Here is a 115,343-nt window from a genome sequence, read left to right on the forward strand (position 1 = left end):
CACCATCGGGGACAGTTTCGACAACGCTCTGGCCGAGACCGTCAACGGCTACTACAAGTCCGAGCTGATCTACGGACCGGCCCACAGCGGGCCCTGGAAAACCGTCGAGGACGTCGAGCTGGCCACCCTGGGGTGGGTGTACTGGCACAACACCAGCCGCCTCCACAGCTACCTCGCTGACGTTCCTCCGACCGAGTTCGAAGCCGCGTTCTACGATGCACAACGGACCGACCAACCCCTGGTCGGAATCCAATAACCCGAGCCTCCGACAGAGTCAGGGCGTTTCACTTAGCTCGTCAACATGATCTCGCCCTGAGTGATCTGCTGAACCTTTGCAATCCAAAGGGGCTCAGCCTCGTACCGTGCTGCGGCACCAACCCAATCCGTCGAACCATCACGGGGGTCGCCCCCTGGTGCGCCTGTGGACTCGCACAACGGCGTCGACCTGGACTCGCATGTGCAGGATCCTACCGTGCAGGAATGCCCCGGCGCCGTCGGCAGCGCCACCCACATCACGGGTATGGCGTTGGGAGAGTTGCATTTTCGAGGTGCGGAAATAACTGGTCGGCATGTCGATGTGTACCCAACTCAACGATTTCCTAAGGAGTGGGCCGACGTCCAAGGCCCTGATCCCGCCGCTACACGCCCGATGGCAAATCGACCGCCGCAATACCGTGGACTCTCTTCTAATCGCTTACTAGGTGGGCCATGTCTGGGATCACAAGCCAAAGAAGGGTTCAGCGACAACTTCTGCAACGCAGCGATGTTTGATGTCAACGTCGACGGTCGGCACCCCGTTCCTTACCCAGTCGTCCGTTGGCTAGGCTGCCGCCGGTGCGCGCATCCGCTGGTCGACGTGGAGTTACGGCCCTCTGTGCAGGAGTCGAACGTCCCCAGCCCGAGCCGCTTGTGACGTCTTTGAGCAGCGGCACCGTCCGGTAGGGCAACGGCGTGGTCAACGCCAACGTCGTGGTGGAGTGAACTACCCCTGGTATCAACAGGATCTGCTCAATGAGCTCCTGCAACTCGGCCTGCGTCTGCGTCGCGACGCGGACCAGGAAGTCTTCGCGACCAGTCGTGGCGTGGACCTCCAGCACGTGAGGCATAGCGGCAAGGGCGGCCACGATCGACGCGAGTCGACCCTGCTGTATTTCGAGGCCAATGAATGCCTGGGTCGATATCCCCGCCCGGGCCAGATCGAGTTCGGGTCGGTAACCGGTGAGTAACCCGCCCTCTTCCATCCGCTTCAGTCGCGACTGCACGGTGTTTCGGGAGATCCCTAGCTTCGATGCCAGCTCCACCACACCCACGCGCGCATCGCTAGTAAGCGTCTCGAGCAACTCGGCATCAAGTCGATCGATGCTGACCAATTCACTCACCCCAAAACGTGACGCAGCCCACTGGCTGACCATTCTGAATAGTTGATACGAGATTAGTTGACCCGATTATCCATCAGAGCCACAGTTATGTATACGTCCGAGTCACCTGCTGTGTGGCGACAACTGAACCGATGGGCGGTGAAACGCTATGACGACAACGCAGACCGCCGAGTCGGTGGTCATCGACTCGACCCTCGCTGCCCGGTATCGCCCGCGCTCCGGTCCGGTGCTACTTACCGGTGTCCAGGCCATAGCACGGCAGGTAGTCGAGCAACACGAACGCGATGCCCGCGCGGGTCGGCGGGTTGCCACTTTTGTCTCGGGTTATCAGGGCAGCCCACTAGCCGGGCTTGACCAACTGCTGGCGAGCCTGCCCGAACTGGCGTCGGAACACGACGTGCGCCTGGTCCCTGGTGTGAATGAAGAGCTCGCCGCCACATCGGTGTGGGGAAGCCAGCTCGAACTGCCCACCGGTACCCGCTCCTACGACGGCGTCGTCGGCGTCTGGTACGGCAAGGGTCCCGGTCTGGACCGTGCCAGCGATGCACTGCGCCACGCTGTCATGTACGGCGCGAACCCGGGCGGCGGAGCGCTAGCCCTGGTCGGCGACGACCCGGCGGCGAAATCGTCCAGCGTCCCCGTGGCGAGTGAACGCTCGCTGGCGGCGCTGTCCATGCCCATCTTCTTTCCCCGCAATGCCGAAGAGATCGTTGCATTCGGCCTCTACGGCGTCGCGTTGTCCCGCGCATCGGGATGCTGGCCCGCGCTAAAGGTCGTGGCCGACGTCGCCGACGGCGTCTGGACTCTGGACAGCGATTTCACCGACTTCGGCATCACGGTTCCGTCGATCGAGTGGGAAGGCCGGCCGTGGTCGTATCGGCAGCACATACCTGCCGCACCACCCGACAGTGTGCTGGCCGAGGCCGATCTATATGGGCCCCGATGGGCGATGGTCGAGGCCTTCAACGCCGCCAACGAGATCGACACCATCGAGGTGGATCCGGCTCATGCGTGGCTCGGAATCGTGGCCGTCGGCACCGCGTACGACTCGGTCCGCGAAGCCCTTTCCGCCCTGGACCTGACCGAAGACGACGTCGCGCGCAACGGAATTCGGATCCTGCGGGTCGGCATGCCCTACCCGCTGGGCGCCGACAAAGTGCGCCGTCTGGCCCGTGGCGTCGAGCAGGTGCTCGTCGTCGAAGACAAGACCGCGTTCGTCGAGCTCCAGGTAAAGGACATCCTGTATGGACGCAGCGACGCGCCGCAGGTTCTGGGTAAGCGCGGACCCGACGGACGCGCCCTGATTCCGCCGAACGGCCAATTGACCGCCGCCCGTTTGACCGGCCCGCTACGCACGGTTCTCAAGAGACGAGTGGCCCTGGCCGCTCCGCCGCCGCCCAGCCTCGAGTTGACCGTGCTGCCCACCGAGCGCATCGCGTACTTCTGCTCGGGCTGTCCGCACAACCGCTCCACCGCCGTCCCGGAAGGCTCGTTGGCCGGTGGCGGTATCGGGTGTCACACCCTGGTGACGATGTCCTCGCGCACCGACTCCCAGGTCACCGGGCTCACCCAGATGGGCGGCGAGGGCGCGCAGTGGATCGGCCAGTCCCCCTTCACCGATGTCGAGCATATCTTCCAAAACGTCGGCGACGGAACGTATTTCCATTCCGGCCAGCTGGCAGTGCAGGCCTGCGTAGCCGCAGGAGTCAATATCACCTACAAGATCTTGTACAACTCCGCGGTCGCGATGACCGGCGCACAAGAGGTCGAGGGCGGACTGACGGTGCCCGAGCTGACACACAAGCTCGTCGCTGACGGTGTCAGAAAGGTGATCGTCTGCGCCGATGAGCCCAAGCGGCACAAGGGTGCATCGTTCGCCAAAGGCGTTCTGGTCTGGGACCGTGACCGCCTCGACGAGGCGCAGCGACTCCTGCGGGACACCAAGGGGGTCACCGCGCTGATCTACGACCAGCAGTGCGCGGCCGAGGCCCGTCGCAAACGCAAGCGCGGCAAGTTGCCCGAGCGCAGGACCCGCGTCGTGATCAACGAGGCGGTCTGCGAGGGCTGTGGCGACTGCGGCGTGAAAAGCAATTGCCTGTCGGTGCAACCGATCGAGACGGAGCTGGGGCGAAAAACGCAGATCGACCAGAGCACCTGCAACACGGACTACTCGTGCCTAGACGGTAACTGCCCGTCGTTCGTGACGGTGGAACTGCCGCGGTCACGCGCCGCAACGGCGCCGCCGCAGGCTCCGTCGCCACCGACGGTCAGCGATCCGAAGCGAATCGACATCAACGGTGCCTACAACATCTTTCTGGCCGGCATCGGCGGGACCGGGATCGTGACCGTCAACCAAGTGCTGGCGATGGCCGCTCTGCGCAACGGATTACACGTTGAAGGGCTCGACCAGACCGGCCTGAGCCAGAAGGCGGGTCCGGTGACATCGCACCTGCGGCTGAGCAACGAGGCCGTTGAGTCGTCCAACCGCATCAGCCCGGCATCGGCCGACTGCGTTCTCGCGTTTGACCTTCTCACCGCCGTCGACGCAGAGAACGTCGGCTACGGCAGTCCTGACCGCACGATCGCCGTCGCTTCGACCAGTCAGACCCCAACCGGCGACATGGTTTACAACAGCGCCATAGGCTATCCGGCCACCGACGCCCTGTTGTCCCGGCTCGATGTGCACACCCGCTCGCTGATTTCGTTCGACGCGCTCGGCGCCGCCGAGCACCTGTTCGGCAGCACGACACCGGCCAACTTCCTGCTTATCGGCGCCGCCTATCAGCTCGGCGCGATCCCCATCAGCGCCAGGGCGATCGAAGACGCGATCGCCATCAACGGTGTCGCCGTGCAGGCCAATCAGACCGCGTTCCGGTGGGGACGCGTCGCGGTGGACAACCCCGAGGCCTTTCAGAGCGCCACCGCCCCGTCGGGACGGCCGCCCCGACGCGACGTCAAGATACCCAGCCACCTGCTCGACTCGTGCACGGTGATGGACACGACCCGCGACATATTGGCACGCCGCACCGCGGAGCTTGTCGCCTACCAAAGCAATGGCACCGCGGCGCGGTTGGTCAACGTGGTAGAGCAGGTGTGGAATCGGGAACGCGGAGTCACTGATCGCACCGAACTCTCCGAGGCGGTGGTCACGTACTTCTTCAAGCTTCTCGCCTACAAGGACGAGTACGAGGTAGCGCGGATGCTGACCGATCCCGACTTCCGGCACTTCGTCCAAAGTCAGGTCCCAGGCGGGGGAAAGCTAACCTACAAGCTGCATCCGCCGCTGCTAAAGGCGCTCGGGCGCCGCAAGAAGATCAGCCTGGGGCCCCGCACACACTTTATGTTGCGGCTGTTGGCGAAGGGCAAGTTCCTCCGGGGCACGGTTCTCGACCCGTTCGGTCACACGCGGATGCGACGCCTGGAGCGTCGAATCGCCGCACATTACGAGACAACTGTCCTCGAACTCTTGTCGTCGCTCACCGCCGAGAACTACGGCAGGGCCGTGGCCATTGCTCGCGCCCCCGAACTGATCCGCGGGTACGAAGAAGTGAAGATGCACAATCTGGAGCGCTATTTCACACGGCTGGGTGAACTCGGAATCGATACCCCGCCGTTGTTGCCGTGACGGGTGTCTCCGGAACCTGCGCAACACATACTCAGGCCACGTAGGAACTTGCCAACCCTCATACACATCCCCTGCTCCGCCCGAAAAAGAGCCGCGTTAGCCGCGCGCGGCCGACGTCCAGGGAGCCGACCAGAGTCGTCATCCTGCGCCGAGCTTGCCGATGGCTGGTGTCGAGTTGGGGCCAAAGCGCCCGGATATCAGGACGACGGCTGTTGCGGCCTGTTGGCCGTCTACGCAGGTCGGCGGCTACTGGCCTGGAACAGTCACCGTTGTTGGTCTTGCGGGTTTGCCGCTTATCCGGATGAATCCAGGTCGCAGGTGGCGGATACAACGGCCGCATGGCCAGTATGGGCTTGAACGGCCTCCACTGACCCAGGGGTTGGGCGAGGCGGTCAAGGATGACGGCCAACACGGCGGGGTTCGACGCCAGGCCGATATGGCTGCTGCGGACCTCGACGTTCTCGGCGCACGGATTACCGGCGTTGGGGCCGGTCTCATCGATGCTCAAGTGCCAGGGGGCGAAGCCGTCGTTGCGGCTGTACACCGCCGTCGCGGGCACCGTCAGTGGGGGACGTTCGTGCTCCTGCACCGTCAACAGGTCAAGCTCTGCGCAGTGCCGTGCAACGAATCGCTCCCAGTTTTGGCGCCCAAAGGGTATGTGCGCGAACTGGTCGTGGGCGAGCATCCGGAATGGGCTGCCGAGCGTGATCACCTGACGTATTCGTTCGGGCCGCTCCCGGGCGAGCATGCGGGCGTAGATACCACCCAGACTCCAGCCGAGGACGGTGATGGGTGTGTCGTGCAGGGCGTACAAGTCGTCGACCCGGCCCCGCAGGCCCGCCAACTGCGTCTGGTCGAGTCCGAGGTTGCGGCCCTGGTTCCAGCCGTGAACCGAATACCCTTGCCCGCTAACACCCCACCGCAGGTGGGCTGTGGATCCGTCGCCGCCCATGCCGCCGGGCAACACGAGAACCGCGTGTGGCTCGCCCGCAGAGTGCAGCCTCGTCAGAATCGACCGCGTGAGGACATAAGCCGCCGCCTCCATTGGAGCCCTGAGCTCCAGCAGTTGCCGTCGCAGACGCATGTACCCGACGGCCGGCCGCCCGGGAACTGCCGGCTGGCGTGTTGTCATGAGGTCCCCTTCGGGTGTTTGCGGACTGACCGGACTGGTTGATGTGAGCGCGCCACATCGCGCAAGCTGTTGAATGCGTCGCGTATGCACTGCTTGTAGTGCACGGATCGGGGAGCGCGTCGCGGTCGGCGGTGAAAAACAGTCCGAGTTCACCCTCGTAGCCGACGACGATGTTCATCAGGCGCATCCCATCGGATACCGGGCCGAATCCGCCCCTCCGATAACATTCTTGACAGATTGTGTCACGACCGGACGATCTGTGCAGCCCGCGCGGCATGAAAGGTGGTGCGGCTATGAGGGGTGGTCCGTCGATCAAACACCTCGACGACGTTCCGGCCGAGGAGATGCTGCGGTACGAATTCGACGACGGTCGCACGGCGTCGATCTGGGAGAAGTGGATCGAGATGTCGCCGCGATATTTCGCGTTCTGGAACAAGTGGGATCCGGGAGCCATCTCACCCCGACATGGCCACACCGGCGATCACAGCAACTTCATCCTGTCGGGTGAGCTTCGCTGCGGTGACGTGGTCTGCGGGCCAGGCACTCACATCATGCTTGAGTGGGGCGATGTATTCGGCCCATGGGAGGCCGGCCCGGAAGGCTGTGAGTTATACGGATTCATCGCTGGTGAGGGGCCGCCGTTCAACGGGGACACCACGGCCTACGAAGCTCTGCTGAAGGAACGCGGCGCCCGCATAGTGCCGACGCCAATGCCAAAGCGCCTCCCACCGTGGATCGTTGCCAAGCTCGGCGGCAGCTTCACATCCTCGGTGACAAGCTGGGATTCCGAGGTTTGACAACGGATCTGGGTCTGCCTCCGGGTGTGGGCTGACGTATGACCGGGCTGGATCAGTCGTGCTTGATCCCTCCCGGAACGCGCATGAGGTGGCTGGAACGGATCAGCGACGTCCATGCCGGCAGCGACTGGCCGGCCGTGGCCGACGCGTTCGGGTCCGTCACGGGCCGGGAGCTGATCGGCAAGGCGGTCGCTACCGCAGAGTATTTTGACCGCCCTCGACGTCGCGGGCGGCTGTGCGGCGCCGGCACTACTCACCACCAACGCGGACGCGTTGGCGTTGTTGATCGGCGGTGTGGACCAACACACTATTGGCGGGTCCTTGCCCGAACTGATCAGCTGTGTCAATGAGCGCGTCGAGTTGCGTTGCGGTGACCTGCTCTTCACCGGGACGACCGCCGGTGTCGGCCGTGAGGACGGCCGATTCCTGCAACCTGGCGATGTCGCCGAGACGGAAATCGAGGGTATCGGGCTACTCCGCAAGTACCGTGGGAGAGCGAGTGACCTGAGGCTGCCATTCCTGCCTGCACAGGTGAGACGGGTGACGCGGTGAACGTGGGTTTGCTCACATCGGCGCGCGCCGGTCCCGGATATTGATGCGGCATGAGCCATACTTAGACAAGTAGCACATCAAGTGATCAGGTTGTTCCAGTCGGTCACAAAGACGCAGCAATCGTGGCGCCATTCCGTGGCTGAGTGGCTTGCTAACGAGGTGAAATGACACATGGCTGGAAGTGATCAGCGGTCGGAGAAGACCGTCGAGAAAATCGTGGCCGGCACGATGAAGGCGATCACCCGGCAAGGGATACACAAGCTTTCGGTGAGTGACATCTGCGAATCCTCTGGTGTAGCCCGCGGCACCTTCTACCGCTACTTCACCAGCAAAGACGATGTATTGGCCACGCTGGGCCGGTATTTCGAAGACGGTGTCGCCGACGCGTTTGCGGCTGCGATCGAGGCCAACCCCGACCCCGCCGCCCGTGTCCAGGTGGTGTTGGACACCATCATCGCCAACCGCGCCGCCGGTGGGAATTTCGTCCGGATGCTCGATGTAGCACCCGATTTCACGTTGTGGTTTATTCGCGAGACATTCCCGAAACTCGTCGACGCGGTCACCGCGGCGTTGGGTCCGGCCGCCGACGAATCGCCGCTGGTACTCAGTGGGGCGTTGACGAAGCGCCAACTCGGTGAGCTGTTCTTGCGCAGCGTCATGTCGATGCTGTTCCTGCCCGGTGACCGCTCCGACGAGGTGCCCACCATGATCACGGCGTTGTTTCGCGTCGTGCCGCCGACTGCGACCACAAAGCGAGCCAAGCGGCGACCACGCGCGAAGGCCAGCTGACCTTCACCGCGGTTAGCGGGGCGCCATCCGCAGCGCACCGTTGGGTCCGATCGTTTCCCCGTTCAGCATCGATTTGCGACGATCTGCTCGTCAAGCAAGGCGAATTCACCTGCGCCCAAGCCCACCGGGTCGTTGTCGTTGACCGCTGCTGGCCCGGTAACCGCAACGACGTTGTGCTTGCCCTTCACACACTGTGGCACAGCTTCTTGACGGCTGTGTCGTCCTCGGCGACGGCGGCTACCGCGGCATCAAGTCGATCACTTCGCCGCGGCGCGACAAGACCGGCCGCATCATCCGCAATGACCTCTACCACACTTATCGCCGCATCAGAGCCCGCGTCGAACACGTCATCGCCGGCTCGAAGACTGACAAATGCTCCGCGAACGCCGCCGCTGCGGCGACGCCATCAACTACAGCGTCCAAACCATCAGTGGACTCTTGACCCTCAAGACCCATACCCAATTACGTGTCAACGCCTAGTCAACCGTTCTAAGCAGGTGCCAAATCGGCTCCTTACCTATGCTTCGGTGATAACGTGACAGTCGACTGTCATTCTTAAGGTCGACGATGAGGATTGAGATGACCGGCCAAGCCCTGCGAGTCATGCTTCAGTCAGCCGATGACGTGACGCCCGATGTTTTGACGTCGCTTTTGCGCCGACACGACCCTGACGTGGCGGTAACCGGCGTCACGGTGGGGCACACCTGGCAGGGCACCACTTCGCACTTGCACTTCGATGTGAACTATGCGGATCCAAATACCCGGCTTCCGCAGCGGCTCTTCGTCAAAACGCAATTGAGCACGGTACACGAACTGCCGGAGGCCTTCGACGAATCGCTGTCCGAAGGGGGTGGCGGGACCGTGCTGTACGACGACGAGACCAGGTTCTACCGTGACCTTCGTCCGGACCTGGACGTCGAGACCATGACGACATACTTCGCCGAGCATCTGGACGGTCCATCGCAGTTTCTCATCATCGGCGAGGACATCACCTTGCGCGGCGCGCAGGTCCCCGACGCGGTAGCCGGGCTTTCCGTCGAGCAGGTCGACGCGCTGCTGGCAACGTTGAGCCGAGTGCATGCCCCGTTCTGGGGCAGCCCGCGGCTGGCCGACGGCGGCGACCTGTCCTGGCTGCAGCATCCCGTCACCGGCGGGTTCGCAGACTTCCTGCGCGACAACGGGTTTGCGATTATCCGCGCCCTCATCGAGGCCCCGTACAAGAAGGCGCTGCTCGATGCCGCAGGCACCGACATGGACGGAATGGAGGCGGCGTTCTGGAGACTCCAGGAGCGGGTGGCCCGCGATCCGATCACGCTGCTGCACGGCGACCCACATCCACGCAACACGTATGCGTTGCCCAACGGCCAAATGGGCGTCCTTGACTGGCAGCTGGTTCGGCGCGGCTCGTGGTCACACGACGTCGGCTATGCGTTGATCGGCGCGCTGTCGCCGGAGCTTCGGCGGGCCCACGAGCGCGAGCTGCTGGACAATTACCGCGGCCGGCTGCTCGACGCCGGTGTCACCTCGGTACCCGACCGCGAAGCGATGTGGGCCGCGTTTCGCCAGAGCCCCGCCTGGGGCTTCTGCATGTGGGCGATCGCGCCCGACCAGATGTATTCGGTCGAGGTCGTCAACGCGGTGCTTAGCCGCTTCGCCGAGGCCTATTTGGACCTGGGCACCGGCAAGCTGTTGAGCTGATCCTGCGGCGCCAGACCAGCACTAGCCCGCCTCAGGTCATATTCATGCCGGCGTCGAGCATTAGCGTTGTGCCGGTGTAGTACCGGCCACTGTCCGACACCAGGAACAACACGGTTTCGGAGACGTCGGCCGGTTCGATCACCGTGACCGGCAGGGCATTGGCCATCGCCTTGGCTAGATGTTCGTGCTGGGCGATCACCTCGAACAGTGCCGGGTTCTCCATGATCATGGAGGTGTTGACCCCGGTCGGCGCGATCGCCATGACGCGGATGTTCTTTGTTGCCAGGCGCTGGGCGTAGGCCCGCACCAGTCCGGTGACGCCGATCTTGGCCGCGGCGTAGGCATCCGCGCCGCCGCTGCCGTCGGTGAGGGCCTTCAGACCCGCCATCGAACTGGTGGCCACGATGGCGCCGCCACGGTCGGACTTCAGCATGTGGGCGCTGGCGATCTGAAGGGTATTCCAGACACCGGTGAGCAGCACGCCAATGCCGAGTTCCCACGCCGCCTCGGGATCGGGTTCGTCCACCCGGTTCAACAGGATCCCCGCATTGGCAACCACAGTATCGATGTAGCCGAATTCCGCTACGCCGTCGTCGAAGGCGGCCTGCAGCGCTTTGCGGTCGCGGACGTCAGCCTGGCGGGCGATCATCCGCCGACCGGTTTTCTCCACCAGGTTGACAGTCTCGTCGAGGTCTTCCGGTGTGGCCATCGCATACAGCACGCCGTCGAGTTGGCGACAGATATCGACACCGACGATGTCAGCCCCCTCCTCGGCCAATCGCACCGCGTGGGATCGGCCCTGGCCCTTGCCTGCGCCGGTGATAAAGGCGACGCGACCGTCCATTCTGCCCATGCGCTGCTCCCTATGCTGGCTACTTGATAACGAATTCGGGTATGCGGTAACCGGTTTCCCCGAGATCGGCGACGCGCAGCTCTACCGGCTCGCCGATCCGGACATCGGCCGGATCGGCATCGATGACGGCGTTGATCCGGAGGCCCGGCTGCTCGGCCAATTCGACGAGCCCAACGACGTAAGGCGGCACACGGCCCGGGACAAGGGCCTGGCGGACGACGATATAGCTGAAGATCGTGCCGTCACCGCTGACCTCCTCGAAATGCACGGGACCACCCGTGTACCGGCTGCGTTCCAATGGCGGATGTATCCACTTCCCTGTGTCGTTGCAGCGGCACAGGATCAACTTCCCGTTTCTCAGACCTTCCCAGAAAGGCGCCGAGTCAGGGTCGGGCACCGGAACAGGCGCCGCCAGCGCGGGATTCTTCACGGGTGCTCCTTGCTGTAGACGTTCGCCCCGCCGAAGGGCCCGCCGCCGGCGGTGACCAGCGCGAGTTGCGCATTGTCGACCTGGCGCACGCCCGCGGCGTGGCGCAGTTGCAGCGCCGCCTCGTAATGGTGGTTCAGCCCATGGATATAGCCCTCGGACAGTAGGCCGCCGTGCGGGTTGACCACCACGTCGCCGCCGTAGGTCGCGCGCCCGGTGGAGAAGAACTTCCCGACTTCACCTTTCTCGCAGAAGCCGTAGCCCTCCATCGTCGCCATTACCGTGTAGCTGAAGCAGTCGTACACGCACGCGACGTCCATGTCCGATGGACTCAGTCCGGTCTTGTCCCAAATCTTCGGACCGGCTGTGCGTGCATACATTTCGGTGGGATCGTCCCATTCCGTCCAGCCTGCCCCGCTTTGAGAGTTCGACGATCCGACCAGCCACACCGGTGGCTGCTTGGCGCTGCGCGCCACGTCCTCGCGAGTGATCAAGATCGCCACCGCACCGTCGACTTCGGACGTACAGTCCAGCACCCGGAACGGTTCGTTGATCCAGCGAGCGCCCAGATAGTCGTCCATGGTGAGTGGTTCGCGGCGCAGCGCGTGTTCGTTTGGGCCGGCGTGTTTGCGTTGCGTGATCACGATCTGGCCGAGGTCCTCGCACGTCGAGCCATACTCGTGCTGGTGTCGGCGGGCCCACATGGCGAACCACTGCGGCGGCACCATGAACCCCGAGACGGTGTCGAATTGGTCGTCGTACCGCGCCTGCAGCGGCCCCTCGATGTGGCCGAAACGGTATCCCGAGCGGCCGTTGAGCGATCGATAGACGAGCACAGCTTGGCACATGCCCGCCTCGATCACAGCTGCGGCGGTAGCGATCTGGTCGGCCACCAGGTTACCGCCGCCGTACATGGCGTTGGCCCAGGCTAATTCTTCGATCCCGAGAGCCCATCCGACGAAGATCGGCTGCTCGGAATCGTTGACCATGTAGGTACAGATCCCGTCGATGTCGGCCGGTGCCAGGCCGGCGTCGGCAATCGCCTCCCGGCATGCGGCCACGGCCATGCCCCGGGTGGTACGGCCGGACTTGCGGGTGTAGGTGGTGCGTCCGATCCCGGCGATGGCACAGGTCATCAGATCCTCCGATCTACTTCGGTTCGCGCGGCAGACCGAGAATGCGTTCGGCGATCAGGTTGCGCAGGATCTCCGATGTTCCGCCCGCGATCGTCAGGCACCGGCTAAACAAATAGTCGTGCGGGATGTTGCCCTCAGCGCCGGTGAGAACGGCCCGGACGGCGATGCGAAGCGCCAGTTCCGCAACGCGTTGGGCATGTTCGGCACCGAAAAGCTTGGCGATGTTGCCCTCTATCCCGGGGCCGGTATCGAAGACGGCCCGTGCAGCCTGCCGAAGGTTAAGGGCCGCGACCGAATACGCCTCGATGAGCAGTGCTCCGACCTCTCGCGCCAGGCCCTGGTCGCCGGCGCGGTGACGCGCCAACAGATCGACCAACGCATCGGCCCGATGGTCACCGAACCACCGCCGATGGACACCCGTTCGTTGCCGAACGTTGCCATCGCCACACTCCAACCGGCGTTGACGGCGCCGACCACGTCACGGTCGGGCACGAAGACGTCGTCGAAGAACACTTCGTTGAACAACGTCTCGCCGGTGGCCTCCTTGAGTGGGCGGATCCGGATGCCCGGTGCGGCGAGGTCGATGATCATGGCCGTGATGCCTTGATGCTTGGGCACGTTCGGATCGGTGCGTACGGTGGCCAGCCCGCGCTGGCAGTTCATCGCGTCACTGGTCCACACCTTCTGGCCAGTCACCCGCCAGCCGTTGTCGACCCGCGCGGCCTTCGTCGCGACTGCGGCGGCATCCGAACCGGCACCGGGCTCGCTGAACAACTGGCACCACCGCAGCTCGCCTTCCAGGCTCGGCCAGATCAGGCGCTCGACCTGCTCAGCGCTGCCGTGCTGCAGCAGCGTGGGCACCACCCATCCGCCGAGTCCCAGGTCCGTCTTGTCGAGGCCGCCGAGCACCTCCTCGATCACCAGTTGCTCCGCGGAATCGGCGGCCCGTCCATACGGCTGGGGCCAGTGCGGGACCAGGTAACCGCTGCGGGCCCACAGCTTGGGCTTTTCGGCGGCGTCGGTTCGCCTAAGCTCGTCACGGAATTCCTCTGCGGCCCGCCGGTACTGCTCGGCCTCAGGTGGCAGGTCCACGGTGTGACGCCGCCGCAGCCCTCGGCTCTGCAGTTCGATAACTTTGTCGCGCAACGCCTCCGGCCCACCGACAAAGGTCACCAACACCGTCGCCCGCCGGACGTAGAGGTGCGCGTCGTGCTCCCACGTGTAGCCGATGCCGCCGTGCACCTGTATGTTCTGCAGCGCCACCCGCTGGTAGGCGGGCAGCACGTGACCGGCCGCCATTGTGGCGGCCAGCTCGGCTTCCGGCCCGCACGCCCGGGCGGCATCCCATGTGACTGCCACCGCCAACTCCGTGTCGACCAGCATGTTCGCACAGTGATGCTTGACGGCCTGGAACGAGCCGATCGGCCGGCCGAACTGCTCGCGCGCGGCCGCATAGGTCGTCGCCATCTCGGTGCACGCCGCCAGGCCGCCGACGGCCTCTGCGGCGGCGAGCAGGCGCACCATCCGGGTCGCCGCCCCGGCGGCGCCCGGGAACACATCGGCGATGGGCGCCGACGACAACCTCAGGATGGTAACCGGCCGCATCAACAGATCCACGGAGTCGGTGCGGCGAGCAGTGACGAATTCTCCGGCCTCGACCAGTATCAGGTCGTCTCCCACCGGGACGAGGAAGACATCGGCGTCGGGTTCGGCCAGGGCGGCGACGGCGTCGGCCGAGATCGCAGAATCCGTTCGGACCGCGTCGCTGCTCGTGCCGATGCCTGCCACCAGCTCACCGGACACCAGGCGCGGTAGCCACCGCTCGCGCTGCTCTTCGGTGCCGGCCTCGGCGATCACCGACGACACGATCACCGTCGGCAGGCACGGTCCGCCGATCGCCGCGCGGCCAAGTTGCTCCAGGACAATGGTCAGCTCGGGCAGCCCATAGCCCTGGCCGCCGAATCGCTCCTCGATGTGCAGGCCCAGCCAGCCGGTGGAAACGATCTCTTTCCACAACCCGTCATCGAGCCACCAACGGCCGCCAGCCGGGGCGTCGAGCAGGATGCGGCGGGCGCACTCCGTCCCCGCGCGCCCGGCCACCATCGCCTTCGCCACGTCGGCCAGCGCGCGGTGATCTTCGGTTATCGCCAAAGGCATTGGCAGCGCTCGATTCTCGTCACTCGGTCGTCACCAGGTGTTGCCGTACCGCTCTCGGAACGTCACCGAGGCCGCGGGCCGGCGACGCGGTGGTGACAGCTTTTTCGCAAGCGCGCCGAGGTAGACAGCCGCCATCGGCAGCAGGGTGCCCGGCAGTCCCAGCAGTTCGCGGACGCGGTCGACGCCGAACGTCGTCAGTCCGGTGGTCAAGCAGGAACCGTAGCCCAGGTCCGCCGCGGCCAGCAGCAGGTTCTGCACGGCCGGGTAGATCGACGACGGCGCGTAGATCGCGGCAACGCGTTCGGTGTCCACGCAGACGGCGACGACGACCGGGGCCGCTGCGAATCCTCCCCGGTTGAAGCCGTATTCGAGGTCGGCGATCAGCGCCTTATCGTCGCGGCTGCTCCGGATAAAGTCGCCCCCGCCGGCGTTCCACGTCTCGGTCCACCACTCGGCGGGCAGCGACCGCGTCTTCTGGTCGCGGACCACCACGAATGCCCAGGGCTGCGTGTTCTCGGCGCTGGGGGCGTGCACCGCGGCCTGCAGGATCTGCTCGATATCGGAGTCGGGCACATCGGCGTTGGGGTTGAATCGCCGGCAGGCGCGCTGGGCGTGCATGATGGCCAACAGGTCACCCACTATTGATCAGCAACCCGACGTTCGCCCCGAGGTTTCCAGCCCGTGAGCGAGATGGTGGTGAGGTCCAGCGTCTCGTGCAGCGACAGCTTGCCTGCCATGACGCGTTTCAGGAACTCTGACATTACGGTGTCAGGGTCGCGGTCCAGTTCGTAGATCACCAGGTAGCGGTGGGTCGGCGGCGGCAACTGCGCCGGGAGGTCCTCGTCCTCGGGGACGGTGACCTCGGAGAGGTCGTAGCGCTGCGCGGCCACCACGCCGGGCACGTCGAGAACCTCGGGCACATGCTGGGTGTCGTACCAGGTGTTGAAGGCCTCGTCTTGGCCCTGCACAGGGTTGGTGAGCACAAGAAAAAGGTTCTCGGCCACGGGTCACGCCTTTCTGAGTGGGCTGGTCCAGCGCGTCGAGGTCACATTATGACAGTCGACTGTCACAGTCAACGCACCGTCAATCCGGACCGCGCAAGGTAGATTTGAAGGCCGCAGGGGTGAGTCGCGTGTCCGCCAGGATCGGATCGGGGCCGGATTCAACCGGCGCGGCGTCGGAAACGATCCAGGCTGTGTAGACGTACGTGGCTAAGACAAAACAGATAACCCCGATGCTCGAGCAAAACAGCACTGGCCGAATGGTTTTGACCCTCGTAGGCTGTACTAACGGTCGGCTCGACGTTGCCGATAACGCGGGGACACTCCAGATCTGTCACTGCTCACGCCTCGTTTGGCGCATTGACGACCGCCCAATGATGACAGTCGAATGTCACAGACAGCTCGACTGGACCTTCCGCTCAGGCCGTCACTTGCCAGCTAATCGTGAATTATACAACTAGTTTGATGATTCTAAATGCTTGGCGTAGCATCCCATTCGTGGGACGGCTGACCCCATTTGATCTTACGCGCCTGGGCGCCGTGCCCCCCATCATCAATAATCGGCGAGAGGAACGGGTATGGCGGTACTTGATGGTCGGGTCGTATTCATTACCGGTGCCGCACGCGGCCAGGGCCGTTCGCACGCGGTGATGTGCGCAGAGGCGGGCGCGAACATCGTCGGTGTCGACATCTGTAAAGACCTCGACGTGGTGCCCTACAGGCTGGGAACGGCCAACGAATTGGAGGAGACCGCACGCTTGGTCGAGAAGACCGGGCGGGAGATGTTGTTCCGTACCGCCGACGTCCGCGACAAGGCCGCTCTGCAAGAGGCGTTCGACGCGGGTGTGCAGCACTTCGGCCACATCGACACCGTAATCGCGAACGCCGGAGTGATCCTGACCAACCCCGACGAAAGCGACGCCTCCGAAGCGCTTCGTGTCGGCATCGACATCATGCTGATCGGCGTCTGGAACGCGTTCCAGGTCGCGATCCCCCACCTCAAAGAACGCGGCCAAGGCGGCAACCTCGTAGCCACCAGCTCGATGGCTGCCCTGCTGGATCTCACCGACGGCCGCGGCGGCTCTGACGCCTATCTGATGTCCAAGCTAGCGATCACCGGCCTCGTCCGCGCATACGCGAATATGCTTGCACCGGCGCGTATCCGGGTCAACGCGGTCGCTCCGACGAACTGCGCGACGCCCATGATCACCGAGAACCCAGCCCTGTTCAAGGTCATCGAGGACAACCCTCACCTGGTCAGCGCAATGCAGACGGCGCTGCCGGACCTTCCCATGATCGAGCCCAAGGACGTCAGCAACGCGATCCTGTTCTTGATCTCCGACGCTGGGCGGTCGTTCACCGGAAGCCTGCTCAAGGTGGACGCAGGTATGGACGTGCGGCGCTAGCTTATCCCGGTTTATCGAGGAGCAGACGTGGACTACCGCATCACCGGCAAAACCGCGCTGGTCGTCGGCGGAAGCAAGGGCATCGGCTTTGAGGTCGCGAAAATTCTTGCTGCCGAGAGCTGTCGAGTAGCGGTACTCGCCCGCACCGAATCCGACATCGACGCTGCGGTCGATGTGATCCGCGCGCAGGGCGGCGCCGCAATGGGCCTCGTGGCCGACGTCAGTCACCAGGACGAGATGGACGATGCGGTCCGCCAGGTTCGATCACAGTGGGGGCCACCGCTGATCGTCGTGGGTCAGGCCAAGTACCAGCGGCCCGGCGATTTCGGCGACATCACCGACGTGAACTGTTACCGCGAGTCATTTGAACTGCACACGATGAGCCAGATCTTCCTTCTCCGGGCCGTGCTACCTGGTATGCGCGACGCTGGATGGGGGCGGTTCGTCCACGTCGGTTCGGCTACCGCGAAGGAGCCGGCCGGCAACATCCATCACGCGGTCGCCAACACCAGTCGCCCATCGACGATCGGGCTGCTCAAGACAGTGTCCGACGAATATGCCCGCTACGGCATTACGGTGAATACCGTTGCGCCGGGCTGGATCGAAACCGACAACGCGATCGCCTACATCGATAAGAATCTGGGGGCCGGCACCGATGAGCAACGACGCGAGTACATGCTGACCCAGGCCCGAGTGCCAGCGGCGCGGATGGGCAAGCCGCATGAGATCGCCTCGCTTATCGCCTATCTCTGTTCCGAGCCTGCAGGCTATATCACCGGCAGCTGGATCGAAGTCGATGGCGGCCTGCACCGGTCAGCGTTCTAAACGCCACCGTACTTCTTGACCAGCTCGCCCTGGCACAGATTGCCGGCATCGGGGACCTGCCAGCGGCGCCTCGAACGAGATCGACCGCGCCCGCCGCTGGAGATAAGGCGTAACACCCGTCAATGATCGGACCCCACCAGTCGATCATCTGCTTCTGGATATCCATCTGCTGGCCTGGTCACGACGGCATCGACGACACCAATACCGAGGACGCCTATCCTGCCTGCCATCGATGCCGCGAACAACAATGATCCCGATCTACAGCTGCGGTATTCGAATTAGCCTTAAATTAGATCGGATCGAACGATGAGATCAGCCATCGGCTGCCGACCCTGTCCAATGTCACCCGGACGGTGGATGCGGTGTCGGTAGGCGCATCATTGCCAACGGTCACAACCTGGTCGACATACACCAGAGCGACCGCGTGGTTTGGTGTCGCCGACACCGAGGCGGCAGCGGGCACGGTGGCGATCGCCGAGATGTGGTCCTTCTTGGCGCCGGGTATCACCACGTCGCGGACCAAGTCTGTGTAAGAGTCCCGAAACTTGCCGGTCAATCGGCTACGGGCGGCCCCCAAATCCTTTTCCACGCTGTCGGGCTGGTAAGACAACAGCGAGATGGTGGATTCCTTGGCCGCTGCAACCGACTCGATCGCGGCGGTTCCAGAGTTGCGGATCCACCCGTCTTGCCACTTCAGGAATCCAGCGGCCGCCGCGACTAGCAAGGCCAGCACGGGCAGCACTCCGAAGGCCAACACCCCAGACCATTTAACTCTGCGCCTACGCACCGGGAGCTCAACGTCTTTCGGCTCCTCGGTTTCAGTGTCCGCATCCTCGGAAGACGCTTCCTCTGACGCAAGAATGTCTTGTATTGCGCTGATGCCTTGGGCATCACCGGTCGTCCGAGGGTCATTTGGCGCGCTTGCGGCCTGGTCAGTCGTCTCCTCGGTGACCGTGGCCTCGTCTTGCTCGGCGGTGGAATCAATTTCAACCGGCACAGCGATGGTTCTCTTTCTGGCTCTTAGACTTAGTGCTCGGTGCTTGCCGAGCTGGAAGTTCCTCATGGCACGAAGGCGACGTTGGAGACTTTCGCATCGTTTCCGACCTTTTGCACGGTGATTCGCATTCGCCAATGTCGCTGATCCTGTTCGGCCGCACCGAGATTCGATGTCTTCACGGACACAGCAACCAGAACTTGGGCTTCGTTGCCCGATTGCGACTCCACGCCCGCCTCGGTGATCGTTCCTACCGACTTCGACTGCGCTTTCTTGACGACGTCGATGAAGGGTTTCGATCGATTCGAGAAGTCGTCGTAGAAAGTGCCCGTCGCCGAGTCCAGAATGCGCTGGATGTCGGCATCGGCGTGTTGCCAGTCGATCGTCGTCAGGTTCAGTGCCCCTTGCCTTGCGACCTGCACTAAGAACTCGCGCTGCTCTTGGGCCTGGTGTGACTGATACATTCGAAACCCGAACCACCCGGCCAGCGCCCCCAGGGCGGCGACTGTGACCAGGCCCAACACTGTTGCCAGCCGTAGCGGCGACATCCGCTTGTTGACTGGCGCAGCCTCTTGCGAGGCATCGTCGACTTCGTCATCAACCGCGGGGCTGTAATCGTCGGCTTCGTCGGTCAAGTCTTCCGCCGCCTGCGCCGATGCGAGTGCCGCCGCGGCGCTCTTCTCCTTCGAGGTGACCTGGTTGGGCAAATCCGACGAACCCTCGTCGGTGTGTCCGGCCGAGGTTATCGCCGCCGATCCCGTTTCACTCAGCTCCTCTTGGGAGGAATCAGCATGCTCTGCCATGTTTGCTCCTTTGTGGCCCCGTGGGCCAGGTCTGCTTGGGTATACATACGCCCGTCTGGCCCCACGTACATGCCGGTGGCTGGGTCGTATTGGACAGCCGCGATGGGAGGTGGTGGCGGACCCGGCGGCGACGGTGGTGGGGCCTGCCCGGACGGCTCCTCTCCTGGCCTGAGCTGCGGGACATCCTGCCCGGTATACGTCGCGTTCGGGTCACCCTTCCAGTTCCACCCATCATTGAGGGGAACATACGTCTCGTCGCTTTCGCACATCTTCACCGTCGGGGCGCGCTTGCCCGGGCGGGTCTCACACGGCAGGTTGCGCGCGCCGCGCACGTCGAGCATCGAGTCTTGCGGCACCCGGCAGTATAGGTCGCCTTTAGGTGGATCCGGGTAGTCCTCGTAGCTGGGAGACCGCCGCTGCTGGGCGGGCAGGAACCCCGTGGTGCATGGCGGCGGCCAGTTGAGGTTCAGGTTGAAGGCGAGGTAGCTACCCAGGTAATCCTGTTTGGTGTTCCTGTTGGGCACCCCCGTCGCCTGGACGTCGGCCGCCCCCTGCGGTAACTCCACCAGGACAGCTTCCAGGTTATCCCGGTAGGTGACCCCCACCTGCCCAACACTGACCAGATTGGCCAGCACGATCGGCAATGTGGGGTTGAGCCGGTCGAACAACTGCCGGGCCTCGGCAGCTGCTGGGCCGCCGGTGCTAAGCAGGCCCGCGACCGCGGAGTCGTTGTCCCGCAGCTGCGACGTGATGGTCGCCAGGTGGGCGGCCCACTCCTGCACCGCATTCGATGACTGAATCTGGCTGTCCAGCAGTGGCTTTGACCCGTCGATCAAGGTCACGAGCGCGTCGAGGTTCTTTCGGCTGTCAATCGCGAGCTTCGAGGTCCCATTCACCAGCCGGGACAGTTCTGGGCCGAGCCCGCCGACGGCGGCATAGGAGTCGTCGACCACCGTTTTGAGGTTGTCGCGCGGGATCGCGTTCAGGCCACGATTGGTCGCCTGCAGCAGCGAGTTGAGGCTTGGCGGAATAGAGGTGCGGTCCACGGGGATCACGTCGCCGTTTGTCAGCGACGGCCCCTTTCCGGTGCGCGGCAGCAGCTCAACATATTGCTCGCCGACCGCGGACACGCTGTGCACCTGGGCGCTCAGATCCGCGGGGATACGAACATCGGAATCCAACTGCAGCACCGCCTCGGCGCCACTATTGGTTAATCGCACGTCGCGCACTCGGCCCACCTCCACTCCGCGGTAGGTGACGTTGCCTCCGGGATAGAGGCCAGAGGCCTGGGCGAGCTGCACCGTGACTGTATAGCGGTCGACCCCGAAGAACACGGTCGGGACCTGCATGTAGTCGAAGAACATGATGGTACCCGCGGTGAGGCTGACAACCGTGAAAACCAGCAGCTGGATTTTGATTCGCCTGGTGAGCATGAGATCAGCGCCCCTGATCGAAGTGGTAGGGGACAACCAGCGGGTTACCGGGATTGTACTGGCTTCCCGCCATGCATGGGCTGGGCATCTGGCCGATGGTGCGGCCCCACTGCAGCTCTAGCTCAGTCAGATTGCACTCGAACCGGGTACCGGTGAAAAATGACGAGTCGAGTCGGCTCAGCGTCAGGTCGATGATGGCAGTCAGGTTCGCGTAGTCGCCGCGTATCCATTTGCTGAGTGTGCTCGTGGGGAACGGGAAGGTCCCGTAGAAATCCAGCGATCGAGTCAGCGCCGGCCCGGCATCAGCCAGCGACTGCAGCACCGGGCCAAGGTCCTTGAGTTCCTTGACCAGGTTTTCCTTGGTCTTGTTGACCGAGTCAGCGGCAAGTGCGCCGAATCTGCTGAGGTCACCGAGCGCGTCGGCCAGGGCGTTCCGCTCGTCTTTCAACACGCTCAACGCATCCGGGATGGTCTTGGCCGCCCTGTCGATCACCGGCTTCTGGTCGGCGAATTGACCGACCAGGTTGTTGAGACTGTCCGTTGCGGCGATGATGTCGTTTTTTTGGTCGTTGAGGTAGCCGACGAACGTGTCGAGCTGTCCCAGCAGGCTTCTTAAGTCCTCCTCGCGGCCGGTGAAGGCGGTGCTCAAGGCTTTGGTGATGTCCTGGACTTGGCCGAGACCGCCGCCGTTGAGCACCAGCGAAAGCGCGGCCAATGTCCGTTCGGTAGACGGGTAGGTGCCGGCTGACGACAGTGGGATCAGCGACCCGTTTTTGAGCTTGCCTTCGGGCGAGATCCCAGAAGGCGGTGGAGCCAGTTCGACGTGTACCGACCCCAGCAGGCTGGTCTGCCCGACCGTGGCGGTTGCGTTGGCGGGCAGGTCGACGTTGCCGTCGATCGTCATGGTCACCAACGCATGCCAGCCCTGAAGCTCGATATTGGTCACCTTGCCGACAGTGACATCATTGACCCGAACCCGGGAATTCCGTTCCAGATTTTGCGCATCGGGCATCTGCGCCTGAATGGTGTAGGAACCCGGGCCACCCCCTTTGGTTCCCGGCAGCGGAAGCGAATTCGCGCCGCGGAACCCGCAGCCGGACAGCGTCGCCAAAGCAAGTACCGCCACCACCCCTATGGCTGCGCGCGACAAGCACCGTGATCGGCTCACTGCCCACCTCCGTGCGGCGCCATCATCCCGCGCAGGCCGTCGGCTGGATTGGTCGGCACCGGTTGGGCGGCCGCCGCCGGCGCCTGCGCCGCCAGCGGCGAGGGTGAGGCCTGCACTGGGGTGTTTGCCGGCGGCGGGTTGGCGGGGGCGGGCGCTGCTGGCCCCGGAGGAACATAATCGGGCCGCAGCCAGTCCTCGCTGTAGGTAATTTCGTTGGGGCGCGCCGTGGCTCCGACGAAAAGATTCTCGCCCAGCGGCGGGAAATTATATTGACGGTTCTTAAAGATCGGCGCCAGATACTGCACACAGAGTTTCGCTGACTCTTTGGCGCCCCGGCGCGAGGCCGCTTCTATTGCGCTGCACAGGAACTGGATCGGGTTGGCGAATTGGTTCACCGCCAACGTGCCGGTCAATACGCCCTGCGCGGGTTGGTAGATGTTGAGGAAGTTCTGGAAGGCTGTCGGGGCGACGTGCAAAACCTGTTTGATGTCGTCGAGGCTCGCGTTGAGCGCCTGTGACACCGACGCCAGCCTGTCGGAGGTGGTCCCCAGCGTCTCGCGGTTATCGGCCACAAAGTTTCGCACGTCGTCGGCCACCTCGTTGAGGTTGCGAACCGCATTTCCGACCTCGTCGGGATCGTTGGCCAACAGGTTCGTCACCGCGGCCAGGTTCTGGTTCAGTTGTCGCAACAAGTCGCTGCTGTCATGTAGTGCAGAGACCAGGATCGACAGGTTCTTGACCGTGGTGAACAGGTCGTTGCTGTGGTCGCCGATCGCGGATACCGCCTGTGACAGCTTGATGATGGTGTCGCGGATGTCTGGACCTTGGCCGCGCACATTCTCGGCGGCCGTGTTGATGAACGCCCCCAAAGTGCTGGTGCCGCCCGGTGTGGTGGGCTGTAGTGTCTGCGTCAGTTTCTCGAGCTGCTGGCGCAGGTCGTCGTATTCGACCGGAACCGCGGTGCGGTCCTGCGGGATCACCGCCCCAGCCCGCATCACTGCCCCGCCCGTGTAGGCGGGGGTCAACTGGATGGATCGTGGCGTCACCAGGGACGGCGACAGGATCACGGCTTTGGCGTCGGCGGGCACCTTGTACTTCTCGCCGTACCAGAAGGTGATCTTGACGCGGCTGGGCTGCGGTTCGATTTTCTCGACCTTGCCGACGCGCACGCCGAGAATGACAACGTCGTCCCCGTTGTAGAGGCCAGTGCTATCCGCGAAATATCCGATGACAGTGGTTCGGCCGATGCCGCTGGCCGACCGCACCGCCGTGACGATGCCGCCGATCAGTAGTACTACTAGCGCCACGGCTAAGCCGATCTTGGCGTTTCGTGAATTCACTGTCCACCGCCTTGATCCGGCTGCGGACTCGGAAGCGCGGGAGGCCCTGGCGGCGGTCCGCCGGGTGGCGGTGCGGGTGGCGGCTCCCGATACGGATAGCAGCCAGGGCCGGGCAACGCCACCCCGGGTAAACCGCACGGATGGTCGCTGGGGTTGCCGGTGATGGCATCCGGGATGGTCATGCGTGGTTCCCCGCCCTGACCGGTCCGCGGGTAGGGCATCGGTAGCGGCGGTGTGCCCGGCTGGCCGACCTCCGGGTCGGTGAGCTGCGAGGGCAGCAGCACGTTCGGGTCCAGGCCCAAATCGGAGAAGGCCGCGTCGATGAACGGCTGCACGAACTGGCCGGGCAGCAGGTTGGCGACATACGCTTTGTAGAACGGCGTGGACGACACCGTTTCACCGAGTCTCAAGGAGAAGCTGTTCAGCCCTGTGAGTGCCTTTTGCACGCGTTCTTTGCGGTTGTCGACGATGGCTAGGACCTCGTTGAGCTTGTCCAGCGCCGGCTTGAGGGTGTTGCGGTTCTCGGCGATGAAGCCCCTGACCTGCTGGGCCGCCGCGGAGAGATTGTTGGAAATCTGGTCTAGCGCGCTGCTCTGGCTTTTCAGTTGCACTAAAAGCGCGTTGGTGTTGGCGATCAGCTTGACGACTTCGTCGCTGCGTTCGGCCAGCACCTTCGTCGCTTTGTTAGCGTTGCTCAACAGGTTTCGCAGCTGGGTGTCGCGTTCGTCTAGTGTCTGGGAGAATCGCGCCAGCCCCTGCACCGCGGCCTTGAGGTCGGGTGGGGTGTCCGAGAACGTGTCGGCCAGCACGGCCAGCGAGTTGGACAGTTGATCGGTATTCAACCCGCTGATGGTTGTCGTGAGGTCACCCAACGCGTCGGGCAATTGATAGGCCGGTCTGGTCCGGTCGAGCGGTATCGGGCCGGTCAGCTTTCCATCTCCACGTGGGGTGACCTCGAGGACCTTGTTGCCGAGAAGGGTCTTCAATTTGATTGCTGCCTCGGTGCGGTCACCGAGGCGCACGTTGCCGGCGACGTGGAACTTAACCAGCACCCGGGGTCCGTCCAGCTCGACGCCCGAGACTTGACCGACCCGCAAACCCGACACCTGAACGGCGTTGCCGGGGATTAGGCCACCGGCCTCGGCGAAGTAGGCCGAGTAACTTTTGCCCGTGTTGAAGAACGGCAGCTTGTCGTAGTTCAGGGATATCAACATGACAGCAGCGGTGATGCCGAGGCCGATGGCGCCGATGCGGAGCGGGTTGCGTTCGGAAAAGGTTTTCATCGCGGCGTGCACCTTCCGGTGGACTGGCCGGCGACCTTGATGTACACCGGTTGGCCCCCTTTACCGTTGACCTTCAGCACGACATCGCACAGATAGAAGCTGAACCAGTCGCCGGTTAGGCCCTGTCTGTTCAGAATTTTGTACGCGTCGGGCCATGTGTTGAGGTAATTGTCGAAGAAATCGCGATCGCTCAGCACGGTTCCGGCGGTCCGGTCCGTCTCAGCCACAACCTTTTTCAGCGGCGGGCGGGCGTGTGCTAGCAAATCGGCGATCGACCCGGCAGCGGCGTTGGCATATGCCACCCCGTTGCTGATGTCCTGCTTGCGGGCGTTGAGGCCTGCGACGAGTTCAGATAGCGAGTCGACGGCCTTGGCGAACTGCTTGCTCTGCCCGCTGAGCGAACCGAGCAGGGTGTTCAGGTTGGTGACGACTTGACCGATCAGTTGATCCCGGTCGGCCAGGGTGTTGGTCAGTGCCGCGGCCTGGGCGAGAAATGAACCGATCGTGCCGCCCTGGCCCTGGAAGGCTGCGATCAGTTGGCCGGTCAGCTTGTTCACTTGATCGGGGTCCAGCGCGCGGAACAGGGGCCGGAAGCCGCCGATCAGCGCGTCGAGGTCCAGCGCCGGCTCGGTGCGGCTCAGCGGGATGGTCGCTCCCGGATGAATTCTCTTCACTCCCCCGGCGCCCTCCTCAAGTGCTACATATCTGCCCCCGATCAGATCAGCAAAGCGGATGGCGGCCCTCGTCCCCTCGGTGAGCATCACCGAGTCGGCGGCGGAGAATTCCACGAGCACGGTCGCGTCGGGCTGGATGGTGATGTTTTTGACCTTGCCGACCTCGACCCCGGCGATGCGGACGAAGTTTCCGCCCTCCAGCCCGGACACGTTCGCAAAAATGGCCTTATAGGTCTTCTCCGGTTGGAAGCGGAGCTGGCCGAAGACGGCGACCAGCGCAAACGCGCCGACCAGGCACACGACCAAGTAGATGGCGAGGCGCCAGGTGGCGCCCGCCAAATTCTCTCGCATATCTGCCTTCCTCTATGGCTTCTGTTGACTCTCACCGTCGGCCGTCAAAGGCTCAAGGGGCAGGCGGCGGTGGCGGTACGCATGGCTGGTTGAGGATTCCGCATGTGGCTTGCACTCCGGACGGCACTGAGGGCACGAACGGTTCGGAACCCGCCGGCGGGGGGCCGGGTTCGCGCGGCCTACCCGACGGAGGCGCCGGCGGCAGGCCGGGATACAGCGGCGTTCCGTCCGGAGCGTAGAGCTGCGCACCGTAGGGTGCCGGGCTCGAGTATCCAGCCGTTCCAGGGACCGGACCCGGGGCCGGGCCGCCGGGGTGACGGATGCTGGGCGGTTGAGGGGTTCCCCTGGTGACTGGCAAATAGTCGACGTAGCCGGGGAAGCCGATACCGGGGTTGGGTCGCACATCCATTCCGGTGCCCCACCCCGAGTCGGTGACGAGGTAGCGCTGCGGCCAGTTCTTGGCAACGTCGGGCAACGAGCCACATCCTGGCTGGCCGCCGGGGCCGCCCTTGATGTCGTTGATCGGCAGATTGTCCGGGTAGCGGTAGGCATCCTTGCCCAGCAGCAACGCGACGTCCAAGATCTCCGAATATCCATTGGCGCCGCCCGAAGAATCCCGAGAGCCGAAATCGAGGGCGTTTTTCCCGCCGACCAGCGTGCAGGTCAGTTCCGGGTTGTACTTCATCAGCAGCCGCGAGGTGGACTCCAGCAAGTTGGCGCCGTGCACCAGGTTGTCCTTGTTCGGGCCGATCAAGTTGGTGCCGGCGCGGGAAAGGCCGCTGACATTAAGCAGCAACGAGTCGAGTTGCTTTGCGCTATCGGTGATCGTGACGCTTGTCGTGCTGGCAGCGTCCAGCACCGTCACGATGTTGCCTGCGGCCGCTCCGTAGGTGTCGCTGAACCCTTTGAGGGCGCGGTAGTCGGCACGGACCGTCTCGCTGCGCGGATTGATCGCCATCAGGACCTGGTTGAGGTCGGTGGTGGCCTCGCCGATCGCTTCACCCTTGCCGCGAAACCCGTCGGCAAGCGCAGTGAGCACGGCGTTCAGTTTGGGGACGTCGACCTGGTTCAACACCCCAACAAGATTCTGGAACACTGTGTTCACCTCGACGCCCACGTTGCGCGATTTCACCACCGCTCCAGCCGCCAGCCGTTGCGGGCTCGGGTGCGCGGGGGTAAGCAGGTCCACATATTTGGCGCCGAATGCCGTGGGGGCGGTGATTTCGGCGGTGACGTTGGCGGGAATGTATTCGAGCTGTTCGGGGTACAGTTCCAGCTGCAATTTCACCGGATCGCCCGGCTGAATTGACGCGACCCGGCCGACCTGCACGCCGCGTAACTTCACTTTGGCGCCGGGTTCCATAACCAGTCCCGCGCGGTCAGATGCCAACGTCACCCGGGCGTAGGGCCTGAAGTCCCTGTTGAATGCCCCGACCGTCAGCACGGTCAGCGCACCGATGGAGGCCAAAAGGATAAAGGTCCAGATCGCCGGATGCAGGCCGGCCTCACGACGTTTGCTCTTCATTGCCGCTACCCGGACAGGTGGAAGTTGCCGGAAATGCCATAGGCGGCCAGCGCCACCGCCAACGTCACCGCCACCGCGACGATCAGTGAGGTGCGCACGGCACGACCGACTGCCTCACCGACGCCGGCCGGCCCGCCCGTGGCATTGAATCCGTAGTACGTGTGCACCAACATCACCGTTATCGCGGAGGCGATGACTTGCAGCAGCGACCAAATGAGATCGGTTGGTTGCAGGTACGTATGGAAGTAGTGGTCATAGACACCGGGAGGTTGCCCGTAGACGAAAACAACAAGGCCGCGCGTGGCCAGATACCCGGACAGTGCCGCCAAACACCACAGCGGAACCACGACAATTACACCCGCTAATACTCGGGTTGAGACCAGGTAGGTGATCGTGTGGATGCCCATCACCTCGAGCGCGTCGATCTCCTCGTTGATCCGCATAGCGCCCAGTTGTGCGGTGGCACCCGCGCCGATCGTCGCAGCCAGTCCGATATCGGCGATCAGCGGCGAGCTGATTCGCGTGTTGATGTAGGCGGACGCGAAACCGCTTAACGCCTGCACCCCGACATCGGACAATGATCGGTACAGCTGGATGCCGACGAGTCCACCGGTTGACATCGTCAAGGTAGTGACGATGACTACGGTGCCGCCGATGATTGCCAGCGCGCCGACGCCCAGACTCATATTGGCTATCAGGCGCAGCGTCTCCACCTTGTAGCGGACGATAGCCTCCCAGACAAAGCCGAGCGCTCTAACATAGAAAGCGGTCTGACTTCCGAGCCGGTTCCATCCGTCGACAAAACGGCGCACAAAATTCGTCAGCTGTGGTAGCCGCTGCGCAGCCGGGAGCGCGCTCACATCGTCGCCTTTGCGGTGACCGCGGTCAGCACGACATTGATCACGAACAACGCCATAAACGTGTACACCACGGTTTCGTTGACCGCGTTGCCGACACCTTGCGGACCGCCACCTACGGTAACGCCCTTGTAGCAAGCGATGAAACCGGCAATGAGGCCGAACAGCATCGACTTGGCGAAGGCGATGACCACGTCGGTCAGCCCGACGAGCAGCGTCAGGCTCGCTGCGTAGGAGCCGGGATTGACGTGTTGGAAGTAGACCGAGAAGACATAGCTGGTGACCAAGCCGACGATAGTCATGACGGAGTTCAGGGCTAAGCCGTTGAGCCCGAGCGCAAGTACCCTGGGCACCAGCAGCCGTTGGACCGGGTTGATTCCCATCACCCGCATGGCGTCAAGTTCTTCGCGGATCGTGCGAGCGCCGAGGTCGGCGCACATCGCGGTCGCGCCAGTACCGGCAACTACGAGCACCGTCGCGATGGGGCCGATGTACACCACGGCGGCCAGCGCAGAGCCACTTCCCGATGCGTCGGCAGCACCGATTTCAACAAGCAGGACGTTAGTGATGAATATCGCGAGGGTGTTGAACGGGATCGCCAAGAAGACGGCCGGGGCCGCCGACACCCGGGCCACGAACCACGCCTGATGGATGAACTCACGCCAAGCAAAGGGCGGACGGGCCATCTGCGCCAGGATGTCCAGCGACAATGCGAAGAAGCTGCCGACCTCGCGCAGCGGCTTGCCGGCGGAAGCCGCCAAGGGACTGGCAACCAGGAGCGCCTCGACCCGCGCCGGCGCACCGGTGGCCGCAGGAATAGGAACTGTGTCCATTTCCACCACTAGCACACCCGTTGGTATCTAATCTCAGCCCGCATTCGACCGATGAATCCTCCCCGCAGCGGAAAGACGGCCCGGTGCCGCCTTCTAATGTGTGGCCCACAGCACAGCGGGACGCTACACCATGAGATTGAGGCAAAGCAACATAGGAATCGCTATTCTTAACAAACCGACCCAGCGGACATCCGTGGAGCTATCTCGATTTGCTGCGAGATCCGACAATGTTACCGTGAATGTCGCAATCTCTACGACCTGGGCCCCCCTTAGGCATTGCCTCTCCACACCGCCAGATAGCGCTGTCCACGTCAGGACCTCGCAGATATAGCCGCGTGGCGCCTGACTGAGCAGGTAGAACCCTTCTGGGCGTCGCGGCATTACGCCGCCACTTCAGGGTGACCGCCTGTGGCTACGATGGTTGCTGGAGGTGCGCATTATTTCCGCACGCTCAGCCACGAAATGATTCACATAAATTAAAACTACGACATTCGCAGAGCGATTTGTGAGCGCCACTCTTTTGGATTTATTCATTGACTGATAAGCAATACGTTTCGTGGAAATTCCCGTAGCGCCTATGGCTCGTCTTTGTCGTGTATCCTATACAAATAAAGCAATAAAGAGATCCGACGTAAATCAGACCGAATGGGTGGTGGGGCATGCCTCGCAGTCCGATCCCGACATCCCGGTCCCGAACGGCGTTGGACGCAGCATTGGACGGCCCGCCAGCCCACAAGTCCGACGCGGGCCCAGCAGCCGTCGGCCGGTGTCGATGCACTGGCGAAGCTGTGAACAGCGTTTATGCGCGGCGGCAAGCCTGAGAACTTGACATCGGTCGGTGCGGCCGCGGCTCCTCCGAGCGCCGAACCTCATTATCTAGTGCATCCTCACAACTACCAACGTGGCCCCGACCAGGCTGGGCAATTAATCGCTGCTCGCGGCTAGCCAGTCGGCCCGTCTAGGCTTTATTGCTCCGAGGGTCGGCGGTGCTCCCGTGAACAGGAAAGGCGCCGGCCGTAGCTTCCTCAGCAAATTATCTATCTATATATCGGGTTGTATCATTAGGTGATTATTTAGGAGTATTTGCTGAAGAATCTCAAGGGGTCTGCCCGGTACTGAAACCCAGTGAGTCGCACTCGCTGCTCGATCGTTGCCACCCGGTTAACTGGTCGGATATAACGTCGGTGGTGTACGTGCCGCATTGCCCTGATTGCCGGTTGTCCGGGTAGCCGCTTGAGTGATAGCGGAGCCTAACTTGCGGCGAACTGGGAGCAGTGGGAACTGCCTGCTGTGATGAGCTGACACTGCCAGCTAATCGTCAAGCCCCTCCACCACTTCTAGACCCAGGCTGCTGCTAACACCGCCACGTGGTAGGTGTTGTCCGGTACCAGTCGCTGCCGATCGTGTTGCATCAGTCAGCAGCGGCGGACCCGGGACGGCCGGTGGCGCGGTGGCGAGCCGCCGTAGAACTCCTCCACACGGGCAAAGCAGCTATCGAGCGTTGAGCTGCAGGCAGTGGCTTGTTGTTATCGCGCCAACTGTCTGCCACGAAGGCCGTAGTGTGCTCTTGTGGCCGCTCACCCCAGAGAACATCGGGCGAGTTCGAGGAGCGCCGACGCGCCTGCGGACGACGACGAGGCGCGCGAACGGTTGCTGAGCGCAGCCGATGCTTGCTACGCCGAGAAGGGGCCAGTACGTACTCGCATGGGCGACATTGCCCGGCGCGCGGGTGTGCACCGGTCGACGGTGTATTACTACTTCCCGAACAAGGACGCACTGTTAGCAGCCTCCTTTGTGCGAGTGCTCGCCACCACGCTGCAAGCCATTGAACAATGCTGGCAGACTGACGAACCCTTTCTGACTCAGCTCGTCGCAGCATGCCTACAGGGGATCGACATCGCCCGCAGCTCACCGATAATGCGATCACTAGTTGACGACCACCAAGCCCTTGGTGCTGCCTATCACGCCGCCGAAGGCTCCGAGTTGTGGAGAGCCAAACTCGCTGACGCGCTCGTTCGGCGCCTCGAGGCTGCTGCCGCTGCCGGCGAGATTCGGAGCGATCTTCGCGCCGACACCCTCGCGCGCTGGATTGTCCGCATCAACTTTAGCCTTATTGCCCAACCCGCCGTATTTGAAGACGGTGGTAACCAGGGCGTGCTGCGCAACCTGCTCGTCGCCTCGCTAAATCCTCCGCGGTAGCCGAGTCGATCACGTCAACCCACGGTTATGGCGGCTGGGCCGTCAGCGCCGGCGGCGAGCAATCTCGCTGGCCGTGCCCGCCAGGAAGGCGAGACTATCCGCATTGCAGCATCGAGCCGAAAGTCCCTCTTTTTCCAGCAGGATCCATGTTCGTCCAGCGCTGATCCGTGCGGGCCAGGACACGACTCGATTGCGGCCTGACAGCATCGATCGCCAATCATGACGTTCGGCTGATCGCAGCGATGCTGACGTCTTGTTCGAGCACGTCCGCATCGACACAGAGGTGCAAGTAAGTGTTCTTCAACTGGTCCCCCATACGACCTGCGCCGCCGCCGGCTCAGCGTTGCCGGCAACGTTGACGAGGTCATCGTCAGCGACCAGACCGCCGCCGCGTTACCCGAGCTGGTGTTGCTTGACCCCGACTGTGAGCGGCTGGCGTTCGGCATGCGCGCCCACCCAGACGGCGCTGCCTTGCTGGCCGGAGCAGATGACCTCGAGGAGCTGATCGAGTTCGTGGCCGCCGAAGCCAACCACGAACCCAACCGGGCGCCGTCAACACCGCCTCGACGCCGCGTTTAATTTAATGCACTGACCGACTCCGCCCAAACCCTCTACGGCTGAACATCTCTCGGCCCTGCAGTGTCGCTCCCGGGGGGCTGCCAAAGCATCTGGAGCGGGGTGAACGAAAACCCGCCCCCGCGGCAGCAGCGGGCGGGCCTGTCGCCTGAGTTCCTCAGCCCGTATGCTGATGGCGAAGCCGCGAACCGGCCTGTGCTTTTACACCAACTTTCGGACGCAACCGCTTCAACTAATGCATCGTGATGTCCCGTTACTACGGCACCAAAGTCGGATACCGTTGTTTCGACTATGCTCACAGCTCACTTCGCTGAGCGGTCTGCCGCCGACGGGTCCGGGGTGGTGGCTACATTGCTCTCCGCGTGGGCTCGGTATAGGTGGCGAAATGAAGCGAGGTGCGCTTGTGCAGAAGCGGTTCAGCGCTGCGTCGGCAGCCGTTTTGATAGCGGCGATTCTTGGCGCGTGCTCGCTGGGTTCAAAAGCAGCACCACAACCGGGAACATTACCCGCCGGAACTGCGCAGGTGACGATCAACGATCAGGTTCTCCCGGAGACCCATGCGGTGATATGCATACCGGCAGGATCGTTAACCACCATTACCATCGGTGACACCTCGACAGGCACTCAGGCGTTTGTCTCCAACGAGAAGGCGCTCACGGCCAAAGCCGTCAACATCAACGATCTGGGCGGCTTCACCGGCAGTTTTAACCAAGACCTCCAAGGCAAAGCCGAGGTAACCATAAGTGGTTACACCTACACAATCCGTGGCAGCGCAAAGGGATTCGACACGAACAACCCCAGCCTGAACGCAGTCGGCACATTCACGATCAAGGTTGCGTGTTAGGGCTACCCAGCTATCGCCGGCCAGAACTGGATCATGGCTTGCGCGCACTTACGTCGAGCGATCCGTAGCGCAAACTCCAGCAGAGCCGTCGCCGCTTAAGGCTCAGTGCGGGCGCCAACGACGGTTGATTCCTGCCCTATTCCGGAGGATAGCCTGGCGGTGGATACACGCCCCTTAGGATCCAGGGCAGCCATCTGAGGCCGAACTCGAGTTCGTCGCTCGCGTCATAGTCGGGGGTGGGGTCAAGCGGAATATTCTGCCCTTGGGTGCTCGCCGGCGTTGTGCCCCCGCTCCCTTGTGGCTGTCCGTAGACCGCCACCACAACGGTGCGGTCCGGGCTGTTTTCCGACCACACCCCAACTTGGCTGTGGTCGCAATTGGACATGATGTTGAAATAGGCTGGGTTGTGGTACCACCGGTTGAGTAAATCGTTGCCGCTGATTGCGATTGACTGATTGATCGCCACCGTTTCCGCCACTGGACCATGGAAGCCGGCCGCATTGGCACGGTCTTGCGGCGTGGACCCGTCTGAGCCGATGTCACCGTCGAGCGCACGGTTGTTCAGCACATCCTCGGTGTGCCGCTGCGCAGCGAGTTGCAGTTGCGGGTTGATCCGAACGTCGTTGGTGCAGCCCGCCTGATGCTGAATAGTGTAGACATTGGCGACGACACCGTCGTTGAGTCGCTTATTGTTCGGTATGAGCGTGTTGTTGTCGCCATCCGCATGTGCGACGGGAACTCCCAGGAGGGCGCCGGCGGCAGCCACCAAGACAGACAGGGATAGCGGCCGATACTGCATGTCCAACTGTCCAACTCCTCCTTGTTAGCCACGAGGTGGCGGTAGGCGCCACTGGGCGGCGACGGACCTTATCCGACGAGGTACTACCTTGACCGCGATCGCATACTCGGATTTTGAAGCATCGACACGGCACCCGGGCACCAGAGCTACAGCCGATGTGATTGCGGCGCAGAATCGCTCGGATCCGCTCGCCCTCACTGCAAGCGGATGTGGGACCGACTTGAATCTAGTCAATGTGCGACCAAACTGAGCCGGGCATGGGTGTAGGCTACCCACGGCGCTGCGGCGGCGTCTAGTGGTTCTATTGAATTAAACAGTTAAATATTATCAGGTGCACTCGTTGTCCTCCGGTCCGAGATCCCGAATGCTGCCACCATCGATCCAACCGTCCTGATAGCGCCCCAACGAGGGCATACGATCCAGGTTGCCACGCTTCAGCAATTGATTGGGAACTGGCCGACCCCGTCATCGGCAAAAAGCCGACCGTGGCCGGCGCAGCTGAGAAAAGCCGCGTCTCGGCGCTCGTTAGCGGAACCGGGACTGGCAGCGCGGGGTGGTCACGACACGATCGATCCGGCGGTCACGTTGACCATTCGCCACCTGCCACGCTGACATCGACCCGATACTGCTCTGATAGTCGGGAGATCAGCCGTGCCTAACCCGCAGGTGGTTGGTAACCCACAGCCGACTTCCGCAGCTGCCAGATTTCGGCGGGGCACAATAAATTAACCGCATACGAAACAAGGTAGTTGGCCGCGAACTCGTCGTCAGGAGTCACGTCACTTTTCACGTCACCCATTATTTGGGCGTAGGGTTCGCCTCGGGTGACTTTGTCGCAGATTCCGTGACCGTAGCTGAGCGCGTCATTATTTGGGAAGTTGTAGTGCCGCCGCACCATAACGTCATATACGTACTCCACCTCAGGTGCCGGAGCGGCACGTGCCCGCGATGCTAACGTTCCCGCGACTCCGCCAACCGCAGCCGCCGCGACGAGCAAGGCGACCGACAGGCTACCTGGTTTCAATGACTGCCACCCCCATCCACGCCTGGCATCGAATGAGCCCCGGACACAGCACCGCTAATTGGTTCCCGCTTTCCGACTCCACGGCTTAGTAGCTGAATATATAACTATTCGTAGGTTTCCGTCTATGTGTTTTCGTCTATGTTGAGTCGTCGGGCATTACACAAGGCGCACGACACCGGCCCAGCGTCGCGCACCGAACTCGACGCCAAGATCGCCGGTTTCCATGTGGCCGCCCGACGGCATCTACGACGCCCCACACCGGACGTGGTCGATCGCGTCTCCGAAGATTACGTTTCGGTCTGACGTCGGCGTCGACGCGGGGCGCGGCGTTACCGCGAGGGCGTAGAAGAGAACGGTTCGCCACCGTCCACTGTCCGCCAGCCCGTAGCGACCACTGAAGTAATGGATTGACATTAATCTCTGGCGCTGCCAAGCTGGCGTGGCATCGGTCACATGAGTGTGTCACACACCCGGCCGTCACAAGGGGAGCGATCATGGCGGCAGCCGAAGCGGAGTCCACAGCCCCACTCGCAGGCGTGGTCGTCGTTGATCTGTCGACGACGCTGCCTGGTGCGCAGGCCACCCAGTTCCTGGCCGACTGCGGAGCCGACGTCATCATGGTCGAGCCGCCCGACGGCAGCCCGCTGCGGCAGTTGCCGGGATGGCCAGCACTTCTGCGGGGCAAGCGCAGCGTCACGCTGGATCTGCACGACGACGCCGACCTGGATCAGTTGCGGGAACTGTTGAAACGCGCCGACGTGTTGGTGAGCACCCTGCGCCCGGCCGCCGCCGAGCGCCTGGGCATGACCCCCGCCGTGCTGGCCGAACGCTACCCGCGCCTGGTGGTCGCCATGATCACCGGGTGGGGTTCGACCGGCCCGTGGCGCGAGTACAAGGGCTGGGAAGCGCTGATCATGGCCAAGACCGGTGTCATGCACGAGAAGCGGGACCTCACCCGCAGGCCGGGACCGGCCTACATCTCGTTTCCCTATGCATCGTGGGGCGCCGCACAGGCCGCCGTCCAGGCGATCCTGGCCGCACTCATCGAGCGCAGCTCCAGTGGCCGCGGTCAGGTGGTGGAATCCAACCTGGTCACCGGGGTGGGGTCGATGGACCCGTACAACTGGTTCTACGAGATGGTGCTGGAGCGGTACCCGGGTGCCTTCGAGCCGATGGACGCCGCCTACGACGAACAGGGACGCCCGCAGGCGTACCTGATCTACGCGCTGCTGGTGGCGCCCACCGAGGACGGCCGCTGGCTGCAGTTCGCCCAGGTATCGCCGACGCTCATGGCGGCCTGGCTCACCGAACTCGACCTGTTGTCCGAGCTGGCCGACCCCAAATGGCAGGGCTTCCCGATGCTGCCCACGGCCGAGCTGCGCACACAGTGGTGGGACCTGATGATTGAGCGGGTCCGGGCCCGGTCCCTCGCCGAGTGGGAATCGGCCATGGGCGCGAACCACGACCTCAGCGGAGAGCTGTTCCGGACCCCGGACGAGGCGCTGGATCACCCACAGGTCATCCACGAGGGCCGCAGCGTGACCGTGACCGACCCAGACCTCGGGCCGGTGCGCCAGCCGTCCACGCTGATCCACGCGGCCGGCAAACCGCTGACCACACTGCGACCCGCGCCGCGCGTGGGCGAACACAACGACCTGTTGACGTCCGGACTCCCGGGGCCCGCGGCGGATGCGACCGAACCGGGCGGGGTCGTGGACACCCTGCCGCTGGCGGGCGTGACGATCCTGGAATTCGGCAGCATGTTCGCCGGCCCCTACGGCGCGACCCTGCTGACCGATCTCGGGGCACGAGTGATCAAGGTCGAGCCGCTGGAGGGCGACAACATCCGTAACCTCGTGGCTTTTCCGGAAGCCGGTGGCGCGAAAGTGTTGCAGGGCAAGGACAGCTTCGCCGTCGACTTCACCCAACCCGAGGGCCTGGAACTGGTCTACGAGCTCGCCAAACGATCCGACATGGTGCTCCAGTGCTTCCGCGGCGAGGCCGCCAATCGCGCCAAGGTGGACGAGGCGACGCTGAAAGCGATCAACCCCGACCTGGTGTTCCTGAGCACCTCCGGGTACGGCGTCGACGGGCCGTACGCGCATCGGGCCGCCTATGCCCCGTCCATCGGAGCGGCGTCCGGTCTGTCGCTGATCGACAGCCGCCACGCCGCGGTGCCCCCGACAGATCTCGACGACACTCATCGCAGGGCTGTGACACTGCACGCGGGCAGCGCCGTGCCCGCGGTTCAATCCGATGGGATCGCGGCCCTCGGGGTGGCCTCGGCGCTGATGGTCGGGCTGTATGCCAAACGTCGGGGAATCGAGCTGCCGAACATGGTGACCACCATGCTCGGCACCACCCTGCAGGCACTGATCCCCAACAACACCAGTTATGTCGGCCGGCCCGAGATCCAGGCGGCCGACGAGAACTTCTACGGGCTCAATGCCCTGTACCGGATGTATCGCGCCGCCGACGGCTGGGTGTTCCTGGCCGCGCCGCTGGCGCACGAGTGGCCGGCCCTCACCAAGGCGATGGCACCCTATGTCGACGTGGACACCGACGAGCGGTTTGCCACCGCTTCGTTGCGGACGGACAACGATGCCGCGCTGGCCGACACGTTGGGCGCGGTGTTCGCCACCAAGACCAAGCTGGAGTGGGAACAGGAACTGTCCTCACAGGATGTCGGCTGTGTTGAAGTCGTGGAACGCAATTCGGAACTGGTCCTGCAGACCGACCCGTACTTCGACGCCGGGTATTCGGTGCAAGCCCACAGCCCAATCTTCGACGAGCACCGGCGGCTGGCGCCGCTGTACCGGTTCTCACGCTCACGCACCAAGGCCGATGCCGGCTGCACGATCGGACAGCACACCGACGCGCTGCTGCGCGAAATCGGCCTCGATGAGGTGCAGATCGCCGATCTGCACGCGCGCAAGATCGTCGGCGGACGCCACTAGGAATCTGACGATTCGGCGAACAGGCCGCGGGTCTCGTAGGACACCGGCGCGGTCAGCATGCCGACCCAACCGTCGACGTAATTGTGCAGCTGAGCCTCGCTGATCCCGTAACCCGACCGCGCCGACTCGGCTAGCACGTTGAGCAGGCTGATGTAGAGCTGGAACGTGCGGCCAAGCCGAACCCGTTCGGGCAGGTCCTGCAATGCGGCTTCGACGAGTTCTTCGAGTCGTTCCTGGGTCCAGTCGTCATCGACGTGATCCGGCCAGTAATCCGAGCGTGCCCTGGGGTCCTCGCTGAGCCGAGCCAGGAACGGCACGAACATCTCTCCCGCCTTGATGCTGTTGGCCAGCGGACGCACAAGTAGCCACACCACGGCGCGAGGATCTGCCTCCCTACCCTCATCACGCATCCGCGCCAGCATCTCCTGCCGCTCGGTGCCGAGCGTGCTCAGGCGGAACGCGATGAGAGCACGGATGAGGCCGTCCCGCGAGCCGAAGTGGTAGCGGATCACCGAGGTGTTCGACTGGCCGGCGGCTTCCTGGATCTCGCGGAGAGTGACCGCTTCGATACCCCGGGTGGCGAACAACCGCTCCGCCACCTCCATCAGCATCACGCGGGTTGACTCCCCCGAGGCGTTGTGACGGCGCGCGGTAGCGGGCCTTTCGGTTCCCGGTCCTGCCATCAGGCCTCCTTCGACGTCCCCCAGTCTTACCTGGTTGCGCGCGCCAAAAATACTAATACTTCTTTATTAAAAAATCTGGACTTCCGTCGCCGGAACTGCCACTATCGATGCAAGCAGCACAACGCAGCCCGTGGAGGACACATGAGCTTTATCTGGACCAACTCCGGCGATTCGCACTTCATGGAACCCGACGACCTGTGGCAATCCCGACTCCCCAAGAAGCTCGCGGATCTGACGCCCCGCGCCGAGAAGGACGACGACGGCGAGTGGGAGACCGTGCACGTCGACGGTCAGATCTTCCGACGCAAGCTGCCCTCGTCGGCAATGGTGCAGTTCGTCGAGGAGAGCTCCAAGCCCCAGGGTGTCCGTGACGCGAAAGTGCGCCTCGCGGACTTGGACAAGGAGGGTGTCTGGGCCGAGGTGATCTTTCCGTCGCTGGGTATGTGGGCGTCGAGCTTCCGCACCCCCGAATTGCTCAAGGCCTGCATGCGGGTCAGCAATGAGTACGCGCTGGAGGAGATCGCCGCCGTGTCACCCCGGTACGTCGTCACCGCGCAGGTCTCCACACTGATCGTGCAGGACGCTGTCGAGGAATTGCAGTGGGCCGCCGACAAGGGCTTCAAGGCCGTCTTCTTGCCGACCACCCCGCATCCCAGTGCGCCGGACTGGCACCGCACCGACTGGGAGCCGCTGTGGGCGGCGGCAGAAGAAGCCGAGATGGTGCTGGCCTTCCACATCGGCACCGATCCGGTCGACATGACGATCGGCGGTGCGACCGGCGGGGCCGGCATGGTCTATCGCGGTCCGGGGGGTGCGGTGATGAACTACACCGAGACCACGTTCTCCGGTCAACGAGCCGCGATGAAGATGGTGGCCTCCGGTGCCCTGGACCGCCACCCGAATCTGAAGGTGCTGATCTCCGAGGGCGGCGCCACCTGGGTTCCGTTCCTTGGCGACCGGATGATCGAAGGTTACCGTCAACATCACATGGCAGTGCGGCCCAAGCTGGATCGATCGCCCAAGGAGATCCTGTACAGCCAGGTGTACGCCTCCTTCCAGCATGACGAGACCGCCGTCGCCGCGCTTGAGCACATGGGCTATAAGAACGTGATGTTCGGCAGCGACTACCCGCACATGGAGGGCACCTTCGGGCATACCCAGGACACGCTCAAACACCTCTTCGACGGGATCAGCGACGAAACCCGGCTGCGGATCACCCAGGGCGCGTTCTACGAACTGTTCCCCGACGTGCCGCCCGTGCCGGCCGAAACCCACTGAACCGGTGGGAAACAACTCGGGCTTGCGTGACGTCGCGATCGTCGGAATCGGTGCGACGCCGTACTACAAACGCGGTGGATCGCTGCCGAAGACGACGACCGAACTTGCCGGCGAGGCCATCCTGGCGGCCTGCGAAGACGCCGGTCTGGCCGTCACCGACATCGACGGTTTCGCCTACTACTCGGGCGCCAGTGCGGGCTATACCGAGAAGATGGACACCGCGGACTTCATGGAGACCCTCGGGATTCCGGAAGTCCGCTTCACCGCGGCGCTGACGTCGGGCGGCGGGGGCTCGGCCGGCGCGATCGGTTTGGCCCGAGCGGCGATCGTCTCCGGCGACGCCTCCGTCGTGGTGACCTTGATGGCCCTGCAGCAGTCCAAACAGCGCCTGGGATCGGTGTTTTCGGCGATGGAGCCCGACCCGATCAACTCGTTCCTGCAACCGTCGGGGCTGTTCGGCCCTGGTCAGCTGATGTCGGTGCTGGCCCGAAGACACATGTATCTGTACGGCACCCGTCGAGAGGCGTTCGCCGAGATCGCCATCTCGACCCGGGCCAACGCGGCCAACCGGCCCAAGGCGATGCATCGCGAACCGCTGACGCTGCAGGACTACTTCAACGCGCGCATGATCGCAGAACCGTTGTGCCTGTACGACTTCTGTCAGGAGACCGACGGTGCGGTCGCAGTGATCACCACCAGCCTCGAGCGGGCCCGTGACCTGCGCCAGCCGCCGGTTCCGGTGGTCGCCGCCGCGCACGGCGGGGTGCGTGAGTGGGGCCGGGCGTTCGCCTGGATGGGGATGCCCGACGAGTACTTCGCCTCCTCGGGCAACAAGCCCATAGCTAAACGACTCTACGAGCAAGCCGGCATCACCGCCGCCGACATCGACGTCGCCCTGTTGTACGACCATTTCACCCCGATGGTGCTCATGCAGCTCGAGGATTACGGCTTCTGCGGCAAAGGTGAGGGCGGCCCGTACGTCGAGAGCGGTGCGATCCGCTATCACGGCGGCTCCATACCGGTGAACACCCACGGCGGTCAGCTCTCCGAGGCCTACATCATTGGGATGACCCACATCATGGAAGGAGTCGAGCAGATGCGCGGCACCGCCATCAATCAGGTTCCCGACGCCGAACTTGCACTGGTCACCGGCGGACCGGCCAGCCTTCCGGTCAGCGGACTGATCCTGGGACGTGTGGCATGAACGCGCCGACCACGACGCTTGCCACGACGATCCCCAGCGAACACATCCGCATCGCGGTCAACGACACGACTGAACCGTTCTGGGCGGCCGCCAGACAACACCGCCTTGTGGTGCCGCAGTGTGGCGACTGCGGCACGTTCCGCCTACCGCCGACCCCGTTCTGCCCGAACTGTCAATCCAAGAACCTCAGCTGGCCCGAATTGAGTGGGAATGCAACGGTTTACAGCTTCGCGGTGGTCCACGGCTTTCCCGGCATACCTGATCTCTTGTTGGTTCCCGCCGTGCTCGACCTGCCCGACGCGCCGGGCGCCCGGCTGGTCTCCAACATTGTCGACGTCGCCCCCACCGACGTGACCATCGGGATGCGCGTGCAGGTGGACTTCACCCCGATCGCCGACGGTTGGATGCTCCCGGTATTCCGGGCTCTTCCCGCCGCTCGCGACGCGGAGTAACAACGATGTCCGACGACAGCGCCCTGCACGAAAAACCCCTGGAGTTCCTCACTAGCATCGCCAACACCGGGGGCTCCTGCGACGGGCAGGCCATCCTGCCCGAGAACGGCCGCTATCGCGCCTACTGCTCCTGCGGCACGTGGGCAATCGAGGTCGACGACGCACAGGAAGGGTTGCGCCAGGCCCGCATTCACACACACAGTGCGCCGAACCAGAACATGAGGAGCTGAACACGTGGGAAAACTGGACGGCAAAGTAGCCTTCATCACCGGAGCAGCCCGCGGCCAGGGCCGCGCGCACGCGGTGCGACTGGCAGCCGACGGCGCGGACATCGTCGCGTTGGACATCTGTCGCGACATCGACTCCATCGACTATCCCAACGCCAGCCCTGAGGATCTCGATGAGACCGTCAAGCTTGTCGAGAAAGAAGGCCGGCGCATCATCGCCCGTCAAGCCGACGTGCGCGATGCCGATTCCATCGAGCAGGCCGTCGCCGACGTGCTCGCCGAGTTCGGGCGCCTCGACATCGTTATCGCCAACGCCGGTGTCGTACGGCTGAGTGCCGGCGGGGACAGGCGGCAGACGTTTCGCGACATCATCGACGTCAACCTCATCGGGGTGTGGAACACCGTCGAAGCCGTGACCCCCGCCCTGATTGCCGGCGGCCGCGGCGGGTCCATTGTGATCACCTCCTCCAGTGCGGGCCTCAAGGGCACGGGCACCGACAGAGCGGGCGGGCAGGCCTACACCGCCTCCAAGCGCGGTCTAGTCGGTCTGATGCAGGTGTGGGCAAATGAGCTGGCGCAGTACTCCATTCGCGTCAACACCATCCATCCGACCGGGGTCGCGACCGGGATGGTGATGAACGAGACGATGGCGAGGTTGTTCGAAGAGGGCGACACCGCGGTGAGTGCCATGCAGAACGCCCTACCGATCCCGATCCTGATGCCCGAGGACATCGCGAACGCGGTGGCCTTCCTGGTCTCCGAGGAAGCGAAGTTCATCACCGGTACCGCGTGGCCGCTGGACGCCGGCTTCGCCGTCCGATAGCGATTCGAGAAAGAGGGACATCGGATGACTACAGTCGCGGTGCCGCGCCCCGCTGTCGAGTTGCGAATCGGATCAGAGCGGCTATCCGCCGGCTCCGGCGGTGTGCACCAGCACATCGACCCGTCCACCGGACGACCGGATGCCGACGTTCCGCTCGCCGGGGTGGCCGAGGTGGACCGGGCCGTGCGGGTGGCGCATGAGGCGTATCTGGGCTGGCGCCGCACCAAGCCTGCCGAACGTCGTCGGGTCCTGATGCAGCTTGGCGATCTGATCGAGGCCCACTCGGCAGACTTCGCGCGACTCGCCGCGCTCGACAACGGCTCACCGCTTCCAGCGTCGTCGGCCATGATCCCCATCGCGGTGGAGTGGACTCGCTACTACGCCGGCTGGGCCGACAAGATCAGTAGCGAAGTGACGGCGTCACTGCGCGCTGACGGTGAGTTCAGCTACACGCTGGCGCAGCCATGGGGCGTGATCGGCGCCATCATCACCTGGAACGGTCCGCTCGTCTCACTGGCCATGAAGGTGCCCGCTGCGCTGGCCGCGGGCAACACCATCGTCGTCAAGCCCTCGGAGCTGACGCCATTCACCGCGGGACTCTTCGCCGATCTCGCCGCCCAGGCCGGCATCCCAGACGGCGTGATCAACGTCGTGCCGGGCGGTCCCGAAGCTGGTGCGGCGCTCGTCGAGCATCCTTTGGTCAAGAAGATCAGCTTCACCGGCGGACCCGCGACGGCACGCAAGATCCTGCATTCGTGCGCCGAGTTGATCAAGCCGACTGTCATGGAGCTCGGCGGTAAGTCGGGCAACATCGTGTTCGCCGATGCCGACCTGGACACCGCCTGCGGCGTGGGGACCATGATGTCGGTGGGAATCCTCAGCGGTCAGGGCTGCGCCTTCCCGACCCGGATGATCGTGCAGCGAACCGTTTACGACGAGGTCGTCGAACGGGTGCGCACCACCGCTGGATTCCTGAAGGTGGGCAATCCCTTCGAGTCAGACACCATCTCCGGGCCGGTTGTCAACGAGGAAGCGCTGAACCGGATCCTGGCCATGATCGAACGCGCCCAAGCCGATGGTGCGCGCCTGATCACCGGCGGCAAGCGCATCGAGGGTGAGCTCGCCAGTGGTTTCTACCTCGAGCCGACCGTATTCGCCGATGTCGACCCGCATTCCGAGCTCGCCCAGGTCGAGGTCTTCGGTCCGGTGCTCTCAATCATCGCGTTCGACGACGACGATGAGGCCATCGACATCGCGAACAGCACGCCGTACGGACTCTCCGGTTACGTCTTCACCAAGGATCTGCGCCGCGCCCACCGGGTGGCCGAGGAGCTCGAAACCGGTGAGGTGCTCATCAATGGAGCCATGAACCTGGGCGCGACCCGGCCCTTCGGCGGCATTGGGATCAGCGGGATGGGCAAGGAAGGCGGCCGCCATGGTCTCGACGAATTTCTTCACATCAAGACCGTCAGCATCGCCTGACCGATCGCGAGCAAGCAAAGGTTCGGGTGGAAAGAAGGCATGACAGCGACCGATCTGGGATCACCCGCTTTCCCGCTGCACCCGCTGCACGGCCCGCACCAACCCACCACCCACACCCCGCCGCGGCGGCCGCACTCGGTCCGACGCACCACGTCGATCGACATGACGCGCGAAGAGAATTCGCTGGATCCGGTGTATCTGAACGGCGCTGGCCGTGACCTGTTCACGGCTGGCGACGGGTCGGCTCGCGAACTCGGGCGGGCAGCAGTGACCGCGACGATCGACCTGGTGCCCCGCGTTGTCCAGCACATCGACACCACGCCGGCCATCGAAGGCCTGTCACGGCTGGCCGGAGCGCCGGCGATGAGCGGTTTCCGCGCTGCGGTGGACGGGGTCGCACCGCAGCTGCGGAAGCGCCGTGAGTTGCTCTACGCGTTGCTCGACGACGTTCCAGTGGCCACCTTGATCTCCGGTCACGCGTTGTCGGCGTCGGGCGTGCTGGGGGCTGGGGTCAAGTCCGGGTATCTGCCGGTGGCCGACCAGTGTGCGGGGTTCGTCACCGGCGGACTGCTGATGTCGTCGTTCGAAGCCGGCGACCCCGCGATCGTGACCGGACCTGTCGCTCCCCAACTCGATGATCCCACCGACCCGGCGGGCTGGCACGACATGGCGCCGCTGCCGCTTCACGGCATGCGCCGACGCCGCCGCCTCGACGTCGCCGAGAACGACGATGCCGCCACGGTCAGCATCGACGCCATGTTCCGTGACACCTACGTGCGCGCCGACGGCCTGGAAACGATCATTCACGAATACACGCTCGCCGCGGCCGTGGACCCAACAAGTGGGCTAATTCTTCGATCCGAAGCGGTTCCCCGTGTTCTGCCGTGGCGGGAATGTCCCGGGGCGGTCGCCAGCGCACAGCGAATCACCGGAATGACGTTGACCGATTTACATTTTCGTGTCCGCCATGAACTCACGGGCACCAGCACCTGCACGCATCTCAACGACCTGTTGCGCTTCGTCGCAGACGCGCGGGCCCTCATCGAGCACTTATAGGCCAGCCGGAATCATGCCGATAACCCTCACCCTCGATGTGACCGCGGCCATCGACTCAGGTGAGCAACTCACCCAGGTCGTGTGGGTGTTCCTGCCCGATGAACCCGCCGAGTCCGTCGCCGCGCTGTTGTGCCTTCCCGGGGGCACCTACGACAAGCGCTACTGGCACCTCGAGATCGACGGGCATCCCGGCTACAGCTTCGGCGAACACCTGGCCAGAGCCGGCTACATCGTCGTCGCGGTCGACCATCTCGCGGTCGGCGACAGCACCGATCCGATCGCATCCGGTCCCCTCGGCCTGGAGCTGCTGGCCGCAGGCGATGCCGACGTGGCCCGCCAGGTCCGAAAGCGTTTGCAGCAAGGAGATTTCGTTGACGGCTTGGCACCGATAGATCTTCCGGTAGTCGGTGTCGGGCACTCCATGGGCGCATGCCTGACCACGATGGTGCAGGCGAACACGGGTGCCTACGACGCGGTGGTGCTTCTCGGCTACGGCGTGCAGATCACCAACGTGCACGAAACCATGGCCGATGCCGAAACCCTGGAGGCACGCATCCAGCAGAGCATCGAAATGTTCTATCAGGTTTCCGGAGCCGAACCCGGAGACAGCCACGGCATCGCGCCGCGCGAGTACCTCATCGCGATGTTCTACGCCGGAGAAGTCCCGCAAGTGGTGATCGACGCCGACACGGCCGCCCAGAGCAGGGTGCCGGTGCGGGCCGGTAGCGAGGTCACCACACCGGGATTCGTCGAACGCTACACGCCCCTCATCGATGTTCCGGTGTTCCTTGGCTTCGGCGCCGCCATCGACGTGTCACCCGACCCACACGCCGAACCGGCCAACTACGTCAAGTCACCTGATGTCACACTCCACCTGGTTCCAGAGTCGGGACACTGCCACAACTTCGCCAGCCACAGAACGCAGGTCTGGGACCGGATCGCCGCATGGGTTCCCACGGTGACGAATCGAACGGGGCAGGTTGGCACCCGGCAGAACCCGTCCGTCGGCTAGTGAACGGGCGCTGGCATACCGCATCGCCGAATCCGACCAACGGTGACGAACACCTCCGCCAAAGCCAGGCGCAGCCATAGCAATTCGTGATTGTGTGTCGATGTCAGCGACGCGCTGACCGATTGACGCCTGCGGACGGAGGGAGTAGACGGGTGCGCATCATCATCACCGGCGCAAACAGCGGCGTGGGCCGGGCGGCGGCGACCGCGTTGGCAGCGCAGGGCCATGAGGTGCTCATCGCGTGCCGCTCCGTGAGCAAGGGCGAGGAGGCCGCCGCCGCCATGAGCGGGCACGTCGAGGTCCGCCAGCTCGATCTCGCCGATCTCGCCAGCGTACGTCGCTTCACCGAGTCCATCGACGTCGCTGATGTATTGATCAACAACGCCGGTGTCCTCGGGCTGCCGCTCACGCGGACCGCCGACGGGTTCGAAGCGCACATGGGCACCAACCACCTCGGCCACTTCGCCCTGACCTGTCTGCTCGGTGAGCGCATCCGTGACCGTGTCGTCGTGGTGGCCAGTAGCAACTACGCCATGGCGACGCTGCATCTCGATGACCTGAATTGGCACCGCCGGCGATACAACGCATGGGCGGCGTATGGCGAGTCGAAACTGGCCAACCTGCTGTTCGTCTACGAACTGGTTCGACGGGGCCGCACCGCGTATGCGGTCGACCCGGGCATGGTTGACTCCGGCATCACCAGGAACGGCTCGGGCCTGTTGCAGTGGGCTGGCAGAGTACTGTCGCCGCACATCGCGCAACGCCCGGCGGACGGAGCCCGTTCGACCATTCAGGCCGTCCACGCCGATCTGCCCAACGGGACCTATATTGCACCTCGGGGACTTGCGCACCAATGGGGAATGCCCAAGCCCACCAAGCTGCTCGGCAAGGCTCGCGATCCAGAGAACGCTCGGCGGCTGTGGGAACTCTCCGCCGAGCTAACCGGTTGTGACTGGCCCACAAGCTGACGGGCTGTATGCGAAATCGAGCACCGCCGAGAACTACTCCTGTTATCGTGACAGTCAACTGTCATAATTGGTGAAGTTGTCAGGAGCGTAAACATGACAAGCCAGCATCTGCCTATGATGCTGCGGTCCGCAGATGATGTGACACCCGAGGTGTTGACGTCGCTATTGCGTCATCACAATCCGGAAGTGACAGTCACTGCCGCCGCGGTGCGACGTACCTGGCAGGGCACCACTTCGCATCTGCATCTCGATGTCGACTACGCCGACCCAGCCACACCATTGCCGCGGCAGTTGTTCGTCAAAACCCAACTAAGCACCGTCCAAAACCTGCCGGAGGCGTACGAGAAGTCTCTGTCTGAGGGTGGCGCCGGGACGATGCTCCTAGACGACGAGACCCGGTTCTACCGGGATCTACGACCGACGCTCGACATCGAGACGATGGCCACCTACTTCGCCGCCCACGTCGACGGCCCGACGCAATTCCTCATCCTCGCCGAGGATGTCACGATCCGGGGAGCACAGGTCCCTGACGCGTGCGCGGGATTCACCGTCGAACAGGTCGACGAGTTGCTGCGCACGCTGAGCCAGCTTCATGCCCCCTACTGGGGCAGCCCACGCCTGAGAACCGGCGGCGACTTATCCTGGCTACAGGACCCGGTGAACGGAACATTCACCCAATTCTTTCGCACGACCGGCTTCGCCGTCCTCCGGGCATTTCTCGAATTGCCGTACAAGAAGGCGTCGCTCGACGTCGCCGGCACCAATCCCGACAGGCTGGAGGTTGCGTTCCTGAAGCTCCAGGAATGCGTTGCGCGGGAGCCGATCACGCTGCTTCACGGCGATCCCCATCCGCGGAACACGTATGTGCTGCCCGACGGACGGATGGGTGTGTTGGACTGGCAGTTCGTCCGGCGCGGGTCGTGGTCGCATGACGTGAGCTATGCGCTGATCGGTGCGCTGGCGCCTGATCTGCGGCGGGCTCACGAACGTGAACTGCTGGACAATTACCGCGGCCGGCTGCGGGATGCCGGCGTGGATTCGGTGCCCACCCGCGAGGAAATGTGGACGGCCTACCGGACCGGACCAGCCTGGGGCTTTTGCATGTGGGCCGCCACACCGGATCAGCTCTACTCGACCGAAGTAGTCGCCGCCATGCTGGGTCGCTTCGCCGAGGCGTATTCGGATTTGGGCACTGGCGAGCTGCTCCGAGAGTGATGGCTCACACGATGTTCATGCCGGCGTCGATCAGCCGCATGCTGCCCGTGTAGTAGCGCCCGGCTCGGCTCAGCGTTTGATGACGAATTCGGGGATGCGGAATCCGCTGTCCCCGAGGTCGACGATGCGAAGCTGCACGGCTTGGCCGATCCGGACCTCGGCCGGATCGGCGTCGATGACCGCGTTGATGCGCAGACCCGGTTGCTCGGCGAGTTCGATGAGTCCGACCACGTACGGTGGTGTCCGACCCGGAACCAGCGCCTGGCGCACGATGATGTAGCTGAAGATGGTGCCTGCGCCGCTGACCTCTTCGAAATGCACCGGGCCGCCGGTGTATCGGCTGCGTTCCAGCGGCGGGTGGATCCACTTGCCGGTGTCGTCGCAGCGGCACAACATCAGCTTGCCGTTCTTCAGGGCTTCCCAGTAGGGCGCCGAGTCGGGGTCAGGCACCGGGATCGGCGGAAGCAGTGCCGAATTCGTCATGGCTTCTCCCTGCTGTAGACGTTTGCACCGCCGAAGGGGCCTCCACCGGCGGTGACCAAGGCAAGTTGCGCGTTGTCGACTTGGCGGACACCGGCCGCGTGGCGCAGTTGCAGCGCCGCTTCGTAATGGTGATTCAGCCCATGGATGTACCCCTCGGACAGCAGCCCGCCATGCGGGTTCACCACCACATCGCCACCGTAGGTGGCCCGTCCGGTGGAGAAGAACTTGCCCACTTCGCCTTTCTCGCAGAAGCCGAAGCCCTCCATGGTGGCCATCACGGTGTAGGTGAAACAGTCATACATGCAGGCGAAGTCCATGTCGGCCGGGCTCAGGCCGGTCTTCTCCCAGATCTTCGGGCCGGCAGTTCGCGAGTACATCTCGGTGGGGTCATCCCACTCGGTCCATCCGGCACCGCCCTGGGAGTTCGACGAGCCCACCAACCACATCGGCGGCTGTTTTGCGTTGCGGGCGATGTCTTCGCCGGTGATCAGGATGGCCACCGCACCATCGACTTCCGACGTGCAATCCAGCACCCGGAACGGCTCGTTGATCCAGCGGGCGCCCAGGTAATCGTCCAGGGTCAGCGGTTCTCGACGCAGGGCATGCTCGTTGGGCCCGGCATGTTTGCGTTGCGTGATCGCAATCTGCCCCAAATCCTCACATGTCGAGCCGTACTCGTGCTGATGGCGGCGGGCCCACATGGCGAACCACTGCGGTGGCACCAGGAACCCCGACGCGGTATCGAACTGGTCGTGATTGGCAACCTGCATCGGTCCCTCGATGTGGCCGAAGCGATGCCCGGATCGACCGTTGAGCGAGCGGTAGACGAGCACCGCTTTGCAGATACCGGCCTCGATGACCGCTGCCGCGGTCGCGACCTGATCGGCGACCAGGTTCCCACCGCCGAACATGGCATTGGCCCAGGCCAATTCGTCGATTCCCAACGCCCACCCAACGAAGATGGGTTGCTCGGAGTCGTTGGCCATGAACGTACAGATACCGTCGATGTCGGCAGGTGTGAGCCCGGCGTCGGCGATCGCGTCCCGGCATGCGGCCACGGCCATGCCTCGGGTCGTGCGCCCGGAGTTGCGCGAGTAAGTCGTGCGCCCGATTCCGATGACAGCACAGGTCATGTCAGTTCTCCGATCTGCGTTATTTCGCCGTGGGAACAGGATCCCGTGGCAGTCCCAGGATCCGTTCGGCGATCAGGTTTCTCAGGACCTCCGACGTTCCGCCCGCGATCGTCAGGCAGCGACTGAACAAATAGTCGTGCACCACGGTGCCCGCCGCTTTGCGGCCCAACGGATCGTCGCCGACAGCCTGGCTACCAGCAGATCCGGTCAGCAGAGCGGGCCCGGCGATACGCATCGCCAACTCGGCGACGCGCTGGGCGTGCTCGGCGCCGAACAGCTTGGCGATATTGCCCTCGATACCGGGTCCGGAGGCGAACACCGCACGGGCAGCCTCGCGCAGATTCACCGCCGCCATGGCGTACGCCTCAATCAGCAACTCGCCGACATCACCGGCGAACCGATCACTTCCGGCACGGTGACGCGCCAGCAGAGCCAACAGATCCTCGGCGACCATGGTGACCGAACCGCCGGCGATGGACACCCGCTCGTTACCCAGGGTCGCCATCGCCACCCGCCAGCCATTGTTCACCTCACCGACAACGTCGTCATCAGCGACGAACACCTCGTCGAAGAACACCTCGTTGAACAGGGCTTCGCCGGTGATCTCCCGAAGCGGCCGGATCTCGACCCCCGGTGCGGCCAGGTCGATGATCATCGCCGTAATACCCTTGTGCTTGGGCACACTGGTGTCGGTGCGCACCGTAGCCAACCCCAGCTGGCAGTTCACCGCATCACTGGTCCACACCTTCTGGCCGGTCACCAGCCAGCCCCCGTCGGTGCGTACTGCCTTGGTGGACACCGCCGCCGCGTCCGATCCCGCACCCGGTTCGCTGAACAACTGGCACCACCGCAGCTGCCCCTCCAGGCTCGGCCACATGAACCGCTCGATCTGCTCGGGGCTGCCGTACTGCAGCACCGTCGGCACCACCCACTCACCCAGACCCAGGCTGGGGCGTTCCACGCCGTCGAGCTCTTGTTCGATGATCAGCTGCTCGACAGAGCCGGCGGCGCGACCATAGGGTTGGGGCCAGTGCGGCACGAGATAGCCGGTGCGGGCCCATAGCGTCTGCCGCTCGGCGGCCTCGGTCTGCTCGAGCTGTGCCCGGAACCCGCGCACCGCCTGCCGGTACTGCTCGGCTTCGGGCGGCAGGTCCAACGACTCGCCGTGGCGCGCACCACCGATCTGCAGGGCCGCCACGTCATCATGTAGCGCGTCCTGCCCGCCGGCGAACGCCAGCAACACCGTGGCCCGCCGAAGGTAGAGGTGAGCATCGTGCTCCCAGGTGTAGCCGATACCGCCATGAATCTGAATGTTCTTCAGCGCCACCCGCTGATATGCCGGGAGCACGTATCCAGCCGCCATCGCCGCAGCCAGTTCAGCCTCCGACCCGGCGGCGCGGGCCGCGTCCCAGGTGACCGCCACCGCAAGCTCGGTGTCGACAAGCATGTTCGCGCAATGATGCTTGACCGCCTGGAAAGACCCGATCGGACGGCCGAACTGTTCACGCGTCGCGGCATAGCCACTCGCCATCTCGGTGCACGCGGCCAGGCCACCCGCACCCTCGGCACTCGCGAGCAGCCGCACGATCCGCGCCGCGGCTGTGGCCGCGCCGGGGAAGACGTCCGCGACGGGGGCCGATGACAGGTTCAGGACGGTGATCGGCCGCATGAGCTGATCGACCGAGTCGGTACGCCGGGTGCCCACCGCGTCACCGGCCTCGACGAGCACCAGATCCTGCCCGATCGGAATGAGGAACACGTCAGCATGCTGCTCCCCGAGGGTGGCGACGGCGTCGGTGGAGACTGTCGATCCGCTCAGCGTGGCGTCACTGCTGGTGCCGATCGCGGCCACGATGTCGCCGGATGCCAGCCGCGGCAGCCACCTCTCGCGCTGCTCATCGGTTCCGGTCTCGGCAATGGCCGCCGACACGGCCACCGTCGGCAGGAACGGTCCGCCCATCGCCGCGCGGCCGAGCTGCTCCACGACGATGGTCAACTCAGGCAATCCATATCCCTGGCCGCCGAATCGCTCGTCGATGTGCAAACCGAGCCAGCCAGTGGACGTGATCTCCTTCCACAGCGCATCGGTGGTCCACCAGCGAGCGACGACGTCGGAGTCAAGCATGATGCGGCGCGCACTCGCGGTCCCCGCGCGACCGGTCACCATCGCCTTGGCGACGTCGGCGAGCGCACGATGGTCCTCGGTTATCGCCAGCGGCATTGATGTATCTCCCTTTTCAGTGTTCTCAGTCGGCTTTCAACCACGGCGAGCCGAACCGTTCCCGATACGTGACGGAGGCAGCGGGGCGGCGTCTCGGCGGCGAAAGCTTGCTGGCCGGCACACCGATGTACACCGCTGCCATCGGCATGACGGTGTCCGGCAGGGCCAGCAGCTGGCGGACGTGGTCAACGCCGAAGGTGGTCAGCCCGGTGGTCAGGCAGGCGCCGTAGCCGAGATCAGCGGCCGCCAGCAGCAGGTTCTGCACACACGGATAGATCGACGACGCAGCGTATATCTCGTCGACGCGGTCGAGATCGGCGCACACGACGACCACCACCGGAGCGGCGGCCAGACCACCGCGGGCGAAACCGTATTCGAGATCGGCCAACAGCACCGCGTCGTTCAGCCTCTGCCGGACCAGATCGGCGCCTCCGCCCTTCCACAGTTGCGTCCACCAGTCGGCGAGTTCAGCCCTGGTCCGTTCGGCCCGCACGACCACGAACGCCCAAGGCTGGGTGTTCTCGGCACTCGGGGCGTGCACGGCCGCCTCCAGCATCTGCTCGAGGTCGGCGTCGAGCACCTTGGCGTCCGGGTCGAATCGCCGACAGGCACGCTGAGCGTGCATGACTTCCAGCAGGTCACCCACTACTGGTCCGCCACGCGACGTTCTCCTAGCGGTGTCCAGCCGGTTAGGGAGACGGTGCTAAGATCCAACGTCTCGCCGAGCGACAGCTTGCCGGCCATGACGCGCTTGAGGAACTCGGCCATCACGGCGTCAGGTTCGCGATCAAGTTCGTAGATCACCAGATAGCGGTGCGTTGGCGGCGGCAACTGCGCGGGCAGGTCCTCGTCGTCGGGGACGGTGACTTCCGAGAGGCGGTACCGCTGCGCCGCCACCACGCCGGGGACGTCGAGAACCTCCGGCACATGTGTGGTGTCGTACCACTTGTTGAACGATTCGTCTGCACCCTCGATCGGGTTGGACAACACGAGAAAGAGGTTCTCGGCCACGGACCACGCCCTTCCCGGCCGGCCCTCGCGGCCCGCCCCAAGCACAGTATGACAGTCGACTGTCATAGTCAACGCAGGTTCGCGCCAGCCAGATTGGACCGCTCGATGTAGATGTGGCCGGTCTCGCCGCCCCAGATCACCTGCGCCCAGCTGACGGTATATGCGCGCGCGGGATCCGTTACGCCGTAGGGCAGTCCGTCGGCCATCGACAACCACAACGATGAGCGGACGGTCCCCGACACGTGATCACCGTCGAACTCAAACGCGAATGTCTCCCCGTCCCGGGCGAGCAGTGCCGGCGGCGGAACCCGCACCACTCGCACGTGGCGGAACTGGCCGGCCGACACGACGTACGCGCCTTCCAGGGTGGTGCGTCCGTCGGGTGCCCAGTAGCGGCACAACCCGAATCCGCGGCCGCTGGGCATCACTCCCCCGGCGATGACGTGGCCACCCCAGTTCTTCAACGCGTCGGCTCCGCGGGGTCCGCGGGAATGGTCGCGCCAGCCGCCGCCGTCGAATTCGGTCGTCTCCCCGTCAACGGTGATTTCGCCGACGACCCGGGTGAGTTGTTCGTAGTGCTCACGCGCCCAGCTCTGTTCGGCCATACCTGCCCCGACCGTCTCGGCATCCCACACCGGCGTCAGGCAGTCGACGTGCAAGTCCAAGCGGACGTGGCTCTTGGGTCCGTCGGTCAGCGGCCCGGTGCGCATGGCCGCGTAGGAGGACCGCACGCAGAAGCCATCGAAGGTGATGTGCCACTCGCGGAATGGCTGCTCGCAGCGGAACGCGAGGTTGGACCCCGCCGGTCGGCGCTCGGGCACGGTGCGGTGGTAGGCCCACATGCTCAACACACCCTGCTCCTCGGGCAGCGCGATCAGGACGCGGTCCTCCCACATCTCCCACATGTCGGCAACGGTGCCCAGGTGCAGCCACATTCCGATGTCGTGCACGGGGTCGTAGGGCGTGAACAACAGGTTCTCTGTCCAGCCGGGGACCTCGGGGCACGACTGGACGATCGCCTCGGCCTCGGGTGCCAGTCCACCCGATAGGTCGGGGCTCACCGGGCCGGCGATCGCGTCAGGAGGGCGACTTCACCGGTCGACCCATCGACTCGGACCCGATCACCGGTGCGCAGTGCGCGGGTTGCGTTGCCCGTCCCGACCACACAGGCGATCCCGAGTTCGCGGGCCACGATCGCCCCGTGGCTGGCGGCGCTGCCGATGTCGGTGACCAGCGCGCCGGCCAGCGACATCAGCGCGGTCCAGCCCGGATCGACGAACTTGCAGACCAGCACCTCACCGTCGTCCAGGATGTCCTGCGAGTCCGGCTCGAACACCACTTTCACGGTGCCTTCGAAAACTCCCGCACCGGCCGGTGTCCCCCGTACCAGCTGCCCACCGTCGCCGCCCGTCTCAGCCGCTGCGATCGGTGTCGGCATTCCGGTGAAAACCACGGGCAGTTCCAGCTGCCGGTACTCCTCGCGCCGGGTGCGGCGAAAATCGACCAGGTCGCGAACGTTCGACGGCAGCGGCGCGAGCAACTCGTCGACGGTCAGGTAGAAGGCGTCGTCGGGCTGGACGAAGACCCCGGCGTCGCACAGGTCGCGGCCCAAGGCGTGAGCTGCGGCCCGGCAACCGTCGATGGCGGTCAGGAAGGCTGCCTTGGTCAACTCGACCGACCGGACCTGACTGCCGGTGCAGGAGAGCAGGTGACGAAATAGCTGGCGCCGTAAGGGCGGAAAGGCCCGCAACAGCTCCGCTTCAGCACCATGCCGGGCGGCGACGGCGCGCTGGACACGTGCCCGGGGACGCTCATCTTCGCTCCGGCCGGCATGGGCGGCGGCCGCCCGCCGTACCGCGTCAGGGTCCTCACGCCAGGACTGCCCGATGACGTTGCCCTCGTTGGGCCCGTGGAAGCCGTGCCGAGTCAGGAACTGGTCCATGGTCAGTCGTCCTTGGCCGAGCGACCAGACATCGTCGGCCAGTTCGGTCTCGATCACGCCGCCGTAGCCGGCGAGCAGGGCCGGCACCAGATCGGCGCGGCCCACCTTGGCGGCGATCGACTCCACCTGGGTTCGAAGCGCGTTGAGAATGAGTCGGGACCGCACGTGTACCCGCATGGCAAGGCGGAAACGTTGGGCCGAGTCAGCCAGCAGGGCTTTGGCATCGGCCGAGTCGCCGGCCAGCACCGTCGCTCGCCACCAACTCATCTGCCGCGAGTAGATCCGTCGCGGTGCCCACCGTTCTCCCAGCAGCGTCAGGGGCGCCTTGACGGCGACCACAGGCAACCGTTTCGGATCGCTCCTGGTGGGTGTGGCGTCGGGCCGGACCGAGCCCAGCAAGTCGCGCTCGAAGTCGTCGCCGGTCATTCCCGGAAGCAGGCCGGCGAGCTCACGAGCGTGGTCGACGTTCATCGCCTGCCTGCCGAAGAAACACGCCGTGTTCCACTGGTTTGGATCATCGGGGACCGCGAGCGCCGACGATGGCAACACTCCGAAGTCGTAAAGCGCTCGTCGGGAGGCGACCTCGACGCCGTAACCCCACAGCGACCAGCACAGGGGGGACAGGACGTCCGGCGTCGCCTCGCCCACATTGGTCAGCGTCCACAGCCGACCGGGATCGCTGTTGCCCCGAATGGGATCGGTCAGCGGAGCGGTAGTGACGGTCATACGCCTCCTGACCCTTTGTTGACAGCGAACTGTCAATTGTCAGCGATTGCCACACAGTACAACTCGGCGATACCAAATATCCGGGACTTGATCAATCTGACGGCCCGTTGACCGTTGGCAGTGCACTGCCATAATGTTGCGCTTCACAGCCTCGGCGTGTAGTAGGCCCGGACTCGCCACGCGGACGAGGAGCCACCGAACCAGGAAGGTACGACATGAGATTCGCGGTCTATCTTCCGAACTGCATGGATGTCGCGGCGATCACGCAGCCTTGGGAGCATCACCTCAGCGGGCCAGACATCGCCGGGGTTGCGCAAACGGCCGAGCGCTTGGGCTATTCGATGGTGTTCCTGCCCGAGCACTACCTGACGCCCACCGGGCACGTCGAGCTGTCCGGCAACCACTACTTCGATGCCACGACCGCCCAGGCCTTCATCGCCGGCGCCACGTCGACCATCACCATCGGTTCGATGGTGACCATCCTGCCGCTGCACAATCCCGTCATTGCGGCCAAGTCGATCGCGACGCTGGACTGGTTCAGCGGCGGCCGGGCACAGGTCACCGTGGGTGTCGGGTGGCTCAAGGAGGAGTACGACGCGATCGGCGTCCCGTTCACCAAGCGAGGCCGGATCGCCGATGAGTGCCTGGCCGCGATGTTCGAGCTCTGGCACAGCGACGCCCCCAGCTTCGAGGGCGAGTTCGTGAGTTTCGACGAGGTGGCCTTCGGGCCGAAGCCGGTGAGCCACCCCCACCCAGTCGTCTGGATGGGCGGCGACGCCGATGCCGTGCTGCGCCGCGCCGCACGGTTCGGGGACGGCTGGGCGCCCTGGCTGACCAAGCCCGAGGAACTGCCCGCCAAGATGGACTATCTACGCGGTCAGCATGGCTTCGATGGTCGGCCGTTCTCGCTGTTCTACAGTCTCGCGGTGTTGTCCATCGGCCAGGAGCACGTGGTTATCGATGATCCGAACGCGCAGTTCGGCCAGAGCGCGCAGCAGGTGATCGACAACTGCTGCAAGCTCGCCGAATTCGGCGTGACCGACACCTGGGTCAATCCGCCAGCGCTCAACGACTTCAACGCCTACCTCGATCACATGCAGTGGGTCGCCGAAGAAGTGATCCCCAACGTCGGATGATCGGCGCACAGTGAGGCTGCGCGCCGAACCCAGCCGTTAGCGTGAGCCGAGATCGCCTCGGCACCAGAGAAAGAGGTGACCACAGTGACAGCTGATCGTCAACCCGCGGTTGGCTCCCGTAGTTCGGTAGACGGTGGACACCGAACCGGGACACGGACGACGCATGTCGTTCCGCTTGAGTACTGCAGTGCTGATCTGGCCGACGAAATCGGTGGAAAGGCCAGAGGACTAGGAAATCTGATCGGGCAGGGCATGTCGGTTCCCGCCGGGTTCACGGTCACGGTAAGCGCCTACTGCGAGGCCGTTGCCGCCGCCGGCCTGCAGTCGCGCATCACCAAGCTACTGGCGGCACCCGGAACCGACCAGCAGATCTCGGAGGCGATCATCGCGCTCTTCGATCAGGTCGTGCTCCCTGAGAGTCTGGCCGCCGAGATCGTCGGGGCATACACCACCGAGATCGGTGGCGGCCCCGTGGCGGTGCGCTCGAGCGCTCTGGCCGAGGATTCGTCCGAGGCATCCTTTGCGGGTCAGCAAGATACCTATCTGTGGATCGAGGGAGCGGGGGCTGTTCTCGATGCGGTGGTGCGGTGCTGGGCGAGTCTGTTCAACCCGCAGGCGATCGGATATCGCAGACGTTTCGCCGTGGCTCCCGACGAAGTGGCGATGGCGGTCGTCGTCCAGCAGATGGTGCCGGCCGTCGCAGCGGGGGTGACGATGACGTTGGAACCGGTGACCGGAGACCGCCGGCAGATCTATGTCGCCTCCGCTCTGGGCTTGGGCGAAGGTGTGGTCAAGGGCGATGTGGAAGCGGACAGCGCCTGGGTCGACAAGGCTCCGCTGCGGGTGCGGAAGCGTGAGATTAGCCGCCAGACCCGCGCCTATCGGTACGACTCCGGGGAGGTCAAGCTTATTGATCTTGCGCCAGGGGAAGGCGACGCACCCAGCCTCGACGACGACACGTTGCTCCGCGTCGCGGGCCTCGCGTTGCAGATCGAGCGGCACGCGGGGCATGCGGTCGATGTCGAGTGGGCTGTCGATGTCGATGGTGAGGTTCATCTGCTGCAAGCACGACCGGAGACGGTGTGGAACAACCGAAATGCCGAGCCCCCGGGATGGCGCAAGCCAAATATCCTGCACCACGACGGCGGTGAACGCCCGACGTGGACTACGACGAACGCGGCCGAGGCGATCCCCGGCATTCAGACCCCGCTCGGGGTGTCATTGGTAGACCATGCGGGCGAGAAGGCATTCCGCGGAGCGTTTCATGCGATTGGGGCGCTGTCCCGGGCAGAGCTGGCCACACCCGTGCGCCCCGAGGAGCGCATCGCCGGGTTCTTCTTCGGGCGAGTTGCGGTGAACCTCAACGTGCTGTGTTCGTGGGTCGACCGGATTCCTGGTACTAGCGGGCACGGCTTGGCGGAGCAGATCTTTGCGCATGTTCCCGAGGATTACGAGGGACACGCCCACTACCGCTACTACCCGCGGGTCGCCGCGAAGATGTTGACACCCTTCATCAGGTACCCGCGCCTGGTCCGTGAAGACCGGCGCGCGATCGATGTATTCTGGCGCGACGCGCAGCGCCAGTTGATTGATGCTGACGAAGCGCTCGCGCGACAGTTCCTTGTTGACGGACGGGAAGCGTTCACCGAATCGATAGTCCGTCACATCGCGCTCGTCATGGGCGCGGTCCAACCCGCCTACGACATCCTCGAGAAACTCGCTGCCCAGGTGGGACTTTCAGCGTCAACACTGATGAGCGGCCACGGGGGGCACGAGGAAACCCACGTACTCGATGACATCTGGGAGTGTTCACGCGACCGCTTGAGTCTCGAAGAGTTCCTACTGCGCCACGGCTACCACGGGCCGAACGAAGGCGATGTGTCGGCCACCGTCTGGCGCGAGGATCCTCGCCCGGTACGCGAACTGATCGAGTCCTACCGCAGAAAGACCGAAGCACCGAACGCCGACGCCGCGGAACGTACCAGGCGCCGCAGGGCCGCCGAGTCGGAGTTCATCGCAAGACTTCCTCGGCATAAGAGGCCCCTTGGGCGTGGGGCGATCGCGCTTGCCGGCAAATACGTCCCCATGCGCGGCATCGGAAAGGTCGCCTTCCTGCAAGGCACAGACGTTGTCCGGGCGGCAGCGCGGCGACTCGGCCATCTCCTCGCCAACGCCGGGGTGCTCGAAAATCCTGATGACGCATTCTTTCTCACGATCGATGAGCTGTATGCCGGCTGCCTCGCGAACGCCCGAGCGCTCGTCGCCGAGCGTCGCGCCCTCTACGAGCACTACCGCACCATTGACCTACCCACCTTCTGGCGTGGGATGCCCGAGCCCGCGACGGTCGACTTCGATGCCACCATCGAGTCGATCGACGGCACCGGCGCCAGCCCCGGCGTGGTCGAAGGCGTCGTCCGCGTCGTCGAGGATCCAGCGACCGCACACATCGCCGAGGGCGAGATCCTCGTCGCCGGTTGCACCGACCCTGGCTGGGCATCGTTGATGTTCCTGTCCGCAGGACTCATCACAGACATCGGCGGCATCATGAGCCACACCGCAGTCGTGGCCCGCGAGATGAGCATCCCGTGCGTTGTCAACACCAAGATCGCCACCCGCGTGCTGAACGACGGCGACCGCGTCCTCATGGACGGCTCCACCGGACAGGTCCAGATTCTCGAACGCAACAACGGAGGTCGTGCGTGATGGATAGCAACCACCCCACGTTCCCCGACGTCGCCAGCTGGAGCGAAACTCGCTGGGTCGGCGCATGGAGCCCCGACTCCTCAGCAGGCCTGTGGCTGCACGCCGGTCGCTGCAAACAGGACCTCGACCTGTGGTGGGTTCAGACCAACGTCTACCTGCCCGCCGACCGCCTCGTGGTCGGCCGTTCCTGGTGCCGGGCCGGGCGGGACAACGTCGTGCTGGACGGAAACCTCCGGCTCAGCGCTGACGATGAATTCAAGCGCTTCTCGCTGACCTTCGACGGAGCTGGTGAAGCGACCACCACTGCCGCGCTCGCCGAGAAGCCCAGGGGTGCAGGTATTGCCGTGCCTTTCCGCATCGAACTCTCCGCAGAAGCCGCCGCGCCTCCCTTCGACCCGTTCGGGGGACACGCAGGTTCCGAGGCTTGGGCGTCCCGGCATATGCAGCAGCTCTACACCACGGCCGGCGCGCTCCTCGTCGAAGGACGCGAACTCAGCCTCGATGGGGTTGGCTACATCGACCACTCCAGCGGCCCGCGATCCTTCGCCGGGTACGGGAGTCACGACTTTGTCAACGCGGTCCTGCCTGGGCTCGGCATCCACGCCCTAGCGGTACGAGACCCAGACGGCCAGCAGGTGATGGCCACCGGAGCCGTGTTGGCCGGCCAATCCCGCTTCGCAATCGTCGGCATTGAGATGCCGTCATTCGGCGACCTTGCCGGTCGCCCACATCATTTCCCACTAACGATTACTCGTGATGATGGTCAGACCACGACGTTCAACGTCGAGATCATCCACACTTTGCCGGTGACACTGACCGACAACAATGAAAACCTCAACGGAATCGACTGGGACCTGCCGGACGACCCTCTCGTCCTCACCGAGTGCGCAGCCCGAATCAGCGCCCCGGACGGCACCATCGGCCACGGACACGTCGAGCGCAGCATTCGACGAAGCCGACTCACCGAAACGACGGCCGGTTAAGGGACATCTCCCCGACCAGCTCGATCAGCCCATAACCAGTGGTACCGCGCCGAGGCTGAGCGTGGCGCTGGGCCACGGAACCTCTGGTTCGACACCGTCGGCGAGCCGGTAGTCGGGGATCCGGTTGTGCCATTCCTCCAAGATCAGCCGCAACTCCAGCCGCGCCAAGTGGGAGCCTAGGCACCGGTGCGGACCGCGGCCGAAAGCGAAGTGCGGCGGCCGCTTTTCGAGATGAACCTCGTCAACCTCGCTGTACTGCTGTGGATCGTGGTTGGCGCAGCCGTAGCTGATCAGCACAGTGCTGTCCTTGGCGACCGGACAACCAGCAACCACGGCGTCTTCGGTGGCGACGCGGGGAGCAAACGGCACCGGTGGGTCGACCCGCAACTGTTCCTCGATGAAATACGGGATCAGCGAGTAATCGGCGGCGATTCTCGCCCGCATGTCGGTGTCGACGGCAAGGCGGGCAAACGCAAAGCCGAGTGCCGCAGTGACGGTGTCCAATCCCGCGAGCACGAAAAGGAAACACAGACCGAGGATTTCGGCGTCGGTCATGCCGCCCTCGTCGTGGAGGTGAATCAACTGGGACAGCAGATCGTCGCCATCGGTACTGGACCGCCGCTCGGCGATGTGTTCGCTGAGGTAGGTGTAGAGCTCCAGAGCATGGGCAAGCACCTCCGGCGTCGGCTCGGCGCTGCCTGGATCGGTGAACTCCAGAATGGAATCCTTCCACTGCACCAGGCGGTCGCGGTCGGCCAACGGCAGACCGAACAGCGTCAAGAAGACCTGGGAGGGAAAGGGGACAGCCAGGTCCGCGACGAGGTCGCAACTTCCCTTGACCTTTATCGCATCGATCAGCTCGCCGGCTTGTTTGCGCAATTCGGGCTCACGCTCGGCCATCTTCTTGGGGCTGAAGAACGGATCCAGCAGCCGACGAAACCTGGTGTGGTCGGGCGGGTCGATGGCGATCGGAACCATCGGCACCGGACTGCCGATACGGTCGAAAGCCCTTGCCGAGGAGAAGATCTCAGGATGCTTGGCCACGAAGTCGGCACCGGCTGCACTGGTGATGACGGCTTGTTCTCCACTGCGAACCACTGCACCACGTTCACGCAGCTCTCGCCACGCCCTGGCCCGATCCTCGTTGAACGGAAGGTCGTCGACGCTGAATTCCGCTTCACTCGTGATGTCGGTCATGGATGTTCCCACCCTCTCGTTAGCCGGCCTGATGCTGCCAAGACGTAGACGTGACAGTAGACTGTCAGTCTTGGGCAAGTATCGTTGGGGCATCGAACGGTGTCAACGACCGTCGAACAGACCTGCCGCCGCGGTAAGGTCCTGAGCAACCGATCACGCGGAAGGATTGAAACGATGGCGCGGGGCGACCGCTCGCCGCGAAGCGAACACGCGGACCGGACTAGGTCGGCGCTGCTCGATGCCGCTCTGAATCTCTTCAGTGCGCACGGCTACGACGAGACGACCACTGACCAGATCGCCGAGGCGGCAGGCGTGTCGCCCCGGACCTTCTTCCGCTACTTCCCCACCAAGGAGTCGGTGCTGTTCTCCGGGGAATACGACTTCATCGACGCCTTCAGCGCGGTCTATCTCGGCCGCGACGAGTCCCTGTCGGACTACGAGGCGATGGTGGAGTCGTTCGCCCTGCTGGCACCGGGTCTCAAGCGCATCAGAAAGCGGATCGGGCAGTATCACGAGGCGGTCGCGTCGTCACTGGTGCTGCTTGGGCGCGAGCGCCGCAACCACGACTCCAATGCCGACACCGTGGCGAAGGTGATCGCCGAGCGACGCGGGCTGCAGTCCCCTGATGGCGAGTGCCGATTGCTCGCAGCGATCGGCATGGTGCTCGTTGACCGCGCAATCAAGCGATGGTTATCGGCCCCCAACACCGGGCTCGACGATCTCATCCGCCAGGAGTTCGCCGCGCTGCCCGCGGTGGTGAAGTGAGGCGGGAGTTACGGGTCGTCGAATCGGGTGCCGTCCGTGCAGGGCCGGGCGGTTCCGGGTCCACACAACTGCGTGCGTAAGTAGGTTGGGAAGGTGTCTGTCGGACCGGCATAAAGACCGGCGAGGTTGGCTGGGACGTCGTAGACGCCGATGGCCACCAGGTGCAGGAAGCCGGTTACCGCAAGGACTCGCAACAACGACGCCGTCTTCGGTCCGGCCCACCGCAGGGTCTCCACGCCGCTCTCCACGCGGATCTGACTCTTCTAGTTGCGGAAGAACATCAGCGCACCAATGGAACTCAGCACCAGTGACCACAAGACAGGCCCGTACAGCGGTAGTTGAACGGTCTGGCCAGCCCACAGCGTCAGGCCCGGGATGGCGGCGGGGTAGCCCACCAGTCCGTGGTGCACTGCGAAGATCTCCAGCGGGAATTCGATGACGTACACCGCCAGCCAGCCACAGCAGAAAGTGCGGACCGGGCCGAGGGCGGGCCAACGGTCGCGAGCGCGACCCATCGCCCACCGCGCGGTGGAGCCCATGGTCAGCGGCATCCAGATGTAAATCATCCCGATCATGAGCACAGGTTTCGGCCATCAGGCGCCCGTCCGGGCTGAGCCAGCCGGGAATGTTCTCGGTCCAATTCCCGAAGTTCACCAACCGGCGTTGTAGAACAGCGCGGGCTGGAACCAATTGATCAGCGGATCGTGCCACCACGCGATCGCCGACCCGATGACGATGGCCGCCTCGACACATAATCGGCGCTCTCGCAGGCTCTTCCGGACGACATAGACGATGGCTGTCGCAGCCAGGATCGGACACGCGATCTGGAACACAGTCATCGCCAGGCGGGTGCCGCGGGGAATCGGGTCCGGCCCCGGATCGACCGGCGTCGCGTCGCCGGACAGAATCCAGGAGAGGTAGACGTAGCCGGCGACGACCACACAGATCGCCCCGACGCTCGACCAGAAGAGCACCGGCCGAAGGGTTTTGATCCCTACCGGCGGCAATGCTGTCGGTGCGGCCTCACCGAGTTCCCGCGGGCTTCGGAGATCTGTCACCGAGACGCCTCCTCCCCCGCGTGTGCGATCACCCTAAGATGACAGTTGACTGCCACACTGTCAATGGCCTGCACCGGTCAGTAGCGTGTGGGGAATACCGAGCCGCCGCACCATCGCATCGCCCGTCTCATCCCCGCGGCTGGACCGGCGGCACCGGCCGTTCTAACATATGTGTCACTTATGCGATGAGGTGGCGTCTGTGAATTCCGATCGACGGCTGGTGGTCTGCGCGAGTCACAGCCCGGGCAAGGAGCGCGACGTCGAGCAGGTGTTCGGGCGGAAATTCCGATCCGCGCTGGCATCGGCAGCCGATGACGTCCGCCGCTTCGATCCCGACTTGGTGATTGTGTTCGGTGGTGATCACCGCCGCGCGTTTCGGCATGTCGTGCCGACCTTCGGCGTGGCGCTATCCGCATCGATCATCGCGGAGGGGCGTCATCGCGCTGGCGATCTACGGGTTGCGTCCGGACTGGCTCGCGAGCTCTGCGAACACCTGCTGTCCGCAGACTTCGACATCGCGGTGTGCCGTGACATCGGACTGGATCATGCTTTCGCCCAACCGATTCGAGACCTCCTCGGTGACTTGGATGCCAAGCCGGTCATCCCCGTGCCGGTGAACTGCGCGACCGCCCCGCTGCCGACGGGGCGCCGAGTGGCCGACTTCGGGGCGGCGATCGGGCGATTCCTCGACGGCGTGGATCAACGAGTGCTGCTGATCGGGACCGGTGGGCTCTCACATTCACCGCCGAGCCTGGAGGTCGATACCTACGACCTCAGCGACGACGAACGGGCACGGCTGATCGCGGACGGAATGGCCGAAGCGCGCACGAGAATTCGCCCCGACTGGGATGCCGAAGTGCTGCAGGCGATGTCGACGTGGGATGTCCCGGCGCTGGTGCGGCTGGTCGACACTGCCCACGAGCGGGCCGGCGCCGGCGCCAACGAGGTGCGGACGTGGGTTGCCGCCGGCGCAGCGGGCGGGGGTCGACCGGTCGCACCGCTGGTCTACGAGCCGGTTCCGGAGTGGATCACCGGCATGGCCGTCGCCACCTCTCGGAGTTGAGGCGCCCCGACGGGCGGGTCACCAAGCCGCACCGCCCAGAAGCAAATCTGACAGTATGTACATATGTCGCGACACGCTGACGATCCGACCGGGGCGCCGTTGGCGGGCATCACGGCGGTGAGTCTGGAACAAGCCGTGGCGGCTCCGTATGCCACGCGCCAACTCGCCGACCTCGGCGCTCGGGTGATCAAGGTCGAGCGCCCCGATGGTGGTGATTTCGCCCGCGGCTACGACCGCACCGTGCATGGCCAGTCGAGCTACTTCGTGTGGCTCAACCGCGGCAAGCAGTCGCTGACGCTGGACCTCAAACAACCCGCGGGCAGGCAGGTCGTGCATCGCCTCCTGGACAGCGCGGACATCCTCGTGCAGAATCTGGCGCCGGGCGCCTCGGCTCGGCTGGGCCTGGACGCCACCTCTGTCGGGAAGCGCCATCCGGGCGTGATCGCCTGCACGATAACCGGTTACGGCGAGAGCGGCCCGTGGCGCGACCGCAAAGCCTACGACCTGCTGGTGCAGGCCGAGGCCGGCCTGTTGTCGGTCACCGGCTCCCCGGCGGAGGCGGCTCGGACCGGTATCTCGGTCGCTGACATCGCCGCCGGAATGTTTGCGTTTTCCGGGCTTCTCAGCGCGCTGTACGTGCGTGCCACCACCGGTGAGGTGCGACCGGTATCGGTGTCGTTGCTCGACGCGCTGGCCGAATGGATGGGACAACCGCTGTACTACGGTCACTACGGCACTCACCAATCCCCGCGCACGGGTGCCCGCCACGCAACCATCGCCCCGTACGGTCCCTTCATCGCCGGCGACGGCGGCACGGTGCTGCTGGCGGTTCAGAATCAGCCGGAGTGGCAGCGGCTGTGTGAGTTCGTGTTGGGCAGACCTGAACTGGTGCATGATGCCCGCTTTGCGGCCAACCCCGACCGGGTGGCGCACCGCGAGGAGCTGGAGTCGATCATCACCGCCGCGATCGCTTCGCTGACCGCTGACGAATTTCAGCGTCGGCTCGACGAGGCCGGTGTGGCCACGGCACGGATCAACGACGTCGAACAGGTGTGGAACCATCCGGTGCTGGCCGGACGGGACCGCTGGCGGCGGTTCAACACACCCGGCGGCCCGGCGGAGGCGCTTATCCCGCCGGCCACATTGGCCGGCGTGCAGGCACGAATCGGCGACGTGCCCGCGCTCGGTGCACACAGCCGAATGATCTTGGAGGGGTTGGGTTTCTCTTGTGAGGAAATCGCTGAGCTGGCCCGAACGCGCGTCACCACGTTCTCCTGATCGGGGAATGGCTAATCTAGGCGGCCACCCCGAAAAATCCCCGCCGCAGACAGCTCAGCATCAGGTCGACGACCTCGTCGCCGACGATTGGCTCGCGCAGATCGAGTGCCGCTTGTGGGACCCTGGTCACCAGAGCGCGGACGATGACTGCCGAGACGATCGGATCGAACGGGTAGGGGCCCGGGTGTCGGATCAGCATCGTCGCCACGCCGACATCCATCAGCACCTGGCCGTTGTTCCCGATTGCGCTCACCATCGGGTCGTCGGTGCTGTTCTCCACCCACACGTCGATGCAGCCCGAGAAGCGATCATAGAAATCGATGTAGGTCGCCAGCCACTGCCGCAGCGTAGGTACGTCCGTCAGCGGGTCGAGACGGGCGATCCGGTCGGCGAACGCCTTTATCGCCTCGTAGATCTCGGCGGCCACGGCCACCAGCAAGTCCTGCTTGTCTCGGAAGTACTTGTAGAAGGTGCCCCGGGCGACCCCGGCCGCCTCGACGATGTCGTCCACGCTGGTGCGCCGGTAGCCCCGTTCGCGGAACTGCGCCGCGCCCGCGTCGGCCAGCGCGACAATGGTAGCGACAGCGCGCTGGCTCAGCGCGGCGCTGCGCTCGGTGATCGACAAGCCGGTGGTGTCCGGCGCTGGCGGCACCACGACGGAAGCCACCCCGCGAGCCGGGTCGGTGACTGTGTGCAACCGCAGGCTCGTCAGGACCGCGGTTGGCGTTTCGGGGAACAGCACCAGTTGTAGGAACACCGACAAGGTGTCCATCACTTGCTTGGCGCTGTATCCGTAAGCGCGCCCGGTGTGGACGTAGAGGTTGACCCGGTGCACCAGCGCGGTCATCGTCATCGCCGCAACTTCCGGATCGATGCCGCGCACACCGGAGGCGGCCAGCCGCTCGGCGATGCGGTGGTTGTAGCTGCGCACGAAGCCCGCGATCGTCGGGCCCACCTTGGTGTCCGACGATGCGATCGCAGTCCACTGGATGAACATCGTGGAGTACTTCTCGAACACCCAGCTCCACTCGCCCAACCACCAATTCAGGTTGTCGAAGCCCACCTCATCGGGTCCCAGTGGGCCGATTCGGCGGGCGACCCGGAACAGCGCACTGCCGCACTCGTCGAGCAGTTCCAGGAATATTTCGTCTTTACCCTGAAAGTACTGATAGAGCGTGGCGCGGGAGACGCCCGCGGCCTTGGCGATCGCATCGACGGAGGTGTCGAAGAATCCGAGGCGGCCGAACAGCTCGAGTGACACCTCGGCGATCCGGTTGCGCGTGGTGGCGCCCCGGATGCCGACCGCCGGGCTGGACGGTCCGTAGCTGGCTCGGCGGACGATCGACGCATCGGACATGGCCTGACCAGCTTATGGCCGATTCGCATCACCGGCGCCACCCGCCGAAGCGTTTCGCGCGATGAAGAGCTCGGCGGTCCCGGTGACGGCCACCCCGCCGCCCTGCCGGGTGCCCGTCAGCTCCACCGTCACCCGGTCGCCGCTCTCCTCGGCGGCGATGTCAATGATTCGTCCGGAGCACATCAGCACATCGTCGGGCCAGACCTGCTGACGGAAGCGCACGCCGAAGCGCCGGAGGGTCTCGGCGCCCAGCCAATCCGTGGCGAAAGTGGCCAGCAGCGCCGCGGTCAGCATGCCCTGGGCGAAGACGGACGGGTAACCGGCCGAACGCGCCAACTCGTCGTCGTAATGCATGGGATTGAAGTCGCCGGACGCGCCGGCGTATCGGGCGAACATCTGGCGGGTCATCGGCCCGAACTCACGCGGTTGGGCCTCGAGGCCGACGTTCAGCGCCGCTACACCTGCGGTCATCCGCCAGCCGTTTCAATAAACGTGGCCTTCGCCTCGGCGACCAATGCGCCATCGGGCGCGCGGAATTCGGTCACCACGGTCGCGAACCGCATTGTCCCGCCGCGCTTGCCCGGCTTCTCGAACCGGTCGACGATTCGCTCGTGTGCGGTCAGGGTGTCCCCGGCCCTCGGCAGCGGGCCGTGGAAGGTGTACTCCTGTTCCCCGTGTAACAACCGCTTCCGGTCAAAGCCGACATCGACTCGCGCGCCGGGCGGCGCCCACCGGCCGGCGGTGGTCAAGAACGTCGGCGGAATGATGGCATCGGCGCCGCGGTACGCGGGATTGCTCGACGCCATGGCGTCGGCGAACTCGGCGATTTTCCCGCGTTCGACAATCACCTCCCATGGCTGCCCGGCAATCGGGGCGGCCGCGGGTTCGGGCGATGGATTCATGTGATCAATACTGTCAGAAAATTCACCGGCGCGAAACCTGGTACCCGACATGAAGCGGCTATAACCCGCTTGTACAAAGATGACATTACTGCCAGAATCGGCCGATATGATCACGTTGGCGGCGAGTTATGTCGCGGGCAAGTGGGGCGGCGGTACCGGCGAGCAGTTTGCGGTGACATCGCCGGCGACGGGTGAGCGGATCGGCGCCGTGGGTGCTGCCGGCGCCGGTGACGTCGACGCCGCGGTCGCTGCGGCCGGCACCGCCCTGGTGTCCTCGCCCTGGCGCGACTTCTCCCCTGCCGAGCGGGCCGCGGCGCTGAGCCGGCTTGCCGATGCGCTGACCGCCCGCAAGGGCGAACTCGCCGATCTCATGACAGCCGAGATCGGCTCCCCCCGGAAGTGGAGCACTTTCGGCCAGGTGCTCACCGCCGTCGGTGCGCTGCGCGCCTGTGCTGCGATCACCCCGGACTACCCGTTCGAATCCACCCGCCCCTCAGCAACCGGTGGCACCGTCACGGTCAGCCAGCTCCCCGTCGGTGTGGTGGGGGCGATCATCCCGTGGAACACGCCGTTGTTCATCGCCGCACTGAAGCTCGGCCCGGCGCTGTCCGCGGGCTGCACCGTTGTGCTGAAGCCGTCGCCGGACGCGCCGTTGAGCATCGGTGTGCTCACCAAGGCCATCGAAGAGGCCGGTCTGCCCGACGGTGTGGTCAACGTCGTCAACGGCGGTACGGCCACCGGTGCGGCACTGATGTCGCATCCCGCGGTGGACAAGATCAGCTTCACCGGGTCCACCACGGTGGGTGCGCAGATCGCGGCGGCCTGCGGATCACAGATCCGCCGCTGCAGCACGGAATTGGGCGGCAAATCAGCTGCCATCGTCCTCCCTGACGCGCCCCTGGAATCGACGGTCAGAGGGCTGGTCGGTGGGGTGATGGGCAACAACGGTCAGCTGTGCGCCGCACTAACCCGAATCATATTGCCGCACAGCCGCTATGACGAATTCACCACCGCGCTGACCACCGCGGTGGCGGGGCTCAGCGTCGGGGACCCGGCCGACCGATCCACCGACATCGGTCCGCTGATCAACGAGTCCGCCCGCGACCGGGTCGAGGGCTTCCTGCAGCGGGCCCGGGGAGAGGGCGCCACCATCCTGACCGGCGGCGAGTGTCTTACGGGGCCAGGGTGGTTCGTCACCCCCGCGGTGGTGGCTGCAACCAACGACATGGAGATCGCCCGCGAAGAAGTCTTCGGACCCGTCGCGGTGGTGATCACCTACGACGACGCCCAAGGAGACAGTGCCGCGGTGAGCATCGCCAACGACTCGAAATACGGCCTGGTGGGTGCGGTCTGGTCAGCCGATGGTGACCGGGCGGCGGCGGTGGCATCGCGGTTGCGGGTGGGATCGGTGGCGGTCAACTCGACCGCGGTCCTGGATTTCGGCAGTCCGTTCGGCGGCTTCAAACAGTCCGGCATTGGCCGCGAGGGAGGCCCGGAGGGCATCGCCGGTTTCGTCGAGTATCAAGCCGTCATTCGCTAGACCGGAAGGGCACATCAATGCAGACGCAGGCGGCGGTGCTGTGGGAACGAAACACGCCGTGGTCGATCGAAACGATCGAGCTCGATCCGCCGAAGGCACCCGAGGTACTCGTCGAACTGCACGCGTCGGGGATGTGTCACTCCGACGATCATCTGGTGACTGGCGACATGCCGATCCGGCTGCCGTGCATCGGCGGCCACGAAGGCGCGGGTGTGGTGAAGGCCGTCGGCGACCATGTGTCGTGGCTACAGCCCGGTGACCACGTGGTGTTCAGCTTTATCCCGTCCTGTGGGCGCTGCCCGTCATGTTCGACTGGCCATCAGAGCCTGTGCGACCTGGGCGCAAAGATCTACTCCGGCATGCAGATCCACGACGGGACCGCCCGCCACCACGCGGGTGATCAGGATCTGGCGCTTGCCTGCGGTGTCGGTTCGTTTTCGCACCACACCGTTGTCCACGAGGCGAGCTGCGTCAAGATTCCCGAGCATTACCGACTCGACCTCGCCTGCCTGCTCGGCTGCGGGTTCATCACCGGGTGGGGTTCATCGGTGTACGCGGCCGACGTACGGCCCGGGGACACCGTCGTAGTGGCCGGTGTCGGCGGTATCGGTGCGGCGGCCGTCCAGGGCGCGCGACTGGCCGGGGCGCGCACGATCACAGTGATCGACCCTTCGGAGCACAAACGCGAAGAAGCCCTGAGGATGGGCGCCACCCACACCGCGGCGGACTGGAAGGAAGCACAAGGCGTTGTCGCCGAGGCGACCTGGGATCGCGGCGCGGACAAGTTCATCTGCGCTATGGGTGTCGGCGATGGGCAGCTGGTCGGCCAGGCGCTGGCCATGACGGCCAAACGCGGCAAGCTGGTGGTCACCAATATCCACCCGATGCTGGAACGCGAAATCCGGGCGAACCTGATGGACCTCACCCTCACCGAGAAGCAGATCATCGGCACGCTGTACGGCTCCGGCAACCCGCGGGCCGACATCCCGAAAATCCTTGAGTTGTACAGCGCCGGCCAGGTGGACCTGGAGTCGATGGTCACTCGGACCTACCCGCTCGACAAGGTCAACGACGGCTACGCGGACATGCACGCCGGCGCCAATATCCGTGGCGTGCTGACCTATCCAGCGGCCGAGAGCTTCCCGGTGACGCGCTAGCGGTACGACGCTCAGACGGCTAGGTCGGCCGGCACCTCACGCGGTCGCATCTACGGGCTCCCAACCCCCGCCTTCTGCGGATCGGTGCGCGGCATCGATCACGGCGAGGCTGAGCAGCCCGTCCTCGAAGGTGGCCACGGTGACCGGTTCCCCGTCGAAAGCAGGGTGCCAGTCCTCGAGCATGAGGGCCATCGCCCGGCTGGCATGTCCGGCCAATCCCTTGGGCAGGCACTCCGGGTGGGCCGGCTCGCGGTCGTTGACCGGCAGCGGGCTCAATCCGCCGTCAGCGGCCGCCCCCGCCGTGTAGGCAGTCGATCGCAGATCGCCGTCACCGATGATGGTGCCGTCAGCGCCGAACAACTCGAGGCGGTAGTGATCGGCGTGTGCACCGATCACCGACACAGTGAGGATGGCGGTCAGCCCGGACTCCATGCGCAGCAACAGAGCGGCCGTGTCGTCGGCAGTGATGTGCAACGTCTCACCGTTGGGAAGTTCGCGGACCGGGTCACTGGTGCGGACTTCCGCGCACACCGACTTCGGCCGGCCGAACAGACTGCACACGAAGTCGAGATCGTGGACCAGCATCCCGGCCAGGTATCCCCCGCCCTGGTCGCGGTCATACATCCAGCGCGCCTGAGGCTGATGACTCGGGTGCCAGTACGACGCGCTACGGCTGACCCGGGCGAGGTACTGCTTGCCGAGGAAGCCCGAGCGGACCAGGTCGGCCACGGCCAGCCAGTCGGGGTTCCATCGGTTCTCGAAGCAGCAGGCGGTGGGCCGGCCCGACTTCGCGGCGGCACGCACCATGTCGCGTGCAGCCGCGAGATCTCCGGCCAACGGCTTCTCGCACAGCACAGCTTTTCCGGCGGCCAGGGCGGCCAGGACCATGTCGTGGTGCAACACGGTCGGTGTGGCGACGGAAATGACATCGAGATCGTCGCGGGCGACGAACGACTGCCAGTCGGTGGACGTGTCCTCGATGCCGAGCTTGGCCGCGACGCGGTCCAACCGCTCGGGCGTGCGCGCGCACAACGCAACGGGCTCGAAGCCGTCGGCCGCCCGGAATCCGGGAACCTGCACGTGCGCGCCCCAACCCACTCCTACTACGCCGACTCGTAAAGTCACTCGACCTCCCTGGTGTCCCGAACCGATCCGCGCCTCGGCCGCATAGTGACAGTAATGTTAGATTCTGCTGCAGTTCAAGGTGGTGTTTGGGCATCAGACCGCTATCGTCCAATATTTTCCTGCATCTTCTCGTTGCCTATGGGTGACACGAGTGCCAGAATCAGAGCTTGTGAACGCGCTTGAGACCGACGAACTGGAATTCACGTCACTGATCGACCTGGGGTGGTGGCAGAACCACCCCGACGAGCGTGCCGACCTGTACCGCCGACTTCGAGACGCCGGCAGGCCGGTGTTCGTGCCCGTCGGGCGGCGGGGCAGGGGGTTCTGGGCGGTAGGCACCTACGCCGACATCGTCGACATCAGCCGTCGGCCGGCCGAATTCAGCTCGGGCCAGGGCACGCAGATCTTCGACCAAACCCCGGAGATGCGCGAATACCGCGGATCGATCATCGACATGGATGATCCCGAGCACATGCGGATACGCAAGATCGTCTCGCGCGGGTTCACCCCCCGGATGCTCTCGGAGCTGCGCGGGCTGGTCGAGGAAACCACCGCCGAGATCCTCGACGAGATGCCCGAATCGGGCGATTGTGACTTCGTCAGTCACTTCGCGATCTTGTTGCCGCTGCGGATCATCGACAACATCCTCGGCGTGCCGCGCGAGCACGAGCAGTTCATCCTGCAGTCCACCAATGTGATCCTCGGTGCGTCGGATCCGGAGTACGTGCCCGACCAGACCGTCGCCGGTATCGAGGCGGCCGTCACCGAGACCAGCATCAAGATGATCGACCTGCTGCGCGGCCTGGCTGAGGAGCGGATCGCGCATCCCACCGGGGATGTGATCAGCAAACTGGTCACCTCGGACGAAGAGAACCTCACGCCGCAGGAGTTGGCGAAATTCTTCATCCTGTTGGTCGGGGCGGGCAACGAGACGACTCGAAACGCACTGACACACGGCCTGCACATCCTGACCAATCACCCCGATCAGCGTGACAGGCTGCTGGCCGACTACGACACGTTAGCCCCCACCGCGATCGAGGAGATCCTGCGCTACGCCAGCCCGGTGATCCATATGCGCCGGACGGTCACTCGCGACGGAGTGACGCTGGAGTCGGGCGCCCATACCTTCAACACGGGCGACCGCGTGGTCATGTGGTATCCCGCAGCCAATCGTGATCCTGCGGCGTTCGACAATCCGGAGGTGTTCGACGCCTTCCGTACTCCCAACAACCACCTCGCGTTCGGCGGCCCGGGACCGCACTTCTGCCTCGGCGCGCATCTGGCCAGGCTGGAACTCAATGTGGCGTTCAAGATGATCTACGACCGCTACCCCGACATCAAGACGGCGGGCGAGCCGGTGATGCTGCGGTCGAACTTCGTCAACGGCATCAAGCACCTAAGGACGACCTACACACCATGACCAGTGCCATCCTGTCCGACGTCACCAATGGGGTCATGACCATCACGCTGAATCGGCCCGATGCGGCCAATGCGGTGCGACCCGATGACCGTGACGCGCTCATCGCGCTGTTCGGGGCCGCCGACGCCGACCAGGACGTCCGGGTTGTGGTGTTGCGTGCCAACGGCAAACACTTCTGCTCCGGCGCCGACGTGAATGCATTGCAGGACCGCCGCCAGACGGTCGAGAAGCGGGTGATGGACCCGATGCGTCGTATCATGAACGGCGCGCAGAAGCTGGTGGCCAGCGTGCTGGACTGCAACAAGCCGGTGATCGCTGTGGTGCAGGGCGCCGCGGCCGGAATCGGCGCACACATTGCATACGCCAGTGACCTGGTGATCGCCACCGAAAATGCCTACTTTTCGGAGTCTTTCGTCAGGCGTGGCCTGGTGGTCGACGGTGGCGGCTGTTACCTTCTACCCAGGCGCATCGGCATGCAGAAGGCGAAAGAATTGGCATTCTTTGGCGAAAAGGTTTCGGCGACTGAGGCATTGACGATCGGACTGGTGAACCGTGTAGTGCCGTCCGATCAACTCGACGCCGTGGTTGACGACTTTGCCGGCCGGCTGGCCACTGCGCCGACAAGCGCGATCGCCTTCACCAAGAGGTTGCTCAATGACTCCCCCGACACCGACCGGGCCGGCGCATTCGTCGCCGAGGCAATGGCACAGGAGATCCAGTCCTACGCCCATGACTCGACGGAAGGCGTACAAGCGTTCGTCGAGAAGCGCTCGACCGAGTACACCGGGTGGTGAGTATGGCACCCCAGCGCACCGACATCCCGATCATCGATCCCGCCAGCGCGCCGTACTGGGACGCGGCCCGAGAGGGCCGGTTGCTGATAGCGAAATGCCGGACATGTCAGCGAGTGCACCACTATCCGCGCCCGTTCTGCCCATACTGCTGGAGCGAGGACGTCACGCCGGTGACGGCCAGTGGAAAAGGCACGCTCTACACCTATTCGACGGTGTACGTCAACGACCTCTCACCATTCCGCGACCGCCTGCCCTACGTCGCGGCGATCGTCGAATTGGCCGAAGGCCCAAAGGTGATGACGGTAATCGAGGGCACCCCGCCTGAGCAACTGAGGACGGGGATGGCGGTCGCCGCCACGTTCCGGCCCGTTGACCACGAGGACCCCGACAGCCCGTATCTCACGGTCTTCACCCCCAGCGAGGAGACAGCATGACCGGATTACTCGACGGCAAGATCGCGCTGGTCACCGGTGCCGGCCACGGCATCGGTCGCGGGCATGCGCTCGAGTTGGCCAAACATGGCGCAACCGTGATCGTCAACGACCTGGGCACCTCGCTCGCGGGCGAAGGGTCCGGCAAGGTAGCCGACGAGGTGGTGCAGATCATCGAAAGCCGTGGCGGCAAAGCGGTTTCGGACTTCAGCGACGTCGGCGACGAAGAACAGGTCGAGCTAGCCGTCGAACGGGCCTACTCCCAGCTGGGCCGCCTCGACATCGTCGTCAACAACGCCGGAATCGTTCGCGACAAGGCGATCTGGAACATGACGGTCGAGGATTTCGATCTTGTGATGCGGGTGCACGTACGGGGCAGCTGGCTGACCAGCCACGCGGTCGCCCGCAAGTGGCGTGCGGAGTCGAAGGCCAACGACGGGGCAACGGTGTACGGCAGGATCATCAACACCACCTCCGGCGCCGGCCTACACGGTCACTTCGGGCAGACGAACTATAGTGCGGCCAAGGCCGCAATCGTCGGCCTGACCCAGACCCTGAGTCTCGAGCTGGCATCGATCGGCGCCACCGCCAACGCGATCAGCCCCGGCGGCCGCACGCGGATGTCCGCGTCGATGCCCGGAGCTCCGGCGGCGATCGAACCCGACGAACGCGCCGAGGACGAATTCGACCCCAAGGACCCGTCGCTGAGCTCACCGGTGGTGGCGTGGCTGGCAAGTCCGGAAGCCGGCCACATAAGCGGACAGGTCATCCGCGCGCTCGGGGAGAACATCCAGTTGCTCAAGGGCTGGCATCCGGTCGCGACGGTCTCCAGCGGCCAGAAGCGCTGGGACGCAAATACGCTCGGTGTGATCATGGCGACTGACGTGTTCGGCACCCGCAATCCGGGACTGCGGCTCGGCGGCTGACTGCCCGCCACACCCAGCAGCGCGGCCAGCTGATCGGATGTGCTGCAAGCCAACGCCGGGTTGCCCCTGGCGACGCGCACCTTCTGCGCACCTTCTGGTGTCGTCGGGCGTTTCGAACCGGCAATGGCGACACCGATAGGGTTATCCGGTCCGGACTAGCCGGTAAGTTGGGTGTTGCTCCATTCGGTTTGTGCCACCGCCGGACGAATTTTACCGAGAACCGTTGCGATGGTGTCCATCTCGGTGTCGGTTAAATTGGCGCGCGCCGTCAAACGCAGCCTGGACGTGCCGGCTGGCACGGTCGGCGGCCGAAAGCAGCCGACGCTCAGTCCGCCGGCTCGGCAGGCCTGAGCGGCCGCATAGGCGCGCTGCGGCTCTCCCAGCACGACGGAGACAACCGCCGAATCCGGTTGGGCCACCGACACGATGCGCGAGATCTCGGCGGCGCGGGCCAGTGCCCGACCCGCCATCGTCGGGTCCCGGCGCAATAGCCGTAACGAGGCCAGCGCGGCCCCCACGGCGGCTGGGGCCAGTCCGGTGTCGAAGATGAACGTCCGTGCGGTATCGATCAGGTGGCTGCGCAGTCGCTCGGTGCCCAGCACCACACCGCCCTGGGCTGCCAGCGCCTTCGACAGCGTCGCGGTGATCACCAGATCGGGCTGGCCGGCCAGACCGAGTTCGTGCACGAGACCGCGACCGCCCTCGCCGCGTACGCCGATGCCGTGCGCCTCGTCGACGATCAGCACCGCCTGGTGGGCGCGCACCACGCGGTGCAGCTCCGCCAATGGCGCCAGGTCGCCATCAGCGCTGAACACCGATTCGGTGATCACCAGGGCGCGCTCCTCGGCGCGTTCGGCCAGCAGCCGCTCGATCGACGCAACGTCGCCGTGCGGGGTGACCTCCACCCTGGCTCTCGACAGCCGGCAGGCATCCACCAGCGACGCGTGGCTGCTGGCATCGGAGATCACCAGCGTTCCGCGCGCGGCCAGGGCCGTCACCACGCCCAGATTGGCGGCGTACCCGGAGGCAAACACCAGGCCTGCCTCTGCTCCGACGAAGTCGGCAAGCTCTGTCTCCAGCTGCTCGTGGTCAAGGGTCGTGCCGGTCACCAGCCGGGACCCGGTTGCTCCCGTGCCCCAGGTGCGGACGGCCTCGATCGCACCCTGGATCACTGTGGGATGCCGCGACAGTCCCAGGTAGTCGTTGGATGCCAGATCTATCAGCCCGCTCTGCGGCGGTCGCGCCCGCAGCTCCCGACGCAGGCCAGCCCGCACGCGCTCCTCGGCACGCAGGTCCATCCAGTTCAGCGGGTCCAAATCCACAGCTAGCGAGCTTACTTAAACAGTGTTCAATGATTGCGGTGGGCTGCCGATCGGTGCCGAACTCCGGGGAAGATAGGGACCGTCGGCTCCGACCAAGGGATTTCAGCGTGCCCTGAGGCGCTTAAGCCCACCGTTATTCGTCGTCGAAAACTTTCAGTACCCCTTCTGGGCAGGCGCTTGCACCTGCGATCGCGCTGTCGCGCAGCGATTCGTCGATCACGCTGGGCGGTGGCAGGAGATATCCGTTGTCGTCGAGCTCATAGACGTCGGGCGCCGCGGCGTTGCACTGTGCATGCCCGACGCAGCGTGATTGGTCGAATTCGATTCTGGGCATCAGGATTTCACTCCCGTAAGGTTGCCCGGGGTGAACTTGATCGGCAGGCTGCGCGGGGCGTATACCTCACCGGCATCCTCGAACATCACCGCAGGTCCGTTTGCTTCGAAATCGGGCAGGCGTTCGAGGATTTCGGCGATCATCTCCTGAAACATCATCCGTGCCAAATGTGAGCCCAGGCAGCGATGTTGTCCGACCCCGAATGCCATGTGTTTCTGGCTGTTCTTGCGCCAGAGGTCGATCTTGTCCGGCTCGTCGAACACCGCCGGGTCGCGGTTTGCGGCCGCCCACATGAGGATGGCGCGGTCACCGGCTTTGAGTTGCTGGCCGTGGAATTCCGCGTCGCGCGACACCGTGCGGGCCAGCCCCAACGTCGGCGTGGCGTGCCGGAGGAACTCGTCGGTGGCGGGTTTGAGCAATTCGGGCTGCTCGATGAGGATCTGACGCAGCTCAGGCTGATTGATCAAGCGCAGCAGCACGTTTCCGGTCAGACCGCTGGTGGTGTCCATGCCGCCCAGCATCATCATCACCGTGTACATCAGGATCTGGCTGTCGTCGAGGGGGACGCCGTCGATCTGGCCGTCGAGGATCTCGCCGAACAGGTCGTCGCCGTTCTCACCGGCCTCGCGGCGCTCGGCCATGTGCTTGTGGATTTCGCCGAAGAGTTCCATGGCCGCGGTGGCGGCCTTCTCTTCGTCGTGGGTGCGGTCGTGGACGAAGGTGTGCACCCAGTTCACCCACTGCCGATACATCGATTCGTCGAACCCCAGCATGTGCAGCACCAGTTTGGCCGGCAGTGGGGTGGTCAGCTCGCCAACGATGTCGCATTCACCTCGCTCGATGAACTCGTTGACCATCTCGGTGGCCATCCGCCGCGCCGCCGGTCGCAACCGTTCGGCCGCACCGGGCGAGAACGTCTTCACCGTCACCTGGCGCAGCTTCTTCGTCAGCGGTGGGTCGGACTCGATCGGAATGATCGGGAAGGGAGCCGTGCTGGCCGGCACGCCCACGGAGGGATACGAATTGAACAGATCGTCGTCGCGGGCGGCGTCGAATACCGACGCGTAGTCCAGCAGCGACCAGAAGCCGCCATGCTGCCCGGAATGGGTGACCGGGCACTGGGCGCGCATCTGCGCGAGCGCCGCGTGGGGCGGCGCCTCGCGGAACTCCGGTGAATGGTGATCGAAGTTCGCGTGGAGGGGGCAGACCTCCTGCTCGACTGTCATGGCCATGGTCCTTTCGCGGACTGCAAGAATATGTCAGAAACTACAATTTCCGTCACTTTGTAGTGTGCGCTACACGCTAAGCAATTGTGTAGTCTCGGTCAAGTATCACAGGTAAGGTGCCGATCATGACGGTCACCGGGCAGGCAACTCCGGGCCGCGCCACGGCCTGGGGCGCCGATACGCCTATCGATGAGCAGCAGGCCCGGGATCGGCTGCTCGACGCCGCCGAGGCCTGCTACGCCGACCGCGGGCCCAGCCGCACGCGGATGAGCGACATCGCGCACCGCGCCGGCGTGCACCGCACCACGGTGTACTCGTATTTCCCCAACAAAGACGCGGTGTTGGCAGCGTGTTTCGTGCGTGCGGTGACCGAGGTCCTCGACGCCGGCGAGCCATGCTGGCACACCGACGAGCCGTTCCTCGAGCAGCTGGTGCAGGCGATGCTTATCGGTATGGAGGCCGGGCGCCGATCACCGGCCATGCGGCTGCTGATCGGTGAGCAGGAAGCCGGACGCACGTTCCGGGCCGCCGAAGCCTCCGAGCTGTGGCGCCGGGACCTCGCCGAAAACCTCGGTCAACGCATCGCGGCCGCGGCCGCCGGCGGTCAGGTCCGCGACGACGTGTCCCCGGAAACAATGGCCCACTGGGTCACCCGCATTGCGTTCAGCCTGGTCGCCGAACCGGCCCGGCCCGAAGACGGCGGCGACGAGGGCATCTTGCGGACCTTCCTCATCGCGTCCCTCGCGCCGGCCGAAAGAGCCTGAGCCGTATCACGATATCTCGTTACGGAGTAGCTACAGTGAGGCAGCGGCAGCCAACCTGCGCAACGCAACCCGGTCCGGTTTGAGCATCGGGGTCAGCGGGATGTCGTCGACCAGGACGAGGTGGTCGGGCGCCTTGTAGTCGGCCAGCTGGGTGCGCACGTGGGCGCGCAGCTCCGCCAGTGACGGTGCGGCGGCGGGATCTTCAGGCACGACGAACGCGACGCCGATCTCGCCGATGACCGGTGCCGGCCGGCCGACGACGGCGGTGCGGGCGACCCCCGGGTGGGTCGCGATCACCTGCTCGACTTCGACGGGATGCACATTGAACCCGCCGCGGATGTACATGTCGCCGGAGCGTCCGACGATCGACAGCGTGCCATCGTCGTTCAGCACCCCCATGTCGCCGGTGCGCAGCCAGCCGTCGCGTAGCACCGACGCGGTCAGCTCAGGGTCGCGCCAATAGCCGCGCATCACGCACGGTCCTCGGACCTCGACGACGCCGTCGTCGACGATGCGCACCGCCATGCCCGGCGCCGGCCTGCCCACGGTGCGGAACTGGATCTCGGGCGGATCTTCGGGCTCGGTGCCGCTGATCGTCGGGCATTCGGTCATGGCGTAACGGACCACCAGTGGCACTCCGATGCGGTCGGCCACCGCGCGTACCAGCTCCGGCGACGCGGGTGCGGTCGCGGCCACGCCCACCCGCAGATGTGGGAACACGGCCGGGGACACCTCCAGCAGCTTGGCCCACTGGGTGGGCACCGCACCCGCGACGGTGATCCGCTCCTCGCGCAGCGCGGTGGCCATCCCGGCGGCGGACCATGGCGTCGGCGGAATCACAAGCGTTGTGCCCCAAAGCAGTTGGTCCCAGAGCTTGAACATGTAACCGGCGTGGGCGAACGGCGTAGAGGTCAGGCGGCGGCCATAAGGTGCGCTCATCACCCCCGCCGAGGTCGCACCGGCCAGCAGATTGTTTCCATCGAACACCGCTCCCTTGGGCAAGCCGGTGGTTCCGCTGGAGAAGATCAACGCGACGGGGTCGTGACGGTTGATCTCAACATCGGGGACAGCCGGAAATCGGTCGCCGCTCTCGTCTGAAATGCGGCGCAGCTCGGCGGGTTCGGAAATCACCAGCGCCGGGTCGGCCTGCTCGAGGATCGCCCCGACCTCCCTGGGGCCCAGCCGGGGGTTGATCCCGGTGGTGATGGCGCCGATGATGGCCGCGGCCGCATAGCACGTCGCGTAGTCGATCCCCGACGGCAATCGCAGCGCCACCACATCGCCCTTGCCGACCCCACGGGCGACCAACCCGGCCGCGACCCTGCGGGAGCGCGACGCCCATTCCGCGAACGAGATTCGTGAGCCGGGTTCCACATACGCCTCACGGTCGCCGTACGTGACGGCTGCGGCCTCCAACAACTCGCGGGTGCTCGCGAAGTCACCGGCCAGCACCGTCATGGCTTCTCGTTACCGAGAATCATTGTGCCGCTGGAGCAGAACCAGCCCCCGGTGCCGCTGACACAGGCAATTTTCGCATCCGCCACCTGCCGCGGTCCGCATTCACCGCGCAACTGGCGAACCGCCTCGACAAGCAGGAACAGGCCGCGCTGGCCAGGATGACATGCCGACAGGCCGCCACCGTCGGTGTTGGTGGGCAGTTGCCCACCGATGCGCAGCGCTCCGGTCTCCACAAACGCGCCGCCCTGCCCCTTCGGGCAGAAGCCGAGGTCTTCGAGGGTGAGCAGCAGCATGTAGGTGAAGGCGTCGTAGAGTTCTGCCACGTCGACCTCGGCCGGCGACACTCCGGCCCGGGCGAATGCGAGCGGGCCACTGACCGCCGCGGGTCCGACGGTCATGTCGTCCCACTGCGAGGTCAACATATGCGAGGTCGTCTCGGCGGCGCCGAGCACCCACACCGGCTGCGACCGCAGATCCTTGACCCGGTCGGCGTCGACCATCACCACCGCGGCGCCGCCATCGCTGCGGATGCAGCAGTGCAGCTTGGTGAACGGGTCGGCGATCATCGGCCCCGACAGCACCTCGTCGATCGTTATCGGGTCGCGGTAATACGCCTCGGGGTTGTCCGCGGCGTTGCACCGCGCCGACACCGCCACCTCGGCGAGCTGCTCGATCGTGGTGCCGTACTGAGACATGTGGCGGCGGGCCGCCATGGCGTACTTGGAGATCAACGTATGTCCGTACGGCGCTTCCCACTGCAGCGGTCCGCGCGCACCCCAGTTGATGCTCGCGCCGCGCAATCCCTTCCTGAGGTCGGCACGAGCGGTGGATCCATACGTCAACAGCACGACGTCTGCGTGGCCTGCGGTGATGGCGTCGGCGGCGTGCGAGGCCATCACCTCCCACGCCGCGCCGCCGACCGCCGTCGAGTCTACCCACCGCGGACGCAGCCCCAGGTATTCACCGACGTCGACTGGGGGCAGCGTGCCCTGGCCGGTAGACGCAAGGCCGTCGACATCGCCGGGCGAAAGGCCGGCGTCGGCCAGAGCTCGACGGCTCGCCTGTGCGATCAGCTCGTAGGGCCCCTTGTCGTCGACGCGGCCCACGTCGGATAGCGCCACGCCGGCGATGGCAACCGTCACTGCAGCCTGTCCTGCGTGATCATTTCCGCGAGAACGTCGTTGGGCTCGGCGAACAGGTGCCGGAGTAGGTGGGAACGTTTGAGGTAGAGGTGCATGTTGCTTTCGAAGGTGTAGCCCATACCGCCGAAGACCTGGATGCCCGCCGCGGCGTTGTCGACGGCCGCCGTGCCGGCCACTGTGAATGCGGACAGAACCTGCCACAGCGCGTCGTCGCGCCCGCTATCCAAAGCGATTGCAGCGAAGACGGTTTGGGCCTGTGCGGCCTCGGCGGCGACCACCATGTCGACGCAACTGTGCTTGATCGCCTGGTTGGCGCCGATCGGCTTGCCGAACTGCTGGCGGGTCTTGGCGTGTTGGGTTGAGTCGGCGGCGGCGGCCAGCGCCAGTCCGGTCAGGAAAGCCGACGCGAGCACAACCGCGCGTCCCCAGATCCACTCCTTCTCGGCGGGCAGCCAATGCAGCGGCCCCGCCCCGGTCACCGACGCTGACGCCAACCGGACACCGGGGTCGGCGGACTCGATGATGGTCGGCTCGCCGAAAATCGCGATGTCGACGAGTGCGGCGCCCTGCCGCGATAGCACCAGTGCATAACGTGCACCGAACCAGTCGAGCAGGTCGAAGGTGCCCTTGACGCTGCGCGCCTCGCCGTCACCTCGTAATACCGCAAGCGCGACGGTCGCTGCGCCCGAGCCGATCTCACCGGCCAGCTCCGCGTCGCCGCAGGCGGCACCGACCCGTGCGGCCAACGTCCCCGCCAGGAACGGGCCTGGCGCCAGCCGCCTGCCCAGTTCGATGTGCAGCAGCACCTCGTCGTCGAACGGCTGACCGGACCCGCCGAATTGCTCCGGCAACCCGAGCGTGAGCAGTCCCATCTCGGCGCCCTCGCGCCATACCTCGGGCCGCACGGCTGCGGGCTCGGCGCGGTCGGCGCGCAGCTGCTCGACCGACATCCGTTCGGCGATGAATTCCGATGCAGTCGAGACGATTTCGAGCTGTGCGGCACTGGGCAGCAGATCCATGATTGCCTCCCCTACCTCGGCAGACCGAGCACACGCTCACCCAGGATGTTGCGCTGGATCTCCGAGGTGCCACCGCCGATCGCCTGCGAGAACGAGTAGTAGTAATAGCCCACCCAGCCGTCGGCGTCCCATCGCGACGAATGCCGAATAGCGCCCGGACCGAGGATGTCCATGGCCAGCTTGCCGATCTGTTTGGCGAGCTCGGCATAGAGCAGCTTGACCATCGAACCTTTCGGGCCCGGTGTCTCCGATTGCATGGCCAGGCAGATGTTCTGATAGGTCAGCGCCCGCAATGACGCCACCGCTGCCCGGGCGCGGGCCAGTCGCCGCGCGATCTCGTCGTCGGCGATGGCCGGCCGTCGGCCGTCCGGGCCGACATGGTCGCGGGCGTAGTCGATGAGGTCTTCGATGATCTTGGCCAGCCGCACCTGGTTCGCGGTGAATGCGGTGCCGCGCTCGAAGGACAGCGTCGACATCGCGACAGACCAGCCGTTGTCGATCTCGCCGACGACGTTGGACAGCGGAATTCGCACGTTGTCGTAGAAGACTTCACAGAATTCCGCGCCGCCTTCGATGGTCTCGATCGGCCTGACGTCGATTCCCGGTGCCGACATGTCGCAGATGACCCAGGTGATTCCGTGATGCTTACCGCCGGTGTTGTCGGTGCGCACCAACAGTTCCTGGTAATCGGCGACGGTGGCGAAGCTGGTCCACACTTTCTGGCCGGTGACAACCAGATCGTCGCCGTCGATCACGGCCTTGGTACGCAAGGCGGCGAGATCAGATCCGGCGTCGGGTTCGGAGAAGCCCTGGCACCAAATCACTTCTCCTTTGAGGATTTTCGGGAGGTGGAAGAACTTCTGCTCGTCGGTGGCACGCGTGATCAATGTTGGTCCGGCATGGGACAGGCCGACGAAACACGCGTCGATGCCCGGGAAGCCGCGCGCGGCGTACTCCTCGTACCAGATCAGCTGTTGCAGCAGGGTCAGTCCCTTACCGCCGTATTCTTCTGGCCACGCGATCCCGGCCCAGCCGCCCTCCCACTGGGTGCGCTGCCAGGCCAGGTCGTATTGGCGGATGCCGGTGTGGTCGCGCGGCCTGGGTTCGGTCGGCTTGTTCTCGTCGAGCCACGTGCGGACCTGGTCACGGAACTCCAGTTGATCGGCCGTGAAATTCAGGTCCATAGCTGCCGAGTATAGGTGACACTATAGTCAGAAATAAAGCTCATGGCGGCGGCTGGCGGTACCTGGCGACCAATTGTTCGGCGCCGCGGGCCAGCAGGGTCACATCCGCGCCGACCAGAATGAAGCTCGCTCCGGCGGCCAGATAGCGCCGGGCGAGGGTCTCGTTGAACGCGTTCACGCCCGCGCTCTTGCCGCGCTCGACGATCGTCGCCAACGCATTCTCAATGGCGCACACTACCTCTGGATGCTCGGGCTGACCGAGTTTGCCCATGGAGGCGGCCAGATCGGCAGGCCCGATGAAGACCGCATCGATTCCGTCGACGTCCGCGATGTCGCCCACCACTGCCAGCGCAGCCGTCGACTCCACCTGCACCGTCACCGACACACGGTGATCTTCGGTGACAAGATAGTCAGAAATGCGGTTCCAGCGGGAAGCTCTTGCCAACGTGCTGCCGACCCCGCGGATACCAGCGGGCGGGTACCGGGTTGCGGCGACGACGGCGGACGCTTCCGCGGGGCTGCCGATCATCGGGACGATGAGATTGTGCGCGCCGATGTCGAGGAGTTGCTTGATGAGGACCGGGTCGGCCACCGGCGGGCGCACCACCACGTCGACGTCGGGATAGCCGGCCAGTACCTGCAGCTGTGCCAACGTGCTATGGATGTCGTTGGGTGCGTGCTCCTGGTCGACCAGCACCCAGTCGATACCGGATCCGGCGCAGATCTCGGCGATGTACCCGCTGCCCGAGGCCAGCCACATGCCGAACCGTGGACCCTCACCGGCGATCCGTTGCACCCAGCGTGTGGTCATGGCGTCGGGTCACTCTGCTCGATGTCGCCGGCCGGGCGGCTCCGGGGGTCGAACAGCACCGAGACGGTGCCAAGCGGTCCATAGTCGGCGACGAAACTGTCCCCCGGCTCGGCGAACACCGGTTTGGTGAACGAACCGGACAGAATCACCTCACCGCGCTGCAACAAAACACCGTGCGGAGCGAGCCGATTGGCAAGCCACGCGACGCCGTTGCCGGGATGGTTGAGCACTGCCGCGGCGACCCCGGACTCCTCTATGGTGGCGTTGCGCAGCAGCAGCGCGGCCACCCAGCGCAGGTCGACGTCCAGTGGGCGGAACACCCGGCCACCGAGCACCAGCCCGGCGTTAGCCGCGTTGTCGGCGATCGTGTCCACGATCGTACGCAGGTGGCCGGTCTCGGGGTCGGACATCTGGACGCGGGCGTCGAGAATCTCCAAAGCGGGGGTCACGAACTCCGTGGCGCGCAGCACGTCGAACAGCGTGACGCCGGGTCCGCGCAGTGTTTCGCCGAGTATGAAGGCCAGCTCCACCTCGATCCGGGGACGAATGAAACGGCCGGGCGGCACATGGCCGCCATCCTCGATGAACATGTCATCGAATATCGCGCCGTAGTCCGGCTCGTCGATCGAGGCGGCCCGCTGCATCACCTTGGAGGTCAGGCCGATCTTGCGGCCCCTGATCACGCGACCATCGGCGACCTTCAGTCCGACCAGTGCGCGTTGTACCGCATAGGCATCCTCGACGGTCATCTGCGGATAGTCCAGCGACAACTGCCGGATCGGTTTGCGGTCATGCTCGGCCGCATACAGCCGCCGCGCGATGTCGTCGATCTCGCCGGGTTCCGGCCGTCTCATCGGCACGGTCTCACCTGGTGAGGAACGAAACGGCCGCCGAATTGAACTCTTTCGGGTCTTCGAAATGCGGCCAGTGCCGGACATCAGGCATCTCAAAGACCTCGGCATGCGGGATCAAGCGGGCAATCGAGGTGGCCGTCTCCTGGTACACCCCGTGGTCGCGACCCGAGGCGACCACCATGACCGGTGCGGTGATCGACCGCCACTTGTCCTCGGGTATCAGGTTGCGATCGCGAACCGCGGCGTCCTGCAGGATCAGCAGGTGGTCGATGCTCTCTCGAGTGTCGTCCCGCTGGTAGATCGCTCGGCGCAGCCCGATCAGGTCCGGCAGGCGGTTGGTCTCGTCGGCGATGAGGTGGGCGAACACCGCGTGCAGCGATTCCCAGGTGGGTTCGTTGACGGCTTTGGTGCGTTCGGCGCGGATACGCGCCATGTTCGATGCGGCCGCCTCCTTGCCTGCCGGCGACATCAGGATCACCTTCGACACCCGGTCGGGATGGTGCACCGCGATCGTCGAGGCCACCCAGGCGCCCAGCGACATCGCGACGAAGTTCGCCCGCTCCATCCCGAAGTGGTCCATCACGCCGAGGACATGCTCGACGTAGACCGCGATTTCGTAGTCGTAATCAGGTTTGTCGGAAAAGCCGTTGCCGACCATGTCGATCGCCACACAGTGGAAGTGCTCGCTCAGCGCGGCCAGGTTCGGCGCGAAGGTCTCCCAGTGCCCGCCTGTGCCGTGCAGCAGGATCGCGTGCGGCTTGTCCGGCCTGCCTGCCTCGGCGTAGCGGGTCCGCACCGGCGACCCGTACACGGCAACGTCGATGAACCCCTGCCGGAAGTCCAGCTCCTTGAGGTACATCCAGATGCTCCGGTAGTCCTCAGTATCGATCACGGCACCGGAGGTGACGGTCTCGGTCATACGGCCCCTTCGCAATGTTTCTGACATTGATGTCGCCAATTGTCGGTCATGCCTTTACGCAGCCAGTGTGCATGTTCAGGGGCGGTTGACGCAATGGCTCCCGACACAAAGTCGATTGATTCTGACAGTAGTATGCGGTAATACTTGGTGAGTCTCTCCGCCTGAACTTGAGCACCAGAGAAGAGTCCCGAGCGCCCGATGGAACCCGACAATCACACGCCGAAGCGTCGCGAGTTGGCGATCCTGATCAATGAGTTCGCCGCGGTCCGGCTGTGGCTGGACAGGTCAGGCAACGGCCGCCGCCTGCTGGTCGAGGATCTGGAAAGCGGTGACGAGGTGTTCTTGGACCCGCTGGAACTGTCCAGCTTCACCCTTGCCACGCCCGAGGATCGCGAGGATTGGCTGCGCGTCGGAAACTACCGGGGCGAACGAAAGCACCGGACACCATGACCAACGTGGACATCGTCGGGTTGGGAAAGACCCGGATGTCGCTGCAGCCCAGCCTGTCCGGGGACGCCACCCCGGTACAGCTCGCCGGCCAGGCCGCGCGGGCCGCCCTCGCCGACGCCGGCATCGGGCACCGTGACGTCGACGGTATGTTGGTCGGCTCGTCGCAGGGGGTACGGCCGGACCGGCTGGGAGTCGGGTTCGCGACGCAGGGCGGCTTCGGCGACCTGCGCCTCCTCGAGCACGTGGAGATCAAGGGCGCGACGACGGTCGCGATGATCCAGCGTGCTCGGCACGCCATCACCACCGGCGAGGCGGCGACAGTGATCTGCGTGTTCGCTGATGCGCCACTGCTGGCCGGCAAGAGATCGGGATCGACCTACGCGCACAGCGGCGGCAATGCCGGCACCCGTGGCCTGGAGCGGGCGTCGGGCCTCCTCGGCTCGGTGCCGACCTACGCCCTGCTGGCCCAGCGCTGGCTGCATGTCACTGCCAACAGTGCCGACGACCTGTGCGCCGTTGCGACGACGGCGCGGCGGTGGGCCGAAGGCAATCCCGACGCGGTGAACCGCGAGCCGCTGGATGAGAACGGATACCGGAGCAGTCCAATGATTTCCGAGCCGCTGCGACGGCTGGACTGCGCCCGGCCGGTGAACGGTGCCGTGGCGATCGTGCTGACCGGGGAACCCGCGATCGGCACGTCGCGGCTGCGGGTGCGCGGCACCGGACGGAAGCACCCGGTGCGGCGCCGTCGCGCCGGCGCGGAGTCCTGGTTCGGGGGCGGCCGCCGCGCCGTCGACGACGCGCTGAGCCAGGCCGGGATGGGCCGCGACGACCTCGATGTCGTGCAGCTCTACGACCCGTTCACCATCGTGACATTGATCCTGCTCGACGAGTACGGGTTGACCGGGGAGGCCCCGGTGGGCGAGTTCGTCCGGGCCGGCCAGCTCGGCCCGGGCGGTGCGCTGCCGACCAACACCGGCGGCGGTCAGCTGTCCGGTTTCTACCTGCAGGGCATGACACCGCTGGCCGAGGCCGTGATGCAGCTGCGAGGAACCGGCGGGGCACGTCAGGTCCCCGGCGCCAGCACTGCCCTGGTCGGTGGGATCGGCGGTCGGATGGACCACCATGCCGCGCTGGTGCTGGAGCGGGTGGCGTGAGCACCGTGAACGTCGTGTCCGACTGGCTGCTCAGCGCCGAGTTGGCGCCCGACGTCGAGCACGATCCACTACGTCCGCTCTACGACGCAGCCGCCCGCGGCGAACTGGCGTTGCCATTCTGCGCGTCATGCGCGCTGCCGCTCGAGCTCGAGCAGTGCGTGTGCGACGGGTGCGGCGGCCAGCACCGCGACTGGCGGGCGGTGGCCCTCGAGGGCGTCGTGCACTCCGCGACCGTCATGCACCGACGCGAGCCGGGTCTGGTCCTGACCGACGCTGCGTACCCGGTGGTCGACGTCGAACTCACCAGCGGCCACCGGCTCATCATGACCACGCTGCAACCCGAACCGACCGCCCCCGCGATCGGTACCGCGGTACGGGTGGCATTCCGTCGGCTCGGCACGGTCCATATACCCGCCGTGGCAAACTCCGCCAACACCACCGAACTAGGGGAAACTGCATGACCACTCTCGAACGGCCAACCACCACAGATGATTTCGACGTCTCGACAGTCGTGCGGCGCGACCGTGTGCACGGCTCGGTCTACACGTCGCCGGAGCTCTTCGCCCGTGAGATGGACACCATCTTCAAGAAGGGCTGGGTGTACGTCGCCCACGAGAGCGAGGTCAGCGAACGCGGCGACTACCTGACCCGGATGATCGGCCGCGAGCCCGTGGTGGTGGCACGCGGCAAAGACGATGTGGTGCGAGTGCTGTTGAACCGCTGCACCCATCGCGCCAACAAGCTGTGCAATGCCGAGAAGGGCAATGCCAACTCATTCCGCTGCCCGTACCACGGCTGGACCTTCTCCAATACCGGTGCGCTGTCAGGTGTTCCGATGCGCGAGGCATATGGTGAGGCGTTTGACCAGGTGCGCTCCGAACTGGGACTGGCCGAAGCGCCGCGGGTGGACAGCTACGGCGGGTTCATCTTCGCGTCGCTGTCCCCGGAGGGCGTCACGCTGCGCGAGCATCTGGGCAAGGCGACCCACGCGATCGACCGCCTGCTCAACCTGTCCCCCACCCGCTCCATCGACCTGCGCGCCAACTGGATGAAGCATCTGCACCACGCCAACTGGAAGATGGTGGTGGAGAACAACGTCGACGGCTACCATGCGCTGTTCACCCACGCCTCGGTGTACGACGCGATTCGCCCCGCCAAGGTTTCGCACGTGCCTACCAAGGTCGACGTGCTGGTTCGCGACATCGGCGACGGGCACTCCGAAATCGATTACAGCAACGAATACCGCAAGCTCGATGAGGAATTCGTCTGGTACGGCCGGATTCCGCGGGCCAAGCTGGCCGAGTATGTCGGCGCGCTCGAGGGCGCCTACGGGCCCGAGCAGACGCATGACGCGTTGGTGGTCGGCCCGCCGCACACGCTGATCTGGCCCAACCTGTTTCTGGCCGAGATGAACGTGATGTTCGTCGAACCGCAGGCCGCCGACCGCACCGTCGCCTACACCACGGCGGTCCTCATCCCGGGACAAGACAAGCTCAACGAACGCACGCTGCGTCGTGCCGAGGGTGCGATGGGGCCTGCGGGCTTCCTGATCGCCGACGACGGTGAGATCGGCATGCGCAACCAGGCCGGCCTGGCCGCCGAAGAGCCCGAGTGGCTGGTTCTGTCCCGCGGTGTCGACAGCGACGTCGCCGATGACACCGGCATTATCAACAACGACAAGAGCGCCGAGACACCCCAGCGTGGCTTCTATGCCCAGTGGGCAGCTGTCGTCGGCGGGAAGGCCTGACCGCCATGACTATCGAAACAGACACTGCTGACCGGTCTGCGATCATCTCGGCGGCGATGCGCCCAGTGCCAGATCCTGAGATCCTGTCGTTCCTGCACCTGGAGGCGCGACTGGCCGACGAGGGCCGCTACTCGGAGTGGGAGGCCTTGTGGGCCGATGACGGGGCCGACGTCCTCTACCGGGTGCCGATGCACCCCGATGACGATCCCCGCACCACGTTAGCCTACATCAACGACAACCGCAGGCGCATCAAAAGCCGTGTGGCCCAACTCAATACCGGAAACCGCCATTCGCAGATCCCGCCCTCGGTGATGCGCCGGGTACTGTCCAACAGCGAGGTGACCGATACCACCTCGGATACCGTGACCGTCGAGTCCAATTTCTCGCTGTTCGAATACCGCTACCGGCAACGGTTCTGGGCCGGCCGGGTCAGTCACACCGTCCGTCGCACCGGCAAACCGGGCGAGCTGTGGCTGGTGCGCAAGATCGTCAATCTGATCGACGCCGGCGGCCCGGTCGACACGTTGGCTTTCCTGATATGAGAACCACGTGCTCGTAGGCGATATCTCGGCCAACAACGCCCGCCGCTATCCGGCGAAACGTGCCCTGGTTGACGGCGACCGGGTGCTCACCTGGTCGCAGGTCGAAGACCGGGCGCGGCGGGTGGCCAGCCTGCTACTGCACCGCGGCCTCTCTCCGGGCGACCGGGTGGCGGTGATTGCGCGCAATTGCATCGAATGGCCCGAGATTTCGTTCGGGCTGGCCAAGGCCGGACTGATCGCGGTGCCGGTGAACATCCGGCTGGCACCCGACGAAGTGACCCACATTCTGGACGATTCGGGTGCGCGGGCCGTGATCGTGCACGCCGACCAGCACGACAAGTTCGCTCTCGAGCTTGCCGACCTGATGGTCCTGACCATCGGGCCGGACTACGAGAGCGCGCTGGCGGCCGCCGATCCGCACCCGCCGCGGCTGGACATCTCCCCCGACGATGTCGCGGTCATCCTGTACACCAGCGGAACCACCGGCCGCGCCAAGGGCGTGATGCACACCCACCGGGCACTGCTCTATCAGGCCGCCGACACCAATCTGGTGACCGAGGCCAACCGGTCCGATGTGATGCTGGCGACCACGCCGTTCTTCACCGCCGGCGGCATGGTGCGCACCGTGTCGTGGCTTTATCTCGGCCAGACGATGGTGATTCACCAGCGGTTCGATCCGCATGCGGTGATCGACGAGATCGAAAGCAGCGCAATCACGTTCACGACGTTCATCCCGACCATGCTGCATCGGACGCTGGCAATCCTCGAGAACGGTCCGGCCCGCGACATGTCGAGCCTGCGACGGATCTCCTACGGCTCGGCCCCGGTACCGCCGGGGCTGGCGCAGAAGGCGATGGATCTGCTGGGCTGCGACCTGCAACAGCGCTACGGACTGACCGAATGCGGCGGCCAGGCCACCATCCTGACGCCGCAGGACCACCGCGACATCGTCGCCGGCAAAACATCGACAGCCACTTCCTGCGGGCAGGAGACCCCGATGTGCTCGATTCGGATCGTGGACGGCGACGGCGTGACCCTGCCGGCCGGGGAGATCGGCGAGATCGTGATCGAGAGTCCGGCGAATGCGATCGGGTACTGGAACCGCCCCGAACAGACGGCTGAGACATTCCGGCCCGACGGGTTGCGGACCGGGGACCTCGGGTACCTCGACACCGAGAACTACCTGCATATCACCGGCCGGAGAACGGAGCTGATCATCTCCGGCGGATTCAACGTCTACCCTGCCGAGATCGAGCGGGTGATCGCCCACCACGACGGCGTTGAACTCGTCGCGGTGGTCGGTGTGCCGGACCCCGAGTGGGGTGAGTCGCCCGTCGCAGTGGTGATCCCCAGAAACAAGAAGGGCACCGCCGCCGACCTGGACGGTCTGACCGCGGAACTGACAGTGCTGTGCCGAGCCGAACTCGCCGGCTACAAGCAGCCACGCCGATTCGAATATCGCGACGCGTTTCCGCTGGGACCGGCGGGCAAGATACTGAAGCATGAGATAGCCAATGAGCTCAGCGAAGCCGGCACTGGGGATGGGCTCACGCCCATGGCATCAGGACCGAGCAAGGAGGGCCATGACCGATCTGGCTAACCCGACCACCATCGAGTTCGAGGTCGCCGATCACGTGGCGACGGTGACGCTGAACCGTCCCGACCAGCTGAACAGCTTCAACGAGCAGATGGCCACCGAGCTGATCGCGGCCTGGCGGCGGGTCCGCGAAGACGACGACATCTTTGTCGCGGTGGTGCGTGCAAACGGTGAGCGGGCGTTCTGTACCGGTATCGACGTGTCCAAGGGTGCGTGGTGGCATCACCTGCCGATCTTCAATCAGGAAGATCCCGGCGCCCACCTAGGACCGAAAGCAAACCTGGTGTGGAAGCCGGTGATCGCCGCGCTGCACGGCATGGTGGCGGGCGGCGCGATGTACTTCGTCAATGAATGCGAGTTCGCCATCTGCTCGGAGAGTGCGACGTTCTTCGATCCGCACGTCAACTCGGGTCGGGTGTCGGCGCTGGAGCCGATGGGGATGCTGTCCCTCGGTGTGCCCTACGGCGAGGTGATGCGCTGGGCTCTGTTGGGCAGCGAGGAACGGCTCACCGCGCAGACCGCGCAGCGGATCGGATTGGTCACCGAAATCGTGCCCGACGATCAGTTGCGCACGCGCGCCGCCGAGTTGGCCGGCGAGATCGCGGCCCGCCGACCCCTGGCCATCCAGGGCACCGTACGTGCCATGTGGGAGGCGAGGGACCTCGCACCGAGCCTGCGCCAGCGACACGGCCTGTCCTACACCCAGATTGGCAACCCCAAGGGCGACGAACGGACCGACTCGCGGACCAACAAGCGCACACCACGCTTCCGGTGACCTGACTTCGGACCTGGAGGAACCATGACTGACACGGCCATCGACCGGTTGACCGAGTTCAAGCTGCTCATCGGGGGCGAGCAGATGGCAGCCACATCGGGCGCGACCTATGACAGCGTGGACCCGTTCACCGGCAGGCCCTGGGCCCGGGTGCCTGATGGTGATGCGGTCGACGTCGACTGCGCGGTGGCGGCGGCCCGGACCGCTCTGGAGGGGACGTGGGGGCAGCTGACCCCCACTGCTCGCGGCAGACTCATCCACCGGCTGGGCGAGGTCATCGCGCGCGAGGCCGAGAACCTGGCCGAACTGGAGGTACGGGACGGCGGAAAGCTGCTGCGAGAGATGGTCGGTCAGATGCGCTCGCTGCCCGACTACTACTTCTACTACGCCGGGATGGCGGACAAGCTGCAGGGCGAGGTGCTACCCACCGACAAGACGAACTACCTCGTCTACACCCGCCACGAGCCAGTCGGGGTGGTCGGGGCGATCACACCCTGGAATTCGCCGCTGCTGCTGCTGACCTGGAAGCTGGCCGCCGGACTCGCGGCAGGTTGCACTTTCGTTGTCAAACCCAGCGACCACACCCCGACGTCGACGCTGGCGTTCGCGAAGCTGTTCGCCGAGGCGGGTTTCCCGCCCGGGGTGATCAACGTCGTCACCGGCTGGGGATCCCGTACGGGCGCGGCGCTGGCATCGCATCCGGGAGTCGACAAGATCGCATTCACCGGCTCGACCTCCACCGGAATCGCGGTGGGCAGAGCCGCAATCGAGAACATGACCAGGTTCAGCCTGGAGCTCGGCGGGAAATCAGCTCAGCTGGTGTTCCCCGACGCCGACCTCGACGCGGCGGCCAACGGCGTGATCGCCGGCGTCTTCGCGGCCACCGGCCAGACGTGTCTGGCCGGATCGCGGCTGTTGGTGCACGAGGAGGTCGCCGACGCACTGGTGAACAAGATCGTCGCTCGCGCTGCCACCATCAAGCTGGGTGACCCGAAGGACCCGGCCACCGAAATGGGTCCGGTGTCCAATGAGCCGCAGTACCAGAAGGTGTTGTCGCACTTCGCTTCCGCCCGTGAGCAGGGCGCGACGATTGCATGCGGCGGTGAACCGGCAGAGGAGTTGGGCGGGTTATTCGTCAAGCCCACCGTGCTGACCGGCGTCGACCCATCGATGCGAGCGGTGACCGAGGAGATCTTCGGGCCCATCCTGACGGTGATGACCTTCCGCGACGAGAACGAGGCCATCGCCGCCGCGAACGCCACCGAGTTCGGGCTGGCCGGCTCCGTCTGGACCAAAGACATCCACCGAGCGCACCGGGTAGCCGCCCGACTGCGGGCCGGAACGGTCTGGGTCAACGCGTATCGCGTTGTCGGCCCGCATGTTCCCTTCGGCGGTATGGGCCACAGCGGCATCGGCCGGGAGAACGGCATCGACGCCGTGAAGGACTTCACCGAGACCAAGGCGGTGTGGGTGGAGTTGTCCGGCGCTACCCGTGACCCGTTCACCCTCGGCTGATGTGGATCTGACGTGTCGACGGTGCCGAGCCCGACCGGGGCCTGGGAATTACCCGACGAGTTGGTCATGCTGCGGGACACCGTCCGGCGGTTCATGGGCAGCCATGTGCATCCGCTCGAGGACACCCTCGGACACGACGCCAACGGTCTACCCCGCGAACCGCTCGTCGAATTGCAGGCCAAGGCGCGTGAGATCGGGCTGTGGGCGCTGCAGACACCTGAGGAATTCGGCGGCGCCGGTCTCAGCGTGCTGGGCCAGGTGGTGGTTGCCGAGGAAGCGGCGAAGTGCAGGATGGGGGCATTCTTTCCGGCGCTGGGCGCATTCGGCGGAAACCCACCGAACATCATGTTCAAGGCGTCACCCGAGCAGTTCGAGAAGTATGCACGTCCGATCGTCGAGGGCACCATGAGCAAGGCCTACACCGCGATCACCGAAGCGTCGGGCGGGTCGGACCCTGCCCGGGCCATTCGGCTCAAAGCCGTTCGCGCCGGGTCGGATTACCTGCTCAACGGGTCGAAAATGTGGATCTCGCATGCGCCGGACGCGGACTGGGGCGTCGTCTATGCCCGGACCGGGGCGGGTCGTGACGGCATCTCGGCGTTCATCGTCGAGAAGGACACCCCCGGCGTCACCTTCACCCGTATCGCGGTGATGGCCTCCTTCGCCCCCTATGAGCTGCGTTTCAACGACGTCCGGCTTCCCGCCGATCAGTTGATCGGCGAAGAGGGCCAAGGGTTTTCACTGGCCACCGACTTCCTGGTGCACGGCCGCATCATCTACGCCGCCGGTCCGATCGGTATCGCCCAGACCGCGCTGGACATGGCGTGCCGGTGGGCCAAGGACCGTGAGGTGTTCGGCGGCAAGCTCGCCGATAAGCAGGGCATTCGGTGGATGCTGGCCGACAGCGAGGTGCAACTGCGCGCCGCCCGGCTGCTGGTCTACCAGGCGGCGTGGAATGCCGACTTGGGCCGAAACGTCGCGGTGGATGCGTCGGTGGCGAAAATGTACGGCACCGAAGCGGCCTGCCAGGTGCTGGACCGCTGCATGCAAATCCACGGCGCTCTGGGCCTTGCCGACGAACTGCCGCTGGAGCGCTGGTTTCGCGATCTACGGGTCAAAAGGCTCGGCGAAGGCGCGACCGAGATCCAGCGTGAGGTGGTCGCCCGCGCGATGCTGAAATGAGGCGCCGATAGGCGGGAAGTGCTCAGGGGGCGCCACCGTCGGCGTAGATGGTCTGACCGGTCACGAAACCGCAGACGTCGGAGAGCAGGAATGCGATCAGCGCGCCGATCTCCTCGGGCTGACCTGGGCGCTGCAGCGCGGCGTCGAAACCGAAGTCGTCGACGAGTGCCCGCTCGAGTGCCTCCTCGTAGGGATAGCCCTTGTTTTCGGCGATCAGTCCGCGAAGTGCGTGCAGCGCATCGGTTTCAACCGCGCCGGGGGCGATGCAGTTGGCGCGCACACCGGACTTTCCGTGCGTGCGGGCGATCCCACGGGTGAATGTCGCGACCGCGGCCTTGAGGCTGGCGTAGGGGATCCGCGGCTCATGCGGAGCCCGCACCGAATAGGCGGCGGTGGTCACGATCGCTCCCCTGCTGGCCGTCAGGTGAGGCAGCGCCGCCTGCACACACCGGGTGGTCGCCAACAGAACGTCGCGAAAAGCGTTCTCCCAGGCCGCGTCATCGGAGTCGATCGGCATCATCCCCGCGGTGCCCATCGTGACAGCAATACCGTCTAGGCGACCCAGAAGCCCCACCGCCTGCTCGACCACTGACAGCGCCACACCGGGCTTGCCGACATCGCCGACCAACCCGTGCGCCGCTGCGGCGCCATCGTCGGCCAGGATTGTGGCGGCAGCTTTGGCCTTATCCTCGTCGCGTCCGACCACGACCACCGCGGCACCGTCCGCTGCGAGTGCCCGCGCTCCGGCAAGACCCATCCCCGCGGTGCCGCCAACGACGACATAGCCTTTACCGCCGACCCGCAGATCCATCGCGACCTCCTACCGTAGACGTGACTGTCAGAACCCTAGATCACGGTGCGGCCCGACCCGTTCGGGGGTGGACGCGACGACGAACTCGCGAAGAAGGACTTCGCTATCAACGGTATAGCCGTCGAAGTGACACCAATGCCAGAATAGGGGCCGATGGCCACGATCGACGAAGGACCGTACGCATGACACTGCCTGATCTCGTCCTCGTCCACGGTGGTGAACATGCTGGAGACTGTTGGGATCTGACGGTCGCACAGCTGCGCAGGCTCGAATCGCGGCTGCGAATCCTCGCAGTGGACCTGCCCGGCCACGGGTCGAAGCCGGGTGATCTGGCGACGGCCACCATCGGCGAATGGGCGGACTCGGTCGTCGCCGACATCGAGGAGGCCGGCCTCGGCGACGTGGTCATCGTCGGTCACTCGATGGCCGGCGTGACGGTGCCTGACGTCGTCACCAAACTGGGCTCGGCACGGGTTCGGGAGATGATCTTGGCGACCGCGTTCGTACCGCCGCAGGGAAGAGCAATCGTGGACACCCTCGGCGGTCCTCTTGCGTTCTTCGCGCGCCGAGCCGCCACCAGCGGCAAGCCGGCGAAAGTTCCGAAGGCCGCCGCCAGATACGCGTTCTGCAATGGCATGACTCCCGCGCAGCGGACTTTCACGCTGTCCCGGCTCTGCCCGGAATCAGCGCGAATCCCGGCCGAGCCCGTCGACCGGAGCGCCCTCCCGCAGGACGTGAGGCGGACCTGGATCCTGACAACGCGAGACCGGGCACTGTCGGTGCGGTCACAGCGCGACAGCATCAACGCCCTCGGTGGCGTGCACGAAGAGATCCCGGTCGCAGCATGCCACGAACTGATGATCAGCCATCCAGAACTGTTGGCACAGATCCTGATCCAACGATGCCGCTCCTGGCAGCGCGACTAGATCGAACCGACACCGTATCCGGCCCCGACCCGGCATCTCCTAAATCTCCCCGGACCAACCGGACGTCGAGACCGAGACGACCACCCTATGCCCAATCGCGCAGGACGGCCTCGGTGTCGGCTCCGGGCACGCCGGGCGGGGTCGGCTGGGTAGGCACCGTGCGGGAGAACCGGGGGGCCGGAGCAGGAAATAGCGAGCCGTTCTCGCGGTAGAAGGTGTCGCGCTCGGTGTTGTGCGACTCGGTCTCGACTTCGCCGAACGACAGCACCGGGGTCACGCACGCGTCGCTGTTGGCAAACACGGTTGCCCAGTGGTCGCGGTCGTGGGCGGCGAAGATCGCGGTGAGCTTTGCGCGCAACTCGGGCCAGCGGGCCACGTCGTTCTGGCCGGGCAGTTCTGCCGCGTCGAGGCCCAGCTTCTCGATCAGCTCGGCGTAGAACTGCGGCTCGATCGATCCGACCGCGACATAACGCCCGTCGGCGCATTCGTAGGTGTCGTAGTACGGCGCGCCGGTGTCGAGCATGTTCGTGCCGCGCGCATCGCTCCACAGTCCCATATGGCGAAGCGCCCACATCATCGTGGCGAGCACGCTGGAGCCGTCGACCATCGCCGCATCGACGACCTGGCCCTTGCCGGAGCGTTCCCGCTCCCACAGCGCGGCGAGAATCCCGACCAGCAGGAACATCGAGCCACCGCCGAAATCGCCGACGAGGTTCAGTGGCGGCACCGGCCGCTCGCCGGCCCGGCCGACGGCGTGCAGCACACCGTTGAGGGAGATGTAGTTGATGTCGTGTCCGGCCTGCCGGCTGCGCGGCCCGCTCTGGCCCCACCCCGTCATCCGGGCATAGACCAAGCGGTGGTTGACCTTTGCGCAGTCCTGCGGGCCCAGCCCGAGATGCTCGGTGACGCCGGGCCGGTAGCCCTCGATCAACACGTCGGCCTTGGCGATCAGCCGCAGGACCAGATCGCGGTCCTCCTCGGTCTTGAGGTCGGCTGCCACCGACCGACGGTTGCGCAACACGTGGCTGCTTGCCTTGGTGGGGTTGCCCGACCGCTTGCCCGGCCGCTCGACGCGCACGACGTCGGCACCCAGGTCGCCGAGGATCATCGCAGCGTGCGGGCCGGGACCGATACCGGCCAGCTCAACGACTCGCAAACCCTTCAGAGGTCCCGCCATATCTCTACCGCCCTTTCCCAACGGACCCGGGTATACCGATATCTATTTAACGGTATAGACTGGCGCGAACGGCTGGGTCGGCAACCCGTTCGCCGTCCGACGACCTAGGGAGAGACATGGGGACAGCAACGCCCCGCGCAGTGATCATCGCCGCCGCCCGCACGGCGATCGGCACTGCACGCAAGGGCACATTGGCCAACATGGACGCCATCGATCTCGCGAAGCCGGTTGTCACAGCGGCCATCGACCGATCGGGCCTAGCTGCCTCGGACTTCGAGGACCTGGTGCTCGCCGAGAGCATGCAGGGCGGCGGGGACAGCGCCCGCTACGTCGCGGTCGACCTGGGACTCGACCAGATTCCGGGAATGGCCGTCAATCGGCAGTGTGCGTCCAGCCTGACTGCCATCGCCGTGGGCGCGGGTCAGATCGCCGCGGGGATGAGTCGTGCGGTGTTGGCGGGTGGGATGGAATCCTGTTCCACCACGCCGCTTCTGCGTAAGCGCAAGCCCTTCACCACCGGCAAGTCCGCCGAGGACTACCAGGATCCGTGGATGCCGCTCTCGCACCCGCCCGCCGACGATGCGCCCGCAATCGACATGTCGATCACCGTGGCGCACAACTGTGCGGTGCAGTACGGCATCACCCGGCAAGACCAGGACGAGTGGGCGCTGCGCTCACACCAGCGCGCGATCAAAGCCATCGACGCAGGTTCGTTCCTCGACGAGATCGTGCCCATCGAAGTGCCCCAAGCCGACGGCTCGACGGTCGCGTTCGCCGAGGACGAGCATCCCCGGCGGGGCACCACGCTCGAGGTGCTGGCGGGCTTGAAGGTACTGCACCCGGAGATCGACGGTTTCACCGTCACCGCGGGCAATTCCTCGGGCATCAACGATGCGGCCGCGGTGGTCGCCCTGGCAGCCGCCGGCTCGCAGGTCGCTCCGCTGGCCAATGTACTCTCGTGGGCCGCGGTCGGTGTGGCACCCAACCGCACGGGCAGTGGGCCGATCACCGCGATTCCCAAGGCACTTGAGCTGGCCGGCCGCACGATCGATGACGTCGCACTATTCGAGATCAACGAGGCCTTCGCCGCGCAGGCGGTCGCCTGCGCGCGGGAACTGAAACTCGACGAGGAGATTGTCAACGTCTACGGCTCGGGCATCAGCCTCGGCCACCCGATCGCGGCCACCGGTGCGCGGATGGTGACCTCGGCTATCTATGAACTTCGCCGCCGCGGCGGCGGCATCGGCGTGCTGTCGATGTGTGCCGGCGGCGGGATGGGTGCTGCAATGGTTATCGAGGTGGTTTGAGATGAGCGCGTTGATCAACGAGGGACTGTTCCGGGTCGACGGCGACCGTTCGGTGCTGTTCGGTTCGCGCCGACGCTCTACGGATGTGGTGAAGTTCCCCGCCGAGCGTCCGGAATTATTCGATGGCACAGACGATATCGAGCCGATCGAACTGTCCACCGAGGGAACCCTGTACACCTACACCACCCAGGAGTTCGCACCGCCGCTGCCCTACAAAGGCCATCGCAGCCCCGAGAAGTTCCGGCCATATGTGGTGGGCTTCGTCGAACTGCCGGAGGGTCTTTTGGTAGAGGCCCTGATCGTGGGTGCATCCTCCGATGCTCTACGCATCGGCCAGCCGATGGTGTCGACCACGACGACCCTGGAAACCGCTGACGGGCAATCGTTTCTGACCTATGCGTTCCGCCCGGCCTGACATCGTTGGACCCGGCGCGACCCGGTCAAAGCCGGCCTGCAGTCAGGGGCGGGCCATGGCATGGATCATTTCGGCGACCACGGCGATCATCTCGTCGCGGTCCACGGGGACGGACTGGGTCTGTACCGCATACCACGAACGGTCGAGCAGACCCATCACGGCCACACCGATCACCTCTGGCGAGTGTGCTCCGGCGCCGCCGATGGCTTGTCCCAGCTTCCATGCGGCACGCGTCAGCATGCGGTTGCGGGAACGGCGAAACGCCTCATCATCCGGGGCGGAGTGGGCCGAGGCCAGCACGAACGCGCCGTGGCGATCGAGGTAGGCGAAGTAGTCGCCGACCCAGTTGCGAAGATCGTCGCGCGCCAAGGTTCCACCGAAATCCTCCAGAACGGAAAGTACCGCGAGCACATCGTGATACGCGGTCTCACCGAGAACGTTGAAAACCTCACGCTTGTCCTTGAAGTAGGTGTAGAACCCGGCACGCGAGATGCCGCAAGATTCGGTGATTGCGTTGATTGGTGTGCCGGCATAGCCGCGCTCGAGGAAGAGTTGGCGGCTGGCGTTGAGTATCGCGGTCCTCGTGCGCACGCCACGGGTGGCGTCCAACTCCTCGGCGGGCCGGGAACCCGAAGTCACTGTCATGGCCAAGACCGTATACGACAGGAATGTCAACTGGCAATCGCTGCACTGCAAAGTGCCTGCTGCGGTATTTACAGCGTCACTACTTGACACTATTGTCAAGTTAGGTCAAGCTCGACAGCACGCCGAGTAAGAGGAAGAGGCAAGCGATGACGCAGTTCACCGAGGCACCGATCTTCGATGCCGACCAGCACATGTATGAAACGCCGGAGGCACTGACCAAGTATCTGCCCGAGCAGTACCGGTCGAAGGTGCAGTTCGTCCAGATCGGCCGGCACACCCGCATCGCGATCCTGAACAAGATCACCGACTACATGCCGAATCCGACGTTCGAGCGGGTCGCCGCCCCCGGGGCGCACGAGAAGTTCTACTCCGGGCAGAATCCCGAGGGACTGTCGATGCGGCAGATGTCCGGCCGCGGTATCGAGGCGCCGGCCGGTTCCCGCAACCCCGAGGACCGGATTGCCGAGATGGACCGGCAGGGGGTGGAGGCGTGCCTGAACTTCCCCACCCTGGCCAACCTGGTCGAGCATTCGGCCGCCGAGGATCCCGATCTGACGGCGGCGATCATTCACGCGCTCAACCAGTGGATGCTGGAGCACTGGGGCTATGTCTACGCCGACCGGGTCTACTCGACCCCGGTGCTCACCCTGGGGATTGTCGACAATGCGCGCCGCGAGCTCGAGTACATCCTGGAGAACGGGGCCAAGGTCGCGCTGATCAAACCAGCACCGGTCAACGGTTACAAGGGCTGGCGATCGCCCGCACTGCCCGAGTTCGATCCGTTCTGGAATGACGTCCAGGCCGCCGGACTGCCCATCGTGCTACACGCCAGCCAGCCCCCGCTGCAGGAGTACATCGACAGGTGGGAGCCCCCGGAGACCAGCAGTGCCTTCGAGATGTCAGCGTTCAAGTGGACTGCTCTCGGCCACCGGGAGATTGCCGACATGCTGACCAGCCTGATCTGCCACGGCACCCTCACCCGGTTCCCGAAGCTGCGCATCGCCAGCGTCGAGAACGGCAGCTCCTGGATCCATCCGCTGTTCTACGACCTGGGCGAGACCTACAAGAAGATGCCGCAGAACTTCGAGGAGCATCCGCACGATGTCTTCCGTCGCAACATCTGGGTCAGCCCGTTCTGGGAGGGCCGGGTATCCGATGTGGTCGAAACCGTCGGTTGGGACAAGGTGCTGTTCGGTTCGGACTGGCCCCATCCCGAGGGCCTCGCGACACCCAAGGGCTATTGGAAGTACGCCGAGGGGATGGACAGGCGACGCACTTACGACTTCATGGGTGACAACGCCCGTCGGTTCATGGGCTTGCCGATCCGCAACCCCGACCCCGATGCGGTGAACCCGCCGGTTCTGGAAACCGCTGGCGCATAACAGTCGAGCAGGAGAATGGCCCGAGCATTCACTCGGGCCATTCTCCTGAGTGGTGAGCGGTGGCCCCCTGAGGCCGCAAAGATCCTCTCTAATCCGATATATAGTTATAGACTTAGCGCCGCAGCGAGGAATGCCGGACGCCGGTCGGCAATGCCGCCTTCGCCCCGCAGTGCCCGAAAGGAGCCCCATGAGCAGCCCTGACATCGCCATCATCGGCGTCGGAATCCACCCCTTCGGTCGGTACGCAGATCGCTCCGCGCTGGAGTTGGGAGCGGTGGCAATCAACCGGGCGGTCAAGGATGCGGGAATCCATTGGACCGACGTGGACAGCCTCTACGCCGGCAGCCTGGAGGTGGCGAACCCCGAGGCCGTCACCGGAATCGTGGGCATGACCGGCTTACCCGCGCGCGCCACCCTGAGCGGATGCGCCACCGGCAACTCGTTGTTGACGCTGGCTGCGCGTGATGTGTTGGCCGGCGAGGCGGAGATCGCCGTCGGTGTGGGGCTGGACAAGCACCCCCGCGGCGCATTCGGTGCCGACCCGTCAGTGTCCGGCCTGCCGCAGTGGTACGGCGACCAGGGCATGTTCTTGACGACCCATTACTTCGGCACGAAGATCATGCGCTACATGCACGACCACGACATCAGCGAACAGACGCTGGCCCGGGTTGCGGCCAAGAACTTCGCCAACGGCGCCCTGGCGCCGCACGCGTGGCGCCGCAAGGCGATGAGCGTCGAGGCGATCCTGGACTCACCGGTGGTGAACGCCCCGCTGCGCCAGTACATGTACTGCAATCCGAACGAGGGCGCGGCGGCCGTGGTGGTCTGCCGCGCCGATAAGGCAAAGCAGTACACCGACACCCCGATCTATCTGCGCGCCTCAGCGCTGCGCAGTCGCCGCGAGGGTGCCTACGAGCTGCTGCGCACCTCGATCGAGCTGCCGATAGTGCCCGGAACCACCGCCGAGGCGGCCAAGGCCGCCTACGAACAGGCCGGGATCGGACCCGAAGACATCGACGTCGCGCAGTTGCAGGACACCGACTCCGGGTCGGAGATCATTCACATGGCCGAGACCATGCTGTGCAAGGACGGCGAACAAGAGGCACTGCTGGCCGATGGCGCCACCGAGATCGGCGGCCGCATCCCGATCAACACCGACGGCGGGCTGCTGGCCAACGGTGAGCCGGTCGGCGCGTCGGGCCTGCGGCAGATCTACGAACTCGTCCATCAACTACGGGGGACCGCCGGCGAACGCCAGGTGCCCAACGACCCCCAGGTGGCCCTGGCCCAGCTGTACGGGGCACCCGGCACGGCCGCCGTCGCCATCCTCAGCAAGTAGGCGCGGGCCCGGATGTCCAAAGACGGTTCGGTCACCGTCGACGACGTCGATATCCGCTACACCGAAAGCGGTTCCGGCCCAACGCTGGTCTTCGTCCACGGCGCCTACGTGACCGGCTCGCTGTGGGACGACGTCATCGCTCGGCTGTCCGCCGGCTTCCGGTGTGTCGCGCCGAGCTGGCCGTTCGGCGCACAGTCTGCGCCCGTCGGCGCCCCGAACCTGGGGGTGGCGGCCGCGGGACGACGGATCGTGGGTCTGCTGGAGGTGCTCGACTTGCGCGACGTCACGTTGATCGCCAATGACACCGGCGGGGGCATCGTGCTGGCCGCGCTGGGCGACACGGCACTGGACTTCGGCCGGGTGTCGCGACTGGTGTTCACCAATTGCGACAGCTATGAACACTTTCCGCCGAAATCGTTCGCGCCGATCGTGAAGTTGTGCGGTTCGAGCGCCCGCGCCGGCGCCGTGGTGATGCGGGCGCTGGCGACCGGCCCGGGCCGGTCGTTCTTCGCCTCGGCGGTCACTCGGCACGGCATCCCCGCCGAGCGCCAGCCCGCCATCTTCGGCGGGTTTATGACCTCATCTGCGGTCCGCCGAGAAGCGGTCCGGTTCAGCGCCGACCTCAACCCGCGCTACACACTCGCTGCGACCGGCGCCATCGCCGAGTGGAACAAGCCGGCGCTGATGGCGTGGGGATCCCAGGACAAGATGTTCCCCCTGACACATGCGCAGCGGCTGGCCGAGGCCTTCCCGAACGGCCAACTGCGCACCATCGAGGACAGCTCGACCTACGTGATGCTGGACCAACCCGACGAATTAGCCACCACGGTGACCGATTTCGTCAGGAATTCCTAGTGCATCCGGTGAACCCAAGGACATGTCGGTGAGCGCCCGCACCATCGCCGGTCTGCTCGATGACGCCGCGGCGGCCCGGCCCGCCCAGCCCCTACTGCTTGATGTCGACGGCAACGCGCTCACCGCCGGAGAGGTCGCGTTGCTGTCGCTGGCAGCGACCAGATGGCTGCACGATCAGGGAGTGCGACCGGGTATGACGGTGGCCTGGCAACTGCCCTCGACCGTCCCGGCCGCACTGCTGATGCTGGCGCTGGCCCGGTCCGCGGTCAACCAGGCTCCCATCATCCACATCTACCGCAGCCGCGAGGTGGCGCAAGCGATCGAGGTCGGCGATGCCGACGTGCTCGTCGTTGACGGCTCCACTGCCGCCAACGCCCCCGCCGGCATGCATGTGATCACCGTCCCCGACGGGTTCGTCGGCATGCTCCGCGGTCTGCACCAGACCGCACGCCCAGAGCTTGCCCCGGCCAACCACGACGCAGCCGAGCCGCGGTGGATCTATTTCACTTCCGGCACCACCGGCAGCCCCAAGGGTGTGGTGCACAGCGACACGACATTGCTCTCGGCCGCAAAGGGATTCACCGAGTACCTCGGCCTGGGCAGCCACCCGGCTGAGACCGGCACGATCTGCTTTCCGATCGCCCACATCGGCGGGATGGTGTATTTGTCGTGTGCCCTGCTGGCGGGATACCCGTTGCTCATGGTCCCCAGGTTCACACCTGAACAGCTGCCCGGGCTGCTCGCCGAACACAACGTCACAGTCGCGGGCGGAGGCAGCGCCGTCTATCAGATGCTGGTATCGGCGCAGCTCGGCAGCGGCGCTGCCGAACCGCTCATGCCCAGCCTGCGCATGCTGATCGGCGGCGGCGCCCCATGCCCACCCGAGTTACACCGGCGGGTCCGCCAACATCTTGGTGTTCCCGTCGTGCACGCCTACGGCATGACCGAGGCGGCGATGATCTGCGTCGGCCGCGTCGACGACACCACCGAGCAGCAGATCCAGACCAGCGGCTCGGCGATCCCCGGCTCCCAGATCCGCATCGTGCGCTATGAACCCGACGGCACCCGGACCGTGCTGCCGCCGGACACCGAGGGTCAGATCGAGCTATGCGGGGCCAACATGACCCGGGGCTACCGCGACGAGCAGCAGTGGGCCGCCGCGCTCACCGACGACGGGTGGTTCCGAACCGGCGACCGCGGGCTGCTACGGCCCGACGACCACATCGTCGTTACCGGCCGCACCAAGGAACTCATCATCCGCAAAGGCGAGAACATCGCGCCCGCCGAGATCGAGAGCGAACTGCTGCGCCACCCCAGGGTCGACGAAGTCGCCGTGGTCGGGGTGGCCGATGAGTTACGCGGCGAGCTGGTCTGCGCCGTGGTGCGCCGATCACCGCGGCACCGGGATCCGACGCTCGACGAATTGTGCATCTTCCTCGACGAGCGCGGCCTGATGAAGCAGAAGTGGCCCGAGCGTCTGGTAATCGTCGACGACTTCCCGATGACCGGCCTGGGCAAGGTGGCCAAAGCCGAACTGGCACGGCAAATTGCGCACCACGGGCCCGACCGAACCGGCTGCCCGCCGCGATAGCCCGATTTGCTTGCTGGCAGGCGATGCGGTGACTACCATCGCAGCTAAATAACTAAATGTTTTGACGTTTCACGGCTGTGTGACGTTCACCCGCCCAAGGAGACATTGATGCCGTTGCAGCCCTGGATGGAGTTGATCTCCGTCGACGATCACCTGATCGAACACCCGAAGGTCTGGAGCGACCGACTCCCTACCAAGTACGTGGAGGCCGGGCCGAAGATCATCGAGTGGGAACGCCCCGACACCGGACAGATGTGTCAGGTCTGGGATTACGAGGGGCGTATATACCCCTACATCGGGCTCAACGCGGTGGCGGGCAAGAAGCCCGAGGAGTACGGCATCGAGCCGGTGCGCTACGACGACATGATCCCCGGCTGCTACGACCCCAAGGCCCGGGTCGCCGACATGGACATCGACGGCGTGCAGGCGATGACGTGTTTCCCGTCGTTCCCGCGATTCGCCGGTGCGGTCTTCGCCGAGGGCGAGGACAAGGAACTGGCGGTGTTGTGCTCCAAGGCGTGGAACGATTTCCACCTCGATGAGTGGGCCGCCACTGCGCCCGACCGATTCGTCCCCGTCGCGATGCTGCCGTTCTGGGACATCGAGGCGAGCGTGAAGGAGGTCCACCGCGTCGCCGGCAAGGGCGCCAAGTGCGTGACGTTCCCCGACCTGCCGGACAAGCTGGGTCTGCCCTCGGTGCATTCCGATCACTGGGATCCGCTGCTGTCGGCGATGGAGGAGACCGGCATGGTGCTGGCCCAGCACTTCGGTTCCGGCGGCTTCCCGCCGCCGATCGCGCCGGACGCCCCGTTCGCGGTGTTCGTCACCTTGATGGGCACCATGTCGATGACCGCGCTGACCGACTGGTTGTTCAGCCACACCCTCTACCGGCACCCCAAGCTGAAGATCGGCTTGAGCGAGGGCGGCGTCGGCTGGATTCCCTACATCTTGGAGCGCGCCGACAGCGTATGGCGCAAGCATCGTTTCTACAACAACGTCAACCAGGACCATCCGCCAAGCTACTTGTGGAAGAAGCACTTCCATGGCTGCTTCATCGAGGATGACTTCGGTATGGAGGTCCGCGACAAGATCGGCATCGAACAGATCACCTGGGAGTGTGACTACCCGCACTCGGACTCGTTCTGGCCGCAGAGCCGCGAACGTGCCGCCCAGGCGTTGGAGAACGTGCCCGACGATGAAGCCCACAAGATCGTGGAACTCAACGCCCGGGGCTTCTACAACTTCCCCAAGGCGGCCTGACCGTCGACGGCACCAGCACAACGGGAACCGGCCCCAGGGTGGGTCCGCGTGCCGACCACTGGGTACCCCCGAAAGGGTGATCAGCGTGGCAGATTTCGAGCGCATCAAGCAGTTGCCCGTCGACGACTGGGCCGACCAGGACCTGCTCACCAAGGACGAGGCCAGAGGGCGATTGGTTGCCGAGATCGAGCGCACCCGGCGCCGGCTGGATCAGCTGCGGTCCGACGATCCCGCCAACGACGCGGAGATCATGTTGGTGGCCCGGCGTCTCAACGCCATGGAATCCGTCCGCGGTGAGTACGACGCCTACCTGGACGGGAAATGACCCCACCTCCTTCCGAAAGCCCGGTGCTGAGCACAGTCGGCCCGAAAGGTCTCGAATCGGCGCTGCGGTCGGTACTGCGGGCCGGAAGCCGCGTGGTGCTCGGGGACGGCGTCGGCCAGGTTCGCACGCTGGAGTCCGGTGACGCGATCGGCACCGTGCTGTCAAAGGTGGCCCGCGACGTTGGCGATCTTGGGCTGGTGCTGGCGTGGCTGCCGACACCGCTCGAGGGTCTAGAGCCCGAGGCGTTCGGTGAGATCGTTGCACTGATGCCGGGCTGGGGCATGCGCCGGGTGCTGGGCGCCCCCAACGCGCGGTTCGTGCCAACCAGGCTGGCGGCTGTTCCCGCGCTGCTGGCCGGTGCGTTGCGACCCGATGTGCTCGTCACCAGGCTCGTCGAGCGCGGCGGTGCGCTGCACTTCGGCACCGAGGTGTCCTGGCAGCGCGAACTGGTGGATTCGGGGGTTCCGGTACTGGCGATCCTCGACAGCAACGCGCCGAAGGCCGACGCCGGTCCGCCGCTGAGCCGGGCGGCGGTGACGGTCGTCGCCCGCAGCGACGACGGCCCAATCCGGTTCCCGCACAAGGAGCCCGACCCGGTGCACGACCAGCTTGCCGACGCCGTGCTGCGCTTCGTCCCCGAGGGCGCCCGGCTGCAGTACGGTCCGGGCCAGCTGGGCACCGCCCTGCTTCGGCGAGCGTCGTGGCCGTTGCGGATCGATACCGGCCTGCTCACCGACGCCGTGGTCGACCTCGACGACCGTGGTCTGCTGGCCGGGACGCCGTCGGCCACCTACTTGCTCGGCGGTGACCGGCTGTTCGACTGGGCTGATGGTCGACCGATCCTGCATGGCATCTCCTATACGCACGACTTCACCCGGCTGCGCGACGGCGCACCGCTGATCGCGGTCAACACGGCCATCGAAATCGATCCGGTCGGTCAGGTGAATGTCGAAGGCATCGGCGACAACGTGGTGGGCGGCATCGGTGGACATCCGGACTACTGTGCCGCAGCCGCGATGAGTCGTCATGGATTGTCGGTCATCGCGGTGCCGTCGGCCTTCGGCGGCCGCTCACCGCTTGTGGAGCGGCTCAGCCGCCCGGTATCGACACCGGCCTACGACGTCGACGTGATCGTCACCGAGTCGGGCCACGCCGATCTGCGCGGCACCGATTGGGCGCGGCGGCGCAAGCTCATCGGCGAGCTGTTCGGAGCCTGAACCGGCGAATTAGCGCTGGAAGTACTTGAGCGGGCGCTCGACGAACTCGAAGACCACCCCGTCGGGTGAGCGCAGAAACGCAATGTAGAGGCCCTCGATCTTGGTGCCCGGCAGCGGACACCACACCGGGTTACCTTGCGGCTCGATGGAATCAGGCAGCGCTGCCAGTGCTTTTTCGACGTTCTCCACCCGCAGCGCGCACCGGTAGAGGCCTTGGTGGTTGCCGCCCCAGGGCACCGGAGGCAGATCGGCGCTGCCGGGGTGCTCGACCACCGTGAGGCTGAATTGGTGGCCGTCCTCGGGCAGGGCGAGCTGGGCGACGACGCACTCGACGGGTTCGGATGACCCGCCGGGTGAAAGCTGGTCGCCGGTGATGGTCCTGCCCGTCGGCGCCTGCACCACGGCGAAGCCGAGAGAGGTCAAGAACTCCGCGGTCTTGCTCGCGTCGATGGCCGCGATGCGTATCCCGCTCAACAGCGCCCCCGCCGACGCGGGGGCGTCACCGGGGGCCTCGGCCAGCTCGATCACCACACCGTCGGGGTCGAGCACCAGCACCGACTTGCTACCGGAGATCAGGCCGTCGACCGGGTCGCTGACCACCACACTGCGCTCACGCAGCATCCTCACCGTAGCGGCCAGGTCGCTGACCGTCATCAGCGCCGACCGGATGCCCGGGCGGAGCGGGTCGGTGCTCAGGTCGCATTTCAGGGCCGGCGAGTGCCACTCGATGACCTCCAGGGCGCAGCCGCGGCGGCCGCCGCGGGCGTCATACAGAAACGAAGTGGCGCAGTAACTTTCGCCGTCGAGTCCGAGGATTCTGCCGTCGGTGGGCGCTTCGGGGTCGGTCCGCATCCGCGCGGACAAGCCCAGCTGTTGGGCGTAGAGCGCCTCGCTGGCGTCTAGCGACGCGCTGTTGAGGTTGACGTGCAGGAACCGCCGCGCCAGGTCGTCAGATACCGGCATGCCTACAGCACCACCGAGTTGATCTTCAAATCGATGATCTCGTCCTCACTGAACCCCAGTTCGGCCAACAACGCGTCGGTTTGTTCACCGTGCCCCGGCGCGCAGGTCAGGTCAAGCGGCGCCCCGTCGAACTGAACCGGGCTGGCCGCCAAGGCGAATTCGTTGTCGTTGGCGTCGGTGACCCGCGGTAGATACCCGTTGACGATCGCCTGTGGATCACTGTGCACCTCGTGGGCGGTACGCATGATGTCCCACACCCCGTCGAACCCGGCGAATGCCTTCTCCCAGTGGGCGAGGTCCCGGGACTCAAACGCCGAACGCAGTTCGGCGATGCACTCGGTGCGGTTGCCGAAGCGCACCATCGCATTCGCGAAGCGCTCATCGTCGATCAGGTCCGACCGGCCCAGGCGGGTGCAGAAATCGGCCCAGAACCGATCCGCCTGCAGCAGCACGAAGGCGATGAACCGGCCGTCCCGGGTCTTGTAGATGCTGGCCACCGGATTGGGCATCTCGTCGAGATTGAACTTAGGAATGTCCTGCCCGGTCACCCCGGCCCCGACGATGTCGGGCCCGAGTTGCCAGATCGCCGCATTGAGCAGCGAGACGTCCACCACCGAGGGCTCGCCGGTGCGCTCACGTTTGACCAGGGCCGCCGCGATACCACCCGCGATGGCCAGACCACCGTAGGAGTCGCCGAACGCCGGCCGCTGAATCGGTGGGTAGGAGCCGTCGCCGGCGGCGTACGCCTCGCCGATTCCCCCTCGCGCCCAATAAGCGGCCAGATCAAAACCACCCTGGGAGGCCAGGTCTCCCTTGGTGCCGTAGCCGTGACCGCGAGCATAGATGATCCTGGGGTTGCGGGCACGGACCTGCTCGACGTCGATGCCCATCCGCTGCCGGGAGTCCGGCAGCAGGTTGGTAACGAAGACGTCGGCGGTCTCGAGCAGCTTCATCAACACCTCCAGCCCCTCGGGACTGGAGGTGTCCAGCCCGATACTGCGTTTCCCCCGGTTGGGCTGCTCGACGAAATGGTTCACTCCCCCGGCGCCGGTGACGATGCCGGAACTGACCAGGCCGCGCTGCGGGTCGCCGGTCTCGGGGTGCTCAACCTTGATGACGTCGGCGCCCCAGTCGGCGAGCACGGCTCCGGCCGCGGGCACGAATGTCCACGCCGCCAACTCGACGACACGGATTCCGTTGAGGATGTCTGTCATTGCTTCCTTCGTTTTGCTGACGGGCTCAGTACGCGATGACCTTGGTCTGCAGGTGCTGCTCGAAGCCCTCGAAACCGTTCTGCCGGCCGATGCCGCTCATCTTGTAGCCGCCGAATGGTGCGTCGGGGCCGTAGAAGATGGCACCGTTGACATTCACCGATCCGGTACGGATGCGCCGCGCGATGGCCATCGCCCGCTCGGCGGACCCGAGAACGGTGCCCGCCAGCCCGTAGATGGAGTTGTTCGCCATCTCCACGGCGCCGTCGTCACCACCGTCGTACGGGGTGATCGTGATTACGGGACCGAAGATCTCCTCCTGAAAGACCCGGTGCTCGGGTGCGACGTCGGCGAGAACTGTCGGCGCAACGAAGTAGCCGCGGTCCAGCCCCTCGGGCTTGCCACCGCCCACGGTCACCCGGGCGCCTTGTTCCTTGGCGACCCGGATGTAGTCCATCACCCGGTCGCGCTGTTTGGCCGACACCAGCGGGCCGCAGAAGTTGGCCGGGTCGCTCGGGTCGCCAATGGTGACCCCGGCAAAGGCCGCGGTGGCCAGTTCGACGGCCTGGTCATAATGCGATCTGGGCACCAACATCCGGGTGGTCAGCGCGCAGCCTTGGCCCGAGTGCATCAGCGCGCCGATACATCCTGGGACGGTCTCGGCCAGATTGGCGTCGTCGAGCAGCAGATAGGCCGACTTGCCACCGAGTTCCATCAGGTTGCGCTTCATGGTCGCCGCGGTCAGCCGACCGATCAGTTCACCGACCGCGGTCGAGCCGGTGAAGGAGATCATGTCGACTCGCGGATCGGTCAGCAGGCGCTGGGCGATGTCGTTGTCCGACGCGGGCACGATGTTGACCACACCGGCCGGGATATCGGTCTTTTCGGCGATGATGCGGCCCCAGCGCAGCGCGCTCCACGGTGTTTCCATCGCGGGCTTGAGCACCATCGTGTTGCCGGTGGCCAGGATCTGGCCGACCTTGTTGCTGATGATCTCGACGGGGAAGTTCCACGGCGTGATGGCGCCGACCACACCCATCGGCTCCTTGACCACGACGCGGTTGTAGGGCACGCCCATCAGGGCGGCCTCCTCGAGCTGGCGCTCCCAAGGGAATTCGGAGATGTACTGCGCGGGCCAGCGGATCGCCTCGGCCAACGGCCAGTCCAACTGCGCGATGTAGGTCATGCCCAGCGGAGAGCCCGCCTCGGCCACCAGCTCGGCGCGCATCTCCTCCTTCTCCTGTTGCAGCGCCTCGTGCAACTGCATGAGGCAGTGCTGCCGGAACGCGCGGTCGGTGGACCAGGTCGTGGTGTCGAAGACCCGACGGGCCGCTGCGATCGCCTCGTCCATATCCTGGGCGCTGGCGTCTGTCGCCACGCCCAACAGCTCTTCGGTCGCGGGATTGAGGTTGTCGACGGTGTTGCCCGTCGAGGATTCGCGCAGGCAACCATCGATGTACAGGCGCGATTCGGGGTTGAACTGGACGGTGGTTGCGGCGACTGGCGAAGCCGTCATCAGAGCTTCCTCTCGCTGGACTGTCGGCGTGGTTTATTGTACTCATTTATAGATAATTGTTTAGCGGATTAGCCGACGGGTTGTCCGCGACGTCACGAAGGGGGTCCCGGTTGACCGCCCCTGCCGATGCCGCCAGCCGTCACCGTGACTACAGGTCGGACGTCCCACTGAGCACCTCGTGGCGCTTCAGTGCGCGGTTGTCAGCGCAGGCCGCCAAGGCTACGGCCGGGCGGGCGCACCGCGTCGTCAGCGAGGCGGCCCTGCAGGTGTGCGGTGCGATCGCCCTGACCGCCGAGCACGAGCTGAACCGTTACACCGCGCGAGGGTTCCAGGTTGACGCGCTGCGCGAATCCCACCTTCAGCTGGAAGACCTGCTCGACGAGCGACTATTCGAGATGCATCCCCCGACCCGCCCCTTGCCTGTGCTCGTCGCCTGCAGCTGAGGAAGGAAACCACATGCGCCGCAATATTTTCGACGACGTCCACAACGAATTTCGCGCCACCGCACGCGCGTTCTTCGAACGTGAATGCGCGCCCTACAGCGAGAAATGGGAACGCGAAGGCAAGGTCAGCCGCGAGGCATGGCGCGCCGCCGGTGAGCATGGCTTGATCGGCTGGGCGCTGCCGGAGCGCTTCGGCGGCATGGGACTCACCGATTACCGTTTCAACCAGATTCTCTCCGAGGAGATGATGGCCACCGGTTCGGTGGGCATCGGTCTGGGCGTGCAAAACGACATCCTGGTGCCGTATCTCGACGACCTCACGACAGAGGAGCAGAAAGAGCGCTGGCTGCCCAAGTTCATCTCCGGTGAGTACATCGGCTCGATCGCAATGTCAGAGCCAGCCGCCGGTTCCGACCTGGCGGGCATCAAGACCACCGCGACGGATGCCGGCGACCACTGGGTGGTCAACGGCCAGAAAACGTTCATCAGCAACGGGCTGCTGTCCAAGCTCGTGCTGACCGCCGTCAAGACCGAGCCGTCGGCGGGCCGCAAAGGCATCAGCCTGCTGATGATCGAGGACGGCATGGAGGGCTTCACCCGCGGCCGCAAGCTCGACAAGATCGGCCAATGGTCCGCCGACACCGCCGAGCTGTTCTTCGACAACGTCCGTGTCCCCAAGGAGAACCTCGTCGGCGAGCTCAACCGCGGCTTCTACCACCTCCTTTCGCACCTCCCGAGCGAGCGGCTGGGCATCGCCTGCTATGGCCTGCCGATGGCCCGGCGCGCGTTGCAGCTGACGAAGACCTACGCACTCGAGCGCACCGCGTTCGGTCAGCCCGTCGGCAAGTTCCAGGTGAACCGCCACTTCCTGGCCGAGATGCAGACCAAGCTGGACGCCGCGCAAACCTACCTCGACCAGTGTGTCCTGGCGCTGAACGAGGGCGAACTGACGGCCGAGGACGCCGCAGGCCTGAAGTGGTGGACCACCGAGGTGCAGTGGGAGATCATCGACCGTTGCCTGCAATTGCACGGGGGCTACGGCTACATCAACGAATACGAGGTGGCCCGGCTGTGGCGCGATTCCCGGGTGCAGCGCCTCTACGGCGGAACCACCGAGATCATGAAGGATCTGATGGGCCGGTCGATGGGCTACTGACGCTGGTCAGGTTCCGCACTGGCCGACACCCGCTCGGGCTGCGGCGAGTCGGTTGATCTGCACTGACAGTTAGTTGATTCAGCGAGGCGGAGGGCGATTATGGAGGTCACCAATCTTCGGGAACCGAAGATGGCCGATCGCGTGGCCACCGTGCTGCGCAGAATGTTCATCCGCGGTGAGATCAGCGAGGGCTCGATGTTGCCCCCGGAATCGGAGCTGATGGAGCGGTTCGGGGTGTCGCGCCCGACGCTGCGCGAGGCGTTTCGGGTGCTGGAGTCCGAGTCCTTGATCGAGGTGCAGCGTGGCGTGCGTGGCGGCGCGCGGGTCACGCGTCCACGGCGCGAGACGCTGGCCCGATACGCCGGGCTGATCTTGGAGTACGAGGGCGTGACGTTGAAAGACGTCTACGATGCCCGGGCCAACCTGGAAACACCCATGGTGGTGGCGTTGGCCAATGGGGCCGACCCCGACGCCATCGCCGAGCTCGAGCGGATCGTCGAACACGAATCCCGACTGCAGCCCGGTATCGAGTCGATCGACAAGATGACCGACTTCCACGCCGCTATCGCGCGCTTGTCGGGTAACAAGACGCAGCAGATCGTCAGCGCCATGCTGCATCACATCATCGAAAAGGCCAACCGCTCGTTGCAGCCGACCGAGGGCGCAGCCGCAGAGCAGGCGCTGCGCCGTTCGGCCACGACGCATCGCATGGTCCTGGAACTGATCAAGTCCGGCGACGCGGACAGGGCCGGTGAGCTCTGGCAACGCCATCTGATGAAGGCAGAGGAGTTTCTGTTCGCCGGATCCAAGTTGTCAACCGTCGTCGACCTTCTCGAATGAACCGCATAACCGAGGAAGAGGTTCAGCGCGACATCGAGACACCCGACACCATCCGGGTGCGGTTCGGAATCGAATTCCTCGAGGCCAATCTCGCCGATGCGGCTATCGCCATGTCGATGCCGATAGCGGGCCTGCGCAACCCCTTTACCGGCGCGCCGGCGGTGGGTTTGCTGGCCATCCTGGTCGACGCCGCCGGCGGCATGTCCAACCATTACCGTCGTCGTACCGATCAGTGGACGGTGACAACGGAACTGACACTGGAGCTCAGCCCAGCCGAGTGGGCCGATGTCGAGAAGCCAGTGCTCGCCCGTGCACGCCCGCTGGGCCCCGTCGGCGGCACGACCCTTTCACTGTGCACGCTGAGCTTAGGCGGAACCGTCATCGGCGCCGGCGCGGTTCGTTCGTACTTCATCCCGGCAGAAGGTCGGCGGATCGAACGTCCCGCGGACTCATACCGGGGGTCGACGCGACAGTTGTCGGATCTGATGGCGGTCGATGTTGCCAGCCGCGGCGACGGCACCCCGGTACTGCGGCAGCGTGTCGACCCCTGTCTGAACAACGAGATCGGCATCATGCACGGTGGTGTCGCCGCGGCCGGCCTGGAGCTGACCGCATCGGCGGCAATCAACGCCGACCAACCGGGTGATCCGCTGCGAACCGCGTCGTTACAGGTGAACTTCTTGCGCCCGTTCATCGCCGGCCACAATTCTCGATACGTCGGAACGCCACTGCGCATCGGCCGCACCTCCGCGGTCAGCGATGCCCGGGCGATCGGCGA

Annotated in this window: 108 protein-coding genes and 3 pseudogenes (1 of these 111 running past the window's edge); 59 read left to right on the plus strand and 52 right to left on the minus strand. The window is 65.1% G+C overall.

The window, feature by feature from the left end:
- A partial coding sequence (locus tag AWC03_RS21895; protein WP_142278474.1) for an integrase core domain-containing protein occupies positions 1–256 on the plus strand: 256 nt, incomplete at its 5' end.
- A 613-nt stretch (positions 257–869) separates the two neighbouring features.
- Here AWC03_RS21895 and AWC03_RS21900 read toward each other — a convergent pair.
- Positions 870–1,370: pseudogene (locus AWC03_RS21900) on the minus strand (Lrp/AsnC family transcriptional regulator); the annotation flags it as partial.
- A 157-nt stretch (positions 1,371–1,527) separates the two neighbouring features.
- Between AWC03_RS21900 and AWC03_RS21905 the strand changes: the two are divergent.
- Positions 1,528–5,004, plus strand: a complete 3,477-nt coding sequence (locus AWC03_RS21905; RefSeq protein WP_085242805.1) for an indolepyruvate ferredoxin oxidoreductase family protein — start codon at positions 1,528–1,530, stop codon at positions 5,002–5,004.
- Positions 5,005–5,062: 58 nt separating this feature from the next.
- Here the strand turns inward: AWC03_RS21905 and AWC03_RS21910 are convergent, their stop codons facing one another.
- Positions 5,063–6,049, minus strand: coding sequence for an alpha/beta hydrolase (locus AWC03_RS21910; protein WP_249025936.1), 987 nt, complete (start codon positions 6,047–6,049; stop codon positions 5,063–5,065).
- Positions 6,050–6,375: 326 nt separating this feature from the next.
- On the opposite strand from AWC03_RS21910, the gene AWC03_RS21915 reads away from it, so the two are divergent.
- The 5 genes from AWC03_RS21915 to AWC03_RS21930 all read left to right on the plus strand — a co-directional run bounded on the left by AWC03_RS21915 (position 6,376) and on the right by AWC03_RS21930 (position 9,972).
- A complete protein-coding gene (locus AWC03_RS21915; RefSeq protein WP_249025937.1) occupies positions 6,376–6,933 on the plus strand; it encodes a cupin domain-containing protein in 558 nt (185 codons plus the stop codon).
- A 207-nt stretch (positions 6,934–7,140) separates the two neighbouring features.
- Positions 7,141–7,485 carry a fumarylacetoacetate hydrolase family protein gene (locus AWC03_RS21920; protein WP_249025938.1) on the plus strand — a complete coding sequence of 115 codons (345 nt, stop codon included), beginning with the start codon at positions 7,141–7,143 and terminating at the stop codon, positions 7,483–7,485.
- 171 nt (positions 7,486–7,656) lie between these two features.
- Positions 7,657–8,274, plus strand: a complete 618-nt coding sequence (locus AWC03_RS21925) for a TetR/AcrR family transcriptional regulator (RefSeq protein WP_085242808.1) — start codon at positions 7,657–7,659, stop codon at positions 8,272–8,274.
- A gap of 193 nt (positions 8,275–8,467) precedes the next feature.
- Positions 8,468–8,716, plus strand: a complete 249-nt coding sequence (locus tag AWC03_RS27130) for a hypothetical protein (RefSeq protein WP_142278475.1) — start codon at positions 8,468–8,470, stop codon at positions 8,714–8,716.
- A gap of 137 nt (positions 8,717–8,853) precedes the next feature.
- Positions 8,854–9,972, plus strand: a complete 1,119-nt coding sequence (locus AWC03_RS21930; RefSeq protein WP_085242809.1) for a phosphotransferase — start codon at positions 8,854–8,856, stop codon at positions 9,970–9,972.
- A 31-nt stretch (positions 9,973–10,003) separates the two neighbouring features.
- Here AWC03_RS21930 and AWC03_RS21935 read toward each other — a convergent pair whose 3' ends face one another.
- The 6 genes and pseudogenes from AWC03_RS21935 to AWC03_RS21960 form a co-directional block, all read right to left on the minus strand.
- On the minus strand, positions 10,004–10,825 hold the full coding sequence (locus AWC03_RS21935; RefSeq protein ID WP_085242810.1) for a mycofactocin-coupled SDR family oxidoreductase: 822 nt from the start codon (positions 10,823–10,825) through the stop codon (positions 10,004–10,006).
- Between the two features lie 19 nt (positions 10,826–10,844).
- The gene (locus AWC03_RS21940) at positions 10,845–11,255 is read right to left on the minus strand and encodes a Zn-ribbon domain-containing OB-fold protein (protein ID WP_085242811.1); all 411 of its coding nucleotides are present in this window, start codon (positions 11,253–11,255) and stop codon (positions 10,845–10,847) included.
- The gene (locus AWC03_RS21945) at positions 11,252–12,388 is read right to left on the minus strand and encodes a thiolase C-terminal domain-containing protein (RefSeq protein WP_085242812.1); all 1,137 of its coding nucleotides are present in this window, start codon (positions 12,386–12,388) and stop codon (positions 11,252–11,254) included. The genes AWC03_RS21940 and AWC03_RS21945 overlap by 4 nt, the downstream gene beginning before the upstream one ends.
- A 13-nt stretch (positions 12,389–12,401) precedes the next feature.
- Positions 12,402–14,545 (minus strand): annotated as a pseudogene (locus AWC03_RS21950) (acyl-CoA dehydrogenase).
- A 30-nt stretch (positions 14,546–14,575) separates the two neighbouring features.
- Positions 14,576–15,184, minus strand: a complete 609-nt coding sequence (locus AWC03_RS21955; protein ID WP_085242813.1) for a nitroreductase family protein — start codon at positions 15,182–15,184, stop codon at positions 14,576–14,578.
- Complete coding sequence (locus AWC03_RS21960) at positions 15,184–15,549, minus strand: DUF4286 family protein (protein WP_085242814.1); 366 nt, start codon at positions 15,547–15,549, stop codon at positions 15,184–15,186. Before AWC03_RS21960 ends, AWC03_RS21955 begins: the two co-directional genes overlap by 1 nt.
- 575 nt (positions 15,550–16,124) lie before the next feature.
- Between AWC03_RS21960 and AWC03_RS21965 the strand changes: the two genes are divergently transcribed.
- Both AWC03_RS21965 and AWC03_RS21970 read left to right on the plus strand, forming a co-directional pair.
- Positions 16,125–16,952, plus strand: a complete 828-nt coding sequence (locus AWC03_RS21965; RefSeq protein WP_085242815.1) for a mycofactocin-coupled SDR family oxidoreductase — start codon at positions 16,125–16,127, stop codon at positions 16,950–16,952.
- Between the two features lie 27 nt (positions 16,953–16,979).
- Entirely contained in the window at positions 16,980–17,777 is a 798-nt protein-coding gene (locus tag AWC03_RS21970; RefSeq protein ID WP_085242816.1) for an SDR family oxidoreductase, read from the plus strand.
- A gap of 289 nt (positions 17,778–18,066) precedes the next feature.
- Here the strand turns inward: AWC03_RS21970 and AWC03_RS21975 are convergent, their stop codons facing one another.
- The 10 genes from AWC03_RS21975 to AWC03_RS22020 form a co-directional block, all read right to left on the minus strand.
- Entirely contained in the window at positions 18,067–18,774 is a 708-nt protein-coding gene (locus AWC03_RS21975) for a hypothetical protein (RefSeq protein ID WP_085242817.1), read from the minus strand.
- 62 nt (positions 18,775–18,836) lie between these two features.
- A complete protein-coding gene (locus AWC03_RS21980) occupies positions 18,837–19,574 on the minus strand; it encodes a DUF1109 domain-containing protein (RefSeq protein WP_085242818.1) in 738 nt (245 codons plus the stop codon).
- On the minus strand, positions 19,538–21,007 hold the full coding sequence (locus AWC03_RS21985) for an MCE family protein (protein WP_085242819.1): 1,470 nt from the start codon (positions 21,005–21,007) through the stop codon (positions 19,538–19,540). Before AWC03_RS21985 ends, AWC03_RS21980 begins: the two co-directional genes overlap by 37 nt.
- 4 nt (positions 21,008–21,011) lie before the next feature.
- Entirely contained in the window at positions 21,012–22,118 is a 1,107-nt protein-coding gene (locus AWC03_RS21990) for a virulence factor Mce family protein (RefSeq protein WP_276328781.1), read from the minus strand.
- A gap of 53 nt (positions 22,119–22,171) precedes the next feature.
- Positions 22,172–23,515, minus strand: coding sequence for a virulence factor Mce family protein (locus AWC03_RS21995; protein ID WP_085242821.1), 1,344 nt, complete (start codon positions 23,513–23,515; stop codon positions 22,172–22,174).
- Positions 23,512–24,798: an MCE family protein gene (locus tag AWC03_RS22000; protein WP_085243108.1), complete on the minus strand. Its 1,287-nt coding sequence runs from the start codon at positions 24,796–24,798 to the stop codon at positions 23,512–23,514. The genes AWC03_RS21995 and AWC03_RS22000 overlap by 4 nt, the downstream gene beginning before the upstream one ends.
- Entirely contained in the window at positions 24,795–25,823 is a 1,029-nt protein-coding gene (locus AWC03_RS22005; RefSeq protein WP_085242822.1) for an MCE family protein, read from the minus strand. The genes AWC03_RS22000 and AWC03_RS22005 overlap by 4 nt, the downstream gene beginning before the upstream one ends.
- Positions 25,824–25,875: 52 nt before the next feature.
- The gene (locus tag AWC03_RS22010) at positions 25,876–27,348 is read right to left on the minus strand and encodes an MCE family protein (RefSeq protein ID WP_085242823.1); all 1,473 of its coding nucleotides are present in this window, start codon (positions 27,346–27,348) and stop codon (positions 25,876–25,878) included.
- A 5-nt stretch (positions 27,349–27,353) separates the two neighbouring features.
- Complete coding sequence (locus tag AWC03_RS22015) at positions 27,354–28,208, minus strand: ABC transporter permease (RefSeq protein ID WP_085242824.1); 855 nt, start codon at positions 28,206–28,208, stop codon at positions 27,354–27,356.
- Complete coding sequence (locus AWC03_RS22020) at positions 28,205–29,038, minus strand: MlaE family ABC transporter permease (RefSeq protein WP_085243109.1); 834 nt, start codon at positions 29,036–29,038, stop codon at positions 28,205–28,207. The genes AWC03_RS22015 and AWC03_RS22020 overlap by 4 nt, the downstream gene beginning before the upstream one ends.
- Positions 29,039–30,607: 1,569 nt before the next feature.
- Here AWC03_RS22020 and AWC03_RS22025 point away from each other — a divergent pair.
- The 3 genes from AWC03_RS22025 (at position 30,608) to AWC03_RS22035 (ending at position 32,657) form a co-directional block, all read left to right on the plus strand.
- On the plus strand, positions 30,608–31,237 hold the full coding sequence (locus tag AWC03_RS22025) for a TetR/AcrR family transcriptional regulator (RefSeq protein WP_249025939.1): 630 nt from the start codon (positions 30,608–30,610) through the stop codon (positions 31,235–31,237).
- A 405-nt stretch (positions 31,238–31,642) separates the two neighbouring features.
- Positions 31,643–31,816, plus strand: coding sequence for a hypothetical protein (locus tag AWC03_RS22030; RefSeq protein ID WP_249025940.1), 174 nt, complete (start codon positions 31,643–31,645; stop codon positions 31,814–31,816).
- A gap of 400 nt (positions 31,817–32,216) precedes the next feature.
- On the plus strand, positions 32,217–32,657 hold the full coding sequence (locus tag AWC03_RS22035; RefSeq protein ID WP_249025941.1) for a lipoprotein LpqH: 441 nt from the start codon (positions 32,217–32,219) through the stop codon (positions 32,655–32,657).
- A 136-nt stretch (positions 32,658–32,793) separates the two neighbouring features.
- Here AWC03_RS22035 and AWC03_RS22040 read toward each other — a convergent pair whose 3' ends face one another.
- Both AWC03_RS22040 and AWC03_RS22045 read right to left on the minus strand, forming a co-directional pair.
- Positions 32,794–33,456, minus strand: coding sequence for a CAP domain-containing protein (locus tag AWC03_RS22040; RefSeq protein WP_085242827.1), 663 nt, complete (start codon positions 33,454–33,456; stop codon positions 32,794–32,796).
- A gap of 655 nt (positions 33,457–34,111) precedes the next feature.
- Positions 34,112–34,465, minus strand: a complete 354-nt coding sequence (locus tag AWC03_RS22045) for a DUF732 domain-containing protein (RefSeq protein WP_211279275.1) — start codon at positions 34,463–34,465, stop codon at positions 34,112–34,114.
- 509 nt (positions 34,466–34,974) lie between these two features.
- Here AWC03_RS22045 and AWC03_RS22050 point away from each other — a divergent pair.
- Entirely contained in the window at positions 34,975–37,437 is a 2,463-nt protein-coding gene (locus AWC03_RS22050) for a CaiB/BaiF CoA transferase family protein (protein ID WP_085242829.1), read from the plus strand.
- On the opposite strand, the gene AWC03_RS22055 is transcribed toward AWC03_RS22050, so the two are convergent.
- The gene (locus AWC03_RS22055) at positions 37,434–38,120 is read right to left on the minus strand and encodes a TetR/AcrR family transcriptional regulator (protein WP_085242830.1); all 687 of its coding nucleotides are present in this window, start codon (positions 38,118–38,120) and stop codon (positions 37,434–37,436) included. The two genes, AWC03_RS22050 and AWC03_RS22055, sit on opposite strands and share 4 nt — an antisense overlap.
- 141 nt (positions 38,121–38,261) lie before the next feature.
- Here AWC03_RS22055 and AWC03_RS22060 point away from each other — a divergent pair, with 141 nt between their 5' ends.
- The 10 genes from AWC03_RS22060 to AWC03_RS22105 all read left to right on the plus strand — a co-directional run bounded on the left by AWC03_RS22060 (position 38,262) and on the right by AWC03_RS22105 (position 47,837).
- The gene (locus tag AWC03_RS22060) at positions 38,262–39,398 is read left to right on the plus strand and encodes an amidohydrolase family protein (protein WP_085242831.1); all 1,137 of its coding nucleotides are present in this window, start codon (positions 38,262–38,264) and stop codon (positions 39,396–39,398) included.
- A gap of 4 nt (positions 39,399–39,402) precedes the next feature.
- A complete protein-coding gene (locus tag AWC03_RS22065; protein WP_085242832.1) occupies positions 39,403–40,602 on the plus strand; it encodes a thiolase C-terminal domain-containing protein in 1,200 nt (399 codons plus the stop codon).
- Positions 40,599–41,054 carry a Zn-ribbon domain-containing OB-fold protein gene (locus AWC03_RS22070; RefSeq protein ID WP_085242833.1) on the plus strand — a complete coding sequence of 152 codons (456 nt, stop codon included), beginning with the start codon at positions 40,599–40,601 and terminating at the stop codon, positions 41,052–41,054. Before AWC03_RS22065 ends, AWC03_RS22070 begins: the two co-directional genes overlap by 4 nt.
- A gap of 5 nt (positions 41,055–41,059) precedes the next feature.
- Positions 41,060–41,284: a hypothetical protein gene (locus AWC03_RS22075; protein ID WP_085242834.1), complete on the plus strand. Its 225-nt coding sequence runs from the start codon at positions 41,060–41,062 to the stop codon at positions 41,282–41,284.
- Positions 41,285–41,288: 4 nt separating this feature from the next.
- Positions 41,289–42,104, plus strand: coding sequence for a mycofactocin-coupled SDR family oxidoreductase (locus AWC03_RS22080; protein WP_085242835.1), 816 nt, complete (start codon positions 41,289–41,291; stop codon positions 42,102–42,104).
- A 24-nt stretch (positions 42,105–42,128) separates the two neighbouring features.
- The gene (locus tag AWC03_RS22085; RefSeq protein WP_085242836.1) at positions 42,129–43,586 is read left to right on the plus strand and encodes an aldehyde dehydrogenase family protein; all 1,458 of its coding nucleotides are present in this window, start codon (positions 42,129–42,131) and stop codon (positions 43,584–43,586) included.
- A gap of 39 nt (positions 43,587–43,625) precedes the next feature.
- Positions 43,626–44,642, plus strand: coding sequence for a DUF2889 domain-containing protein (locus AWC03_RS22090; protein ID WP_211279266.1), 1,017 nt, complete (start codon positions 43,626–43,628; stop codon positions 44,640–44,642).
- A gap of 13 nt (positions 44,643–44,655) precedes the next feature.
- Positions 44,656–45,654 carry an alpha/beta hydrolase gene (locus AWC03_RS22095; protein ID WP_085242837.1) on the plus strand — a complete coding sequence of 333 codons (999 nt, stop codon included), beginning with the start codon at positions 44,656–44,658 and terminating at the stop codon, positions 45,652–45,654.
- A gap of 152 nt (positions 45,655–45,806) precedes the next feature.
- Complete coding sequence (locus AWC03_RS22100; protein ID WP_085242838.1) at positions 45,807–46,622, plus strand: SDR family NAD(P)-dependent oxidoreductase; 816 nt, start codon at positions 45,807–45,809, stop codon at positions 46,620–46,622.
- A 93-nt stretch (positions 46,623–46,715) separates the two neighbouring features.
- Positions 46,716–47,837: a phosphotransferase gene (locus tag AWC03_RS22105; RefSeq protein ID WP_085242839.1), complete on the plus strand. Its 1,122-nt coding sequence runs from the start codon at positions 46,716–46,718 to the stop codon at positions 47,835–47,837.
- 69 nt (positions 47,838–47,906) lie between these two features.
- Here AWC03_RS22105 and AWC03_RS22110 read toward each other — a convergent pair whose 3' ends face one another.
- The 7 genes from AWC03_RS22110 to AWC03_RS22140 form a co-directional block, all read right to left on the minus strand.
- Positions 47,907–48,320: a Zn-ribbon domain-containing OB-fold protein gene (locus AWC03_RS22110; protein ID WP_085242840.1), complete on the minus strand. Its 414-nt coding sequence runs from the start codon at positions 48,318–48,320 to the stop codon at positions 47,907–47,909.
- Positions 48,317–49,453 (minus strand): thiolase C-terminal domain-containing protein, encoded by a 1,137-nt coding sequence (locus tag AWC03_RS22115; protein WP_085242841.1) that lies wholly within the window; start codon positions 49,451–49,453, stop codon positions 48,317–48,319. Before AWC03_RS22115 ends, AWC03_RS22110 begins: the two co-directional genes overlap by 4 nt.
- A gap of 19 nt (positions 49,454–49,472) precedes the next feature.
- The gene (locus tag AWC03_RS22120) at positions 49,473–51,674 is read right to left on the minus strand and encodes an acyl-CoA dehydrogenase family protein (RefSeq protein WP_085242842.1); all 2,202 of its coding nucleotides are present in this window, start codon (positions 51,672–51,674) and stop codon (positions 49,473–49,475) included.
- Between the two features lie 25 nt (positions 51,675–51,699).
- Positions 51,700–52,320, minus strand: a complete 621-nt coding sequence (locus tag AWC03_RS22125) for a nitroreductase family protein (protein ID WP_085242843.1) — start codon at positions 52,318–52,320, stop codon at positions 51,700–51,702.
- Positions 52,320–52,685: a DUF4286 family protein gene (locus AWC03_RS22130; RefSeq protein WP_085242844.1), complete on the minus strand. Its 366-nt coding sequence runs from the start codon at positions 52,683–52,685 to the stop codon at positions 52,320–52,322. Before AWC03_RS22130 ends, AWC03_RS22125 begins: the two co-directional genes overlap by 1 nt.
- A 68-nt stretch (positions 52,686–52,753) precedes the next feature.
- Positions 52,754–53,746: a DUF7065 domain-containing protein gene (locus tag AWC03_RS22135; protein WP_211279267.1), complete on the minus strand. Its 993-nt coding sequence runs from the start codon at positions 53,744–53,746 to the stop codon at positions 52,754–52,756.
- Entirely contained in the window at positions 53,743–55,353 is a 1,611-nt protein-coding gene (locus AWC03_RS22140; RefSeq protein ID WP_085242846.1) for a PEP-utilizing enzyme, read from the minus strand. The genes AWC03_RS22135 and AWC03_RS22140 overlap by 4 nt, the downstream gene beginning before the upstream one ends.
- A 215-nt stretch (positions 55,354–55,568) precedes the next feature.
- Here AWC03_RS22140 and AWC03_RS22145 point away from each other — a divergent pair, with 215 nt between their 5' ends.
- The 3 genes from AWC03_RS22145 to AWC03_RS22155 all read left to right on the plus strand — a co-directional run bounded on the left by AWC03_RS22145 (position 55,569) and on the right by AWC03_RS22155 (position 60,175).
- On the plus strand, positions 55,569–56,489 hold the full coding sequence (locus AWC03_RS22145) for a TIGR03619 family F420-dependent LLM class oxidoreductase (protein ID WP_085242847.1): 921 nt from the start codon (positions 55,569–55,571) through the stop codon (positions 56,487–56,489).
- Between the two features lie 84 nt (positions 56,490–56,573).
- The gene (locus tag AWC03_RS22150) at positions 56,574–59,192 is read left to right on the plus strand and encodes a PEP/pyruvate-binding domain-containing protein (RefSeq protein ID WP_158089995.1); all 2,619 of its coding nucleotides are present in this window, start codon (positions 56,574–56,576) and stop codon (positions 59,190–59,192) included.
- Positions 59,192–60,175, plus strand: a complete 984-nt coding sequence (locus AWC03_RS22155) for a hypothetical protein (protein WP_085242849.1) — start codon at positions 59,192–59,194, stop codon at positions 60,173–60,175. The genes AWC03_RS22150 and AWC03_RS22155 overlap by 1 nt, the downstream gene beginning before the upstream one ends.
- A 24-nt stretch (positions 60,176–60,199) precedes the next feature.
- On the opposite strand, the gene AWC03_RS22160 is transcribed toward AWC03_RS22155, so the two are convergent.
- Positions 60,200–61,372 carry a cytochrome P450 gene (locus AWC03_RS22160; protein WP_085242850.1) on the minus strand — a complete coding sequence of 391 codons (1,173 nt, stop codon included), beginning with the start codon at positions 61,370–61,372 and terminating at the stop codon, positions 60,200–60,202.
- Between the two features lie 174 nt (positions 61,373–61,546).
- Here AWC03_RS22160 and AWC03_RS22165 point away from each other — a divergent pair, with 174 nt between their 5' ends.
- On the plus strand, positions 61,547–62,137 hold the full coding sequence (locus tag AWC03_RS22165; protein ID WP_085242851.1) for a TetR/AcrR family transcriptional regulator: 591 nt from the start codon (positions 61,547–61,549) through the stop codon (positions 62,135–62,137).
- An 8-nt stretch (positions 62,138–62,145) separates the two neighbouring features.
- Here the strand turns inward: AWC03_RS22165 and AWC03_RS28000 are convergent, their stop codons facing one another.
- The 3 genes from AWC03_RS28000 to AWC03_RS28010 form a co-directional block, all read right to left on the minus strand.
- Complete coding sequence (locus AWC03_RS28000; protein WP_249025944.1) at positions 62,146–62,373, minus strand: hypothetical protein; 228 nt, start codon at positions 62,371–62,373, stop codon at positions 62,146–62,148.
- Positions 62,374–62,400: 27 nt separating this feature from the next.
- Positions 62,401–62,712 carry a spirocyclase AveC family protein gene (locus tag AWC03_RS28005; RefSeq protein WP_249025945.1) on the minus strand — a complete coding sequence of 104 codons (312 nt, stop codon included), beginning with the start codon at positions 62,710–62,712 and terminating at the stop codon, positions 62,401–62,403.
- A 75-nt stretch (positions 62,713–62,787) separates the two neighbouring features.
- Complete coding sequence (locus AWC03_RS28010; protein ID WP_249025946.1) at positions 62,788–63,195, minus strand: hypothetical protein; 408 nt, start codon at positions 63,193–63,195, stop codon at positions 62,788–62,790.
- Between the two features lie 199 nt (positions 63,196–63,394).
- On the opposite strand from AWC03_RS28010, the gene AWC03_RS22175 reads away from it, so the two are divergent.
- Positions 63,395–64,258, plus strand: a complete 864-nt coding sequence (locus AWC03_RS22175; RefSeq protein WP_249025947.1) for a 3-carboxyethylcatechol 2,3-dioxygenase — start codon at positions 63,395–63,397, stop codon at positions 64,256–64,258.
- A 63-nt stretch (positions 64,259–64,321) separates the two neighbouring features.
- Positions 64,322–65,536, plus strand: a complete 1,215-nt coding sequence (locus AWC03_RS22180; protein ID WP_085242852.1) for a CaiB/BaiF CoA transferase family protein — start codon at positions 64,322–64,324, stop codon at positions 65,534–65,536.
- A 16-nt stretch (positions 65,537–65,552) separates the two neighbouring features.
- Here AWC03_RS22180 and AWC03_RS22185 read toward each other — a convergent pair whose 3' ends face one another.
- From AWC03_RS22185 to AWC03_RS22195, 3 genes are read right to left on the minus strand one after another with little or no spacing between them, the layout of a single operon-like run.
- The gene (locus AWC03_RS22185) at positions 65,553–66,893 is read right to left on the minus strand and encodes a TetR/AcrR family transcriptional regulator (RefSeq protein ID WP_085242853.1); all 1,341 of its coding nucleotides are present in this window, start codon (positions 66,891–66,893) and stop codon (positions 65,553–65,555) included.
- A 12-nt stretch (positions 66,894–66,905) separates the two neighbouring features.
- Positions 66,906–67,364 (minus strand): MaoC/PaaZ C-terminal domain-containing protein, encoded by a 459-nt coding sequence (locus AWC03_RS22190; RefSeq protein WP_085242854.1) that lies wholly within the window; start codon positions 67,362–67,364, stop codon positions 66,906–66,908.
- Entirely contained in the window at positions 67,361–67,795 is a 435-nt protein-coding gene (locus tag AWC03_RS22195) for an FAS1-like dehydratase domain-containing protein (RefSeq protein WP_208859481.1), read from the minus strand. The genes AWC03_RS22190 and AWC03_RS22195 overlap by 4 nt, the downstream gene beginning before the upstream one ends.
- 79 nt (positions 67,796–67,874) lie before the next feature.
- On the opposite strand from AWC03_RS22195, the gene AWC03_RS22200 reads away from it, so the two are divergent.
- Positions 67,875–69,335, plus strand: coding sequence for an aldehyde dehydrogenase (locus AWC03_RS22200; protein WP_085242855.1), 1,461 nt, complete (start codon positions 67,875–67,877; stop codon positions 69,333–69,335).
- 17 nt (positions 69,336–69,352) lie between these two features.
- A complete protein-coding gene (locus AWC03_RS22205) occupies positions 69,353–70,492 on the plus strand; it encodes an NDMA-dependent alcohol dehydrogenase (RefSeq protein ID WP_085242856.1) in 1,140 nt (379 codons plus the stop codon).
- A 36-nt stretch (positions 70,493–70,528) separates the two neighbouring features.
- Here AWC03_RS22205 and AWC03_RS22210 read toward each other — a convergent pair whose 3' ends face one another.
- Entirely contained in the window at positions 70,529–71,617 is a 1,089-nt protein-coding gene (locus tag AWC03_RS22210; protein ID WP_085242857.1) for a Gfo/Idh/MocA family protein, read from the minus strand.
- A gap of 169 nt (positions 71,618–71,786) precedes the next feature.
- Here AWC03_RS22210 and AWC03_RS22215 point away from each other — a divergent pair, with 169 nt between their 5' ends.
- The 4 genes from AWC03_RS22215 to AWC03_RS22230 are packed head-to-tail and all read left to right on the plus strand — an operon-like array spanning position 71,787 to position 75,188.
- Positions 71,787–73,037, plus strand: a complete 1,251-nt coding sequence (locus AWC03_RS22215) for a cytochrome P450 (protein WP_085242858.1) — start codon at positions 71,787–71,789, stop codon at positions 73,035–73,037.
- The gene (locus AWC03_RS22220; RefSeq protein WP_085242859.1) at positions 73,034–73,831 is read left to right on the plus strand and encodes an enoyl-CoA hydratase/isomerase family protein; all 798 of its coding nucleotides are present in this window, start codon (positions 73,034–73,036) and stop codon (positions 73,829–73,831) included. The genes AWC03_RS22215 and AWC03_RS22220 overlap by 4 nt, the downstream gene beginning before the upstream one ends.
- Positions 73,832–73,833: 2 nt before the next feature.
- Complete coding sequence (locus AWC03_RS22225; protein ID WP_085242860.1) at positions 73,834–74,265, plus strand: Zn-ribbon domain-containing OB-fold protein; 432 nt, start codon at positions 73,834–73,836, stop codon at positions 74,263–74,265.
- A complete protein-coding gene (locus tag AWC03_RS22230) occupies positions 74,262–75,188 on the plus strand; it encodes an SDR family NAD(P)-dependent oxidoreductase (protein WP_085242861.1) in 927 nt (308 codons plus the stop codon). Before AWC03_RS22225 ends, AWC03_RS22230 begins: the two co-directional genes overlap by 4 nt.
- Before the next feature lie 155 nt (positions 75,189–75,343).
- Here the strand turns inward: AWC03_RS22230 and AWC03_RS22235 are convergent, their stop codons facing one another.
- The 3 genes from AWC03_RS22235 to AWC03_RS22245 all read right to left on the minus strand — a co-directional run bounded on the left by AWC03_RS22235 (position 75,344) and on the right by AWC03_RS22245 (position 78,070).
- Positions 75,344–76,486 carry an 8-amino-7-oxononanoate synthase gene (locus AWC03_RS22235; RefSeq protein WP_085243114.1) on the minus strand — a complete coding sequence of 381 codons (1,143 nt, stop codon included), beginning with the start codon at positions 76,484–76,486 and terminating at the stop codon, positions 75,344–75,346.
- 157 nt (positions 76,487–76,643) lie between these two features.
- Positions 76,644–76,844, minus strand: coding sequence for a ferredoxin (locus tag AWC03_RS22240; protein WP_085242862.1), 201 nt, complete (start codon positions 76,842–76,844; stop codon positions 76,644–76,646).
- Positions 76,844–78,070, minus strand: a complete 1,227-nt coding sequence (locus AWC03_RS22245; RefSeq protein ID WP_085243115.1) for a cytochrome P450 — start codon at positions 78,068–78,070, stop codon at positions 76,844–76,846. The genes AWC03_RS22240 and AWC03_RS22245 overlap by 1 nt, the downstream gene beginning before the upstream one ends.
- Positions 78,071–78,195: 125 nt before the next feature.
- Between AWC03_RS22245 and AWC03_RS22250 the strand changes: the two genes are divergently transcribed.
- Complete coding sequence (locus AWC03_RS22250) at positions 78,196–78,834, plus strand: TetR/AcrR family transcriptional regulator (RefSeq protein ID WP_085243116.1); 639 nt, start codon at positions 78,196–78,198, stop codon at positions 78,832–78,834.
- Between the two features lie 30 nt (positions 78,835–78,864).
- Here the strand turns inward: AWC03_RS22250 and AWC03_RS22255 are convergent, their stop codons facing one another.
- From AWC03_RS22255 to AWC03_RS22285, 7 genes are read right to left on the minus strand one after another with little or no spacing between them, the layout of a single operon-like run.
- Complete coding sequence (locus AWC03_RS22255; RefSeq protein WP_085242863.1) at positions 78,865–80,292, minus strand: class I adenylate-forming enzyme family protein; 1,428 nt, start codon at positions 80,290–80,292, stop codon at positions 78,865–78,867.
- Positions 80,289–81,434, minus strand: coding sequence for an acetyl-CoA acetyltransferase (locus AWC03_RS22260; RefSeq protein ID WP_085242864.1), 1,146 nt, complete (start codon positions 81,432–81,434; stop codon positions 80,289–80,291). The genes AWC03_RS22255 and AWC03_RS22260 overlap by 4 nt, the downstream gene beginning before the upstream one ends.
- Positions 81,431–82,453: an acyl-CoA dehydrogenase family protein gene (locus AWC03_RS22265; RefSeq protein WP_085242865.1), complete on the minus strand. Its 1,023-nt coding sequence runs from the start codon at positions 82,451–82,453 to the stop codon at positions 81,431–81,433. The genes AWC03_RS22260 and AWC03_RS22265 overlap by 4 nt, the downstream gene beginning before the upstream one ends.
- 11 nt (positions 82,454–82,464) lie before the next feature.
- Positions 82,465–83,637, minus strand: a complete 1,173-nt coding sequence (locus AWC03_RS22270) for an acyl-CoA dehydrogenase family protein (protein WP_085242866.1) — start codon at positions 83,635–83,637, stop codon at positions 82,465–82,467.
- Between the two features lie 40 nt (positions 83,638–83,677).
- A complete protein-coding gene (locus AWC03_RS22275) occupies positions 83,678–84,448 on the minus strand; it encodes an aldolase/citrate lyase family protein (protein WP_085242867.1) in 771 nt (256 codons plus the stop codon).
- Complete coding sequence (gene hpaH / locus AWC03_RS22280) at positions 84,445–85,302, minus strand: 2-oxo-hept-4-ene-1,7-dioate hydratase (protein ID WP_085242868.1); 858 nt, start codon at positions 85,300–85,302, stop codon at positions 84,445–84,447. The genes AWC03_RS22275 and hpaH overlap by 4 nt, the downstream gene beginning before the upstream one ends.
- Positions 85,303–85,312: 10 nt before the next feature.
- Positions 85,313–86,221 (minus strand): alpha/beta fold hydrolase, encoded by a 909-nt coding sequence (locus AWC03_RS22285; protein ID WP_085242869.1) that lies wholly within the window; start codon positions 86,219–86,221, stop codon positions 85,313–85,315.
- A 198-nt stretch (positions 86,222–86,419) separates the two neighbouring features.
- Between AWC03_RS22285 and AWC03_RS22290 the strand changes: the two genes are divergently transcribed.
- The 9 genes from AWC03_RS22290 (at position 86,420) to AWC03_RS22330 (ending at position 95,186) form a co-directional block, all read left to right on the plus strand.
- Positions 86,420–86,671, plus strand: coding sequence for a hypothetical protein (locus AWC03_RS22290; RefSeq protein WP_085242870.1), 252 nt, complete (start codon positions 86,420–86,422; stop codon positions 86,669–86,671).
- A complete protein-coding gene (locus AWC03_RS22295; protein WP_085242871.1) occupies positions 86,668–87,828 on the plus strand; it encodes a thiolase family protein in 1,161 nt (386 codons plus the stop codon). Before AWC03_RS22290 ends, AWC03_RS22295 begins: the two co-directional genes overlap by 4 nt.
- Positions 87,825–88,289: a Zn-ribbon domain-containing OB-fold protein gene (locus AWC03_RS22300; protein WP_085242872.1), complete on the plus strand. Its 465-nt coding sequence runs from the start codon at positions 87,825–87,827 to the stop codon at positions 88,287–88,289. The genes AWC03_RS22295 and AWC03_RS22300 overlap by 4 nt, the downstream gene beginning before the upstream one ends.
- Positions 88,286–89,575 (plus strand): aromatic ring-hydroxylating oxygenase subunit alpha, encoded by a 1,290-nt coding sequence (locus tag AWC03_RS22305; RefSeq protein ID WP_211279269.1) that lies wholly within the window; start codon positions 88,286–88,288, stop codon positions 89,573–89,575. Before AWC03_RS22300 ends, AWC03_RS22305 begins: the two co-directional genes overlap by 4 nt.
- 56 nt (positions 89,576–89,631) lie before the next feature.
- Entirely contained in the window at positions 89,632–90,117 is a 486-nt protein-coding gene (locus tag AWC03_RS22310) for an aromatic-ring-hydroxylating dioxygenase subunit beta (RefSeq protein ID WP_142278495.1), read from the plus strand.
- Between the two features lie 7 nt (positions 90,118–90,124).
- Positions 90,125–91,717: a class I adenylate-forming enzyme family protein gene (locus AWC03_RS22315; protein ID WP_085242874.1), complete on the plus strand. Its 1,593-nt coding sequence runs from the start codon at positions 90,125–90,127 to the stop codon at positions 91,715–91,717.
- Entirely contained in the window at positions 91,701–92,489 is a 789-nt protein-coding gene (locus tag AWC03_RS22320; protein ID WP_085242875.1) for an enoyl-CoA hydratase/isomerase family protein, read from the plus strand. The genes AWC03_RS22315 and AWC03_RS22320 overlap by 17 nt, the downstream gene beginning before the upstream one ends.
- 24 nt (positions 92,490–92,513) lie before the next feature.
- The gene (locus AWC03_RS22325) at positions 92,514–94,004 is read left to right on the plus strand and encodes an aldehyde dehydrogenase (RefSeq protein WP_085242876.1); all 1,491 of its coding nucleotides are present in this window, start codon (positions 92,514–92,516) and stop codon (positions 94,002–94,004) included.
- A gap of 66 nt (positions 94,005–94,070) precedes the next feature.
- On the plus strand, positions 94,071–95,186 hold the full coding sequence (locus tag AWC03_RS22330; RefSeq protein ID WP_211279277.1) for an acyl-CoA dehydrogenase family protein: 1,116 nt from the start codon (positions 94,071–94,073) through the stop codon (positions 95,184–95,186).
- A 22-nt stretch (positions 95,187–95,208) separates the two neighbouring features.
- Here the strand turns inward: AWC03_RS22330 and AWC03_RS22335 are convergent, their stop codons facing one another.
- Positions 95,209–95,997: an SDR family NAD(P)-dependent oxidoreductase gene (locus AWC03_RS22335; protein ID WP_085242877.1), complete on the minus strand. Its 789-nt coding sequence runs from the start codon at positions 95,995–95,997 to the stop codon at positions 95,209–95,211.
- Between the two features lie 182 nt (positions 95,998–96,179).
- Between AWC03_RS22335 and AWC03_RS22340 the strand changes: the two genes are divergently transcribed.
- Positions 96,180–96,923, plus strand: coding sequence for an alpha/beta fold hydrolase (locus tag AWC03_RS22340; protein ID WP_085242878.1), 744 nt, complete (start codon positions 96,180–96,182; stop codon positions 96,921–96,923).
- A gap of 85 nt (positions 96,924–97,008) precedes the next feature.
- Here AWC03_RS22340 and AWC03_RS22345 read toward each other — a convergent pair whose 3' ends face one another.
- Positions 97,009–98,100 (minus strand): CaiB/BaiF CoA transferase family protein, encoded by a 1,092-nt coding sequence (locus AWC03_RS22345; RefSeq protein WP_085242879.1) that lies wholly within the window; start codon positions 98,098–98,100, stop codon positions 97,009–97,011.
- Positions 98,101–98,216: 116 nt separating this feature from the next.
- Here AWC03_RS22345 and AWC03_RS22350 point away from each other — a divergent pair, with 116 nt between their 5' ends.
- Positions 98,217–99,407: a thiolase family protein gene (locus tag AWC03_RS22350; protein WP_085242880.1), complete on the plus strand. Its 1,191-nt coding sequence runs from the start codon at positions 98,217–98,219 to the stop codon at positions 99,405–99,407.
- A gap of 1 nt (position 99,408) precedes the next feature.
- Positions 99,409–99,822 (plus strand): Zn-ribbon domain-containing OB-fold protein, encoded by a 414-nt coding sequence (locus tag AWC03_RS22355; RefSeq protein WP_085242881.1) that lies wholly within the window; start codon positions 99,409–99,411, stop codon positions 99,820–99,822.
- Positions 99,823–99,864: 42 nt separating this feature from the next.
- On the opposite strand, the gene AWC03_RS22360 is transcribed toward AWC03_RS22355, so the two are convergent.
- Positions 99,865–100,467: a TetR/AcrR family transcriptional regulator gene (locus AWC03_RS22360; RefSeq protein WP_085242882.1), complete on the minus strand. Its 603-nt coding sequence runs from the start codon at positions 100,465–100,467 to the stop codon at positions 99,865–99,867.
- A 146-nt stretch (positions 100,468–100,613) separates the two neighbouring features.
- Here AWC03_RS22360 and AWC03_RS22365 point away from each other — a divergent pair, with 146 nt between their 5' ends.
- The 7 genes from AWC03_RS22365 (at position 100,614) to AWC03_RS22395 (ending at position 108,436) form a co-directional block, all read left to right on the plus strand.
- Positions 100,614–101,849, plus strand: coding sequence for an amidohydrolase family protein (locus AWC03_RS22365; protein ID WP_085242883.1), 1,236 nt, complete (start codon positions 100,614–100,616; stop codon positions 101,847–101,849).
- Between the two features lie 187 nt (positions 101,850–102,036).
- Positions 102,037–103,188, plus strand: coding sequence for a thiolase family protein (locus AWC03_RS22370; protein ID WP_085242884.1), 1,152 nt, complete (start codon positions 102,037–102,039; stop codon positions 103,186–103,188).
- A gap of 12 nt (positions 103,189–103,200) precedes the next feature.
- Positions 103,201–104,043 (plus strand): alpha/beta fold hydrolase, encoded by an 843-nt coding sequence (locus tag AWC03_RS22375; RefSeq protein ID WP_085242885.1) that lies wholly within the window; start codon positions 103,201–103,203, stop codon positions 104,041–104,043.
- 28 nt (positions 104,044–104,071) lie between these two features.
- Entirely contained in the window at positions 104,072–105,634 is a 1,563-nt protein-coding gene (locus AWC03_RS22380; protein ID WP_211279270.1) for a class I adenylate-forming enzyme family protein, read from the plus strand.
- A 108-nt stretch (positions 105,635–105,742) separates the two neighbouring features.
- The gene (locus AWC03_RS22385) at positions 105,743–106,894 is read left to right on the plus strand and encodes an amidohydrolase family protein (RefSeq protein WP_142278478.1); all 1,152 of its coding nucleotides are present in this window, start codon (positions 105,743–105,745) and stop codon (positions 106,892–106,894) included.
- A gap of 85 nt (positions 106,895–106,979) precedes the next feature.
- Positions 106,980–107,219, plus strand: a complete 240-nt coding sequence (locus tag AWC03_RS22390) for a hypothetical protein (protein ID WP_142278479.1) — start codon at positions 106,980–106,982, stop codon at positions 107,217–107,219.
- Positions 107,216–108,436 carry an acetyl-CoA hydrolase/transferase C-terminal domain-containing protein gene (locus AWC03_RS22395; RefSeq protein WP_085242888.1) on the plus strand — a complete coding sequence of 407 codons (1,221 nt, stop codon included), beginning with the start codon at positions 107,216–107,218 and terminating at the stop codon, positions 108,434–108,436. The genes AWC03_RS22390 and AWC03_RS22395 overlap by 4 nt, the downstream gene beginning before the upstream one ends.
- A 9-nt stretch (positions 108,437–108,445) precedes the next feature.
- Here AWC03_RS22395 and AWC03_RS22400 read toward each other — a convergent pair whose 3' ends face one another.
- The 3 genes from AWC03_RS22400 to AWC03_RS22410 are packed head-to-tail and all read right to left on the minus strand — an operon-like array spanning position 108,446 to position 112,126.
- The gene (locus AWC03_RS22400) at positions 108,446–109,399 is read right to left on the minus strand and encodes a VOC family protein (protein WP_085242889.1); all 954 of its coding nucleotides are present in this window, start codon (positions 109,397–109,399) and stop codon (positions 108,446–108,448) included.
- A gap of 2 nt (positions 109,400–109,401) precedes the next feature.
- Positions 109,402–110,613: a CaiB/BaiF CoA transferase family protein gene (locus tag AWC03_RS22405; RefSeq protein WP_085242890.1), complete on the minus strand. Its 1,212-nt coding sequence runs from the start codon at positions 110,611–110,613 to the stop codon at positions 109,402–109,404.
- A 25-nt stretch (positions 110,614–110,638) separates the two neighbouring features.
- Positions 110,639–112,126, minus strand: coding sequence for an aldehyde dehydrogenase family protein (locus AWC03_RS22410; RefSeq protein WP_085242891.1), 1,488 nt, complete (start codon positions 112,124–112,126; stop codon positions 110,639–110,641).
- Positions 112,127–112,293: 167 nt separating this feature from the next.
- Here AWC03_RS22410 and AWC03_RS22415 point away from each other — a divergent pair.
- From AWC03_RS22415 to AWC03_RS22430, 4 genes and pseudogenes are all read left to right on the plus strand, one after another.
- Positions 112,294–112,569, plus strand: a pseudogene (locus tag AWC03_RS22415) (acyl-CoA dehydrogenase family protein); the annotation flags it as partial.
- A gap of 13 nt (positions 112,570–112,582) precedes the next feature.
- Entirely contained in the window at positions 112,583–113,725 is a 1,143-nt protein-coding gene (locus AWC03_RS22420) for an acyl-CoA dehydrogenase family protein (RefSeq protein WP_085242893.1), read from the plus strand.
- A 99-nt stretch (positions 113,726–113,824) separates the two neighbouring features.
- The gene (locus tag AWC03_RS22425) at positions 113,825–114,565 is read left to right on the plus strand and encodes a FadR/GntR family transcriptional regulator (protein ID WP_085242894.1); all 741 of its coding nucleotides are present in this window, start codon (positions 113,825–113,827) and stop codon (positions 114,563–114,565) included.
- On the plus strand, positions 114,562–115,343 hold the 5' portion of the coding sequence (locus tag AWC03_RS22430; protein ID WP_085242895.1) for a PaaI family thioesterase. Its footprint extends 46 nt past the window's final position; only the first 782 of its 828 coding nucleotides appear in the window; its start codon is at positions 114,562–114,564; the stop codon falls past the right edge of the window. The genes AWC03_RS22425 and AWC03_RS22430 overlap by 4 nt, the downstream gene beginning before the upstream one ends.

The organism is Mycobacterium europaeum, assembly GCF_002102155.1.
Classification (GTDB): Bacteria; Actinomycetota; Actinomycetes; order Mycobacteriales; family Mycobacteriaceae; genus Mycobacterium; species Mycobacterium europaeum.

Excerpts from the sequence above, each read along its gene's own strand:
- AWC03_RS21905 (WP_085242805.1), top strand. The coding sequence starts at position 1,528 with ATGACGACAACGCAGACCGCCGAGTCGGTGGTCATCGACTCGACCCTC.
- AWC03_RS21910 (WP_249025936.1), bottom strand. The coding sequence starts at position 6,049 with ATGGAGGCGGCGGCTTATGTCCTCACGCGGTCGATTCTGACGAGGCTG.
- AWC03_RS21925 (WP_085242808.1), top strand. The coding sequence starts at position 7,657 with ATGGCTGGAAGTGATCAGCGGTCGGAGAAGACCGTCGAGAAAATCGTG.
- AWC03_RS21930 (WP_085242809.1), top strand. The coding sequence starts at position 8,854 with ATGACCGGCCAAGCCCTGCGAGTCATGCTTCAGTCAGCCGATGACGTG.
- AWC03_RS21935 (WP_085242810.1), bottom strand. The coding sequence starts at position 10,825 with ATGGGCAGAATGGACGGTCGCGTCGCCTTTATCACCGGCGCAGGCAAG.
- AWC03_RS21945 (WP_085242812.1), bottom strand. The coding sequence starts at position 12,388 with ATGACCTGTGCCATCGCCGGGATCGGACGCACCACCTACACCCGCAAG.
- AWC03_RS21965 (WP_085242815.1), top strand. The coding sequence starts at position 16,125 with ATGGCGGTACTTGATGGTCGGGTCGTATTCATTACCGGTGCCGCACGC.
- AWC03_RS21980 (WP_085242818.1), bottom strand. The coding sequence starts at position 19,574 with ATGGCAGAGCATGCTGATTCCTCCCAAGAGGAGCTGAGTGAAACGGGA.
- AWC03_RS21985 (WP_085242819.1), bottom strand. The coding sequence starts at position 21,007 with ATGCTCACCAGGCGAATCAAAATCCAGCTGCTGGTTTTCACGGTTGTC.
- AWC03_RS22000 (WP_085243108.1), bottom strand. The coding sequence starts at position 24,798 with ATGAAAACCTTTTCCGAACGCAACCCGCTCCGCATCGGCGCCATCGGC.
- AWC03_RS22005 (WP_085242822.1), bottom strand. The coding sequence starts at position 25,823 with ATGCGAGAGAATTTGGCGGGCGCCACCTGGCGCCTCGCCATCTACTTG.
- AWC03_RS22010 (WP_085242823.1), bottom strand. The coding sequence starts at position 27,348 with ATGAAGAGCAAACGTCGTGAGGCCGGCCTGCATCCGGCGATCTGGACC.
- AWC03_RS22020 (WP_085243109.1), bottom strand. The coding sequence starts at position 29,038 with ATGGACACAGTTCCTATTCCTGCGGCCACCGGTGCGCCGGCGCGGGTC.
- AWC03_RS22040 (WP_085242827.1), bottom strand. The coding sequence starts at position 33,456 with ATGCAGTATCGGCCGCTATCCCTGTCTGTCTTGGTGGCTGCCGCCGGC.
- AWC03_RS22050 (WP_085242829.1), top strand. The coding sequence starts at position 34,975 with ATGGCGGCAGCCGAAGCGGAGTCCACAGCCCCACTCGCAGGCGTGGTC.
- AWC03_RS22055 (WP_085242830.1), bottom strand. The coding sequence starts at position 38,120 with ATGGCAGGACCGGGAACCGAAAGGCCCGCTACCGCGCGCCGTCACAAC.
- AWC03_RS22060 (WP_085242831.1), top strand. The coding sequence starts at position 38,262 with ATGAGCTTTATCTGGACCAACTCCGGCGATTCGCACTTCATGGAACCC.
- AWC03_RS22070 (WP_085242833.1), top strand. The coding sequence starts at position 40,599 with ATGAACGCGCCGACCACGACGCTTGCCACGACGATCCCCAGCGAACAC.
- AWC03_RS22075 (WP_085242834.1), top strand. The coding sequence starts at position 41,060 with ATGTCCGACGACAGCGCCCTGCACGAAAAACCCCTGGAGTTCCTCACT.
- AWC03_RS22085 (WP_085242836.1), top strand. The coding sequence starts at position 42,129 with ATGACTACAGTCGCGGTGCCGCGCCCCGCTGTCGAGTTGCGAATCGGA.
- AWC03_RS22090 (WP_211279266.1), top strand. The coding sequence starts at position 43,626 with ATGACAGCGACCGATCTGGGATCACCCGCTTTCCCGCTGCACCCGCTG.
- AWC03_RS22095 (WP_085242837.1), top strand. The coding sequence starts at position 44,656 with ATGCCGATAACCCTCACCCTCGATGTGACCGCGGCCATCGACTCAGGT.
- AWC03_RS22105 (WP_085242839.1), top strand. The coding sequence starts at position 46,716 with ATGACAAGCCAGCATCTGCCTATGATGCTGCGGTCCGCAGATGATGTG.
- AWC03_RS22110 (WP_085242840.1), bottom strand. The coding sequence starts at position 48,320 with ATGACGAATTCGGCACTGCTTCCGCCGATCCCGGTGCCTGACCCCGAC.
- AWC03_RS22115 (WP_085242841.1), bottom strand. The coding sequence starts at position 49,453 with ATGACCTGTGCTGTCATCGGAATCGGGCGCACGACTTACTCGCGCAAC.
- AWC03_RS22120 (WP_085242842.1), bottom strand. The coding sequence starts at position 51,674 with ATGCCGCTGGCGATAACCGAGGACCATCGTGCGCTCGCCGACGTCGCC.
- AWC03_RS22140 (WP_085242846.1), bottom strand. The coding sequence starts at position 55,353 with ATGACCGTCACTACCGCTCCGCTGACCGATCCCATTCGGGGCAACAGC.
- AWC03_RS22145 (WP_085242847.1), top strand. The coding sequence starts at position 55,569 with ATGAGATTCGCGGTCTATCTTCCGAACTGCATGGATGTCGCGGCGATC.
- AWC03_RS22155 (WP_085242849.1), top strand. The coding sequence starts at position 59,192 with ATGGATAGCAACCACCCCACGTTCCCCGACGTCGCCAGCTGGAGCGAA.
- AWC03_RS22160 (WP_085242850.1), bottom strand. The coding sequence starts at position 61,372 with ATGACCGACATCACGAGTGAAGCGGAATTCAGCGTCGACGACCTTCCG.
- AWC03_RS22165 (WP_085242851.1), top strand. The coding sequence starts at position 61,547 with ATGGCGCGGGGCGACCGCTCGCCGCGAAGCGAACACGCGGACCGGACT.
- AWC03_RS28005 (WP_249025945.1), bottom strand. The coding sequence starts at position 62,712 with ATGATCGGGATGATTTACATCTGGATGCCGCTGACCATGGGCTCCACC.
- AWC03_RS22180 (WP_085242852.1), top strand. The coding sequence starts at position 64,322 with ATGTCGCGACACGCTGACGATCCGACCGGGGCGCCGTTGGCGGGCATC.
- AWC03_RS22185 (WP_085242853.1), bottom strand. The coding sequence starts at position 66,893 with ATGTCCGATGCGTCGATCGTCCGCCGAGCCAGCTACGGACCGTCCAGC.
- AWC03_RS22190 (WP_085242854.1), bottom strand. The coding sequence starts at position 67,364 with ATGACCGCAGGTGTAGCGGCGCTGAACGTCGGCCTCGAGGCCCAACCG.
- AWC03_RS22195 (WP_208859481.1), bottom strand. The coding sequence starts at position 67,795 with ATGAATCCATCGCCCGAACCCGCGGCCGCCCCGATTGCCGGGCAGCCA.
- AWC03_RS22200 (WP_085242855.1), top strand. The coding sequence starts at position 67,875 with ATGACATTACTGCCAGAATCGGCCGATATGATCACGTTGGCGGCGAGT.
- AWC03_RS22205 (WP_085242856.1), top strand. The coding sequence starts at position 69,353 with ATGCAGACGCAGGCGGCGGTGCTGTGGGAACGAAACACGCCGTGGTCG.
- AWC03_RS22220 (WP_085242859.1), top strand. The coding sequence starts at position 73,034 with ATGACCAGTGCCATCCTGTCCGACGTCACCAATGGGGTCATGACCATC.
- AWC03_RS22225 (WP_085242860.1), top strand. The coding sequence starts at position 73,834 with ATGGCACCCCAGCGCACCGACATCCCGATCATCGATCCCGCCAGCGCG.
- AWC03_RS22230 (WP_085242861.1), top strand. The coding sequence starts at position 74,262 with ATGACCGGATTACTCGACGGCAAGATCGCGCTGGTCACCGGTGCCGGC.
- AWC03_RS22235 (WP_085243114.1), bottom strand. The coding sequence starts at position 76,486 with ATGGACCTGCGTGCCGAGGAGCGCGTGCGGGCTGGCCTGCGTCGGGAG.
- AWC03_RS22240 (WP_085242862.1), bottom strand. The coding sequence starts at position 76,844 with ATGCCCAGAATCGAATTCGACCAATCACGCTGCGTCGGGCATGCACAG.
- AWC03_RS22245 (WP_085243115.1), bottom strand. The coding sequence starts at position 78,070 with ATGACAGTCGAGCAGGAGGTCTGCCCCCTCCACGCGAACTTCGATCAC.
- AWC03_RS22250 (WP_085243116.1), top strand. The coding sequence starts at position 78,196 with ATGACGGTCACCGGGCAGGCAACTCCGGGCCGCGCCACGGCCTGGGGC.
- AWC03_RS22255 (WP_085242863.1), bottom strand. The coding sequence starts at position 80,292 with ATGACGGTGCTGGCCGGTGACTTCGCGAGCACCCGCGAGTTGTTGGAG.
- AWC03_RS22265 (WP_085242865.1), bottom strand. The coding sequence starts at position 82,453 with ATGGATCTGCTGCCCAGTGCCGCACAGCTCGAAATCGTCTCGACTGCA.
- AWC03_RS22270 (WP_085242866.1), bottom strand. The coding sequence starts at position 83,637 with ATGGACCTGAATTTCACGGCCGATCAACTGGAGTTCCGTGACCAGGTC.
- AWC03_RS22275 (WP_085242867.1), bottom strand. The coding sequence starts at position 84,448 with ATGACCACACGCTGGGTGCAACGGATCGCCGGTGAGGGTCCACGGTTC.
- hpaH (WP_085242868.1), bottom strand. The coding sequence starts at position 85,302 with ATGAGACGGCCGGAACCCGGCGAGATCGACGACATCGCGCGGCGGCTG.
- AWC03_RS22285 (WP_085242869.1), bottom strand. The coding sequence starts at position 86,221 with ATGACCGAGACCGTCACCTCCGGTGCCGTGATCGATACTGAGGACTAC.
- AWC03_RS22290 (WP_085242870.1), top strand. The coding sequence starts at position 86,420 with ATGGAACCCGACAATCACACGCCGAAGCGTCGCGAGTTGGCGATCCTG.
- AWC03_RS22295 (WP_085242871.1), top strand. The coding sequence starts at position 86,668 with ATGACCAACGTGGACATCGTCGGGTTGGGAAAGACCCGGATGTCGCTG.
- AWC03_RS22305 (WP_211279269.1), top strand. The coding sequence starts at position 88,286 with ATGACCACTCTCGAACGGCCAACCACCACAGATGATTTCGACGTCTCG.
- AWC03_RS22310 (WP_142278495.1), top strand. The coding sequence starts at position 89,632 with ATGCGCCCAGTGCCAGATCCTGAGATCCTGTCGTTCCTGCACCTGGAG.
- AWC03_RS22320 (WP_085242875.1), top strand. The coding sequence starts at position 91,701 with ATGACCGATCTGGCTAACCCGACCACCATCGAGTTCGAGGTCGCCGAT.
- AWC03_RS22325 (WP_085242876.1), top strand. The coding sequence starts at position 92,514 with ATGACTGACACGGCCATCGACCGGTTGACCGAGTTCAAGCTGCTCATC.
- AWC03_RS22330 (WP_211279277.1), top strand. The coding sequence starts at position 94,071 with ATGCTGCGGGACACCGTCCGGCGGTTCATGGGCAGCCATGTGCATCCG.
- AWC03_RS22335 (WP_085242877.1), bottom strand. The coding sequence starts at position 95,997 with ATGGATCTGCGGGTCGGCGGTAAAGGCTATGTCGTCGTTGGCGGCACC.
- AWC03_RS22340 (WP_085242878.1), top strand. The coding sequence starts at position 96,180 with ATGACACTGCCTGATCTCGTCCTCGTCCACGGTGGTGAACATGCTGGA.
- AWC03_RS22345 (WP_085242879.1), bottom strand. The coding sequence starts at position 98,100 with ATGGCGGGACCTCTGAAGGGTTTGCGAGTCGTTGAGCTGGCCGGTATC.
- AWC03_RS22350 (WP_085242880.1), top strand. The coding sequence starts at position 98,217 with ATGGGGACAGCAACGCCCCGCGCAGTGATCATCGCCGCCGCCCGCACG.
- AWC03_RS22355 (WP_085242881.1), top strand. The coding sequence starts at position 99,409 with ATGAGCGCGTTGATCAACGAGGGACTGTTCCGGGTCGACGGCGACCGT.
- AWC03_RS22360 (WP_085242882.1), bottom strand. The coding sequence starts at position 100,467 with ATGACAGTGACTTCGGGTTCCCGGCCCGCCGAGGAGTTGGACGCCACC.
- AWC03_RS22365 (WP_085242883.1), top strand. The coding sequence starts at position 100,614 with ATGACGCAGTTCACCGAGGCACCGATCTTCGATGCCGACCAGCACATG.
- AWC03_RS22370 (WP_085242884.1), top strand. The coding sequence starts at position 102,037 with ATGAGCAGCCCTGACATCGCCATCATCGGCGTCGGAATCCACCCCTTC.
- AWC03_RS22375 (WP_085242885.1), top strand. The coding sequence starts at position 103,201 with ATGTCCAAAGACGGTTCGGTCACCGTCGACGACGTCGATATCCGCTAC.
- AWC03_RS22385 (WP_142278478.1), top strand. The coding sequence starts at position 105,743 with ATGCCGTTGCAGCCCTGGATGGAGTTGATCTCCGTCGACGATCACCTG.
- AWC03_RS22395 (WP_085242888.1), top strand. The coding sequence starts at position 107,216 with ATGACCCCACCTCCTTCCGAAAGCCCGGTGCTGAGCACAGTCGGCCCG.
- AWC03_RS22400 (WP_085242889.1), bottom strand. The coding sequence starts at position 109,399 with ATGCCGGTATCTGACGACCTGGCGCGGCGGTTCCTGCACGTCAACCTC.
- AWC03_RS22405 (WP_085242890.1), bottom strand. The coding sequence starts at position 110,613 with ATGACAGACATCCTCAACGGAATCCGTGTCGTCGAGTTGGCGGCGTGG.
- AWC03_RS22410 (WP_085242891.1), bottom strand. The coding sequence starts at position 112,126 with ATGACGGCTTCGCCAGTCGCCGCAACCACCGTCCAGTTCAACCCCGAA.
- AWC03_RS22420 (WP_085242893.1), top strand. The coding sequence starts at position 112,583 with ATGCGCCGCAATATTTTCGACGACGTCCACAACGAATTTCGCGCCACC.
- AWC03_RS22425 (WP_085242894.1), top strand. The coding sequence starts at position 113,825 with ATGGAGGTCACCAATCTTCGGGAACCGAAGATGGCCGATCGCGTGGCC.